The organism is Rhodococcus sp. Leaf247 (genome assembly GCF_001426185.1).
Taxonomy (GTDB): domain Bacteria; phylum Actinomycetota; class Actinomycetes; order Mycobacteriales; family Mycobacteriaceae; genus Rhodococcoides.
Genome location: NZ_LMRP01000004.1, coordinates 458,413 through 573,251, shown reverse-complemented (window position 1 = coordinate 573,251; position 114,839 = coordinate 458,413). Strand labels below are relative to the sequence as shown.

The 114,839-nt window shown below is 66.9% G+C and carries 105 protein-coding genes, 2 tRNA genes and 6 pseudogenes (2 of these 113 only partly in view); 31 read left to right on the top strand and 82 right to left on the bottom strand.

The features are described from left to right. Window positions 1–189, bottom strand: the 5' portion of a protein-coding gene (locus tag ASG64_RS20665) for a YncE family protein (protein WP_056076091.1). It extends 1,047 nt beyond the left edge of the window; 189 of the gene's 1,236 nt are visible here — the first part of the coding sequence; its start codon is at window positions 187–189; the stop codon falls past the left edge of the window. Window positions 190–437: 248 nt separating this feature from the next. On the opposite strand from ASG64_RS20665, the gene ASG64_RS20660 reads away from it, so the two are divergent. Then, entirely contained in the window at window positions 438–3,053 is a 2,616-nt protein-coding gene (locus ASG64_RS20660) for an excinuclease ABC subunit A (RefSeq protein ID WP_082518624.1), read from the top strand. Window positions 3,054–3,201: 148 nt separating this feature from the next. On the opposite strand, the gene ASG64_RS20655 is transcribed toward ASG64_RS20660, so the two are convergent. Further along, the gene (locus ASG64_RS20655; protein ID WP_200933509.1) at window positions 3,202–3,387 is read right to left on the bottom strand and encodes a hypothetical protein; all 186 of its coding nucleotides are present in this window, start codon (window positions 3,385–3,387) and stop codon (window positions 3,202–3,204) included. Between the two features lie 76 nt (window positions 3,388–3,463). Further along, the gene (locus tag ASG64_RS20650) at window positions 3,464–3,883 is read right to left on the bottom strand and encodes a MarR family winged helix-turn-helix transcriptional regulator (protein WP_056076088.1); all 420 of its coding nucleotides are present in this window, start codon (window positions 3,881–3,883) and stop codon (window positions 3,464–3,466) included. Between the two features lie 206 nt (window positions 3,884–4,089). On the opposite strand from ASG64_RS20650, the gene ASG64_RS20645 reads away from it, so the two are divergent. Next, complete coding sequence (locus ASG64_RS20645; RefSeq protein ID WP_056076085.1) at window positions 4,090–4,611, top strand: hypothetical protein; 522 nt, start codon at window positions 4,090–4,092, stop codon at window positions 4,609–4,611. Between the two features lie 125 nt (window positions 4,612–4,736). Beyond that, window positions 4,737–6,170, top strand: coding sequence for a PepSY-associated TM helix domain-containing protein (locus ASG64_RS20640; RefSeq protein ID WP_056076082.1), 1,434 nt, complete (start codon window positions 4,737–4,739; stop codon window positions 6,168–6,170). Between the two features lie 154 nt (window positions 6,171–6,324). Here ASG64_RS20640 and ASG64_RS20635 read toward each other — a convergent pair whose 3' ends face one another. The 5 genes and pseudogenes from ASG64_RS20635 to ASG64_RS21390 form a co-directional block, all read right to left on the bottom strand. Continuing rightward, a complete protein-coding gene (locus ASG64_RS20635) occupies window positions 6,325–7,743 on the bottom strand; it encodes a sensor histidine kinase (protein ID WP_056076079.1) in 1,419 nt (472 codons plus the stop codon). Beyond that, window positions 7,743–8,402, bottom strand: a complete 660-nt coding sequence (locus tag ASG64_RS20630) for a response regulator transcription factor (protein WP_056076077.1) — start codon at window positions 8,400–8,402, stop codon at window positions 7,743–7,745. The genes ASG64_RS20635 and ASG64_RS20630 overlap by 1 nt, the downstream gene beginning before the upstream one ends. A 43-nt stretch (window positions 8,403–8,445) precedes the next feature. After that, window positions 8,446–8,979, bottom strand: a complete 534-nt coding sequence (locus tag ASG64_RS20625; RefSeq protein WP_082518623.1) for a DUF4440 domain-containing protein — start codon at window positions 8,977–8,979, stop codon at window positions 8,446–8,448. 288 nt (window positions 8,980–9,267) lie between these two features. Further along, entirely contained in the window at window positions 9,268–9,456 is a 189-nt protein-coding gene (bsaP, locus tag ASG64_RS22165) for a biotin synthase auxiliary protein BsaP (RefSeq protein ID WP_082518622.1), read from the bottom strand. Further along, a pseudogene (locus ASG64_RS21390) lies at window positions 9,443–9,720 on the bottom strand (biotin synthase BioB); the annotation flags it as partial. The pseudogene ASG64_RS21390 and the gene bsaP, both read right to left, overlap by 14 nt. Window positions 9,721–10,805: 1,085 nt before the next feature. Here ASG64_RS21390 and ASG64_RS20620 point away from each other — a divergent pair. Both ASG64_RS20620 and ASG64_RS22160 read left to right on the top strand, forming a co-directional pair. Continuing rightward, window positions 10,806–12,299: a hypothetical protein gene (locus ASG64_RS20620; RefSeq protein WP_056076074.1), complete on the top strand. Its 1,494-nt coding sequence runs from the start codon at window positions 10,806–10,808 to the stop codon at window positions 12,297–12,299. 196 nt (window positions 12,300–12,495) lie between these two features. Continuing rightward, window positions 12,496–12,642 (top strand): ANTAR domain-containing protein, encoded by a 147-nt coding sequence (locus tag ASG64_RS22160; RefSeq protein WP_235579665.1) that lies wholly within the window; start codon window positions 12,496–12,498, stop codon window positions 12,640–12,642. An 87-nt stretch (window positions 12,643–12,729) separates the two neighbouring features. Here the strand turns inward: ASG64_RS22160 and ASG64_RS20615 are convergent, their stop codons facing one another. The 9 genes from ASG64_RS20615 to ASG64_RS20575 form a co-directional block, all read right to left on the bottom strand. After that, window positions 12,730–13,107, bottom strand: a complete 378-nt coding sequence (locus ASG64_RS20615) for a hypothetical protein (protein ID WP_156388473.1) — start codon at window positions 13,105–13,107, stop codon at window positions 12,730–12,732. Between the two features lie 595 nt (window positions 13,108–13,702). Next, complete coding sequence (locus ASG64_RS20610) at window positions 13,703–14,020, bottom strand: DUF1330 domain-containing protein (protein ID WP_056076068.1); 318 nt, start codon at window positions 14,018–14,020, stop codon at window positions 13,703–13,705. A gap of 73 nt (window positions 14,021–14,093) precedes the next feature. Further along, entirely contained in the window at window positions 14,094–14,816 is a 723-nt protein-coding gene (locus tag ASG64_RS20605) for a 5-oxoprolinase subunit PxpA (RefSeq protein WP_056076065.1), read from the bottom strand. A gap of 48 nt (window positions 14,817–14,864) precedes the next feature. Further along, window positions 14,865–15,065 (bottom strand): tautomerase family protein, encoded by a 201-nt coding sequence (locus ASG64_RS20600; protein WP_056076062.1) that lies wholly within the window; start codon window positions 15,063–15,065, stop codon window positions 14,865–14,867. Window positions 15,066–15,108: 43 nt separating this feature from the next. Then, window positions 15,109–16,449: a purine-cytosine permease family protein gene (locus tag ASG64_RS20595; protein WP_056076059.1), complete on the bottom strand. Its 1,341-nt coding sequence runs from the start codon at window positions 16,447–16,449 to the stop codon at window positions 15,109–15,111. A 131-nt stretch (window positions 16,450–16,580) separates the two neighbouring features. Beyond that, on the bottom strand, window positions 16,581–17,555 hold the full coding sequence (locus ASG64_RS20590; RefSeq protein WP_056076056.1) for a biotin-dependent carboxyltransferase family protein: 975 nt from the start codon (window positions 17,553–17,555) through the stop codon (window positions 16,581–16,583). Then, on the bottom strand, window positions 17,539–18,444 hold the full coding sequence (locus tag ASG64_RS20585; protein ID WP_082518621.1) for a 5-oxoprolinase subunit B family protein: 906 nt from the start codon (window positions 18,442–18,444) through the stop codon (window positions 17,539–17,541). Before ASG64_RS20585 ends, ASG64_RS20590 begins: the two co-directional genes overlap by 17 nt. Next, entirely contained in the window at window positions 18,441–19,802 is a 1,362-nt protein-coding gene (locus ASG64_RS20580; RefSeq protein WP_056076053.1) for an acetyl-CoA carboxylase biotin carboxylase subunit, read from the bottom strand. The genes ASG64_RS20585 and ASG64_RS20580 overlap by 4 nt, the downstream gene beginning before the upstream one ends. After that, on the bottom strand, window positions 19,802–20,047 hold the full coding sequence (locus ASG64_RS20575) for an acetyl-CoA carboxylase (protein ID WP_056076049.1): 246 nt from the start codon (window positions 20,045–20,047) through the stop codon (window positions 19,802–19,804). The genes ASG64_RS20580 and ASG64_RS20575 overlap by 1 nt, the downstream gene beginning before the upstream one ends. Window positions 20,048–20,411: 364 nt before the next feature. On the opposite strand from ASG64_RS20575, the gene ASG64_RS20570 reads away from it, so the two are divergent. Next, window positions 20,412–21,962: a helix-turn-helix domain-containing protein gene (locus tag ASG64_RS20570; RefSeq protein ID WP_056076044.1), complete on the top strand. Its 1,551-nt coding sequence runs from the start codon at window positions 20,412–20,414 to the stop codon at window positions 21,960–21,962. Window positions 21,963–22,064: 102 nt separating this feature from the next. Here ASG64_RS20570 and ASG64_RS20565 read toward each other — a convergent pair whose 3' ends face one another. The 6 genes from ASG64_RS20565 to ASG64_RS20535 all read right to left on the bottom strand — a co-directional run bounded on the left by ASG64_RS20565 (window position 22,065) and on the right by ASG64_RS20535 (window position 28,311). Further along, entirely contained in the window at window positions 22,065–23,177 is a 1,113-nt protein-coding gene (locus ASG64_RS20565) for an oxidoreductase (RefSeq protein ID WP_056076041.1), read from the bottom strand. A 331-nt stretch (window positions 23,178–23,508) separates the two neighbouring features. Next, the gene (locus tag ASG64_RS20555) at window positions 23,509–24,246 is read right to left on the bottom strand and encodes an SDR family oxidoreductase (protein WP_056076038.1); all 738 of its coding nucleotides are present in this window, start codon (window positions 24,244–24,246) and stop codon (window positions 23,509–23,511) included. 13 nt (window positions 24,247–24,259) lie between these two features. Beyond that, window positions 24,260–25,024 carry an SDR family NAD(P)-dependent oxidoreductase gene (locus ASG64_RS20550; RefSeq protein WP_056076035.1) on the bottom strand — a complete coding sequence of 255 codons (765 nt, stop codon included), beginning with the start codon at window positions 25,022–25,024 and terminating at the stop codon, window positions 24,260–24,262. Next, window positions 25,021–26,385, bottom strand: coding sequence for an MFS transporter (locus ASG64_RS20545; RefSeq protein ID WP_056076032.1), 1,365 nt, complete (start codon window positions 26,383–26,385; stop codon window positions 25,021–25,023). The genes ASG64_RS20550 and ASG64_RS20545 overlap by 4 nt, the downstream gene beginning before the upstream one ends. A gap of 41 nt (window positions 26,386–26,426) precedes the next feature. Beyond that, window positions 26,427–27,305, bottom strand: a complete 879-nt coding sequence (locus tag ASG64_RS20540; protein ID WP_056076028.1) for a polysaccharide deacetylase family protein — start codon at window positions 27,303–27,305, stop codon at window positions 26,427–26,429. Window positions 27,306–27,309: 4 nt separating this feature from the next. Then, window positions 27,310–28,311: an asparaginase gene (locus ASG64_RS20535; protein ID WP_056076025.1), complete on the bottom strand. Its 1,002-nt coding sequence runs from the start codon at window positions 28,309–28,311 to the stop codon at window positions 27,310–27,312. A gap of 166 nt (window positions 28,312–28,477) precedes the next feature. On the opposite strand from ASG64_RS20535, the gene ASG64_RS20530 reads away from it, so the two are divergent. Beyond that, window positions 28,478–29,485, top strand: coding sequence for a LacI family DNA-binding transcriptional regulator (locus ASG64_RS20530; RefSeq protein ID WP_056076407.1), 1,008 nt, complete (start codon window positions 28,478–28,480; stop codon window positions 29,483–29,485). A 175-nt stretch (window positions 29,486–29,660) separates the two neighbouring features. On the opposite strand, the gene ASG64_RS21725 is transcribed toward ASG64_RS20530, so the two are convergent. Next, entirely contained in the window at window positions 29,661–29,801 is a 141-nt protein-coding gene (locus tag ASG64_RS21725) for a hypothetical protein (protein WP_156388472.1), read from the bottom strand. A 752-nt stretch (window positions 29,802–30,553) separates the two neighbouring features. Between ASG64_RS21725 and ASG64_RS20525 the strand changes: the two genes are divergently transcribed. Next, window positions 30,554–33,349 carry a DUF4365 domain-containing protein gene (locus ASG64_RS20525; RefSeq protein ID WP_162245407.1) on the top strand — a complete coding sequence of 932 codons (2,796 nt, stop codon included), beginning with the start codon at window positions 30,554–30,556 and terminating at the stop codon, window positions 33,347–33,349. Window positions 33,350–33,484: 135 nt separating this feature from the next. On the opposite strand, the pseudogene ASG64_RS22155 reads toward ASG64_RS20525, so the two are convergent. The 7 genes and pseudogenes from ASG64_RS22155 to recG all read right to left on the bottom strand — a co-directional run. Next, window positions 33,485–33,934, bottom strand: a pseudogene (locus ASG64_RS22155) (biotin/lipoyl-containing protein); the annotation flags it as partial. Between the two features lies 1 nt (window position 33,935). Beyond that, window positions 33,936–34,384 (bottom strand): annotated as a pseudogene (locus ASG64_RS22150) (pyruvate carboxylase); the annotation flags it as partial. 1 nt (window position 34,385) lies between these two features. Then, window positions 34,386–34,849, bottom strand: a pseudogene (locus tag ASG64_RS22145) (pyruvate carboxylase); the annotation flags it as partial. Window position 34,850: 1 nt separating this feature from the next. Further along, the coding region (locus ASG64_RS22140) for an ATP-binding protein (protein WP_442971171.1) at window positions 34,851–36,422 on the bottom strand (1,572 nt) is incomplete at its 3' end. A gap of 1 nt (window position 36,423) precedes the next feature. Next, a pseudogene (locus ASG64_RS22135) lies at window positions 36,424–37,255 on the bottom strand (ATP-binding protein); the annotation flags it as partial. 72 nt (window positions 37,256–37,327) lie between these two features. Further along, window positions 37,328–37,399 (bottom strand): annotated as a pseudogene (locus ASG64_RS22340) (biotin carboxylase N-terminal domain-containing protein); the annotation flags it as partial. 178 nt (window positions 37,400–37,577) lie between these two features. Then, the gene (gene recG / locus ASG64_RS20515) at window positions 37,578–39,806 is read right to left on the bottom strand and encodes an ATP-dependent DNA helicase RecG (protein ID WP_056076013.1); all 2,229 of its coding nucleotides are present in this window, start codon (window positions 39,804–39,806) and stop codon (window positions 37,578–37,580) included. A 252-nt stretch (window positions 39,807–40,058) separates the two neighbouring features. On the opposite strand from recG, the gene rpmB reads away from it, so the two are divergent. Next, on the top strand, window positions 40,059–40,250 hold the full coding sequence (gene rpmB, locus ASG64_RS21375; protein ID WP_042576517.1) for a 50S ribosomal protein L28: 192 nt from the start codon (window positions 40,059–40,061) through the stop codon (window positions 40,248–40,250). A gap of 120 nt (window positions 40,251–40,370) precedes the next feature. Next, complete coding sequence (locus ASG64_RS20510) at window positions 40,371–41,156, top strand: enoyl-CoA hydratase/isomerase family protein (protein WP_056076010.1); 786 nt, start codon at window positions 40,371–40,373, stop codon at window positions 41,154–41,156. A gap of 3 nt (window positions 41,157–41,159) precedes the next feature. On the opposite strand, the gene ASG64_RS20505 is transcribed toward ASG64_RS20510, so the two are convergent. From ASG64_RS20505 to ASG64_RS20490, 4 genes are read right to left on the bottom strand one after another with little or no spacing between them, the layout of a single operon-like run. After that, a complete protein-coding gene (locus ASG64_RS20505; RefSeq protein ID WP_056076005.1) occupies window positions 41,160–41,828 on the bottom strand; it encodes a uracil-DNA glycosylase in 669 nt (222 codons plus the stop codon). Then, window positions 41,825–42,346, bottom strand: a complete 522-nt coding sequence (locus tag ASG64_RS20500; RefSeq protein WP_042576546.1) for a gamma carbonic anhydrase family protein — start codon at window positions 42,344–42,346, stop codon at window positions 41,825–41,827. Before ASG64_RS20500 ends, ASG64_RS20505 begins: the two co-directional genes overlap by 4 nt. A gap of 37 nt (window positions 42,347–42,383) precedes the next feature. Continuing rightward, window positions 42,384–42,884 carry a GNAT family N-acetyltransferase gene (locus tag ASG64_RS20495; RefSeq protein ID WP_235579629.1) on the bottom strand — a complete coding sequence of 167 codons (501 nt, stop codon included), beginning with the start codon at window positions 42,882–42,884 and terminating at the stop codon, window positions 42,384–42,386. After that, complete coding sequence (locus tag ASG64_RS20490) at window positions 42,869–43,816, bottom strand: thiamine-phosphate kinase (RefSeq protein ID WP_056076002.1); 948 nt, start codon at window positions 43,814–43,816, stop codon at window positions 42,869–42,871. Before ASG64_RS20490 ends, ASG64_RS20495 begins: the two co-directional genes overlap by 16 nt. A 138-nt stretch (window positions 43,817–43,954) precedes the next feature. Between ASG64_RS20490 and ASG64_RS20485 the strand changes: the two genes are divergently transcribed. Continuing rightward, on the top strand, window positions 43,955–44,527 hold the full coding sequence (locus tag ASG64_RS20485) for a DUF3515 domain-containing protein (RefSeq protein ID WP_082518535.1): 573 nt from the start codon (window positions 43,955–43,957) through the stop codon (window positions 44,525–44,527). Between the two features lie 8 nt (window positions 44,528–44,535). Here ASG64_RS20485 and ASG64_RS20480 read toward each other — a convergent pair whose 3' ends face one another. Next, window positions 44,536–45,627 carry a D-alanine--D-alanine ligase family protein gene (locus ASG64_RS20480; protein WP_235579628.1) on the bottom strand — a complete coding sequence of 364 codons (1,092 nt, stop codon included), beginning with the start codon at window positions 45,625–45,627 and terminating at the stop codon, window positions 44,536–44,538. A 53-nt stretch (window positions 45,628–45,680) separates the two neighbouring features. Continuing rightward, the gene (locus tag ASG64_RS20475) at window positions 45,681–46,679 is read right to left on the bottom strand and encodes an NAD(P)H-dependent glycerol-3-phosphate dehydrogenase (RefSeq protein ID WP_056075997.1); all 999 of its coding nucleotides are present in this window, start codon (window positions 46,677–46,679) and stop codon (window positions 45,681–45,683) included. A gap of 140 nt (window positions 46,680–46,819) precedes the next feature. On the opposite strand from ASG64_RS20475, the gene cofC reads away from it, so the two are divergent. The 3 genes from cofC to ASG64_RS20460 are packed head-to-tail and all read left to right on the top strand — an operon-like array spanning window position 46,820 to window position 50,738. After that, window positions 46,820–47,515, top strand: coding sequence for a 2-phospho-L-lactate guanylyltransferase (cofC, locus tag ASG64_RS20470; protein WP_042576512.1), 696 nt, complete (start codon window positions 46,820–46,822; stop codon window positions 47,513–47,515). A 42-nt stretch (window positions 47,516–47,557) separates the two neighbouring features. Further along, window positions 47,558–49,792: an RNA degradosome polyphosphate kinase gene (locus ASG64_RS20465; RefSeq protein WP_442971170.1), complete on the top strand. Its 2,235-nt coding sequence runs from the start codon at window positions 47,558–47,560 to the stop codon at window positions 49,790–49,792. A gap of 10 nt (window positions 49,793–49,802) precedes the next feature. Beyond that, the gene (locus ASG64_RS20460) at window positions 49,803–50,738 is read left to right on the top strand and encodes an NUDIX hydrolase (protein ID WP_056075994.1); all 936 of its coding nucleotides are present in this window, start codon (window positions 49,803–49,805) and stop codon (window positions 50,736–50,738) included. Window positions 50,739–50,807: 69 nt separating this feature from the next. On the opposite strand, the gene ASG64_RS20455 is transcribed toward ASG64_RS20460, so the two are convergent. The 3 genes from ASG64_RS20455 to leuC all read right to left on the bottom strand — a co-directional run bounded on the left by ASG64_RS20455 (window position 50,808) and on the right by leuC (window position 53,751). Continuing rightward, window positions 50,808–51,521 (bottom strand): HU family DNA-binding protein, encoded by a 714-nt coding sequence (locus tag ASG64_RS20455; protein ID WP_056075990.1) that lies wholly within the window; start codon window positions 51,519–51,521, stop codon window positions 50,808–50,810. A gap of 167 nt (window positions 51,522–51,688) precedes the next feature. After that, the gene (leuD, locus tag ASG64_RS20450) at window positions 51,689–52,291 is read right to left on the bottom strand and encodes a 3-isopropylmalate dehydratase small subunit (protein ID WP_042576509.1); all 603 of its coding nucleotides are present in this window, start codon (window positions 52,289–52,291) and stop codon (window positions 51,689–51,691) included. A gap of 41 nt (window positions 52,292–52,332) precedes the next feature. Continuing rightward, complete coding sequence (gene leuC, locus ASG64_RS20445) at window positions 52,333–53,751, bottom strand: 3-isopropylmalate dehydratase large subunit (RefSeq protein ID WP_056075988.1); 1,419 nt, start codon at window positions 53,749–53,751, stop codon at window positions 52,333–52,335. A gap of 94 nt (window positions 53,752–53,845) precedes the next feature. Here leuC and ASG64_RS20440 point away from each other — a divergent pair, with 94 nt between their 5' ends. After that, entirely contained in the window at window positions 53,846–54,547 is a 702-nt protein-coding gene (locus ASG64_RS20440; protein WP_056075984.1) for an IclR family transcriptional regulator, read from the top strand. 152 nt (window positions 54,548–54,699) lie between these two features. Here the strand turns inward: ASG64_RS20440 and ASG64_RS20435 are convergent. From ASG64_RS20435 to ASG64_RS20415, 5 genes are all read right to left on the bottom strand, one after another. After that, window positions 54,700–54,772, bottom strand: a tRNA-Glu gene (locus ASG64_RS20435). A gap of 87 nt (window positions 54,773–54,859) precedes the next feature. Beyond that, window positions 54,860–54,931, bottom strand: a tRNA-Gln gene (locus tag ASG64_RS20430). An 87-nt stretch (window positions 54,932–55,018) separates the two neighbouring features. After that, window positions 55,019–56,005 (bottom strand): YihY/virulence factor BrkB family protein, encoded by a 987-nt coding sequence (locus ASG64_RS20425; RefSeq protein ID WP_056075979.1) that lies wholly within the window; start codon window positions 56,003–56,005, stop codon window positions 55,019–55,021. A gap of 50 nt (window positions 56,006–56,055) precedes the next feature. Continuing rightward, complete coding sequence (gltX, locus tag ASG64_RS20420) at window positions 56,056–57,528, bottom strand: glutamate--tRNA ligase (RefSeq protein WP_082043291.1); 1,473 nt, start codon at window positions 57,526–57,528, stop codon at window positions 56,056–56,058. Beyond that, on the bottom strand, window positions 57,525–58,295 hold the full coding sequence (locus ASG64_RS20415) for a fumarylacetoacetate hydrolase family protein (protein ID WP_056075977.1): 771 nt from the start codon (window positions 58,293–58,295) through the stop codon (window positions 57,525–57,527). Before ASG64_RS20415 ends, gltX begins: the two co-directional genes overlap by 4 nt. 95 nt (window positions 58,296–58,390) lie before the next feature. Here ASG64_RS20415 and ASG64_RS20410 point away from each other — a divergent pair, with 95 nt between their 5' ends. Beyond that, entirely contained in the window at window positions 58,391–59,608 is a 1,218-nt protein-coding gene (locus ASG64_RS20410; RefSeq protein WP_056075974.1) for an MFS transporter, read from the top strand. Here ASG64_RS20410 and ASG64_RS20405 read toward each other — a convergent pair. The 5 genes from ASG64_RS20405 to ASG64_RS20385 form a co-directional block, all read right to left on the bottom strand. After that, window positions 59,597–60,610 carry a 3-isopropylmalate dehydrogenase gene (locus tag ASG64_RS20405; protein WP_042576541.1) on the bottom strand — a complete coding sequence of 338 codons (1,014 nt, stop codon included), beginning with the start codon at window positions 60,608–60,610 and terminating at the stop codon, window positions 59,597–59,599. The genes ASG64_RS20410 and ASG64_RS20405 overlap by 12 nt on opposite strands. A gap of 26 nt (window positions 60,611–60,636) precedes the next feature. Beyond that, window positions 60,637–62,232 (bottom strand): phosphoglycerate dehydrogenase, encoded by a 1,596-nt coding sequence (gene serA, locus ASG64_RS20400; RefSeq protein WP_056075971.1) that lies wholly within the window; start codon window positions 62,230–62,232, stop codon window positions 60,637–60,639. Window positions 62,233–62,379: 147 nt separating this feature from the next. Further along, window positions 62,380–63,381 (bottom strand): ketol-acid reductoisomerase, encoded by a 1,002-nt coding sequence (gene ilvC / locus ASG64_RS20395; protein ID WP_197074845.1) that lies wholly within the window; start codon window positions 63,379–63,381, stop codon window positions 62,380–62,382. Between the two features lie 79 nt (window positions 63,382–63,460). Next, window positions 63,461–63,964, bottom strand: a complete 504-nt coding sequence (gene ilvN, locus ASG64_RS20390; protein ID WP_042576501.1) for an acetolactate synthase small subunit — start codon at window positions 63,962–63,964, stop codon at window positions 63,461–63,463. Next, a complete protein-coding gene (locus ASG64_RS20385) occupies window positions 63,961–65,889 on the bottom strand; it encodes an acetolactate synthase large subunit (RefSeq protein WP_042576500.1) in 1,929 nt (642 codons plus the stop codon). Before ASG64_RS20385 ends, ilvN begins: the two co-directional genes overlap by 4 nt. A gap of 244 nt (window positions 65,890–66,133) precedes the next feature. Between ASG64_RS20385 and ASG64_RS20380 the strand changes: the two genes are divergently transcribed. Beyond that, complete coding sequence (locus tag ASG64_RS20380; RefSeq protein WP_162245403.1) at window positions 66,134–66,622, top strand: PH domain-containing protein; 489 nt, start codon at window positions 66,134–66,136, stop codon at window positions 66,620–66,622. A gap of 69 nt (window positions 66,623–66,691) precedes the next feature. Here ASG64_RS20380 and ASG64_RS20375 read toward each other — a convergent pair whose 3' ends face one another. Then, window positions 66,692–67,531, bottom strand: a complete 840-nt coding sequence (locus ASG64_RS20375; protein ID WP_042576499.1) for a DoxX family protein — start codon at window positions 67,529–67,531, stop codon at window positions 66,692–66,694. A 64-nt stretch (window positions 67,532–67,595) separates the two neighbouring features. On the opposite strand from ASG64_RS20375, the gene ASG64_RS20370 reads away from it, so the two are divergent. Continuing rightward, window positions 67,596–68,747, top strand: coding sequence for a PQQ-dependent sugar dehydrogenase (locus ASG64_RS20370; protein ID WP_082518533.1), 1,152 nt, complete (start codon window positions 67,596–67,598; stop codon window positions 68,745–68,747). A 12-nt stretch (window positions 68,748–68,759) separates the two neighbouring features. Here the strand turns inward: ASG64_RS20370 and gatB are convergent, their stop codons facing one another. The 4 genes from gatB to ASG64_RS20350 form a co-directional block, all read right to left on the bottom strand. Next, on the bottom strand, window positions 68,760–70,274 hold the full coding sequence (gene gatB / locus ASG64_RS20365; protein ID WP_042576498.1) for an Asp-tRNA(Asn)/Glu-tRNA(Gln) amidotransferase subunit GatB: 1,515 nt from the start codon (window positions 70,272–70,274) through the stop codon (window positions 68,760–68,762). Window positions 70,275–70,295: 21 nt separating this feature from the next. Next, complete coding sequence (locus ASG64_RS20360) at window positions 70,296–71,327, bottom strand: ATP-dependent 6-phosphofructokinase (protein ID WP_042576497.1); 1,032 nt, start codon at window positions 71,325–71,327, stop codon at window positions 70,296–70,298. A 116-nt stretch (window positions 71,328–71,443) separates the two neighbouring features. Beyond that, a complete protein-coding gene (locus ASG64_RS20355) occupies window positions 71,444–72,106 on the bottom strand; it encodes a response regulator (protein WP_056075965.1) in 663 nt (220 codons plus the stop codon). Next, window positions 72,103–73,344: a sensor histidine kinase gene (locus ASG64_RS20350; protein ID WP_082518532.1), complete on the bottom strand. Its 1,242-nt coding sequence runs from the start codon at window positions 73,342–73,344 to the stop codon at window positions 72,103–72,105. Before ASG64_RS20350 ends, ASG64_RS20355 begins: the two co-directional genes overlap by 4 nt. A gap of 165 nt (window positions 73,345–73,509) precedes the next feature. Between ASG64_RS20350 and ASG64_RS20345 the strand changes: the two genes are divergently transcribed. From ASG64_RS20345 to ASG64_RS20335, 3 genes are all read left to right on the top strand, one after another. Beyond that, a complete protein-coding gene (locus ASG64_RS20345) occupies window positions 73,510–74,109 on the top strand; it encodes a hypothetical protein (RefSeq protein WP_056075963.1) in 600 nt (199 codons plus the stop codon). After that, entirely contained in the window at window positions 74,106–74,402 is a 297-nt protein-coding gene (locus ASG64_RS20340; RefSeq protein ID WP_156388432.1) for a hypothetical protein, read from the top strand. The genes ASG64_RS20345 and ASG64_RS20340 overlap by 4 nt, the downstream gene beginning before the upstream one ends. 102 nt (window positions 74,403–74,504) lie before the next feature. Then, on the top strand, window positions 74,505–75,422 hold the full coding sequence (locus ASG64_RS20335; RefSeq protein WP_162245521.1) for an alpha/beta-hydrolase family protein: 918 nt from the start codon (window positions 74,505–74,507) through the stop codon (window positions 75,420–75,422). Here ASG64_RS20335 and gatA read toward each other — a convergent pair. Together gatA and gatC are read right to left on the bottom strand one after the other, a co-directional pair. Then, window positions 75,377–76,858, bottom strand: a complete 1,482-nt coding sequence (gatA, locus tag ASG64_RS20330; RefSeq protein WP_056075954.1) for an Asp-tRNA(Asn)/Glu-tRNA(Gln) amidotransferase subunit GatA — start codon at window positions 76,856–76,858, stop codon at window positions 75,377–75,379. The two genes, ASG64_RS20335 and gatA, sit on opposite strands and share 46 nt — an antisense overlap. Beyond that, window positions 76,855–77,154: an Asp-tRNA(Asn)/Glu-tRNA(Gln) amidotransferase subunit GatC gene (gatC, locus tag ASG64_RS20325; protein WP_042576494.1), complete on the bottom strand. Its 300-nt coding sequence runs from the start codon at window positions 77,152–77,154 to the stop codon at window positions 76,855–76,857. Before gatC ends, gatA begins: the two co-directional genes overlap by 4 nt. Window positions 77,155–77,286: 132 nt before the next feature. Between gatC and ASG64_RS20320 the strand changes: the two genes are divergently transcribed. Next, window positions 77,287–77,937 carry an ACT domain-containing protein gene (locus ASG64_RS20320; RefSeq protein ID WP_042576493.1) on the top strand — a complete coding sequence of 217 codons (651 nt, stop codon included), beginning with the start codon at window positions 77,287–77,289 and terminating at the stop codon, window positions 77,935–77,937. Here ASG64_RS20320 and ligA read toward each other — a convergent pair. The 8 genes from ligA to ASG64_RS20280 form a co-directional block, all read right to left on the bottom strand. After that, window positions 77,905–80,046: an NAD-dependent DNA ligase LigA gene (gene ligA / locus ASG64_RS20315; protein WP_056075951.1), complete on the bottom strand. Its 2,142-nt coding sequence runs from the start codon at window positions 80,044–80,046 to the stop codon at window positions 77,905–77,907. The genes ASG64_RS20320 and ligA overlap by 33 nt on opposite strands. 63 nt (window positions 80,047–80,109) lie before the next feature. Continuing rightward, window positions 80,110–81,159 carry a methionine synthase gene (locus ASG64_RS20310; RefSeq protein WP_056075948.1) on the bottom strand — a complete coding sequence of 350 codons (1,050 nt, stop codon included), beginning with the start codon at window positions 81,157–81,159 and terminating at the stop codon, window positions 80,110–80,112. Further along, window positions 81,156–82,253, bottom strand: coding sequence for a tRNA 2-thiouridine(34) synthase MnmA (mnmA, locus tag ASG64_RS20305; RefSeq protein WP_056075945.1), 1,098 nt, complete (start codon window positions 82,251–82,253; stop codon window positions 81,156–81,158). The genes ASG64_RS20310 and mnmA overlap by 4 nt, the downstream gene beginning before the upstream one ends. Window positions 82,254–82,266: 13 nt before the next feature. Continuing rightward, the gene (locus ASG64_RS20300; protein ID WP_056075942.1) at window positions 82,267–83,475 is read right to left on the bottom strand and encodes a cysteine desulfurase family protein; all 1,209 of its coding nucleotides are present in this window, start codon (window positions 83,473–83,475) and stop codon (window positions 82,267–82,269) included. A gap of 76 nt (window positions 83,476–83,551) precedes the next feature. After that, complete coding sequence (locus tag ASG64_RS20295) at window positions 83,552–84,442, bottom strand: lysophospholipid acyltransferase family protein (RefSeq protein ID WP_156388431.1); 891 nt, start codon at window positions 84,440–84,442, stop codon at window positions 83,552–83,554. After that, on the bottom strand, window positions 84,439–85,248 hold the full coding sequence (locus tag ASG64_RS20290) for a GNAT family N-acetyltransferase (protein WP_042576488.1): 810 nt from the start codon (window positions 85,246–85,248) through the stop codon (window positions 84,439–84,441). The genes ASG64_RS20295 and ASG64_RS20290 overlap by 4 nt, the downstream gene beginning before the upstream one ends. 143 nt (window positions 85,249–85,391) lie before the next feature. After that, complete coding sequence (locus tag ASG64_RS20285; RefSeq protein WP_042576487.1) at window positions 85,392–86,348, bottom strand: electron transfer flavoprotein subunit alpha/FixB family protein; 957 nt, start codon at window positions 86,346–86,348, stop codon at window positions 85,392–85,394. A gap of 55 nt (window positions 86,349–86,403) precedes the next feature. After that, window positions 86,404–87,204, bottom strand: a complete 801-nt coding sequence (locus tag ASG64_RS20280) for an electron transfer flavoprotein subunit beta/FixA family protein (RefSeq protein WP_042576486.1) — start codon at window positions 87,202–87,204, stop codon at window positions 86,404–86,406. A gap of 285 nt (window positions 87,205–87,489) precedes the next feature. On the opposite strand from ASG64_RS20280, the gene ASG64_RS20275 reads away from it, so the two are divergent. Genes ASG64_RS20275 through ASG64_RS20265 form a run of 3 tightly spaced genes read left to right on the top strand, consistent with a single transcriptional unit; the run spans window position 87,490 to window position 91,048 of the window. Continuing rightward, on the top strand, window positions 87,490–88,260 hold the full coding sequence (locus ASG64_RS20275) for a class I SAM-dependent methyltransferase (RefSeq protein ID WP_056075939.1): 771 nt from the start codon (window positions 87,490–87,492) through the stop codon (window positions 88,258–88,260). Between the two features lie 26 nt (window positions 88,261–88,286). Continuing rightward, window positions 88,287–89,804: a 1,4-alpha-glucan branching protein domain-containing protein gene (locus ASG64_RS20270; protein WP_056076382.1), complete on the top strand. Its 1,518-nt coding sequence runs from the start codon at window positions 88,287–88,289 to the stop codon at window positions 89,802–89,804. After that, window positions 89,801–91,048: a glycosyltransferase family 4 protein gene (locus ASG64_RS20265; protein WP_056075935.1), complete on the top strand. Its 1,248-nt coding sequence runs from the start codon at window positions 89,801–89,803 to the stop codon at window positions 91,046–91,048. Before ASG64_RS20270 ends, ASG64_RS20265 begins: the two co-directional genes overlap by 4 nt. 4 nt (window positions 91,049–91,052) lie before the next feature. Here the strand turns inward: ASG64_RS20265 and ASG64_RS20260 are convergent, their stop codons facing one another. Further along, complete coding sequence (locus tag ASG64_RS20260) at window positions 91,053–91,805, bottom strand: acyltransferase (RefSeq protein WP_056075932.1); 753 nt, start codon at window positions 91,803–91,805, stop codon at window positions 91,053–91,055. Window positions 91,806–91,914: 109 nt separating this feature from the next. On the opposite strand from ASG64_RS20260, the gene ASG64_RS20255 reads away from it, so the two are divergent. Further along, window positions 91,915–93,264, top strand: a complete 1,350-nt coding sequence (locus ASG64_RS20255) for an outer membrane protein assembly factor BamB family protein (protein ID WP_056075930.1) — start codon at window positions 91,915–91,917, stop codon at window positions 93,262–93,264. On the opposite strand, the gene ASG64_RS20250 is transcribed toward ASG64_RS20255, so the two are convergent. The 5 genes from ASG64_RS20250 to ASG64_RS20230 are packed head-to-tail and all read right to left on the bottom strand — an operon-like array spanning window position 93,249 to window position 97,928. After that, the gene (locus tag ASG64_RS20250; protein ID WP_056075927.1) at window positions 93,249–94,448 is read right to left on the bottom strand and encodes a THUMP-like domain-containing protein; all 1,200 of its coding nucleotides are present in this window, start codon (window positions 94,446–94,448) and stop codon (window positions 93,249–93,251) included. The two genes, ASG64_RS20255 and ASG64_RS20250, sit on opposite strands and share 16 nt — an antisense overlap. A 12-nt stretch (window positions 94,449–94,460) precedes the next feature. Beyond that, a complete protein-coding gene (locus ASG64_RS20245; protein WP_056075923.1) occupies window positions 94,461–95,474 on the bottom strand; it encodes a class I SAM-dependent methyltransferase in 1,014 nt (337 codons plus the stop codon). A gap of 36 nt (window positions 95,475–95,510) precedes the next feature. Then, window positions 95,511–96,290, bottom strand: a complete 780-nt coding sequence (locus ASG64_RS20240) for an enoyl-CoA hydratase/isomerase family protein (RefSeq protein WP_056075921.1) — start codon at window positions 96,288–96,290, stop codon at window positions 95,511–95,513. A 25-nt stretch (window positions 96,291–96,315) separates the two neighbouring features. Then, window positions 96,316–97,104 (bottom strand): NUDIX hydrolase, encoded by a 789-nt coding sequence (locus tag ASG64_RS20235; protein ID WP_156388430.1) that lies wholly within the window; start codon window positions 97,102–97,104, stop codon window positions 96,316–96,318. Then, window positions 97,101–97,928: an ABC transporter ATP-binding protein gene (locus ASG64_RS20230; RefSeq protein ID WP_042576477.1), complete on the bottom strand. Its 828-nt coding sequence runs from the start codon at window positions 97,926–97,928 to the stop codon at window positions 97,101–97,103. Before ASG64_RS20230 ends, ASG64_RS20235 begins: the two co-directional genes overlap by 4 nt. A gap of 51 nt (window positions 97,929–97,979) precedes the next feature. Here ASG64_RS20230 and glgX point away from each other — a divergent pair, with 51 nt between their 5' ends. Continuing rightward, on the top strand, window positions 97,980–100,127 hold the full coding sequence (glgX, locus tag ASG64_RS20225) for a glycogen debranching protein GlgX (protein ID WP_056075917.1): 2,148 nt from the start codon (window positions 97,980–97,982) through the stop codon (window positions 100,125–100,127). Here glgX and ASG64_RS20220 read toward each other — a convergent pair. The 3 genes from ASG64_RS20220 to ctaD form a co-directional block, all read right to left on the bottom strand. After that, window positions 100,124–100,909: an aminoacyl-tRNA hydrolase gene (locus ASG64_RS20220; protein ID WP_056075914.1), complete on the bottom strand. Its 786-nt coding sequence runs from the start codon at window positions 100,907–100,909 to the stop codon at window positions 100,124–100,126. The genes glgX and ASG64_RS20220 overlap by 4 nt on opposite strands. Then, window positions 100,906–102,153, bottom strand: coding sequence for a phosphoserine phosphatase SerB (gene serB / locus ASG64_RS20215; protein ID WP_082043287.1), 1,248 nt, complete (start codon window positions 102,151–102,153; stop codon window positions 100,906–100,908). The genes ASG64_RS20220 and serB overlap by 4 nt, the downstream gene beginning before the upstream one ends. A gap of 110 nt (window positions 102,154–102,263) precedes the next feature. Further along, window positions 102,264–104,051, bottom strand: coding sequence for an aa3-type cytochrome oxidase subunit I (gene ctaD / locus ASG64_RS20210; RefSeq protein WP_042576474.1), 1,788 nt, complete (start codon window positions 104,049–104,051; stop codon window positions 102,264–102,266). 171 nt (window positions 104,052–104,222) lie between these two features. On the opposite strand from ctaD, the gene ASG64_RS20205 reads away from it, so the two are divergent. Then, window positions 104,223–105,293, top strand: coding sequence for an ABC transporter substrate-binding protein (locus ASG64_RS20205; protein ID WP_056076376.1), 1,071 nt, complete (start codon window positions 104,223–104,225; stop codon window positions 105,291–105,293). Between the two features lie 21 nt (window positions 105,294–105,314). Beyond that, the gene (locus ASG64_RS20200) at window positions 105,315–105,788 is read left to right on the top strand and encodes an NUDIX hydrolase (RefSeq protein ID WP_056075911.1); all 474 of its coding nucleotides are present in this window, start codon (window positions 105,315–105,317) and stop codon (window positions 105,786–105,788) included. A gap of 243 nt (window positions 105,789–106,031) precedes the next feature. On the opposite strand, the gene nrdF is transcribed toward ASG64_RS20200, so the two are convergent. The 5 genes from nrdF to ASG64_RS20175 all read right to left on the bottom strand — a co-directional run bounded on the left by nrdF (window position 106,032) and on the right by ASG64_RS20175 (window position 111,282). Beyond that, entirely contained in the window at window positions 106,032–107,039 is a 1,008-nt protein-coding gene (nrdF, locus tag ASG64_RS20195; RefSeq protein ID WP_056075908.1) for a class 1b ribonucleoside-diphosphate reductase subunit beta, read from the bottom strand. A gap of 305 nt (window positions 107,040–107,344) precedes the next feature. After that, on the bottom strand, window positions 107,345–109,507 hold the full coding sequence (nrdE, locus tag ASG64_RS20190; protein ID WP_056075905.1) for a class 1b ribonucleoside-diphosphate reductase subunit alpha: 2,163 nt from the start codon (window positions 109,505–109,507) through the stop codon (window positions 107,345–107,347). Window positions 109,508–109,539: 32 nt separating this feature from the next. Then, complete coding sequence (gene nrdI, locus ASG64_RS20185; protein WP_042576469.1) at window positions 109,540–109,977, bottom strand: class Ib ribonucleoside-diphosphate reductase assembly flavoprotein NrdI; 438 nt, start codon at window positions 109,975–109,977, stop codon at window positions 109,540–109,542. 117 nt (window positions 109,978–110,094) lie between these two features. Beyond that, on the bottom strand, window positions 110,095–110,337 hold the full coding sequence (locus ASG64_RS20180) for a redoxin NrdH (protein WP_042576468.1): 243 nt from the start codon (window positions 110,335–110,337) through the stop codon (window positions 110,095–110,097). A gap of 384 nt (window positions 110,338–110,721) precedes the next feature. Next, window positions 110,722–111,282, bottom strand: coding sequence for an NAD(P)H-dependent oxidoreductase (locus ASG64_RS20175; RefSeq protein ID WP_056075902.1), 561 nt, complete (start codon window positions 111,280–111,282; stop codon window positions 110,722–110,724). A gap of 85 nt (window positions 111,283–111,367) precedes the next feature. Here ASG64_RS20175 and ASG64_RS20170 point away from each other — a divergent pair, with 85 nt between their 5' ends. Continuing rightward, entirely contained in the window at window positions 111,368–111,961 is a 594-nt protein-coding gene (locus tag ASG64_RS20170; RefSeq protein ID WP_056075900.1) for a TetR/AcrR family transcriptional regulator, read from the top strand. A 2-nt stretch (window positions 111,962–111,963) separates the two neighbouring features. Here the strand turns inward: ASG64_RS20170 and ASG64_RS20165 are convergent, their stop codons facing one another. Genes ASG64_RS20165 through moaA form a run of 3 tightly spaced genes read right to left on the bottom strand, consistent with a single transcriptional unit; the run spans window position 111,964 to window position 114,052 of the window. Then, the gene (locus ASG64_RS20165) at window positions 111,964–112,734 is read right to left on the bottom strand and encodes a fructosamine kinase family protein (RefSeq protein WP_056075897.1); all 771 of its coding nucleotides are present in this window, start codon (window positions 112,732–112,734) and stop codon (window positions 111,964–111,966) included. 3 nt (window positions 112,735–112,737) lie between these two features. Continuing rightward, window positions 112,738–112,995 (bottom strand): MoaD/ThiS family protein, encoded by a 258-nt coding sequence (locus tag ASG64_RS20160; RefSeq protein WP_056075895.1) that lies wholly within the window; start codon window positions 112,993–112,995, stop codon window positions 112,738–112,740. Continuing rightward, a complete protein-coding gene (moaA, locus tag ASG64_RS20155; RefSeq protein WP_156388429.1) occupies window positions 112,988–114,052 on the bottom strand; it encodes a GTP 3',8-cyclase MoaA in 1,065 nt (354 codons plus the stop codon). The genes ASG64_RS20160 and moaA overlap by 8 nt, the downstream gene beginning before the upstream one ends. 66 nt (window positions 114,053–114,118) lie before the next feature. Here moaA and ASG64_RS20150 point away from each other — a divergent pair, with 66 nt between their 5' ends. Next, a protein-coding gene (locus ASG64_RS20150; protein WP_056076373.1) for a molybdopterin molybdotransferase MoeA crosses the window boundary here: on the top strand, window positions 114,119–114,839 show its 5' portion. It continues 485 nt past the right edge of the window; 721 of the gene's 1,206 nt are visible here — the first part of the coding sequence; its start codon is at window positions 114,119–114,121; the stop codon falls past the right edge of the window.

Sequence of the window (114,839 nt, the reverse complement as noted above, 5' to 3'; positions counted from 1 at the left end):
GTTCAACCGACCCAGTCTGGTCAGGTTGCCGTCGGGGGTGAGGTAGTCCGCGGTCCCGTCCCAGTTGTTGGCCACGAACAGCACGTCGGTCAGGTCGGGTGCAGCAGCGGCCGGCGTCGCGACCGCGACGGTGCCCATCGCCGTGAGCGCCGCGGTGGCGATGGTGAGAAGTGTAGTGCGAACGGTCATGTGCGGCCCCCGAGAATGTCGTCGAGGCGCCCCGTGCCCCCCCGGCTCCATCACGGTATCCGCCGACGTTCTCGCGGGCATGCGAACCTCGCGGAATACGTGCCAGCAGACAAGCTCAGCGTAATTCTTCAGGTGAAGTACCGACTTTTCGGCGAAGCCGCGGGACACTGTTCGAAACCTCGACATACAGACATTTCGTTGTCGGCCTCACGAGCATCTGCACGGCACCACTCGACGAAGGAGGAGCGATGACACGCGACGAGAAGGCCGCGCCCACGGTGCGCACGAGCTGCAGTGCGGATGCTCGGCGCAAGCCTGTGTCCGTGCATTCTCAGCCGTCGTTCATCGAGGTGCGCGGCGCGAAGGTTCACAACCTCGCCGACATCGACGTGTCGATACCCCTGCACACGCTTGTCGCGGTCGCGGGGGTGTCGGGGTCGGGAAAGTCGTCGTTGGCGATGGGGGTTCTGTACGCGGAGGGCTCGCGCCGCTACATCGAGGCACTCTCGACCTACACTCGCCGCCGAATGTCGCAGTCCGCCCGCGCCGACGTCGACAGTGTCGAGCACGTGCCGGCCGCACTGGCCCTGCGCCAGAGACCCGGCGTGCCCGGCGTGCGCAGCACCTTCGGCACGTCGACCGAGCTACTCAACGTTCTGCGACTGATGTTCTCGCGGTTGGGTTCTCATTGTTGTCCGAACGGTCACCGACTCGCCCCCACGGTGGAGGTCGCCCTCGACCACGACCTGACGTGCCCGGTCTGCGGAGCCACCTTCTACCCTCCCGGCGCCGAGTCGCTCGCCTTCAACTCCGACGGCGCCTGCCCTCGATGTTCGGGCAACGGCGTCGTGCGCGAGGTGGACGAGCGCATGCTGGTGCCCGATCCGAGCCTGAGTATCGACGCCGGTGCGGTGGCTCCCTGGTCGATGTTCGGTCTCACGGTGATGCCTCGCGTCGTCGCCGAGATGGGCGTACGCACCGATGTGCCCTACGAGGAACTGCGCGCCGAGGAGCGCGACATCGTCATGCACGGCGCGGAGGAGAAGCGGCACATCACCGTTCCCACCAAGAACGGCAAGCTGTTCGAGATGGACTTCACCTACCGCAATGCCGTACGCGCGGTGGAGGAAGCGGTGAACAAGGCGACGAGCGAGAAGGGACTGAGCCGTGTCGACCGTTACATCAGCACACACACCTGCCCCAGTTGCCACGGCGTCCGTCTCAGCGACTCGCCCCTCCGATCGCACATCGGCGGCATCGATCTCGGCCAGGCCACCGCCAAGACTCTGGACGACCTCACCGGCTGGGTCACCACCATCGAAACGTCCTTGCCCGCGGACATGACGCAGATGGCGCGCAACCTCGTCGACACACTCCTCGAGATGGCCCGGCGCCTCGTCGGGCTCGGCCTGGGCTATCTGACACTCGACCGCGGCAGTGCCACCCTCTCCACAGGCGAACGGCAACGCGTTCAACTCGCGCGTGCGGTGCGTAACCGAACCACCGGTGTGCTCTACGTGTTGGACGAACCGTCCATCGGACTTCACCCGTCCAACGTCGACGCCCTTCTCGACATCATGCGAGACCTCTTGCGGGACGGGAACTCCGTGGTGTGTGTCGACCACGACGTGCAGGTCCTACGCGATGCCGACTGGATCGTCGAGATGGGTCCCGGCGCGGGCAGAGACGGCGGACACGTGGTGGCGACCGGCACTCCCGCCGACCTGGGAGACGATCCGGCCTCCTCGCTCGGCGGCTTCCTCGTCGGTCGCGAAGGTATCGTCGTGCGCGATCGCGCACCGTCCGATCAGATGTTCGCCCGCGGACGGATTCACCTGACCACCCGTCCCCTGCATACCGTTCACGCTCTCGCAGTGGACATCCCGTCGGGGCGTATCACCGCGGTGACCGGCGTCTCCGGGTCCGGCAAGACCACGATGGTTCTCGACAGCCTGGTGCCCGCACTGATCGCTCGCGGCGCCGGCGGACGCCCACCCGCACACGTCACAGCATTCGACGCACCGGGCATCACGCGCGTCAACGTGGTCGACGCCACCCCCATCGGGATCAACGTGCGCTCCACCGTCGCCACGTACAGCGGGATCCTCGACGACCTGCGCCGCGCCTTCGCATCGACACCGGCGGCCGCAGAGCGCGGTCTCACGGCCGCCGACTTCTCGTACAACACAGGGTCCCTGCGCTGCCCCAGGTGCGAGGGAACCGGCCAGATCTCACTCGATGTGCAGTTCCTGCCGGATGTCGACATCGACTGCCCCGACTGCTCCGGCACGCGCTACTCCCCGGCCGCCCACGAGATCCGCCGACCTGTCCAGAAGGCCTCCGGCCCACCGGACATCTCGCTCCCGGACCTGCTCTCGTGCACGGTGACCGAGGCGCTGAATCTCACCACCGACCTCCGGCGCGTCCACACCCGCCTGCAGACCCTCGTCGACCTCGGATTGGGCTACCTCACCCTCGGCGAAGCCACACCCGCCCTCTCCGGCGGCGAGGCACAGCGCCTCAAATTGGCAACCGAACTACGTCGCGACCAAGCCGACACCCTCTTCGTCTTCGACGAACCCAGCGTCGGACTGCACCCACTCGACGTCCGCACACTGCTCACCGTCATCGACCGCCTCAACGACAACGGCGCCACCGTCGTCGTCATCGAACACGACCTCGACATGATCGCCAACGCCGACCACATCATCGACATGGGCCCCGGCGGCGGTGACGCCGGCGGACGCATCGTCGCCACCGGCACACCCGACGACGTCGCCGCCGACCCCTCGAGCATCACCGGTCGCTACCTTCACGAGCACCTACGAGCTGGAGCGGACGCGGGACACAACTCTCGCGGGTGAACCGCGGCACTACCGCCACACTCACATGTCGCGCGGCGCAGCGTTGTGGCGTCGACGTTCACGTGCAACAGTGCGGTACCGAAGAGTACTACGACGGTGACTGTTTCGATCACCGAGAGGATCGACAACGCGCGCAGAAGCCCGGGAGTTACGCGGTCTCACCGGGCCGTACGACCATCAACACCACGACGACGACCCACACCAGGTCGAAGGCACCGGTCGACATCCCGATTCGTCGCAGACGCGCACCCGTGTCCGGTGAGGTCAGCGCCTCTCGCTGCAGCGGAGCGATCCGGAAGGCCAGCAAGCCACCGGCTACTGCAGTGAGAGCCATCGCCGCAATCACTACGTATCGGTCGTTCTTGGGCGGACAGCAAGAGGTCCTCCACACCTTCAATTTAACTGAAGGCTTACCGATCGCGGGCGGCCCATTGCTCCGCATGCACGCGCAGCGCCTCGGCCAGATCGGGCGCCGCCGTCGAGAACTTGTCGTCCACCGTTTTCATCACGTCGGCGGCACGAGCCAGCAGCTCCTCGCCGTCACTCGAAATACTGAGGTGCGCTGCGGATCCCGAGTGCGCCGTGTGATCATCGACCAGTCCGGACGAGATGAAACCGGCGACTGTGACGTGCACACTTTGCACCGTGATGGACGAGCGACGGGCGAGTTCACTGAACGAGATGCCGGGCGCGGATCCGATGTGAGCGAGCATCCCGTACTTGCGAGCAGTCAATCCCATGGCCTTGAGCGCCTCGTTCAGCGTGGATTCCCACGCCTTGGCCACTGCCAGCAGTGCCGTCGTGGGGCTCAGGGGAACTCGGTCGACCATGTGGTCACACTATCGGCCGTGACTCGTCGCCTGTACCGAGACGACGGTGCGGATCAGCGGTGCGACAGGGGTTGCACCGCGAGCAGTGCGAGCGCGTGGAAATTGGCGTCCGGCCGGCAGCACCGCGGTCCGCAGACGCAGAACAGGAGTGCCGATCCGACCGCGAGAACTACTACGTTGCGTAGCAGCCGGGTAGGGTGTCGGCGATGAGCACCCCGGCGACCAGTGCGCCTCTGCGCGGCGTCGTCGTCGGCGCTCTGTCCGTGCTCGTCGTCGCCGCCGCTCATGATCTCGGTGGAGCGGCACTGCCCTCTCAGTCCGCCGCGGTCGCGCTGCTCGCGGTCTGCGCCGGCGTCGGGTGGATGGTCTCGACAGTGCCGGCCGGCAGGAGCCGCCTCGTCGTCGCCCTCGTCGCAGCGCAGGTGCTCGGACACCTCACCCTGACCGTCGTGGACGGCCATCACCACGGTCCGCTCCTCGACCCCCGCATGGCCGCAGCCCACCTCGGCGCCGTCGGTATCGGCGCCGTCGCCGTCCACGGCGCCGAACGCGGCATCATCGCCGCCGCCGGGGCGATGCGCCGCATCCTCCCGATCGTTCTCGCCGTGGCGGCCGTCGACACCGACACGGTCCGCCCAGCCCGACCCGTCACCCGGGTCGACGCACCCGCGCGTCTGCTCGACCTCTCCGGGCGCGGCACCCGCGGCCCACCCGCCCGACTCCGGTAACCCTTCCTCGACAGCCGCCCGACGCAGCACGCCGTCGGGTGATGCATCCTGCCTCGCCGACCGCCGATCTCGTGTGTCGAGACTCGGCGCTCTCGCGCGCGCCACCACCGGAATCGAGCACAACCATGTCCACACCCGAGAAGACCGAGCCCACCGCGGCTTCCCCAGCGCCGCCCACGTCAGCGTGGCGACCACTGATCCTGCGCCTGCACTTCTACGCCGGCATCTTCATCGCACCGTTCATCCTCGTCGCCGCGGTGACCGGCGGCCTCTACGCGATCGCACCCACACTCGAGAGCGTCGTGTACCGCGACCTGCTCCACACCGACAGCACCGGACCTGCACTACCGGTGTCCGACCAGATCGTCGCCGCACAGCAAGAGCGACCCGATCTCACCGCCGCTGCCGTCCGACCGGCCATCGAGCCGGGCGACACCACCCGCGTCATGTTCACCGATTCGAGCCTCGGCGAGTCGAAACGCGCCGCCGTGTTCCTCGACCCCGTCACCGCCGCCCCCGTCGGGCAGTCGACGGTCTACGGTTCGTCGGTCTCGCTTCCGCTGCGCACCTGGCTCAGCGAGCTGCACCGCACCCTGCACCTCGGCGACACCGGCCGCCTCTACAGCGAACTCGCCGCGTCCTGGCTCGGCGTCGTCGCGCTGGGCGGGGTATTCCTCTGGGTGGAGCGCTACCGACGCCAGCGCAGGCGGAACTCCGACAATGCACGCCTGTTCACCGTCGACCGCACCGCCCGCGGTCGACGGCGCACGCTCGGCCTGCACGGGGCGAGCGGAGCGTGGATCGTCGTCGGGCTGGTATTCCTGTCCGCGACCGGACTGACGTGGTCGAACCACGCCGGATCCAACATCGACGACCTACGATCCGCGTTGAGCTGGACAACCCCCGCCGTCGACACTGATCTCACCGGTCACGCCGGTCACTCGGACGACCAGCACGCAGGCCACGCCGGACACGGCACGTCGGATGCCGCGACGACAGCCGAGCCGGTGGATGTCCGGCAGATCGACGGTGTCCTCGCCGTCGCTCGCGCGAACGACGTCACCGGCGCCGTCGAAGCATCGATCCCCACTTCGAGAGACACCGCCTTCACGGTGGCGCAACTCCGTAATCCGTGGGTGTTCTCCACAGACTCGATCGCCGTCGACGGGGCGTCCGAGAGGGTCGTCGACGTGCAGCGCTTCTCCGACTGGCCCCTTGCCGCCCAACTCACCACCTGGGGCATCAGCCTGCACATGGGGGTGCTGTTCGGGCTCGTCAGCCAACTCGCCCTGCTGGCGTTGGCGGCCGTCCTGGTGACCATGATCGTCGCCGGGTATCGAATGTGGTTCCAGCGCAGACCTGTTCGTAGTGGCGCATCCCCGGTGGGCCGGCCGCCGCAGCGGGGAGCCCTCTGGCGCATCCCGCCCGTCGCTGCGGTCGGACTCGTCGTCGCCACCGTGGCCGTGGGGTGGTTCGTGCCGCTCCTGGGTCTGTCCCTGCTCGCCTTCCTCGCCGTCGACCTCGTCGCCGGCTTCCGCTCGCGTAGTGCACGCGTGTGAGAAGCGCGATGGAGTTTCGACGCAACCTCGATCTCCGTCACCTTCGAGGAGGCAGGTGATGTGACCGTCGACGCACCATTCGACATCAGCGAACCCGGCCGACTCGGCGATACCGAGCGCCCGCTACCTCCCACGGTGGCAGCGTCGGCCCGGGTCACGACGTGCTGCCGCTCGAACCGGACGGTCGCGGACGAGTGCGGAGCGGGGTCGATGTCGGTAGCGTGATCACCACGATCAGTCCCCCGTCCGGGTTCGGTTCGAGCGAAAGACTCCCCCTGTTCTCGCGGGCGAGCTGATCGACGATGGACAATCCGAGGCCGGATCCACCCGGGCGTCGGGTCCAGAAACGGTCGAGCGCATGGCGCCGGTCCTCCGCCGAGAGTCCCGGCCCTCTATCGGTGATCGTCAGGCGCAAGGACTCACCCCCGACCGCGGCGTCGACGACGATGTCGGTGCCCGGTGGGGCGACGTCGACCGCGTTGGCCAGAACATTGTCCAGGAATTGTTCGAGGTGACCGTCGCCGAGGACCGCCCGAGTACCGGCGGGAACGCACGAGACCAGTTCCACGCCATGCGCACTCGCCGCAGCGGACCAGGTGGCGAGGCGCTCGTCGACGACGGCCTGAACGTCGACCGTTGTCGGACGGTCGATCGGCTTCTGGGCGCGCGCAAGGGTCAACAGGTCATGCACCAGTCGAGTCATCCTCACGGTGTCCGCGATCGACCGGTCCACGGCCGCCCGTGCGTCGGGGTCGCTCACCTCGTCCTGGAGGTTGTCGAGACTCAATCGCAGAGCGGTCAACGGTGTGCGGAGTTGGTGCGACGCGTCGGCCACGAACTGCCTCTTCGCGTCGATCAGGTCGCTGATGCGCCGAGCGGCATCGTTCATGGATTCGGCGACCCGACGTGTCTCTTCCGGCCCTGCGTCCAACGGATCCGTGCGGGCGGCGAAGTCCCCGCGTGACAGGGACCGAGCCATACCGTCGAGAAGCCGCAACGGACGCGTCATCGACCGGGCGAGCCACCACGCCGCGGCCGCCGCGATACCCAGCGTCGCCAACGCCACGATCAGCTGGAACCCGAACAGCTCCTTGATCTGCGCGGTGACGGGAGCGGACGGATACGTCAGACGCACCGCTCCGACCGTCGTACCGTTCGGATCGTTCGACGGCACGGTGACCTGCAGACCGGGCTCACCGAGCACGGAATCGTCCGTACGCGTCACGGTTTCCCGCCCCTGCAGCGCCGCGCCGATGTCGACTCCGAGAGGGTTCGACACCGGACGTCCCAGTGCGGGACGCCCGTCCGCGGAGAGCAACTCCACCCGGCCACCCGTCTGCTCCTCGAGGTTGCTGCGCAGTGTGAGCAGCGCCAGGTCCGCTCCCGCCGCCGAGTCGGGATCGGCGGCATCAGCGGTCGCGAGCAGGACCGCGACTGTGCGCGCTTCACGCAGTCCCACCTCCGCCTGGTTGCCGAGCAGGGCGTTCACCAGTCCGATGCCCTCGGGAACGGTGAACAGCGCCAACGCGAGTGCCACCAGTGCGAGATACGACGCGACGAGACGGCGGACCATCAGACCTCCAGGCGGAAACCGACGCCGCGCACGGTCGTCAGAGCGAGCGCGTCGCCGAACTTCTGCCGGAGCGCAGCGACGTGGACGTCCAGCGTTCTCGTGGGGCCGAACCAGTGCTCGTCCCACACCGCCTCCATCAGCTGTTCGCGGGTGAACACCGCGCCCGGCGACTCGGCGAGGTGAGCGAGGAGGTCGAACTCCTTCGGCGCCAGCAGAATCTCGACGCCGTCCACACTTACTCGGCGGGCAGCACGGTCGAGCAGGATCGGCCCGAGCGACTGGGGCGCCGCCACCGACGTAACGGAGTCGGACCCGGTGCGCCGCATCACCGCTCGAATACGGGCGATGATCTCGCGCACCCCGAACGGCTTGCTGACGTAGTCGTCCGCACCCACCTCGAGACCGGCCACGGTGTCGATCTCGTCGTCTCGTGCAGTGATGACGACGATGGGTACCGCTGAGCTCCTGCGGATCTCACGGCACACGTCGAGCCCGTCCATGTCGGGTAGCCCGAGGTCGAGCAGAACCACGTCGGGCAGCGGAGCCGCGAGTGCGTCCGCTCCCGTCGTCACCTGCTGCACCTCGTAGCCGTATCGCCGCAGACCCGCGGTCAGAGGGTCGGAGATCGACGGGTCGTCTTCGACCAGGAGTACGCGCACGGGTCATGGTCCCATCCCGGCGGTGTCCGCCGTGTCAGGTAGATCAGGCAGGCAACTTCGAGGAGTGGTGGTCGACGATCACGACGTCCCCGTCGTCCTCGAGCTCGAAGACGAAAGTGAAGCGCGCCGGCACCTCGTCCCCGGACTCGCCCATGGTGAACGTGTAGAGGCCCGACAGCGATCCCGACGTGGGGCTGAGCAGCTGCGGCACGGACTCGTCGACCTCGCCGGTCGGCTTCTTGGTGACGAAGTCGGTGAAATAGGCCAGTCGCTCTTCGGAGCTGTTGTACACCCCTGCCCACAACGTCGGAAGAAGCACCGCGTCCTCTCGGTAGAGAGCGTTGATCGCCTGCGGGTCGCCCTGCGCGACGGTATCGAGCCAGGTATCGAACTGGTCCTCGATGCGGTCGAGGGTGAGTTCGCCGACCGCGTCGACGGAGGCGTTGGTGCCTGCGGCGGTGACGGTGTCGGCTGCGACGGGCGTGGATGCCTGTCCGGTGCCGCATGCCGACAGAACGACGGCGGCTGCGACGACGGCAGCGACGGAGGTGGCGCGGACGACGGTGTTGGTGCGCATGGTCTTACCTCTCGATCTGGTGTCACCGAACCACTTTCGGTGACAGATCAAGCATCGCGATGCGATTGCCAGCGCAGCGTCAGGGAAGTGTCAGCGGACGGACAACTTTCCACCCGGAGCGGTGTGACGCGTGTTCCCGAGACGGCGCTGTATGACCGTCGACACCCGCACGCATCATGTCCGCTGGTCGCGGCACCTCCTGTCCACTGCGGCCGAACCGGACCGTGTGACAACGCTTCTCACGTTTCGTCGGTGCCCAGCGAGTGCTCCACCCGCTGGACAACCCGCTCAGCCGTCCACAACGGGATGTCGCGAGCATTGTGCGGACCATCCGGACGGGAACACCTGCACCACCATGCGGCGACCGCACCACGCGCAGTACCGCGGTGGCCCCAGGTCACGAGGCCGTGGTCGCGCCCCGTCGGCCAAGGGTGCGCCCGTCCACCCGTCGTACGCGGGGGACTCAGAGCGCGGCATCGAGTGCCTTGACCGGCATCATCAGCTCTGCCAACAGGTCGAGATCGGATTCGGCCGGACGACCGAGTGTCGTCAGATAGTTGCCGACGATGATGGCGTTGATGCGCCAAGAATGCCCTGTCGCGCGCCGAGATCGCCGATTGTGATCTTTCGGCCGTCGGTGAAACGCAACGTCGTGCGCGGGAGCGCGAGCCGGAATGCCGCGATGGCGCGGAGGGCAGCGGTCTCGGGCAGGACCTCGAGGTGGGTGAACGGGGTCCCGGGGCCGCGGATCGAAGAAGGACGTCCGTTGCTACATGACTCATGATCACACCGTCTGTTGGACCCAGTACAGACCAGATGGCGACGCCCTGACCAGCAGTAATGCACCGTCAGTCTCTGCCCGGAGAGCCCGAACGCGTGAGTTTCGAGCTGAAAGTCATGAATAAGTAGTGAGTGGCACCGAAACCAGAAGGGCCCCTGATCAGCATAACCGCTGATCAGGGGCCCTTTTTGGTGCGCCCACAGGGACTCGAACCCCGGACCCAGTGACTATGCCCGCTGAATGCCAGGAATCCCATTGGGACCACGAAAGTCCGCCTGACCAGCGCGGATTAAGAGTCACATGACCACACGGGGCCACCACGGTGCGGGTGGGACCAGATTGAAAGTCATGAATAAGTGATGAGTGGCCACCGGAGTGTCGAGTGGGCGCCTATGCAAGGGTCGAACCCCTAAGGACCGTGCGGATCGATGACCAGACGAGTTGCAAGTGGGGAACGCCGCACCCGTTGGACCGAACAGCCTCACATTTCCGGCGAGAGTTCGAAGCTCCATGTTCATTCGCAATCCGTCCTCGCTTCTGTTAGCTGTACGTGTCGTTGCTTGCAGCTAGCCTCCTCACTACTCAGTCTCGACTCGAGCAGACGGGTGGTACTCGCACCATCGTCGTTAACGCGGGAGGTCTCGTGGCCAGAAAGTACGGACGCAAGAACCAGAATCGGCCACCCAGGAAACGTGCACCCCGACCGGAACGCACGGACGGCCCGCTCCGCGGCAATCTGGCAACCCCCGAGGAACGTCGACGCCTAGAGGCGGAACTCGCGAGACAACTCACCCCCGTGGTCTCAGCGCATGCCGGCCTCGCAGCTCTGACGGAATTGGAAAGGCGAGCACTGTTGTCGAGCCACGATGGTCAGGAAACTGTGCGTTCGCTGACAGTGATTCAGTCGCGACTCGACATCGCCGCCTCGACGACGTGGATCGAGGCTGAAGTGGAAAGAAATATTCTGTCGGCCGTTGACGAACCGTGGGTTGAACTACTCATCCGACAGTTGAGGTCGAACGGACGACTAGTACCGCCACGGTCCATGACCCAACTGTTGCGAGAGGCAATCGAGTCCTCGACCACCCACCTGTCAGCCGGTGCAATTCCACCGGTTGAGTTCGTACGACTGATTCTGTCGGTCAACACCGAGCACCTGCGCACAGAGTACAGCCAAGACGGCACCATGGACCCGGACGCCATGGACCGCATCGAAGCAATGGCGTTCAGCCTCGACCTCGAACAATCGCGTACCGCACTCCGCGAACTCATGCTCGACGAGATCGCGATACTCCACAGCAACATGCCCCAAAAGCGGGAGATTCTTCAGGCTGATACGCAACGTGTCTGGTTCAACCGGTGGCCGAGCCGCGTGACCGACCCGCGCCTCGGAGCGAAACCCGCCGACACTTTTCTCACTGCTAACGGGGTCGAACTACTCGACGTGCTCGCACTCGGACACCTCGTCATCGAACGCGCCACTGAGGGCGAGTACGAATTCAGCCGAGCAGACCTGCTGCAAGCCGGCGCCCTCCCACAAGCAGTTGATTTCATGTTCGCCAACATGGCCCAGACGCTGCCTGCCTACAAACGCCGACTGACCGACGACCGCCGTCGGGGGTCCGTCGCGAACCAGCGTTACGCGATGACAGAGCACCCCTTCGTTCTCCAGGACGACGGAACAGCGCTACTCCTCCGCTACCAGTGGGCCCTAGATAGATTTTTCGGATCGCACCTCTACTGGCAAACCTTCTTCAACCTGGGCCGTCCTCTTCCAGGTTCCGCCGCGGAATCATTCAGTCTCGCTATGAACGATGTCTTCGAGGAGGAAGTTGCGGATGTCCTTGCTCGGATCGTCGACCTCAGCCCGAAGATGACCCGACTGATACGCGAAGACGAACTCCAGCCCTCGTGGACCGAGGAGGTCGGAAGGCCGCCCTCGGTATGCGACTACGTGATCCCCACGACGTCTGGGTACTTCCTTACTCTCGATGCGACAAATCATTCTTTGAACTTCGCGCTCGCTCAGGGCCTGGGCACCATCGACGACTATGCCGCGGATGCGGAACGCTCACTGGTCAAGAAGTGCGATCAGATCGCAGAGACAATGCGCCAGATACGTCGGCGCAATGCATTCGGTGCTACAGATAGATCTGTATTCGTCCCGATCGTAGTGGTGCCGGTTGGTGGCGTACCCAACCTGGGTACCGTCGAGAGCGACCTCTGGTGGCGCACCGAGGAGATATTCCGCGACCTCGCTCGAGCTCGTTGCCTTTACACACCGACCGTCCTTTCCCTCTCCGACCTCGTGTTGCTGGAGGGGATCGCCGAGCACTACGGCGTGAGGGGACTCGACATCGCCGACGAGCTAGTCGGATGGCGTAGAGCGGCAATGACCGGCACAGTAATTACCGGAACACCACCGATCTCACTCCGGGATTATCTGTCAGAAGCGGGGATTGAGCGGCCCATCCCGACCAGAACCTTCCGTCTTCATCGCGAACTTATCGACGCGATCCGGGTTCGGCTGGATCGGTAGGCGAGGCAATGGGCAGCCCTCCCATCACACGTGGACGGTGACCAGCCCACACCCCCGATCCAGACTCCGGATTAGTCTTGCGTGATGCGCTCTCGAAAGTCTGAATTACATACTAACTATTATCGGCAATGATTATCGTTGCGAGTTTTTGTCGACTCGGACGCGAGGCAGCCAGCTCGACAAGGTCTCGCCGAGTGTGTTGATCAGGCGCGAGCATCGTGGGCCGATCGAACAGGTCAAGGGCATCCTGATGGCGGTGCACGGCGTCACCGCCGACGAAGCCTTCCAGGTGTTGGTCGAGCGGTCGCAAGCGGTAAACCGCAACGTCCGCGACCTCCGTTGACCTGATCGAGTCCGTCGTGCGTCCATAGAATTCCCCCGGCTGATCGCGCCCGGCGCCGCCCGGATCTCCGAGCCCGTACACCTATCGTCAGGAACGGACGTCCGCCTCACTGAGCACGGACGCCGCGCGTGGATAGTGCCCGTCGGGCGCGTTGCTGACGATCAAGGCGCGTCCACGCAGAGCTGCCGGGAGCAGCGTCCGCCAACGCACGGCCTCGTCGAGGTCGGTGCTTGTCCACAACGCAGAAACCAACTCGTCGCACCCGGCGGACCGCGAGGTCCGCAGCTCCACGGTGTACACGTACGGCAACGGCGCCGGCGTCTCCAGCAGCGGTTCCCATTCGTCGGGGGCTACCACTCCCCCGTCCGGGTGCTCGACGTACCGGACGTGCCCGCCCCACGCGTCACGGTAGGCGCGCGCCACCTCTACGGCAGCTGCCAACGATGCCGCCGGTCTAACGATCACGGTGTCCCGGTCGTCGATCAACCACACCAGAAACGGCCTTCGCCCGACATCAGAATCGGACCTTGAGCCGGTGTCGTCATGCGGGCGCACTAGATCGAGAAAGTCGCAGGAACGTGGACTCTGATGTGAGCGGTGAACCATACCGATGATTCGAATACAACTCCTCGAATGGATGGCGTGCTCGTGACCACGATCGATAGTCAGTTCCTGGCCTGCGGCGAAACGACGAGCTGTCACACCGTCGGGAGCGGAGATTGCTCGCACCCGGAAGTCACGTCGGCCCGCCACTAAGGGTGCAGCAAGGCACAGGCCTTTAGCTGACAAGATCCAAAATATTGGCAAGTGATTTACCGCTGCATTTGCGGTGCATGTGTCTGAAATGATGACGGCCTTGACGGCTGGCCTATCCATTTTCGACAGTAAGACCGACGGTGGCGAACACCAGAAACAAGATGCCGGACACGATCGACATCACGGACTGTCCGCGGCGTCCGATGCGGCGGCCGGTCGCCGAGACCGCAGATGCCACCGAGGCTTCGGCGTCGACCGCGTCGACCGCCGCAAGAGTTTGGGCGACGACCTTATGTCGTCGGTTCTACTGGGCCTGGTGAGAGAAGCCTCCAGGCGAGATGCCGTCAACGAACAGCATGCTCACTCGAGCCTTGCCTTCCCGGATGTCCCTTGCTCGGCGGTACTCGGAAGAGTCGTACCAAGTCTTAATCGTAACCATGTCAGGAAACTCGATGACCGCGAACCCTGCGGAGTCCCATGATCCTTCGGCGGGCTCGGGAACTGGTCCCGCGATCAGGTGATGTCCCCCATAGGCGAGGATGGATTGTTGCGCAGCGACTGCATAGGCAGCGCCGGCTACCTCATCGAGCACGTCGAAATTGACGATGACATAAGCAGGCATGGTTTGGCTCCATCTATTTCTTAATGGTTATGAAGGACAGCGGCATCGCCGCTCCCTCCCGGGATTTGTTATTTTATCTCTGGGATGTCGATAGGACCTCTCGTACCGCCTCGGCGATCTGCACGGCGTTCGGTGTGTCGGAGTGAACACAGATCGAGTCGACCCGCATCGGGAAGTCTTCGCCGGTGATGGCAGTGGCGACACCGTCTTCGAGCGCCCGTCGAGCGCGTTCACGCGCTTCGTCGATGGGTGTTGCGTGAGGCCGCCTGGTGATCACGAGGCTCCCGTCGGCGCGATAGTTCAGGTCTACGTAGAACTCGGCGACAAACGGGACGTCGTACTTCGCCGCTGCGCGTTCGTGTTCGGTGCCGGCCATTCCGAACAGAGGTACCTCGTAGTCCGCTGCGACCGACGCGATGGCTGCGGCGATGTCCGCATCGCGGGCGGCGAGTCCGTACAGCGACCCGTGTGGCTTGATGTGGTGCAGTGGTGCGCCCTCGGACCGCAGGAATGCAACCAACGCGCCTACTTGGTAACGGACGATGTCGGCAGCTTCGGACGGGTCGAGTTTCATCTCTCGTCGGCCGAACCCGACCAGATCCGGGAGTCCGGGGTGCGCGCCGACCGTCACACCGCCCGCCAGGGCGAGGCGGACGGTCTCTCGCATCGTCGAGGGGTCGCCCGCGTGGAAACCGCACGCGACGTTCGCGGTGTCGATGATCGGGATCAGCTCGTTGTCGTTACCGAATGAATGGATACCGAAGGATTCGCCCATATCGGAGTTCAGGTCGACCATGGTGTGTGCACGCTTTCTTGTTGTTGGTTCGGGGTCTGGCGATGTACGTCAGTTGTCGTACTCGTAGAAATCGGTGAAGAGTTTGCCGTTCCGCCCCCAGTTCTCGCGCTCGACATCGGTGAAGATGAACTGGATCGTTTCGGGCTTGCATTCGGCGATTCGGGCGATTTGTGGAGTCAGGACGTCCACGAGTTCTCGCTTCTGTTCGAGAGTTCGTCCCGGAAACCAGTCGATGCGTACGAACGGCATGGCGTGTCCTGTCTGTCGTCGTGGAGTAGTGGTCTGGTGAGGGTCATCGAGGCGTCGCGGAGGTGCTCCGCTGTCGACGGGTCGCCGGTAGGTAGAGGATGATTGCGAGGACGACGGTGATGATCGGGGCGAGCAGTGCCATTGCGGGCGACGCGGTCTGCTCGGTCATGGCGATGCCGATTCCGGAGGACACGACCCACGCCAGTACCGGCCATCCCAGGGCTGTGAGGCCGCGCGATGTGGTGGGTGAGGTGGAGCCGGCGGCTGCGACTCGTCGGGCGAAGTAGAGCGAGGCGAGTGCGATTGCCACCCAGGACGTGACGAAGACGCCTTGCCATGCGAGGGCGCGTAACAGGTAGGTCAGGACGTCGGTGAGCATGAAGAGGTATGCGACGATTCCCGACACGACGACCCAGAGGAATCGTGGGGTTGCTTTCCCGGACATCATCGCCCAGAGGTCCTGGAGGTTGGCCGAGGCCGAGTAGTAGTTCGCGGTGTTGATTCGCGTCTGCGAGATGACGATGACGATGACGCCGAGAAGGCCGAGTGAATTGATGACGGCCGTGACGACCCCGGTTTCGGTGCTGTCGAGGTCCCAGGCGCTGACGAGGTAGATGCCGATCAACCCGTTCAAGCCGAAGGTCAGCGCGTAGAACACCCATCCGAACGTGACGGTTCCGTGGAACTTGGCGTCCTCGGGTTTCCCCAGTCGGGCGAAGTCGAAGGTGTACATCATCATGACCCAGACGCCCATGTAGATCAGGTACGAGGTCATCCACCCGGGGAGGGGGCCCGCGGCGACGGTGTGACCGAGCCAGCCGGTGGGGTATCCCTGCTTGACGGTGGCGCCGATGACGATCGCCACCAGACCCACCACGTAGAGGGGAAGCAGGACGCCGTTGAGTTTGTCCAGCCAGTTCCGCACACCCCCCGCCACGAGGGGGATCGCGTAGATCACCACGACGAGGTACCACAACTTCAGGTTCCCGCCGAAGTACTCCTGTAGTGCCACTGCGATGATCGAGCCCTCGAAGACTGCGTAGTAGATGGCTGTGACGGCGAACAGCAGTGCCGCCAGTCCGGAGCCGACGGGGCCGAATATGCCGCGGGAGAACAAGCTGATGGTTTGTCCGGTCTTGATCGCGTGACGCGCCAGTACGGAATTGATGATCCCGTATGTCGCGATGGTCAGTGCCATTCCGACGAGCGTGTTCACCGTCCCGACCGCGGCGTTGGATGCCACCGCGATGTACAGCCAGAACATGGCCGAGAACATGGCCCAGAACGCCATCGTCACGGACCATCGACCGACCCGGTCGGAGGCCGGTGGTCTCGCTGTTTCGTGGGGTTCGATCGTCATCCCTTTGCCGTCGTCGAGCGTCATGGGCACGTCCTTTGTGATTGGGCTTCGGCATGTCGAAGCGCGGAAGAGCTACCCATGGCGTGTGCGGTGGGCATGAGTCGGTGCGTGTTCTGTGGAGCGACTTGGTGCAGGTCGTGAGGGGGTGGGTCGAATCAGGCGGAGAGTGCGCGGCGAATCATGCCGCGGCGTGCTGCAGCGTCGGTCCGCGCCGCGAGTGCCTGGTCGATGCTGACGGCTTCGAAGACGGCCGTGGACCCCGGTGCGAGCTGGGCGAGGACATTCATGTCGGCGCTGATCACGGTCGCCACCATGGCGTATCCGCCGGCGGAGACGGCATCGCGGTGGAGCACGATGGGTTGGTTGCCGCCGGGGAGCTGAATGGAACCCACGGGATATCCCGCGTCGACGATGTTCGACGGATCGGACCCTGCGCCGAAGGGTTGTTCGCGCTCTTCGAAGGTAAAAGGCTCCGCGCCCTGGAATCGGAACCCGGTGCGATCGGCGAGGGGGGTGAGCTTGAACTCCGCGGAGGTCAGCATGTCCAGCGAATCGGTGGTCAACAGATGTGCGTACAGGCCGACGACCACCCGCACGGTCGCCTCACGCGCGAAGCGTGGCCGCAGATTGTCTGCGAGGGCCAAGTGTGTGACGCCGGCCCGCTCGGTCCCGAGGGGGACGGTGTCTCCGGAGGAGAGGGCGCGTCCGTGTAGACCGCCGATCTTGCCCAGCGCGTAGGTGCTTCGGCTGCCCAGCACGACCGGGACGTCGATTCCGCCCGCGAAGGCCAGATAGGTGCGTGTGCCGGCCGTGGCGAAGCCGAAAGAGACGACATCCCCTTCGTGCAGGGGGACGGCAGTCCACTGCGGCACCGACGAACCGTTGACCTTGACCTTCATCGCGGCGCCGGTCACGGCCATCACAGTCGCAGCTGTCACCGTGAATGTCGGTGCGGTGTAGGTCGTTTCGATCGTCGCGTAGGTGCCAGGGTTTCCCACGAGCAGGTTCGCGATCTCATGCGAGAGCGTGTCCAACGCGCCACCGGGGGGAATTCCAACGTCGTAGTGGCCAGGTCGACCGAGGTCCTGAACGGTCGATTGAAGTCCGGGTTCGTCAACGAGCAGCGCCATCGAGGGCCTCCAGGATGCTGGTGTTGTAGGTTTCCGGGTCGGCTGTCCACCGCGCCAGGTCGAAATCGACCTCGGTGATCCGGTACCGAAATGTGCCGTCCTCGCATTCGCGGCGGATGGCGTCGTACCGGTCCTGCTCGATCGGGGTGAACTTGACGATGTCGCCGGCGCGGAACAGAACCGGAGATTGCTGGAAATCCGCCAGGGCGGAGTCGGGGGCAAATACCGGCGCTGCCGCGATCCCGAACATCTGATAACCACCCGCCCCGCGGACGGAGTAGATGACGGTGAAACAGCCGCCGTGTCCCACCGTCAGCGGCGGGGTGTCAGTACGTGGGCTGAGGTACTTGGGAACTTCCAATTGCTCTGCGCGTGAGGTCATCTGGTACATGAAAGGCAGTGCTGCGACGAAGCCGACCGCGGTGACCATCCAGGGTGTGCGGTGGTGGCGTTCGATGAAGTCCTGTGCGTCGGCGCATCCGTTGGCCTCGGCGGCGAAGTCGAGGTCGCTCATGTCGGGTGTCTGATGGTTGGCTCGGAAGCGCGATCCGACCTCGGAGGTGTACGGGTCGTCATACCAGACGGGGACCTCGATGACTCGCGTCGATGACACCTGCGCGGAGCCTGCTCGTACCGCCGATTCGATCTCTTCGATCTGCGTGCGCAGCGACCGTGGTGCGATGACGTCCGGGTCGTAGCGCAGCAGCAGGGAGTTGTTCGTGGGGCAGATGTCGCTGATACCTGCGATCGCGGCGGCGCGGATCGCGTCCGCCAACGCTCCGACGATGACGTATCCATCCAGGCTCATCGACTCGTCGATCTCGATGAACAGGAATTCGTCGCCGCCCCAGGAGTATCGGGCGCGCTCGGGTGGGCCTTCTCGTCTCACGTCGTCGTCCCCTGGAGGAGTTGATCGGCGGACTGCTCGAGGAACTTCGTATGGTGAGTGGCGTTGACGACGGATCGGTGAGCGAGAACGGATGTCAGGTACGACGTCGTGGTATTTACGCCATCGACTCGAAGTTCGGACAGTGCTCGCAGGGCGCGACCGAGGGCGGAGGGGCGGTCGGAATGCCACACCACGATCTTGGCGACGAGGGAGTCGTAGTACGGCGACACGACGGATCCGGCGACGACACCGCTGTCGACCCGAACACCTGGTCCACCGGGGTAGCGGATGTCGGTGATCGTCCCGGGGCTCGGCATGAACCCCATCGCGGGATTCTCGGCATTGATGCGCATCTCGATGGCGTGGCCGTTCCGAGTGATCTGTTGCTGGTCGTAGCCGAGTTTCTCCCCGCTGGCGATGCGTAGCTGCTCGCGCACCAAGTCCATTCCCGTGATCATCTCGGTGACCGGGTGTTCGACCTGAAGCCTGGTGTTCATCTCGATGAAGCAGATTTCACCGCGAGCCTGGTCGTAGAGGAACTCCACGGTTCCCGCTCCGCGGTACGCGCACCGCTTGCCGAGGTCGACCGCGGCGGTCAGCATCTGCTCACGCAGGTGTGCGGGCAAGTTGGGGGCGGGAGTCTCCTCGACGATCTTCTGCTGGCGCCGCTGCAGCGAGCAGTCCCTGTCGAAGAGGTGGACGACATCGGTTCCGTCGCCGAGGATCTGAACCTCGACATGGCGTGCCCTGTCGATGAAGCGTTCGAGATAGATGGCGGAATCTCCGAACGCCGCTCCGGCCTCGGCGACGGCCAGCTGGATCTCGCCCTCGAGGGCATCGACCGTCTCCACGATACGAATACCTCGGCCACCGCCACCGGCCGACGCTTTGATCAGGAGCGGAAACCCGATGGACTCCGCGATCGCTCGCACATCCTGGTCGGCGAGGATCGCCCCGTCACTGCCCGCGAGAACCGGAACGCCGGCGTCCCTCGCCGCCTCACGTGCGGCTGCCTTGTTGCCCATCAGCGCGATGGAGTCTGGGCTCGGGCCCACCCAGGTGACACCCGCGGCCTCGACGCTCCGCGCGAAGTTCGCATCCTCGGAGAGGAATCCGTACCCGGGGTGTACCGCATCGGCACCCGAACTGTGGACCGCGTCGATGACTGCAGCCGAGTCGAGGTAGCTGTGCCCTGCCTGTGCTGGGCCGATGACCACGACGTGGTCGGACAACGCGGCCGCGAGGGATTCCGTGTCCGCCTCGCTCGCTGCCAGGACTGTTTCGAGCCCCATTTCGTGTGCCGTGCGGATGATGCGTACCGCGATTTCACCGCGATTGGCTACCAGAAGTCGTTTCATCAGTCCTCCGTCAGCTCGGCGATGACGGTTCCGGGGCTCACTTCGCTGGCGTCGGCGACGACGAACTTGTCGATCACGCCGGCTACGGCGGTCTTGACCTCACTGAACTGCTTCATGATCTCCACCAGCCCGATGGCCTGGCCGGCGTCGACGTGGTCGCCCTCGGAGACGTACGGCGGTTTTCCCGGGCCGGGGTTCCGGTAGAAGATCCCCGGAACTGGTGTCGAGACCTCATGCGTTGCCAATTGTTCTGCCTTTCCAGTTCTGACCGGGCGGGGTTTTCTCGGTCCGTGCGAGCGCTGCGACCGACGGTCAGGCATCGGCGGCGGCGGTGTCACAAGGGTCGACGCGGACGCCGGCGGTGTCAGCCCTCGAACCGGGTTCTCCCGGATGCTCGTGGTCCGAGATCGACCGTTGTGGTGCGAGGGCATGACGAGAACGGTATGGATCGACACGAGGCTGCGACAGCGTACATTTGCACGAAAAGCACAGGCCGCTAGTTGGTCGGATGCCCAGTCACGCCGCTTCCCGTGTCGGTGGAAACTTCGAGGTAACGATGACGAAACACACCGCTAGGTCGCTGTTTTTCCTGTTCGTAGGGGCATAGTCATGCAATTGACGGATCTGGTGGCGAACCAGTACTTGAATGTCCGGCTGAAGACTGCGACCGATGCCACACGCCTCTCGCGCACCATCTCCTCGGTGGCCCCCACCGAGTTGATCGAGCCGACCGGGTACCTCAGTGGCAACGAATTGTTGACGTTGTCGGGTATCGGGATGAACTTCGGGGATGCCCGGACATGGAACGCTTACGTGGAGCGGTTGGCGCGGGTGCCGGTTACGGGAATTTTGTTCCACTCCGGCGTCGTGCACCCGGCGGTCCCTCAGGGACTCATCGACGCGGGCAACGTTTTCGATGTGCCTGTTCTGGAGGTGGCGCCGCCGGTCAATCTGCTGCAGGTGCATCGCCTGGTCAACGACACCATCCAAGCCGAGCACTATGCGGTTCTGCGTAGCTCGCTGGCCCTGGCGGATCGATGCGCGGAACTCGAGGCTCGAGGCACGACCTTGTTGGGACTGCTCGAGGAGATCCGCATCGTCGTCGGTGGTGACGTGGGGCTGGTGGACTCTCAGGGCAGGATGGTCGCTTCTCGACCTGCCGGCATGCGATGGAACGTGCCGGGGCTACGCGCGCCCGCGAAAACGGATGCACTCGTCGAGCATCTGCGACTCCTGAACCCCGTTCGCGGGAGCGAACGATTCGCCATCGCCGTTCGGTCCCCGCAGAACGATTCCGTAGTGGATTCCTTGCTGGGGCCCGTGGGATCGATAGTGAGCCTTCACCTGAACTCCACCGCCGAGCACTACAACGTCGAGAACGACCGCATGCGTTCCTTGGTCGAGCATCTGCGGCTCCCGGATTCGGAATCCCCTCGTTTCACGAAGAAGCTGATGCGGGCCGCCGGATTCGACCCACAGAAACCGATCGTCCTGATCACAGTACGGACGGGAGCCGATCCTCACGACTCCTGGCGGATGCGATTGGACCTGACCGACATCTTCCCCACCCTCGGTCTGCTGGAAACCGAGCGCTACTCGCTGTTGATCGGACAGGACTTCGATCGTGACTCGGCCCAGCCCGCCACACTCCGACGGCTGCACGACATCGCCCCGCGCAGACCCGCGATCGTCACCGCGCCCTTGCCCGGCATCGGCGCCCTGCGCACGGCGGTGATGGCGTCACCGCGGCAGCTCGACCGCGTCCAGGAACCCACCGCCGCACGGCCCTTCGATCTACCGTCCGTTCTTGCCACCGCACTGTCCACCGGCGGTGTCGAACAGGCTCTGGAGTTCATCCGACCGCTGAATGACTACGACGTCGAGAGCGGATCCGAACTGGTCCGCACGCTGCGAGCATTCCTGGACGCGGACGGCAGTCCGACCCGCACGGCTACGGCGCTGTTCATTCACCGAAACTCACTGACCTACAGGATCAACCGCATCGGCGAGCTTCTGGGAGTGTCCCTGAGCACCATGGACGGCAAAGCCACCTGCTCGGTGGCCTTGGCCGTCTGGGGGATGCACGACTCCGGCGAAAACGATGACCAGGCCATGCCCGATATTCCGCGCTCCACCGTGACGACATGGAAGCTGCCGTGAGCACCAGAAGTGTCGGACTCGTGCATCGGTGTGCCACCCGCAATCATCGCGTCCGGCGCAGGTGAGGCGTGGTGACGGGCGGCGAGGAATTCCGTCCGGGGATCAGCGGCTCACTTCCCAATCCTTGACTGTGGCCATGGGGTTGAAGACTGAGTCGTCGACCTCTGTCTCGATCGTTTGTGCTTGTTGTGCGCGGCGCACCCAGTCTCGGTTGGCGAGCGCCGGCTTGCCGAGCGCGACAACGTCTGCGGTCCCTCGCTCCACCATCGACGCGGCGGTGGCGGGATCGCCGAGTTGCCCGTTGGCGATCACCGGCAGCTTCGAGTGCTCGACGGCGAGGGAGGCGAGCGTCCGATCGGAGTCGGGGAACGCAGCGGCGGTGGCGTCGAACTCCGTGGTGTGGATGTAGTCGACACCGGCCTCGGCGAGGGCCGTGAAGATCACCGCGGCGTCGGACTCGCCTCCGGACCACCGATGGAGGTAGTCACTGACTTTGGACTGCGAGATGCGTACGCCGATCGTGATCTCGGAACCGACTTCCTCGCGGGTCTCGGCAATGACCTCGCGGAAGATCCGGACGCGATTTTCGACCGATCCACCGTAGACGTCGTCGCGCTGGTTCATGTAGTCGGTGAGGAACTGGTCGAGAAGGTAGCCGTTCGCGCCGTGGATTTCCACGCCGTCGAACCCTGCTCTGACGGCGTTCCTGGCGGCGCGTGTAAATCCTGATCGCACGTCCGCGATGTCGGATGCGGTGAGTGCTCGCGGTGTGGGATACGAGCCGGTGCCGCCGTAGAAGCCCAGCTGTTCCCCGCGTGGGGGGACGGTGGACGGTGCCACGGACGTGTCGGTGTAGCGGTTGCCCTGAGATTGCGCCCCCGCGTGCATGAGCTGGGCGAACATCTTTGCGCCTGCCTTATGAACGCGGTCCACCACAGGTGTCCAGGACCGTGCGTGAGTTTCGGTGGCCAGGCCCGGCTGGTTCAGATACCCCTGACTGTGTGCGGTGTCGGGGTAAAGGCCCTCGGTGATCACCAGTCCGAAGCCGCCGTGGGCGAACACCTCGTAGTAGGCGGCGTTCCTGTCGTTCGCCGAGCCGTCGGGATCACCGCTGACGCGGGTCATCGGCGCCACCGCCACTCTGTTGGGCAGTGTGGTCGGGCCCAACCGGGCCGTCTGGAACAACGCGTCGATCGATGTCGCTGCGTGCGTCATGAAATCCTCCGAATGGGGAAGCCGAAACCGGCTTGAGTGGGTGAAAGTGTGAGTTAGTGGGTGGTTTCGGCCGCGAGACCCAGTCCGATGTCTCGGATCTCGGGACCCGGTCGACCGGACCGCGCGCTGACGATGCGGACCAAATCGTCGTAGGTACGGCAAACGACCGACACTCCGGTGGGTCCGTCGACTATCCACCCAGAGGTGATGGGCCGAACGGTGTCCCGGCGCAGCGCAGTCGAGACTCGCCGCGCGACCGCGAATCGCTGGCGGACGCCACTGACGTGGGCTGCGGCCCAGTCGGGTGGAGCGCCGGCGCATCCCCCGCACATCAGGGCATCACGTCGCCGGAGTTGGGTCCGAGGACCTGGCCGACGAACAGGTTGCCGCCGGGTTCGGACGCCAGGAGGACCGCTGTCGGTGCGATCTCGTCCGGGGTACCGAATCTCCCGAGCGGAAGTTCTCCTCGCTTGTGCCGTTTCCAGTCATCGTCGATGGCGTCGACCATGGGTGTGTCGACCGGACCGGGCGCGATCACGTTGGCCAAGATGCCGTGAGATGCGTTCTCCAGCGCGATCGACTTCGTCAGTGCGATGACACCGGCTTTGGCCGCGGCATAGTGGGCGAGCGAGACACCGCCTTTGATGCCCAGCTGGGAGGCGATGTTGATGATCCTGCCGTGGCGCTGCGCCAGCATGGGGCGCAGGGCTGCTCGGTTGAGCAGGAACACGCTCGTCAGGTCGATGTCGATGGTCTCTCGCCACAGTTCGGTGGTCATGTCCGCGGCGGGCGATTGAGTGAGGATGCCGTGCGAGCACACCAGGATGTCGAGCCCACCGTCCTCGGACACAACCTGATCGACGATGCGATCTGTGTCGGATTCGAAGGCGGCGTCGAACACCAGACCCCTGGCAACCCCGAGCTCGTCGGCCAGCTCAGGTGTGGTCGGGTCGCGATCGGCGATCGTGACGGCCGCGCCCTCGGCGAGGAGTGCGAGTGCGATCGCGCGACCTATTCCGGACGCCGCGCCCGTCACGAGGGCGCGGCGTCCTGTGAGCAGTGCTGACATGTCGCCGGTCCTTTCAGTCCCGCATGGCTGTGGTCAGCGCGCCGTCGACGACGATGCTCTGGCCGCTCACGTAGGAGGCCTGTGGACTCGACAGGAACGCGACGACCTCGGCTACCTCGTGGGGATGTCCGACGCGACCCCACGGGATGTAGCTGCCGGCGCGATCGAGACCCTCGGGGCCCAGAGAGTTGACGGCGTCGTTCGACTGGGGCGTGCTGATGAGACCGGGGATGATGGCGTTGGCTCGGATGCCGCGGGGCCCGTATTCCACTGCGAGGCTGCGTACCAGCCCGATGACGCCTGCTTTGGCGGTTGCGTAGTGGGCGTGGTTCTGCCAGCCGTAGACGCCGCCGGCGATCGACGAGATCGCGGTGACCGACCCGCCGGGTCCCATGTGCCGGAGTCCGGCGCGTGCTGTTCGCATCACTCCGTGCAGATCGACGTCCATCATCGCGTGCCACTGCTCGTCCGACATCGCGTCGAACGATGCTTCGCGGAGAATGCCGGCGTTGGCGACGGCAATGTCGAGGCGTTGCCACGTCGAGACAAGAGTTTGAGCGAACGCGTCGACGGAGTCGGTGGAACGGACGTCGACCTCGACTATCAGGCCCTCGCCGCCGCCATCGCGGACCTCACGCAAGGTCGCTTCCGGGTCGTGGGGGTCGCCTGCGAAGGTGCCGATGCCCACCCGGATACCGCGTCCGGCGAGGCAGGTGGCGGTGGCGGCGCCGATGCCGGAGGCGGCGCCGGTGATCATCGCGACGGGTTGTTCGCTCATGAGCGCACACCCACTGCAGGGGTCGAGATGATCGACGGGGTGTCGTCGACGACCGGTTTGGCGAACAGGACGACTCCGGCGGACACTATCGCGCCGACCGCGCCGACTGCCAGGGCGGCGGTGGAGTACCCGATCGACGATGCGGTGAGGCCGGTGAGGATGAAGCCGGCGATGATAGCGCCGGGTTGGGACATGGCGCCGATGAACGCCGAACCCGTTGCACGGCAGTCAGTATCGAAGCACTCGGCTTGGAAGAACAGGATCGCGGCGTAGGGGCCGAGGAGGAAGAACAGTCCCATCATGTACGTGACGAGAACGAAGATCTGGCTGGACGGTCCGAGGAGCATCGCGGCGAAGAACAACCCCGACAGGGTCCACCCCACAGCGATGGTCGGGCGGCGCCCGAAGCGATCTCCGGCCCACCCGTGCGCGAGGTACCCGGCGACGGCGACGAGGTTGGACAGGACGACGAGGATCAGCGTGCTCGAGGCGTCGATGCCCTTGCCTGTCTCCAGCACAGTCGTTCCCAGGACCGAGAAGGTCTGGATGGCGAACCAGTTGAACAGCCAGGCGAAGGAGAACACGACCGTGTTGCGCAGGTGTCGCCCGGTGAAGATGCGCTTGAACGGTGCTGCGGTCTGCTCGACCGTCGCCGTGCTAGACGCGAGAGCGTCGGCCTCGTCGTTTCTTCCCGCTTTGCGCAGCTGCTTGACCGTGTGCTGGGCCTCGAACTGCGGGCTCTCCTTCAGGGTGCGGCACACCAGGGCCACGATCACCGCGGGGATCGTGGCTAGCAGGAACACGATGCGCCACGACTCGGCCCCGAAGATTGCGGTGACGATGGCTACAAACCCGGCTGCGAGGAGAGCTCCGGCGGGCCAGCCCGTCTGGACCATCGAGTAGACGAAACCGCGGCGCTTCTTGATCTTCTCGTCTTCGGTCACGTCGTAGAGTTCGTTGAGGTAGGTGGCGTTGACCGACTGCTCGGCGAGTCCGAGCCCGCTGATAGCGCGGACGCCGATCAGCGATGCTGCACCGACGGTGGCCGCGGTGGCCGCGGACGATGCCGCGGTGCCTGCGACCGAGATGATCATGCCCTTGCGGCGGCCCAGTTTGTCGACGAGTGGTCCCACGAGGAGGACGACGACCGCGGTGCCGACGCTCACGAGTGTCGAGACGAGGAGTGCGTGGCTGGTGGTCCAGCCGAAGGATTCTTCGATGCGTGGCAGGAGTGTGCCGAAGAGGATGAAGTCGTAGACGGCGACGGTCCACGCGAAGAACGCGATTCCCGATGCGCGGCGGGTTTCCTTGCCGGTGACGCGCCGGAGGCCGGCGGCCGGTCCAGGGGTGGTTTCGGACATTGTCCAGTCTTTCTGTCGAGGTGCGGTTCGGGGTGATCGAGTCAGGTGCGCGGCGAGCGGTGCTTGAAGTCTTCGGCGATAGAATTGAAGTTCGTCCAGGTCACGCCGTCGTGCTTGTTGATGTGTTCGATGAGCCGCTCGAGCATGAGCAGCACTTGCGGTCTGCCGGCGACATCGGGGTGGATGGTGAAGGTGAAGACGGCGTACTCGCTCTCCCGGTAGACCCAGTCGAACTGGTCTCGCCACATCTCTTCGAGGTGACGGGGATTGACGAATCCGTGGCTGTTGGGACTGCCTTTGATGAACATCATCGGAGGCAGGTCGTCGAGGTACCAATTGGCCGGAATTTCGACCAGGTCGGTCTCGGTGCCGCGGATGTAGGGCTTCATCCACGCGGCCGCGGGCTTGTCGTAGTCGATCGCCGTCCACGAATCCTCGACCCGCACGTAGTACGGCTCGAAGTCGCGGTGCATAAGGGAGTGGTCGTAGGTGATGTTGCGCTCGACGAGCAGTTCGTTGGTGACCTTGCTGAACTCCCACCACGGCGCGACGTACCCCGTGGGGCGGTTACCCGATCGGGTGGTGATGAGATCCAGGCAGTGGTCGAGAATGTCGGATTCTTGTTGGCGGGACATCGCAATGGGGTTCTCGTGGCTGTATCCGTGCACCCCGATCTCGTGACCGCTCGCGACGACGGCGTCGAACTGTTCCGGGAAGGTCTCCACAGAGTGGCCGGGCCAGAACCACGTCGCCGGCAGGTCGTACTTCTTCAGAAGGTTGTTCAGTCGGGGGACGCCCACCTCGCCGGCGAACACTCCCCGCGAGATGTCGCCTGGTGAGTTCTCACCGCCGTACGAACCGAGCCAACCACCGACGGCGTCGACATCGATACCGAACGCGACGAAAATTTCCTTGGCCATGAGGTCAGAGCTCCTTGTTGTCTGAGTAGATGTCGATCGCGGACTGGGGTGCCTCGGACCGATCGTGGCGTTGAGAGAGCCAGAGCGCCAGAAGGATTCGAAGTTGGGTTGCAGGTAATCCCGACGCTGCGGGGACTCCGGCCGCGATCAGGTCGGCACCCCCGCCGTTGCCGTAGACGCCGGCGACGGGGCCTTCCGGCACCCGGGTGGACAGGACCACGACGATGCCGGTCGCCAGCGCCTCTGTCACCGTTCTGGTGACGGACTCGTTCGCGTTGCCGACTCCTGTTCCTGCAAGGACGATCCCCGCAGCGCCCGCGGCGACGGCCGCATTCACGAAGACGCCGTCGGCGCCGAGGTACATCTCCACCAGGTCGACGCGTGTGGTGTCGAACTGCGCGGTCGGCCGCGCCAATGGCTTGGGGCGGCGCGGAACCGACGTGACACACACTTGGCCGCCGCCGACGGTTCCAATGCCCCCATGCGCAGTGGAACCGAAGGCGGCGAGCGCCGTGGTGTGCAATTTGCGTGTGCCACGTGCTGCCAGTACGTCGCCCGCGAAGACCACGAGGACGCCGAGATCGCGCGCGTCGGGTGACGCCGCGACATCGATCGCATCTCTCAGATTGCGTGGACCGTCGCCGTCGAGTGCGTCGTGGGCGCGTTGGGCGCCGGTCATGACCACTGCGCGCGGGTCGTCGTGGACCAGATCGAGGAGGATCGCCGTTTCCTCGAGTGTGTCGGTGCCGTGCGTGATCACGATGCCGTCGACGGGGTCGACCTCACGGGCGAGCAGTTCGGCGACGCAGTCGCTGATTGATCTCAGATGTTCGAAGGTCAGGTTGTAGGAACCCACCGTCATCAGGTCGACAGTCTCGATGACAACCCCCGAGACATCGAGTTCGTCGACGAGTGCGGAGGCGGTGCGGCTGGCCACGACGCCCCCGGTTGTGGTCGTCGATGCGATGGTGCCGCCGGTGGCGATGACGGCGATTCGTGACTGCATGTGAGGTAGTGAAGCACGACACAATCGTTTGACGCAATCGTTTGTGTAACTTTGGTCAAACGTTTGTGTGAACCAGTTCGTAACATGGGTTGTTCGGTACGCTCGCCGTGTGAGCACGGAGGAGAATTGCCCAGAGCCTGCGCGGCGGGGGCCGGTGACGCTACGCATGATCGCCACCGAGCTCGGCGTCAGCCCGTCCACTGTGTCCCGGGTCCTCAACTCGCGGGGCGACGCGGCGTCGCGATGGGGTTCGCCGGACACTGTCGCCCGCATCAGAAGCTATGCAGAAGAAACGGGTTACTCGCCTAACCCTCAGGCGTCGAGCCTTCGGACTCGCAGGTCAGGCCTGATCGGCGTGCTCGTGCCGCGCCTGCAGGACTACGTGCTCGCCACCATCTATGAGGGAATCGAGGAGGCCGCGACAGAAGTAGGTCTGTCGACCTTCGTCACGAACTCCCGAGACCTCGTCGAGTTGCAACGCGAACGCACCCAGATGATGATCGATCGCCGCGTGGACGGGCTGATTTACGGCGACGCGCACCTCGACCACGTCTTCCTAGACGAAGTCCACGCCCGCGGACTCAAGTTCACGCTGACCTCTCGACGATCCGGGAGCTACCCCTCGGTGACGACCGACGACTTCAAGGGTGGTCGCCTCGTCGGGCAACATCTTGTCGATACCGGTCGGCGAGACGTTGCGGTACTGGCCGGACTGCCCTTCGCATCGACTGCCCGGGACCGCACGCGGGGGCTGGTGGAAGCTCTCGCCGACAACGGCCTTCATGTACCGCTTGAGCGAATCGTTTACTCGGGCTTCGATCCAGCTGGTGGGCGAGCCGCGATCGATCAGCTTCTGGCCTCGGGACCACTTCCCGAAGCAATCTTCGCCACGAACGACTTCGCCGCCCTCGGCGCCTTCGGCGCGTTGCGCGATAGGGGAATTCGCGTGCCGGACGACGTGGCGATGGTGGGTTACAACGACACACCCCTGGCTGAGGGTGGAGCAGTTCCTCTGACCACTGTCCGGTCCCCCATGCACGAGATGGGCCGCCGTTCGCTTGGCCTGTTGCTTGATGTCCTCGCGGGAAGGGAGCCGGAACCGGTCCTGCTAGAACCAGAATTGATCATCAGAAGTAGCACGGAAGCTCCAGTGCCAACGAAATTTTTGACCTGACTCCAGCAGTCGCTACAACTGGCAGGTGCAGGAGAACGAGTTGATACGCAGTAGTTGGTGGGGACGCCCGCTTCGCACCCGTATCAACAAGATTCCTTAAGCTGACAAAACGCATCGGCAATGATTGTCGTTTTGGTTTTGGGGTCTCCGTAGGCGCGTGGCGCCGCGTGCAACCTCAAAAACCAACAATCCAGCGGTACGCGAACCGCATCACCGCCATCACCGCCATCACCGCCATCACCGCCATCACCGCCATCACCGCGAGAGCCTCGTCGCGACACGCATCGCCATGGCATTTCAGTCGTCCATCGAGCACACGAGAACCAAGCCACCCTTAATGGGGAGCCGCCGCCTTGGCTGCCCGGTGGGTGCTGTTCGGCACGACTCGTAACGTTCCGATGTGCGCGCGCGAGTTAGCTGGCGGTCGAGACGGTGCTGGACGCCCATGGCTACTCGACTCTTATTCCAACGGTCTATTGGACCCAGAACAGAAAATTATGCAGCCGCCTGACCAGGCGCAATGCATCGCCCGATCTCGCCGAGAAGGCCCGAAAGAGTGAGTTTCGAGTTGAAAGTCATGAATAAGTAGTGAGTGCCACCCAAACCAGAAGGGCCCCTGATCAGCATCACCGCAGATCAGGGGCCCTTTTTGGTGCGCCCACAGGGACTCGAACCCCGGACCCAGTGACTATGCCCGGCCAAGCCAAGGAATCCAAGTGAGACCACGAAAGACCATGTGACCAGCGTGGATTAAGAGTCGCATGACCATACGGGATCACCATGGCCCGGGTAAGTCCGGAATGAAAGTCATGAATAAGTGATGAGTGGCCCGCGGAGTGTCGAGTGCCCGCCAATCGTTCCCACCGTCGCCTTCTGTGGCGGCGGTCTGATCCGATTACGGCGCTCGATCCGCTTCCCTCGAACGATGAAATTGGGCTTGGGTTCCCCGACGCGGCTTCGAAACCGACTTGTGTGCGTGGGGGCTTTGTCGGATCCGGCTGGCATGCTCGTCGCAACGGAGACCACGACGATGGCGGGCGGACCACGATGCGTGCTAGCGAAAACGGATTGACAGGCTCCGCCGGCGAGCTGGCGGTTGCACAGCAATTCGTCGCGTTGGGTTGGGGAGTAGCGCCCAACCCCACCGAACACGACCTCGGAACCGACCTGTGGGTCGCCGCGCGAGATTCTCGACGTTGGGATCTCGGGTCGCTGCTCGGCGTTCAGGTCAAGTCGGGCATCACACAGTTCTATTCGACTGCCCGTAATGATGATGGGGCCGTCGACGGATGGTGGTTCCGCGAGTCGGACGGTGACCACTTCGACTACTGGCTCAACCATCAGGTGCCGCACATCATCGTTCTGCACGACCCCGACACCGGGCAGTCCACCTGGGTGCACGTCACCGAAGCGAACGTCACCTCGACGGGTAACGGCTACAAGATCCTGATCCCTCGGACGAACCCACTCGCACCGAGCACCGTGGACGAGCTCGTCCGAATTGCCACCGCCGGGCGGCTAGCACCACATTGGGAGGGCAGCGCGTGGACCGGTGCTCACCAACTCCTGCATCATGACCGGCTGCGGTACGCACTTCTCACGCCTCGCCTGGTCGCACCGCACCCGAACCTGCACACCACCGAACTCACCGCTCCCGAAGCCATCGCATGTCTGATCAAGATGAGGCGAGACGACCTGACGGAACGACCCGGGCGATCCTCATTGGTTCCTACCGTCGATCACTGCAGGACATCACCGAACTGGCAATGGCAGCTCTACGCCGCACTCCACGATGCAGTCATCACTGGAGCCGACAACGCGGTCCATGGCGTGTCCAGCCTCATTGCCACCGCGGCCACGGGTGCCGAGCGCGCCGCTGCAACAGCACTGACCGCAGCTCTACTCATCGAACAGCGCAACCCCGCAGAAGCTCTCGACGTGCTCCGGCGCACACTCGCCTACGACGACGCCTCACCAGTCGATCACGCATGGCTGACGATGCATCTCGCCAGATGTCTGGCCGACACCGGTCAACTCGACGAAGCCCGAGAATCAGCGGTGACAGCACAAGCGTTGCGTCACACGCACCCTCAGGACCCGACGGCACTGGCCCTGGCGGGCGCCGGCACCAACCTCATGTTCGAGCTCACGGACTGGTCGAACCAGAACGTCGGCGAAGCGATCACCAACCGAGACACCCATGCATCGTGGTGGCGCACACAGGACATGGCATCCGGACTGCAGTACACAGCCGACGAAACCTTCACGCGTTGGGGAGTCAGACGCGGCGCTGACGCAAGAGTGAGCGGCCAGCCGTGGAACCACCTTCGCGCGGCGTCCCTGATTGCCGGCGCTGCCGCCGATCATGCCGCGTGGCGTCTCTCCTTCGCGCAGCTCGCCAAACGCACTGCGACGGTGAGCACCGACGCCGAACATCTCCGTGCTGCGCTCGAAGCACTGCACACCGCCGGGGACGTCGACGCGATCAAGCTAGCGGTGCCCCACCTACTGGACGTGGGACCGACATCGGCGGTAAAAGACACCGCCGAGGCACTCGACCTGTCCGTCGTCACTCGGACGACCCTCGACGCCGGCGTGGAGCTCCTCATTCACGGTGCCGACGTCATCAGCGAGTCGACTGCCGACCGATGCATCGAGTGGGCCCTCGACATCCTGCCCGACCCAGTGCGCGCATCCGGAAGGATCATCAGCAACTACCATTCGGTCCGTCGCATCCGCGAACTGATAGCAGCAGTCGTACCAGCCGCGTCACACACCACGGTCGACAAGGTGGTGTCGATGATCGTGGCTGCAACCGAGGTCGACGACCAATCCGTCGCCCACGAGTACGCCAAGATCATCCAGTCGATCCCCGATGACGCGTGGACGCCCCCGCGGATCGCTGCTCTATCGAGCAGGTCGCTTCGCTCATCTGACAACTTCGAATTCACAGAAGCTGTCATCGAAGTACTCGCATCGCGCGATGCCGACCGACGCACGAACTTATTGAGCCAGATAGCCGAAGGGGACCTCGGCGCCCTCCAGGCCTACGGCGACGTCCGAGACCTACCAGCGCACACCGTGGACAGCCTCGCAAGTGTTCTCGATGAGCGGATCGGCCGACAGATCACCGAATTGAACCAGGGCCGCGGCACATTCGGAGACGGAAGCGCGGCCGGCACGCTCATACTCCTCAACACCTGGCACCCGACCCACGCGCACTGGACCGAGATCGAGCAACTGCTGAAGCACTACCAGGTCTTCACACACCAACTGAAAGCACCTCTGCAAGCTCTACGGCGTCATGCAGGCCGCGTCCCTGCCGATGTGATCGGCAGAATCACACCCCTCTTGAAGACGCTGATGACCGAAGCGAAACCGGAGCATCGATTCTTCGGCGGCACCGACATACGAAGTGACGCCGCATCCGCACTCGGCGTACTCGACCCGAACGCTCTCGAGGATCGCGAACTGTGGGCTCTCATGGCAGGAGACCCGAATCAACGAGCCGCTGCCGCCCTTGTGGTGGCGCAAAAGGAACCGGGTGCAGCGATGCACACGCTCGCCGTCATGGCGCACGACGCCGATCCATGGGTACGCGCGGTCGTGGCAAACTGCCTCGCACGCTGGATAGTCGCCGGCCAGGACAACCACACAGCCAACCTACTGCTCACGCGACTGCTGGACCCCGACGGCGGCACTCTGGTGTCACGCATGGTCGCAGTGGCATTGCGCGGCACCCCAATCAACGATGCAACCGCAACACTCGCCCACATACTGACATCGAGCCCCTCCGCCGCCGTCCGCCTCGACGCAACCGCAGCCCTGCAGCATGGTCCAGATCGAATGCCCGGTCGGCGCTGACGCGCGTCCTACGAAGTCCGCGTGTACGAGCAAGTCGAAGGTGCACATACCGAGAAGCGCACCTCGAGGTGGGACTGAACTGTCCGGCTATCAACTGCTGTCTGTGTGAGCGGAACGACTGCAATACGCCGCGGGTCAGGAGCGGTCGGTGGTGTCCCCGACGGCGATGACGCAGATCAAATCTCCGCCCTCGACCTGGGCGACACCAGACAACGCGATCCGGGTGACGGTGCCCGCCCGCGGTGCGGTGACCGCTGCTTCCATCTTCATCGCCTCGATCGTCGCGACGGTCTCCCCCGCCGACACCGACTGCCCCTCCGTCACCGTGAGGGTGACCACCCCGGCGAACGGCGCCGCCAGATGCGACGGATCGGACCGRTCCGCCTTCTCCGTCGTCGGCGCATCCGCCGAGATCGACCGGTCCCGCACCGACACCGGCCGCAACTGACCGTTCAGGATGCACATCACCGTCCGCATACCCGCATCATCGGGCTCCGAGATCGCCTCGAGCCCGATCAGCAGATCCACACCCTTCTCCAGGCGCACCCGATGCTCGTCGCCCTGACGCAACCCGTAGAAGAACTGNCCCGCATCATCGGGCTCCGAGATCGCCTCGAGCCCGATCAGCAGATCCACACCCTTCTCCAGGCGCACCCGATGCTCGTCGCCCTGACGCAACCCGTAGAAGAACTGRTTCGCCGACAACCCGGAGGTGTCCCCGTACTTCTCCCGGTGCTCCGCCAACTCCTTCGCCGGCCCCGGGAACAACAGATGATTGAGCCGATCACGCCGCTCCGCCGACGTGCCCGAGAGCAGCACCTCGTCCTGCGTCGTCAACGTCGCCTCCCCACGCCCGGCGCCGCGCCCYKCCAACGCGGTGGTGCGGAACGGTTCCGGCCACCCRCCGGCCGGGGTGCCCAGATCACCGCGCAGGAACCCGATCACCGAATCGGGAATGTCGAACTTCCCCGGATCCGCCGCGAAGTCCTCCATCGACACCCCCGCCCCCACCAGGTGCAACGCCAGATCGCCCACNCCGATCACCGAATCGGGAATGTCGAACTTCCCCGGATCCGCCGCGAAGTCCTCCATCGACACCCCCGCCCCCACCAGGTGCAACGCCAGATCGCCCACSACCTTCGACGACGGCGTCACCTTGATCAACCGGCCCAACAACCGGTCCGCATCCGCGTACGCCTTCTCCACATCCTCGAACCGGTCCCCCAGACCCAACGCGATGGCCTGCTGACGCAGATTCGACAGCTGCCCACCCGGAATCTCGTGCGTGTAGACACGGCCCGTCGGGGCGGGGAGCCCGGACTCGAACGGGGCGTACACCTTCCGGATCGCCTCCCAGTACGGCTCCAGATCGCACACCGCCGCCAGATCCAACCCGGTGTCGCGCTCGGTGTGCGCCGCCGCCGCGACGATCGCCGACAACGCCGGCTGACTGGTCGTGCCCGCCATCGACGCCGACGCCCCGTCCACAGCGTCCGCCCCNCCGCTCGGTGTGCGCCGCCGCCGCGACGATCGCCGACAACGCCGGCTGACTGGTCGTGCCCGCCATCGACGCCGACGCCCCGTCCACAGCGTCCGCCCCGGCCTCCCACGCCGCCAGATACGTCGCCAACTGACCACCCGGAGTGTCGTGAGTGTGCACGTGCACCGGCAGATCGAAATTCTTCCGCAGCGCCGACACCAACGTCGCCGCCGCCGGCGCCCGAAGAAGCCCCGCCATGTCCTTGATCGCCAACACGTGCGCCCCCGCGTCGACGATCTGCTCCGCCAACCGCAGGTAGTAGTCCAGGGTGTACAGCTTCTCGCCGGGGTTCGACAGGTCACCGGTGTACGACATCGCCACCTCGGCGATCGTCGTGCCCGTCTCGCGGACCGCGTCGATCGCCGGGCGCATCTGATCGACGTTGTTCAGCGCGTCGAAGATGCGGAAGATGTCCACACCCGTCGCCGCCGCCTCCTCGACGAACGCTGTCGTCACCCGCTCCGGGTACGGGGTGTACCCGACGGTGTTACGCCCGCGCAGCAACATCTGCAGGGCGATGTTCGGCACTGCCTCCCGCAGTGCCGCCAACCGCTCCCACGGATCCTCGTGCAGGAACCGCAACGCCACGTCGTACGTCGCACCGCCCCAGCACTCGATCGACAGCAGTTCGGGGGTGGTGCGTGCGACGTAGGGGGCGACCATCAACAACCCGGACGTCCGCACGCGTGTCGCCAGCAGTGACTGGTGGGCGTCACGGAACGTGGTGTCGGTGACTCCCAACGCCTTTCGCTGACGCAGATCGCGGGCGAAGCCTTCCGGGCCGAGTTCGAGCAACCTTTGGCGTGATCCGTCGCGCGGTGCGACGGAAAGGTCGATGTCGGGGAGCTTGTCCTGCGGGTACACGGTGCTGGGGCGTTCACCGTGCGGCTTGTTCACCGTCACGTCCGCGAGGTAGGTGAGGATCTTGGTACCGCGGTCGCCGGACGACCGCGCCGTCAACAGCTCGGGTCGCTCCTCGATGAACGACGTCGTGACGTTGCCCGCACGGAAGTCCTCGTCCTGCAGGAGTCCCTGCAGGAAGCCGATATTCGTCGACACACCGCGGATGCGGAACTCCGCCAACGCCCGCCGCGACCGCGCCACCGCATCCTCGAACGTGCGTCCACGACAGGTCAGCTTCACCAACATCGAGTCGAAGTACGCCGACACCTCCGCACCCAGCGTCGTCCCGCCGTCGAGACGGATACCCGCACCACCCGGGGTGCGGTACGCGGTGATGCGTCCGGTGTCCGGGCGGAACCCGTTCGCCGGATCCTCCGTCGTGATGCGGCACTGCATCGCCGCACCGCGGATCCGGATATCCTCCTGCCGCAACCCGAGATCCTCGAGGGACTCCCCCGAGGCGATTCGCAACTGCGACTGCACCAGATCGACATCGGTGATCTCCTCGGTCACCGTGTGCTCGACCTGGATCCGCGGATTCATCTCGATGAACACATGATTGCCGTCCCGGTCCACCAGGAACTCCACCGTGCCCGCACACGAGTACCCGATCTTCCGCGCGAACGCCACNCCGCGGATTCATCTCGATGAACACATGATTGCCGTCCCGGTCCACCAGGAACTCCACCGTGCCCGCACACGAGTACCCGATCTTCCGCGCGAACGCCACAGCGTCACTGCACAACCGGGCACGCAGCTCGTCCGAGATGTTCGGCGCCGGCGCCAGCTCGACCACCTTCTGGTGACGACGCTGCACCGAGCAGTCCCGCTCGAACAGATGCATCACATTGCCATGGGTGTCCGCGAGGATCTGCACCTCGATGTGGCGCGGCTCGACCACCGCCTGCTCCAGGAACACCGTCGCATCACCGAACGCCGACTCCGCTTCGCGCGCCGCCGCCTCGATCGCCTCCCGCAACCCCGACGGTTCCGCCACGCGCCGCATCCCGCGGCCACCGCCGCCGGCGACCGCTTTGACGAACACCGGGAACGTCATCGACTCCGACGCCGCCACCAACGCATCGACATCCGTCGACGGCTCCGACGACGCCAACACCGGCAACCCGGCATCCTTCGCCGCCGCGATCGCCCGCGCCTTGTTACCCGTCAGCTCCAGCACCTGCGCCGACGGACCCACGAACGTGATCCCCGCCTCCGCGCACGCCGCCGCCAACTCCGGATTCTCCGACAAGAACCCGTACCCCGGGTAGATCGCGTCGGCACCCGACCGCTTCGCCGCATCGACGATCAGATCCACCGACAGGTAGTTGCGGACCGGATGGCCCGGCTCGCCGATCTCGTACGCCTCGTCGGCCTTGGTCCGGTGCACCGAATTGCGGTCCTCGAACGGGAACACCGCCACCGTCTGCGCCTCGAGTTCGTACGCCGCACGAAACGCTCGGNGCCTCGTCGGCCTTGGTCCGGTGCACCGAATTGCGGTCCTCGAACGGGAACACCGCCACCGTCTGCGCCTCGAGTTCGTACGCCGCACGAAACGCTCGGATCGCGATCTCGCCGCGGTTGGCCACCAACACCTTGGAGAACATTCCGGTAAACCTACCTTCAGGACGGTGCGAGAGAGGGTCATGACTTGTCCAGATATGAGACGCCGGGATCGTAGCGCCGATCACGGTCGCGGCGCCCGTACCGGTCATGCAGATGTATCGGGGACCTGATTCTCCGCGGACCGGCACAGGGGTCGGGTTCGCGAGTCGGCGACGATCATCACGCCTTGTCGAGGAACGAGACACGGGTGGCGTCCACCGCGGATCGCATCATCGCGGCGAGTCCGGGGTGCTCGACGAGTCCGGGATCGCGCTCGACGATGTCGCGAGCGAAGTCCTGCGCCGCCGTGATGATGTCCAGGTGGTCGAGCAGTGAGAGCAGCCTCAGCGTCGTCGTGGTTCCGGACTGCGCGGCGCCGAGCACATCGCCCTCTCGCCGTTGCCGCAGATCGAGCACGGCGAGCTCGAAACCGTCCGTCGTCGCAGCGACGGCGTCGAGTCGAGCGTAGGTCGGCGATGCCGGGCTCAGTTCGGTGAGCAGGATGCACAGGCCCTGGTGCCCGCCTCGTCCGATGCGGCCGCGGAGCTGATGCAGCTGGCTGACGCCGAACCTGTCCGCGTCCACGATCACCATGACCGTGGCGTTGGGTACGTCCACACCGACTTCGACCACCGTCGTGCAGACGAGTACGTCGATGTCGCCGTCGTTGAATGCCGACATGACGGCGTCCTTCTCGTCCGTCGGCAAGCGGCCGTGGAGCAATCCGACCCGCACGTGGGACAACGCCCCGGCGCTCAACGCCTCGTAGACGTCCACCGCCGACGCGGTGTCCGGTGTGTCCTTGCCCGCGTCGTCGGGCTTCTCGTCGCCGATCCTCGAGCACACCACGTACGCCTGACGCCCCGCGGCGACCTCCTCGGAGATGCGACTCCACGCCCGGTCCACCCACGCCGGCTTGTCCTTGGCCGGCACGACGCTGGTGCGGATGGGAGCACGCCCCCGCGGGAGCTCACGAAGCGTGGACGTCTCGAGATCACCCAGCGTCGTCATCGCGATGGTCCGCGGGATCGGAGTGGCCGTCATCACGAGCAGATGGGGACTCACGCCGTCTCTCGCCTTGGCGCGCAACGCGTCTCGCTGCTCGACCCCGAAACGGTGCTGTTCGTCCACGACCACCATGCCCAGATCGAAGAAGGACACGGTGTTCTGGATGAGGGCGTGCGTGCCGATGACGATGCCGGCGTCCCCGGTGACGATCGCCAACAGTGCGGCACGTTTGGCAGCCGTGGACATCGACCCGGTGAGGAGGACGACACGGGTGGCCTTGTCCGGCGCACCCAGCTCACCTTCCGTCGCGAGCGGCCCCAGCTGGGTGCTGATGGACCGGTGATGCTGTGCGGCAAGCACTTCGGTCGGAGCGAGGAGCGCGCACTGCAATCCGGCGTCGATCACCTGCAGCATCGCTCGCAGCGCCACGATCGTCTTGCCCGAGCCCACCTCGCCCTGCAGCAGCCGACTCATCGGACGCGACCGGGTGAGATCCTCTCCGATCTCCTGCGCGACATCCTTCTGGCCCTCGGTGAGCTCGAACGGCAGCATCGAGTCGAACGCGGCCGCCACTCCGTCGGCGACCGGTGGGCACGCCGGCGCGGTGCGGACGGACACCGAGTGACGTCGTTCCGCCATGACCAGCTGCAGCGCCGTCGCCTCGTCGAAACGCAGCCGGTAGCGAGCGCGCTCGATGTCGTCCTCGGACTCGGGGAAGTGGACGATCCGCAGTGCCTCGTCCAGACCGGTCAAGCCGTGCTCGGTGCGCACCGACTCCGGAAGCGGATCCTCGACAGGGTCGAGTTGATCGAGCACCTGCCGTGCACAGCGGAGGAAGGTCCAGCTCTCGACTTCCCGCGTCGCCGCGTACATGGGGAGGAACGGCAACGCGAGCATGGACATGTTGACGGCGCCGGAACTGTCCGTCGCGCCGCGGGCCATCCCCGCCAGTTGCCCACCGCCGTGAGTCGTGCCGACGAGGTCGTCCTCGTCGTCGGTCAGCATGAGGTAGCCGGGGTGGTTCAGCGACCAGGACGTCCTGAACCATTTGACGGTGCCGGAGAACATCGCGCGCGAGCCCGTGGTGATGTTGTGGCGCACCTTGTGACCGTTGAAGAAGGTGGCCGACACACTCTGGCCGTCGCAGTCGAGAACGACCTTGAGCATGTGGCCCTTGCGTTGACGCATCGGAACGAGATCGGCCTTGGCCACCGTCCCGACGACGGTGATGCGTTCACCGTCCTCCGGGTCCTTGCGCGCCAGTCCCTGCCCCTGGGTGACGTACCGGAACGGGTAGTGGCGCAGGAGATCCTCGACGGTCTGCAGCGAGAACGAGTCGGCGAGCGGTCCGGCGACCTTGTTTCCGAGTACGTGGTCCAGCCGGTCACCGAGTTGGACCACTGCATCGCTCCGTCCTGCCCTGCGCCCCACGCCGTGCGGGTACCTACGATCTTTCCATCAGCCGGCAACAGGCATCATGTGCCGGACCGGTTTGGACTCACGGCACTCGGACCGCTAGTCTTGCAGGGTTGCGTCTGACGCGTCCGGCATGTCCGGGGGTGGCGGGCGCAGTTGTACGAAGATCTTGCCCTGCTCCAGACGCGGTCACCATCGCGCTCTGGTTTCACCTCGAATACCAAGGAGTTCGCGACTATGGCTGCCGTCTGCGACGTATGCGCCAAGGGACCCGGCTTCGGTAAGTCGGTTTCGCACTCGCACCGCCGTACCAACCGTCGCTGGAACCCCAACATCCAGACCGTCCGCGCGCAGGTCGCGCCGGGTAACTCTCGTCGGCTTAATGTGTGCACCTCGTGCCTCAAGGCCGGCAAGGTGGTCCGGGGCTGACGTTCCCGCACGATTCATCACTGCCTCGATGCCCCGGTACTTCGGTACCGGGGCATCGTCGTGTTCCGATACTTCGGGTCGAGGTCATGTGAACCGAGCGGCCTGTTCTATGGTCGGACGATGACCGATCCTTCCGCCACGGCCCCACTCGTCTCCCTCGACGACGGAGTGTTGTCGATCCGCATAGCGACCCCGACCGGAGGCAATGTCCTCGACGGGAACGCCATGAGCGAGGGCGCCGCAGCACTGGCAGACCTCGACGACTCGGTCGGTGCGGTTCTGCTCGTGGGAGCCGAGGCCAATTTCTGCGCCGGCGGGGACGTGCGCGCCTTCCATTCCGCACCCGACCGCAGTGCGTTCGTCCGGTCGCTGGCCGAGAGCTTCCACGACTTCGTCCGCGCGCTGACCGCAGTTCCCGTGCCCGTGATCGCAGGTGTCCCTGGATGGGCCGCCGGCGCCGGCATGTCACTGGTCTGCCACGTCGACATCGCCATCGGAGGGCGCTCCACCCGACTTCGGCCCGCGTACCCCGCCCTCGGTTTCACACCCGACGGCGGCCTCACCTGGGCTCTGCCGCGCATCGTCGGTATCCGACGCGCACGGGACATCCTGCTGAACGACTCCGTCCTGGGGTCGGACGAGGCCTTCCGGCTCGGGCTGCTCACGCGACTGGTCGGCGACGACGTGATCGCGTCCGAAGCCGAACGGCTCGCCCGGTCACTGGCCGCCGGCCCCACGAGCGTCACCCGAGCCACCAAGCGACTCCTCCTGGCATCGGATTCCGCGACGCTGTCCGATCAGCTCGACGCCGAGACCGACTCCATCTCCGCGATGGCGTCGACGCCGAACGGTATCGAAGGCGTCGACGCGTTCGTCGAGAAGCGGCGCCCGTCCTTCGGACGTTGACCGTCAGTCCAGTCTCCAGTCGACGGGCTCCTCGCCCAGCGCGACGAGGTGATCGTTCACCGCGCTGAACGGGCGGGATCCGAAGAAGCCCCGCGACGCCGACAGCGGAGACGGATGAACCGACTCCACCGTAGGGATCGATCCCAGCAACGGTTTCGCCGTGGCCGCGTCGCGGCCCCAGAGAACGGCGACCAACGGTTTTCCGGGGCGGTTCGCCAGTGCTGTGATCGCGTGCGCGGTCACCGCTTCCCACCCTTTGCGACGGTGCGATCCCGCCTGGCCCGGCTCCACGGTCAGCACCCTGTTCAGGAGCAGCACTCCCCGATCGGCCCACGGTGACAGGTCACCGGTGGACGGCGTCGGGAAGCCGAGGTCGGCGGTGTACTCGGTGAAGATGTTCACCAGGCTGCGCGGCACCGGCCGCACGTCGGGAGCGACCGAGAAGCTCAGTCCCACCGCGTGTCCCGGCGTCGGGTAGGGGTCCTGGCCGAGAACGAGGACGCGAACGTCCTCGAACGGCCGGGTGAAGGCTCGCAGGACGTCGGCGCCGTGCGGGAGATACCCACGCCCGGCGGCGTTCTCGGCGCGCAGGAAGTCGCCCATCCGGGCGATGTCCTCGGCGACGGGAGCGAGCGCGGTGGCCCAACCCGGATCTGCGACGGGCGCCGTCATCGAATCTCGCGGAGCGCGTCGCGGTAGTAGTCCGCGTTGGCGCGGTACATCGCGACGTTCCTCTCGACATGGCCCTCCGCCACCACATGTCCCTCCCGTACGCGGGCCGGAACACCCAGCGCCATTGCGCGTTCGGGCACCACGGCGTCGAACGGCACCACGGCGCCCGCCCCGACGACGGCACCTCGACCGACGGTCGCCCCGTTCAACACGACCGAGCCGGACGCGATGAGGCACGAGTCCTCGATGATCGCGCCCTCGACGTGTGCGTTGTGCCCGACGACGCAGCCCGCGCCGATGACGGTCGGGTGAATCGGCGTGCAGTGCACCACCGTGCCGTCCTGGATGTTCGTGTTCTCCCCCACGGAGATGGTTCCGTAGTCCCCGCGCAGCACGGCACCGGGCCATACCGACACGCCGGCCGCAAGAGTCACGGCTCCGATCACGACGGCGTCGGGATGGACGTAGGCGGTCTCGTGGATGTCGGGTTCGCGATCACCGAGTGCGTAGACGGTCATGACTGCCAGCATGACATCACCCGCGGCGACGGTGTCGTCAGCGGTGGAGTTCCTTGGCCATGCACACCGACTGGTCCTCGTCGCGGTACAACCCGAACTTCGGTACCAACGGCGTGTATCCGCTCGAGGTGTACAGGCCGATGGCTTCCGGTTGGCGCAGTCCGGTTTCCAGGACGAGCCGTCGTCGTCCCGCGGTGGCCGCCGTCTGCTCGATGGCAGCGAGGACCGCCCTCGCGACGCCGAGCCCTCGCGCGTCGGCGCGGACGTACATGCGCTTGATCTCGGCATCGCCGGGGCGCAGGCCTACCGCCTCGGGACCCCCGCCCTCGTGCACTCGCCATCCACCCATTCCGACGACGGCCCCGTCCCGGACGGCTTTCAGGATCACTCCGGCGGGCGGGAGGAATTCCGCCACGTCGAGAGGCGTCTCGTCGGGACCGCCGTACCGACGCACGTACTCCTGCTGCACCTCGTCGATCATGGCGACGACGTCCTCGTCGTCCAGGCGTGTCGGAACGACGCTCAGAAACTGGTCCACGCGGACGACCCTTTCCACGTCTCGCCGTCGACCGTCACGCCCGATCCTGCGTGGACCGACCCGATGACGTGCCAACTCGCCGGAACATCGCCGGGAGCGAACGTCGCCAGGAGGACGTGGTCCTCGCCTCCGGACAGTGCCCACTCGACGGCGTCCTTGCCGAGCACCGTTGCTGCGCGGCGCATCTCGTCGGTGACCGGCATAGCGTCGGACCGGATGTCGAGGAGGATGCCCGACGCGGAGGCAAGGTGCGCGGCATCACCGACGACTCCGTCGGACACGTCGCACATCGCGGACGCCCCTGCCCGTGCGGCGAGCGGGCCGTCCGCGGGATCGGCGGACGGAACCCGATGTGCTGCACGAAGATCCGGGAAGTCGTCGTTGCCCGCGCGATACGACGCCAGGCCCGCGGCCGACTGCCCGACGACTCCCGACAGTGCGAGCACGTCCCCGACGCGTGCGCCGGACCGAACGACCGCCGAGCGGCCTTCGAGATCGCCGAGTGCGGTGATCGACAGCACCAGACGTTCTCCCCCGGTCACGTCGCCGCCCACGATGGACGCGCCGACACGGCCGGCCTCCTGCCACAGCCCGTCGGTGAGTCGATCCAGATCTGCCACGGCCGTGTCCGACGGGCAGGACATCGACACCAGGAACCCGGTGCACCGAGCCCCCATGGCGGCGATGTCGGCTGCGTTCTGCGCGATCGCCTTCCGTCCCACGTCGTGGTGATCGGACCAGTCGAAACGGAAGTGTCGACCCTCCACGAGCATGTCGGTGGTGACCACGACTCTGCCGTCCGGAGCGTCGACGACGGCAGCGTCGTCACCCGGACCGATCGACACGGATGCAGGCCACGTGCGTCCCGCGGTGGCGCGGGCTATCAGGGCGAACTCTCCGATGGCCGCGACGGACGGTTCGTGGTCGGACAACTCGCACCTCTCGCTGGGAAACGGACACCGGCGCCGACGGAGCGCAGCGTGCTGCCGGAAAGCCTACGGCTACCGCGCGGGTAACGTTTTCCCGAGACCACCGTTCGCGGACAGATGCCACGAGATGAGGAACGACGCATGACGCAGGACCAACCGTCGGTGACCGACGAGTCGGCGACGGGCCTGCATCCGGCGCTCGTCGCGACCGCGATCGCACTCCCGGTCGCACTGGTCGTCGGCGTCCTGGTGGCAGCGGTGATGGCGAACAGCACTCCCGTCCGTGAGCCGGTTGCGGTCGGCGCCGTTCCCGCTCCACTGTCCGAGAGCACGCAGTGCGCGGATCTGCTGGGCGCGTTGCCGGACTCGTTCGACACGTTCTCGCGGGCCGAGATGGTCCAGCCAGCACCGCCGGGGGCAGCCGCGTGGCAGTCGGACGAGACGACGGAGCCGATCGTGCTCCGGTGCGGACTCGACAGGCCGCTCGAATTCGACCAGGCCGCACGACTCGACGTCGTGGACGGCGTCCAGTGGTTCCAGATCTCGGGCGCCGACCAGGGACTCACGGCGAGCACCTGGTACGTCGTCGACCGGGCTGTCTACGCGGCAGCCACGATCCCGGACGGAACGGGACCGACACCGATCCAGGCGTTGTCGGCCGCGGTCACCGCTGCGCTCCCCCAGACGCCGCTCGATCCCGCGCCGGTCAAATAGCCTTATTACTAGCGCAGTCCGGTTCCGCGAGCGAGAGCGGTGTCGACGAGCGTCCCCACCAGATCGGAGTACTCGACACCGGTGGCTCCCCACATGCGCGGGTACATCGAGATGGCGGTGAACCCGGGCATCGTGTTGATCTCGTTGATCACCGGGCCGTCCTCGGTCACGAAGAAGTCGACGCGAGCCAGACCCTGCAGGTCCAGAGCGGCGAAGGCGCGGACGGCGATGTCGCGGATGCGATCGGCCACACCGGACTCCAGCCTCGCGGGAATGTCGAACTCGCAGACGTCGTCGAGGTACTTGCTGTCGAAGTCGTAGAACGCCGCCTCGGTACCGGCGTCCTCGGGCATCCGGATCTCGGCGATCGCGCTGGCGCGCACGGTGCCGTCCGGCATCTCGAGAACACCGCATTCCACCTCGCGCCCGACGATGCCGGACTCGATGACCACCTTCGGATCATGCTCCCGCGCAACGGCTACGGCGTGATCCAGTTGCTCCCAGTCGGTGATGCGGGTGATACCGATCGACGACCCGCCGCGTGCGGGTTTGACGAAGGCCGGGAGTCCGATGAGGGACCGCTCGTCGTCGGTCAGGGTCGACCGATCCCGGCGCAGAACGACCTGGGTGCCCACCGGCAGGCCCTCGGCCGCGAGAAGTTTCTTGGTGAATTCCTTGTCCATCGCGGCCGCGCTCGCCAGCACGCCGGGTCCCACGTAGGGCACTCCCGCCACCTCGAACAGACCCTGGACGGTTCCGTCCTCGCCGTACGCACCGTGCAGGACGGGGAAGACGACGTCGACGTCCGCCACGACCTCACCGGACTCCACCCGCGTGATCCGACCGGGACTGCGAGGGTCGACACCGAGAGCGAGCGGTGCGGCGTCGGCGACACAGGGGAGTGTCCGGTCCCGGATTCGCAGGGACTCGAGGTCCGACGTGCCCTCCACCCACGTGCCGCCCCGGGTGATACCGACGGGAATCACGTCGAAGCGGTCGGAGTCCAGTCGGTGCATGACGCTTCCGGCGGACACACAGGACACGGAGTGTTCGTTGCTGCGTCCGCCGTACACCACGGCCACCTTGATGCGATCGTTCACGGGAGAACCGTACCGGCGACCCGATCGGTCGGCACGACGCGGATCGCCGACACTCACTCGGGCTTGTGTCGACGCCCCAGCAGCGAGTGCACCGCGTCGGGCACGGACAACCCCTCGTGGCAGACGCGGTGGACCGCATCGGTCAGCGGCATCTCCACGTCGTACGCCTCGGCGAGCGCCCGGATCGATGTGCAGGACTTCACACCTTCGGCCACCTGACCGTGCGCCGCTTCCTGCGCGCTCTCCAGCGAACCACCGGATCCGAGACGTTCGCCGAAGGTGCGATTACGCGAGAGCGGTGACGAGCACGTGGCCACCAGGTCCCCCACTCCCGCGAGCCCGGCGAGCGTGGAGGGATTCGCGCCGAGAGCGACGCCGAGGCGAGTGACCTCGGCGAGCCCGCGGGTGATGATGCTCGCTACCGAGTTCTCCCCGAACCCGACGCCCGCCGCCATGCCGCAGGCGAGGGCGATCACGTTCTTGCACGCACCGCCGATCTCGCAGCCGATGACATCGGAGTTGGTGTACGGCCGGAAGTAACTCGTGGCACAGGCCGACTGGAGCGCGATCGCCCTATTCGAATCGGGGCACGCGATGACGGTGGCGGTCGGCTGCTCGGCGGCGATCTCCTTGGCCAGGTTGGGGCCCGACAACGTGCCGACGCGGCTGGGATCCGCGCCGGTCACCTGACAGATCACCTGCGACATGCGCATCAACGTCCCGGTCTCGATGCCCTTGGCGAGCGAGAGCAACGTGACGTCCGATCCGATCAGCGGCGCCCACTCGGCGAGGTTGGCGCGCAGGGCCTGGGACGGCACGGCGAGGATCACCGTGCACGCGCCGTCCAGCGCTTCCGCGGCGTCGTGCGTCGCACGGATGGCCGGCGGCAGGTCCACGCCGGGCAGGTAGTCCTCGTTGCGGTGCTTGCTGTCGATGGACCTCGCGAGTTCCTCGCGCCTGGCCCACATGGTCACCTCGGTGCCCGCATCGGCCAGAACCTTGGCGAATGCGGTTCCCCAGGAACCGGAACCGAGCACCGCTGCCTTCACCATGGCCGAGCCTTCCGTCGTTCGTCGTCACTGTCGGGCCGCCCGGAACGTGTCCCGCCGCGGGCCCTGGCGGCTCACAGTAACCATGTCCGAGGCCCGCCGAACGAAGTCTGCAGTAATGCCGACTGGCAGGATCGACGCTCATGAGCACGCCCAGTCCGATCCCGACCGACATCGAGCCCCGGCCCGGTGTCCATCTGGTGCTCGCGGTCAAGAATCTGGTGGATGCCAAGAGCCGCCTGGCCACCACGTTTCCCGGACAGGAGCGCGCCGAGCTGGTTCTGGCGATGCTGCGGGACACCCTCGAGGCAGCATCGGCCGCGGAGGCGGTCACGGGCTGGTCGGTGGTGACTCCCGACGCCCGCGTCGCCCGCATCGCGGAATCGCTCGGCGGCCGCACCGTGTCCGAACCGGAGTCGGCGGGACGCACGACGGTCGAACGGCTCAACAGAGCGCTGTCGGCCGCGGACGACGACGTGCGTCACGCCCACGGCGGTGACGTCATCGCTCTGCAGGCGGATCTTCCCGCCCTCACCACGGCCGAACTGGTCCAGGCGTACGCCGCCGCACCTCCCGATACCCGGTCGGTGGTCGTCGACCACACGGGAACAGGAACGTCCGCGCTGATCGTGCGTGGCCACCCGCGACGCCTCGAACCCCGGTTCGGGCCCGATTCCGCTACCCGCCACGTCGATTCGGGTGCCCTGCCGCTGGCCGGCGAGTGGCCCGGACTGCGACTCGACGTCGACACCGCCGACGATGTCCGCGCGGCGCTCGCACTCGGCGTGGGGCCACACACCACGCGAGTTCTCGCCGAGCTGGGGTGGCGGGGAGTGTGACGGCGGAACTCGCGCCCCGTCGACTACTCACCGGAGCCGCGAGTGGGGGATGATCGACGCGTGAACAACGAGGCGATCGAGAAACTCCCCCCGGCCACCGCGCCGGAGAAGACCACCGAGCCTGCCGCCGACGAGTCGAGCGCGCCGCACGACGGCCGTCGCCCGTCCGCACCCACCGCCCCACCGGCGGCGACGTCGGACACTCCGGTCCCCGTCGATCTCCTGCCGGAGGACCGTTACCTCAATCGCGAATTGAGTTGGCTGGACTTCAATTCTCGAGTTCTGGCCCTGGCCGAGGATTCCTCGCTTCCTCTCCTCGAGCGCGCGAAGTTCCTCGCGATCTTCGCCAGCAACCTCGACGAGTTCTACATGGTGCGTGTCGCCGGGCTCAAGCGTCGCGACGAGACCGGACTGTCCGTGCGCTCGGCGGACGGACTGTCTCCGCGCGAGCAACTCTCCCTGATCGCCCGGCGCACCCAGGAGATCGCGGATCGCCACGCCCGCACCTTCATCGACCGCATCCTGCCGGAGCTGGCGAACGAGGGCATCTCGGTCATCCGGTGGTCGGAAGTGACCACCGACGAACGTGCGCGGCTCACCCAGCACTTCACCGAACAAGTGTTCCCGGTGTTGACACCGCTCGCCGTCGACCCCGCCCACCCGTTCCCGTACATCAGCGGCCTGAGCCTGAACCTTGCTGTGACGGTCAAGGATTCGACCACTGGTGGCGAGCACTTCGCTCGTGTCAAGGTGCCGGACAACGTCGACCGTTTCGTCCAGTTGCGACGCGGTGACGCACCCGCCATTCCGGCGTTCCTCCCCATGGAGGAGCTCATCGCGGCTCACCTCGACGTGCTGTTCCCGGGACTGCAGATCGTGGAGCATCACGCGTTCCGCATCACCAGGAACGCCGATTTCGAGGTGGAGGAGGACCGCGACGAGGACCTGCTGCAGGCACTCGAGCGCGAGCTCGCCCGACGCCGCTTCGGCTCGCCCGTGCGCCTCGAGGTCGCCGACGACATGACCGAGCACATGCTCGATCTCCTGCTCCGCGAACTCGACGTCGATCCGGGTGACGTGATCCAGGTGCCGGGACTGTTGGACCTGTCGTGCCTGTGGCAGATCTACGGCGTCGACAAGCCCGTGCTGAAGGACGCACCGTTCGTCCCGGCCACGCACCCCGCCTTCGGCGAACGCGAGACTCCGCGCAGCATCTTCTCCACGGTGCGCGACGGCGACGTACTGCTGCACCATCCCTACGACTCGTTCTCCACCAGCGTCCAGCGATTCATCGAGCAGGCCGCCGCCGATCCCCATGTGCTGGCGATCAAGCAGACCCTCTACCGGACGTCCGGTGACTCCCCCATCGTGAACGCCCTGATCGCCGCCGCCGAGGCGGGCAAGCAGGTGGTGACGCTCGTGGAGATCAAGGCGCGCTTCGACGAGCAGGCCAACATCGCCTGGGCACGCAAGCTCGAGCAGGCCGGGGTGCACGTCGTCTACGGCCTGGTCGGCCTCAAGACACACTGCAAGACATGCCTCGTCGTGCGCCGTGAAGGGTCGACCATCCGCCGCTACTGCCATATCGGCACCGGCAACTACAACCCCAAGACTGCGCGCCTGTACGAGGACGTGGGTCTGATCACCGCGTCCGACGAGATCGGCGCCGATCTGACGGACCTGTTCAACTCCCTCACCGGGTACTCGCGCAAGGAGCACTACCGCAACCTGCTGGTGGCTCCCTTCGGCGTTCGGGCCGGCATCGTGGAACGCATCGAGGCCGAGGTTCGAGCCCACCAGGAAGGCAAGGATGCGCGTATCCGCCTGAAGGCGAACGCTCTCGTCGACGAACAGGTCATCGACGCGCTGTACTGGGCCTCCACCCAGGGCGTCCGCGTCGAGGTCATGGTGCGCGGCATCTGCGCTCTCAAGCCCGGTGTGCCGGGTCTGAGCGAGAACATCGAGGTCCGCTCCATCCTCGGTCGATTCCTCGAGCATTCGCGAGTGCTGCATTTCAAGGCTCTCGACGAATTCTGGATCGGCAGCGCGGACATGATGCACCGCAACCTCGATCGCCGCGTGGAAGTGATGGCCCAGGTGAAGGATCCGCGCCTGTCCGATCAACTGAACTCGGTGCTCGATTCCGCCATGGACGTGACGACGCGGTGCTGGGTGTTGCAGTCCGACGGGGCGTGGACAGCGTCACCGGCCGGCGGTGAGAAAGTTCGCGACCACCAGGTGTCCCTGATGCGGCAGCGCCGCTACACCGGTTCGTGAGGGTGGGGCGATGAGCACGTCGCGCGGACGCCGCGACATCGAACCGATCGCGGCGGCCGGTGCAGTGCTGTGGAGGGCGTCGGCCTCCGGCGACGAACCTGTCGTCGCGCTCGTGCACCGGCCGCGCTACGACGACTGGTCGTTGCCGAAGGGCAAGGTCGAGGCCGACGAGGTTCCGGCAGTCGCCGCGGTGCGAGAAGTACACGAGGAGACGGGCTTCCGCTGCGTTCTCGGGCACAGCCTCGGAAGTACCACCTACGCGATCCCGCGATCGAAGAAGACGAAGCACGTGGACTACTGGGCCGCCCGCGTCACCGACGGCCAGTTCGCCGTCAACGACGAGGTCGACGAACTGCAGTGGCTCACCCCGGCCGAGGCGCGGGAGTTGGCCACCTACGACGCCGATCGCGACGTCGTGGGCCGGTTCGCCCAGAACCCCGTACCCACCAGTACCGCTGTGCTGGTGCGTCATGCACGGGCCGGCAGCAAGGCGCGCTACAAGGGTGACGACGCCGAGCGGCCGCTCGACAGCGTCGGGGTGCGGCAGGCCGCTGCGCTGGTGCCGCTGATCCAAGCGTTCGGTGGCACGGACGGATTCACCGCCGAGCGGACACGGTGTATCCAGACCATCGCCCCGTGGGCGGAGTCCGTCGGCGTGGACCTGACCCTCGAACCGACGCTGACCGAGGAAGGCTATGCGCGCGACCCGGACAGGGGTCGCCGCCGCGCGAGGGAGATCGCGGGCGACGTGGCCGGTGTTCCGGTGATCTGCAGTCAGGGCAAGGTCATTCCCGACCTCATGCAGTGGTGGGCCGACAGCGACGGAATCGAACTCAGTCGGACCCGCTCGCGCAAGGCGAGCGTCTGGGTCCTGAGTTTCGTCGGAGGCGTTCTGGTGGCCGCCGACTACACCGACTCGCCGCTCCCCCGCCGCACCGACTCCTAGCTGTCACACCGCGACGAGCCCCGGTCCATGAGGACCGGGGCTCGTCGGCGTATCGGGGTCGAGCGAAGGTTACTTGCGCGCAGTACGTTTCGCCGGAGCCTTCTTGGCCGGAGCCTTCTTCGCCGGTGCAGCCTTCTTCGCGGGAGTGGTCTTCTTGGCCGCGGTCTTCGCCGGAGCCTTCGTTGCCGTGGTCTTCTTCGCGGCCGCGGTGGTGGTCTTCTTCGCAGCGGTCTTGGCGGGCGCCTTGGCTGCCGTCGTCTTCTTGGCGGCGGTCTTGGCGGGCGCCTTGGCTGCCGTCGTCTTCTTCGCTGCAGTCTTGGCAGGGGCCTTGGCGGGAGTCTTGGCCGCGGTGGTCTTCTTCGCTGCGGCAGTGGACTTCGCCGGCGCCTTCGCGGGTGCCTTGGCCGGAGTCTTCTTGGCGGCCGTCTTCTTGGCGGCTGCGGTCTTCTTCGCGGGAGCGGCGGATGCGCCACGCTTCACGGCGGGTCCGGTGGCGGACAGCTTCTGTCCACCGGCGATGACGGCCTTGAACTGAGCACCGGGACGGAAGGCGGGAACCGAGGTCGGCTTGACCTTGACGGTCTCACCCGTGCGCGGGTTGCGAGCGACGCGAGCAGCGCGACGACGCTGTTCGAAGACGCCGAATCCCGTGATGGTCACCGACTCCCCGCGGTGCACGGCACGCACGATGATGTCCACGATGTTCTCGACTGCGTCCGTGGCGGCGCGACGATCCGCACCGGTTTTCTCGGTCAACGCATCGATGAGTTCGGCCTTGTTCATCGGTATTTCCTCCGGTAACTGATTGGCCCGTCGTCGGACCGACTGAGTACCACGGTAAACCGGAAATGCCGAGTAGTCCACGAGCCACGCCAAATCGGTGTGTTAGCCGTAAACGTCGCGGACACAATGAGTGTCGCGCAACGGCCGCGGAGAGACCCGGAGAATTGCTAACGACCGGGGGCCGGAAGCGTCACCGGCTTCCATTCCGGGCGGGACTTCTCGAACTCGGAAATGGCCTCTACCTGGCGCAACGTCAGTGCGATGTCGTCCAGACCCTCGAGCAGACGCCACCGGGTGTAGTCGTCAATATCGAAGCGCACCACCAGGGTTCCGGCGCTGATCGTCTTCGTTTCCAGGTCGACCGTCAGTTCGAGACCGGGCTGCTCGTCGAGCAATTTCCACAGCAGTTCCACATCGGATTGCTCGACAACGGCGGCGAGAAGGCCCGCCTTTCCGGCGTTTCCGCGGAAGATATCGGCGAATCTGGAGGCGATGACGACCCGGAAACCGAAGTCCGAGAGCGCCCACACAGCGTGCTCGCGCGAGGACCCGGTACCGAAATCCGGACCCGCTACGAGAACCGAACCCCGGTCGAACGGAGCGACGTTGAGGATGAAGCCGGGGTCGGTGCGCCACCCGGCGAACAGACCGTCCTCGAAACCCGTTCGGGTGACTCGCTTGAGATAGACGGCCGGGATGATCTGATCGGTATCGACGTTGCTGCGACGCAACGGGACGCCGATTCCGGTGTGAGTGGTGAACGATTCCATGATGCGATCCTTTTCGGCAGCAGTACGCGAGAATGGTCGGGTCAGGTCAGATCCGCGGGAGCGGACAGACGTCCGCGTACCGCGGTCGCCGCGGCGACCGCGGGAGAAACGAGGTGGGTCCGACCACCTTTGCCCTGTCGCCCTTCGAAATTGCGGTTCGACGTCGACGCCGACCGCTCACCGGGGGCCAGTTGATCCGGGTTCATCCCGAGGCACATCGAGCACCCCGCCTGGCGCCATTCCGCGCCTGCCGCGACGAAGATGTCGCCGAGCCCCTCGTCCTCGGCCTGTGCACGCACTCGCATGGATCCCGGAACGACGAGCATGCGCACCCCGTCGGCCACCGTGCGACCCTCCAGGATCTTCGCTGCGACGCGGAGATCCTCGATCCGGCCGTTGGTGCAGGAACCGAGGAAGACGGTGTCCACAGAGATCTCCCGCAACGGCGTTCCGGCGGTGAGACCCATGTAGGTGAGCGCCTTCTCGGCCGACTGGCTCTCACCCTCGTCGACGATGTCCGCCGGATCCGGCACCGAGGCGCTGAGCGGAGCGCCCTGCCCCGGATTGGTGCCCCAGGTGACGAACGGTGTCAGCGCCGACCCGTCGATACGAACTTCCTTGTCGAACACCGCGCCCTCGTCGGTCACCAACGTCGACCATTCCGCGACGGCGCGGTCCCACAGGTCACCCGTCGGCGCATGCGGTCGTCCCTGGATGTAGTCGAAGGTGGTCTGGTCGGGGGCGATCATCCCGGCACGGGCGCCGGCTTCGATCGACATGTTGCAGATGGTCATCCGCGCTTCCATCGACAGCTTCTCGACGGCCTCCCCGCGGTATTCGATGACGTAGCCCTGGCCTCCGCCGGTACCGATCTGCGCGATGACGGCCAGGATGAGGTCCTTGCTGCCGACGTCGTCGCCCAGTTCACCGTCGACGGTGACGGACATGGTCTTGAACGGGCGCAGCGACAGGGTCTGCGTGGCCAGGACGTGTTCGACCTCGCTGGTGCCGATTCCCATTGCCAGAGCGCCGAATGCGCCGTGGGTCGAGGTGTGGCTGTCTCCGCAGACGACGGTCGTGCCCGGCTGGGTCAGTCCGAGCTGCGGGCCGATGATGTGCACGATGCCCTGATCGATGTCACCCATCGAATGCAGGCGGATACCGAATTCCTCGCAGTTGCGTCGCAACGTGTCCACCTGGGTGCGAGACACGAGATCGGCGATCGGCTGGTCGATGTCGACGGTCGGGACGTTGTGGTCCTCCGTGGCGATGGTCAGATCGGGCCGGCGGACCGGTCGGCCGGCCAGACGGAGTCCGTCGAACGCCTGGGGGCTGGTGACCTCGTGCACGAGGTGGAGGTCGATGTAGACGAGATCCGGCTTGGTCGCATCGCCTTCGCCGCCTCCGCGGACGACGACGTGCTGATCCCAGACCTTCTCTGCGAGCGTCTTCGGTGCCATGACTGCTACCTCTCCCGATACATCGAGCATCCGTGATACGTCGAGCAGCGATCCACACTCACCATCTCACGATGCGAGACGCTAGTATCGCTACATGGGACAGCATAGCGGCATCGGCGTTCTGGACAAAGCAGTGAGCGTGCTGCACGCGGTCTCGACGCAGCCGTGCAGCCTCGCCGACCTCTGCGCCCACACGGGCCTGCCCCGCGCGACCGCTCACCGATTGGCGGTAGGACTCGAAATCCACCGGATGCTCGCCCGTGACAGCGACGGCCTGTGGCGACCCGGACCTGCCCTTGCGGAACTCGCCGACACCGCGGGCGATCCCGTCGTCGAGGCAGCGTCGACGGTGCTGCCCAGATTGCGCGAGATCACGGGCGAGAGCGTGCAGGTGTACCGGATCGACGGCACCGTCCGGGTGTGTGTCGCGGCCATGGAACCGCCGACGGGTCTACGCGACACGGTGCTGGTGGGTGCCCGACTTCCCCTCACCGCGGGTTCCGGCGCCAAAGTCCTTCTCGCATGGGCCGACCCCGCCCTGCAGCGTGCCGTCCTTCCCGACGCCGCGTTCGGAGAGCGAGTCCTCGCGGACGTCCGCCGACGGGGATGGGCTCAGAGTGCCGCGGAGCGGGAAGCGGGCGTCGCGAGTGTCGCCGCTCCCATCCGAGGACGCGACGACCGGGTGGTGGCAGCCATCTCGGTATCGGGGCCGATCGACCGGATGGGTCGACGCCCCGGAGCACGCTGGGCCGCCGACCTCCTCGCAGCCGCGGATGCCGTGCAGAAGCGTCTTTAAGGGCGGAGCGAGCACCTCTGCCACGAACCGCACACCCCCTGCGGCGTGCGGCGGACGGTGTGCGCTCATCAGACGGGGTGTGCACTCAGCACGTGGAACCCCGGAAACGATTCGAGGACCACTGCGAATCGCAGTGGTCCTCGAATACTTTGTAGCCCCGACGGGATTCGAACCCGCGCTACCGCCTTGAGAGGGCGGCGTCCTAGGCCGCTAGACGACGGGGCCAGGAACTTGCCGTGTTATTCATTTCTGTGGAGCAACCGGGAAAGCGTAACCGGCCGAGAGCATCCGACAAAATCGGATGTTTCTCTGCTGGGGTACCAGGACTCGAACCTAGAATGGCGGTACCAGAAACCGCTGTGTTGCCAATTACACCATACCCCAATGGCCTGTTCCGACATGCTTCGCCGGACCGTTTCGGGCCGTGGAGAACACTACCAAACACCATGCCCGAATCACCAAATCGGCTGGTCAGCGGGCTGGATCCACCGCGGGCTCGCCTCCGGGCTCACCGAAGGTCACGTCGATCTCCTCGAAACCCTTGCTCTTCTGCGCCTCGGCGGCCGCGGTGTACGCGTCGCGGTCACCGTCGGTCAGCTCGACGTTGTCGGTGAACGGCGTCAGCAGCGACCGTGGGTGCAACCGATCCGCCCGCACGACGTTCACCTCGATGCAGAGCACCAGGACGATGGACGCGACGTACAGGAATGCCAGCAGGCCCAACACGATGGCGAAGACGCCGTTGGTCGTGTCCGCTCCCCCGACCACACTCTGGACGTAGTATCCGCCGAACGTCTGGAGTGCCTGCCACAACAGCGCAGCGATCAGGGCGCCGGGGAGGACCTGCTTCACCGTCACCGCCCGCGGTGTTCCCAGCCGGAAGGCGACGACGAACGTGGCGGTGTTGAGCACGATCGCCGCAATGGTCACGAACACCTGGGCAATGGTTCCGAAGAAGCCCGCGGCGTTGAATCCGTTGAGCACTGTCACACCGATGACGGCGGTTCCCACGGTGACCAGGAGTCCGAGGCCCCGCACCCGGGCCCTGATCGGGTCGGGGCGCTCGTTCTTGGGCACCGACCACGCCACGTTCATGGCGTTCTGGGCTGCGACGGCAACACCGAGGCCGCCGTACAGCGACCCCAGGATGCCGATGACGATGGCGCTGGAGCCACCGCTGAGTTTGTCCGGCTGACCGAGTTGCTCACCGATCAACGGGATCTGACTCATCGCCGAGTCGATGATCCGCTGCTGCAACTCGGGATTGCCGACGAGCACGATGCCGAGCACCGTGGAGAAGAGCAGGAGCAAGGGGAACAGCGAGATGAACCCGAAGTAGGCGATCAGGGCCGCGAGGTAGCCGCCCTGATCGTCGAAGAACTTGTAGAAGACGGCCAACGGGAAGCCGACAGCGGGATGACGCTGCTGGAACCGGTCGATCCTGTCGGTGATGCTCATTGCCGATCCCTTTCGAGCCGGTCGAACCAGCCGAGCCCCGCCGGGCGCGGTCAGACGATCGACGTACGTGCCGACCGCAGCCGGGCCAGCGATGTCTCGCGCCCCAGCAACACCATCGACTCGTACAGAGGCGGGCTGATGTGTGACCCGGTTACCGCGACGCGAACCGGCGCAAACGCTTTGCGTGGCTTGAGTTCCATGCCGTCGATCAGCGCAGTCTTGAGTGCACTCTCGAGCGCCTCGGCGGTCCACTCCGGAAGCGACTCCGCAGCCGCCACGGTAGCGTCGAGGACCGGCCCTGCATCGGCACCGAGATTCTTCGACGCGGACGCCGGGTCGATCGAGAACTGGTCCGCCGGGGCAAGCAGGAACTTGAGCAACCCCCACGCATCCGACAGGACGACGATGCGGGTCTGCACCAGTTCTGCCGCCTCGGCGAACACCTCGTCGGTCACCTCGATCGGATGACCGTGGGTCTCGAGGTAGCCGCGCAACCGTGCAGCGAAGTCGGACGGCTCGAGCATCCGGATGTGCTCGGCGTTGATCGCGTCGGCCTTCTTCTGGTCGAAGCGCGCCGGATTGGAGTTGACGGAGGAGATGTCGAACGCCTGCACCATCTCCTCCAGCGAGAAGACGTCGCGGTCGTCGGAGAAACCCCATCCGAGCAGTGCGAGGTAGTTGAGCAGGCCCTCGGGAACGAATCCGCGCTCACGGTGCAGGAAGAGGTCCGCTTCGGGATCGCGCTTCGACAGCTTCTTGTTGCCCTGCCCCATCACGAACGGCAGATGTCCGAACTCGGGAATCCGATCGGCCACCCCGATGCGCACGAGTGCCTCGTACAGAGCGATCTGGCGGGGAGTCGAGGACAGCAGGTCCTCGCCGCGAAGCACGTGGGTGATCTTCATCAACGCGTCGTCGACGGGATTGACCAAGGTGTACAACGGGACACCGTTTCCGCGTGTCAGCGCGAAATCGGGAACCGTGCCCGCCCGGAATGTGGTCTCACCGCGGACGAGGTCGTTCCACGAAAGGTCGTGATCCGGCATCCGCAGGCGGACGACGGGCTTGCGCCCCTCCTCGCGGAAGGCGGCCCGCTGCTCGTCGGTCAACGTGCGATCGTGGTTGTCGAAGCCCAGCTTCGGATCTCGCCCCGCCGCGAGGTGTCGAGCCTCGACCTCCTCGGGGGTGGAGAAACTCTCGTACGCCTCGCCGGCATCGAGAAGCGACTGCACGACGGCGAGATGCTGATCGCGTCGCAAGGACTGACGGTAGGGCTCGTAGGGCCCGCCCACCTCGGGGCCCTCGTCCCACTCCAGACCCAACCACCGCAGCGCGTCGAGAAGTGCACGGTAGGAGTCCTCGGAGTCACGGGCCGCGTCGGTGTCCTCGATGCGGAAGACGAATGCACCGCCGTGGTGACGGGCGAACGCCCAGTTGAAGAGTGCGGTACGCACGAGACCTACGTGCGGAGTTCCGGTGGGAGACGGGCAGAACCGGACGCGGACATCCGACGTGATCGTCACTTGTCCACCACCGGGTTGCTCAGCGTGCCGATGCCCTCGATCTCGACGGAGACGGTCTGGCCCGCGACGATCGGACCCACACCTTCCGGCGTACCCGTCAGGATGACGTCGCCCGGGAGCAGCGTCATGACTGCGGAGATCCACTCGATGATCTCGGGGACCGTGTGGAGGAGGTCGGATGTGCGACCGCTCTGCTTGATCTCCCCGTCGACCGTGGTGCTGATCGCGAGATCCGATGCATCGAGCGAGGTCTCGATCCAGGGACCGAGAGGGCAGAAGGTGTCGTGACCCTTCGCGCGTGTCCACTGACCGTCGTGACGCTGGTGATCGCGAGCGGTGACGTCGTTGGCGACGGTGTACCCCAGGATGACGTCCGCGGCGCGCGCAGCGGGGACGTCCTTGCAGGGCCGACCGATGACGACGGCGAGCTCGCCCTCGTAATGCACCTCGTTCGACGAGGCCGGACGCACGATGTTGGCGCCGGGCCCGACGATCGAGGTGTTGGGCTTGATGAAGATGACCGGATCCTGCGGTGCTTCCGATCCCATCTCGGCGGCGTGTGCCGCGTAGTTCTTGCCGATGCAGATCACCTTGCTCGCCAGGATGGGAGCCAGCAGGCGAACATCGGCGAGCGACCAGCTCCGTCCGGTGAAGGTGGGTGTGCCGAAGGGATGTTCGGCGATCTCCCTCGCGGTCCGGTCGTCGCCGTTGCCTTCTATGGCGACGAAGGCGACACCGTCGGGACTTGCTACTCGACCTAGACGCATGTGCGAAGTCTATCGACCCCGCACTCGCCTGTAGCATCGGCACGAGATGTTCACCATGCAGGACGGCAATCTCACATTCTGAGATCGGAGAAGCTATGACCGGGAGCCGGTCGATCGTGCAGCGCTACAGCGCGTCCGCGACAGGACGCTGGACCATGCTGATCATCGGCATGCTCACGACCGCCTCGACCGCGCTGCTCCTGAACGGTGCGGCCTTCCTCATTCCCGCGCTCCGCGATCAACGGGGCATGAGCCTCACCGAGGCCGGCATCGTCGTCGCCATGCCGACGACCGGCATCGTGCTGACCCTGTTCGCGTGGGGCGCGGTCGTCGACCGGATCGGCGAGCGTCGATCGTTGATCACCGGGTCCGCCCTGACAGCAGTAGCCGCGTTCTGCGCGGCCGCCACCGAGTCCACCGTCGCGCTCGCCGTCTTCCTCCTGCTCGGCGGCATGGCGGCGGCCAGCGTCAACTCCGCCACCGGCCGGGTCGTCGTGGGGTGGTTCCCGCCGCACCGCCGTGGCCTCGCCATGGGTATCCGGCAGATGTCACTGCCCCTCGGAGTTGCTCTGTCCGCGTTGCTGATTCCCGGAATAGCGCGTGACCACGGAGTCAGCAGCGCCATGCTGCTACCCGCCGTCGCCTCCACCGTGGGGGCGATCGCCTGTGTGATCGGAGTCTTCGACCCCCCGAGACCGTCGCGTACCGCGTCCTCCAGTGCGGAGTTGCTGGCAAACCCCTATCGGGGACGTCGCGACCTGTGGCGCATCCACGCGGCGTCGGTGGCACTGGTGGTGCCCCAGTACGTGGTGTGGACGTTCTCGTTGGTGTGGCTGGTGGATCAGCGCGAATGGTCCCCCGCTGCCGCCGGCATCCTGATCACCGTCGCCCAGGTACTCGGGGCGTTCGGCCGGATCGGGGTGGGCGCCGTCTCGGATCGGGTCGGAAGTCGACTCGGACCCATGCGCTGGGTAGCCGCGGCGGTGGTGACCGTCATGGTTGTGCTGGCAGTCGCCGACGCCGCGGGCTGGTCGGTCTCGGTCGTCGTGCTGGTCGTGGCATCGGTCGCCACCGTCTCCCCCAACGGCCTCGCGTTCACCGCCGTCGCCGAACGCGCCGGACCGTTCTGGAGCGGTCGAGCGCTGGGCGCGCAGAACACCAGCCAGTTCATAGCCGCATCGGCGGTGCCACCAATGTTCGGGGCGTTGATCACCCATACGTCGTACCCGGTGGCCTTCGCGGTGTCGGCGATCGTGGCGGCCGCCGCGGTGCCCACGATTCCTCGTGAGCACCGCCGCCGGCTACACCAGTGAGGCGATGCGGTCTCCGATGACCGACGTGCGTCCGGGATCGCCCGCGGTGCGAGTCGAGAGATCCTGTGCCACAGCGGCTTCGACGCGTGCCGCGGCATCGTCCTGACCCAGATGGGCCAGCAACAACGACACGGACAGGATTGCGGCCGTCGGATCGGCGATGCCCTTGCCCGCGATGTCCGGGGCACTGCCGTGGACCGGTTCGAACATGCTCGGGTTGGTGCGGGTGGCGTCGATGTTGGCGCTCGCCGCCAGCCCGATACCACCGGCGACCGCAGCGGCGAGGTCGGTGATGATGTCGCCGAACAGGTTGTCGGTCACGATGACGTCGAAGCGGCCCGGGTCTGTCACCAGGTGGATCGTCGCCGCGTCGATGTGCTGGTAGGCGACCTCGACCTCGGGAAATTCGCCGGCCACCTCGTCGACGGTCCGCTGCCAGAGCGAGCCCGCGAAGCCGAGCACGTTGGTCTTGTGCAGCAGGGTCAGATGCTTACGGCGACCCATCGCGCGCGCGAACCCGTCGCGGACCACACGCTCCACACCGAAGCGCGTGTTCAGGCTGACCTCGGTGGCCACCTCGTGCGGCGTGCCGACGCGGATGGCGCCCCCGTTGCCGGTGTACGGACCCTCGGTGCCTTCACGCACCACCACGATGTCGACCGGCTTGTTGCCCGCGAGCGGACCGACGACACCCGGGTACAGCTTGGACGGCCGCAGGTTGATGTGGTGATCCAGTGCGAAGCGCGCCGTCAGCAGCAGTCCCCGCTCGAGAACGCCACTGGGTACCGACGGGTCGCCGATGGCGCCCAGCAGGATCGCGTCGTGTCCGCGCAACTCCTCGAGCACCGACGGGGGAAGGATCTCCCCCGTCGCGTGATACCGGCGAGCGCCCAAGTCGTATTCGGTGATCTCGGCACCCGGTACGACGATGTCGAGAACCTTGAGAGCCTCGGCCACCACCTCGGGTCCGATGCCGTCTCCGGCGACCACTCCCAGCTTCATCGAAGTCCCCTCGTTCGGCGTCGACATCAGGACAGGTCGACGAGCTCGATGGTCGTCGCGCCGACGGACGCGGCGATCGACTCCCGGACGTCCTGCGACACGTCGCGATCGACGCGCAGCAGGATGGTCGCGCTGCCGCCCTCGGCATCCTGGCTCAGCGCAGCGGCGGCGATGTCGATGCCCGCGTCACCGAGTGCGGTGCCGATACGTCCGAGCGAGCCCGGACGATCGCCGTACGTGACGATGAGGTTCTTGCCCTCGGCGCGCAGATCGAAGTTGCGGCCGTTGATGTTGACGATCTTCTCCACGTGCTGCGGGCCCGTGAGGGTGCCCGCGACGTTGATGACGCTCCCGTCGCCGTAGACGGCACGCACGTCGACGACGCTGCGGTGGTTCGGGCTCTCGCTGGCCGTGCTGACCTCGGCCGTGACGCCTCGTTCCTGCGCCAGCGACGGAGCGTTGACGAAGGTGACGGCATCTTCGATGACGGCGGAGAACAATCCGCGCAGCGCCGACAGCTTCAGGATGTCGACGTCCTCGGACGCCAGTTCGCCCCGCACGTCCACCGACAGCGACGTCGGCAACTCGTCGGACAGCGCGCCGACGAGGACGCCCTGCTTGCGCACGATGTCGAGCCAGGGAGCGACTTCCTCGCCGACGGATCCACCGGACACGTTGACGGCGTCCGGGACGAATTCGCCTGCGAGAGCGAGCAGTACGGACTTCGCGACATCGGTTCCGGCGCGGTCCTGGGCTTCGGTGGTGGATGCACCGAGGTGGGGCGTCACGACGACCTGGGGAAGCTCGAACAGCGGGCTGTCCGTGCACGGCTCGGTGGCGTACACGTCGAGGCCGGCGGCGAACACGTGACCACTGACGATGGCGTCGGCGAGCGCCTGCTCGTCGACCAGGCCGCCGCGAGCGGCGTTGACGACGATGACGCCCTTCTTGGTCTTGGCCAGTGCTTCCTTACCGATCAGACCCTTCGTCTCGGGGGTCTTCGGCAGGTGCACCGAGAACATGTCGGCGCGCTCGAGCAGCTCGTCCAGGGTGACCAGCTCGATGCCGAGCTGGGCCGCGCGAGCCGGGGAGACGTAGGGGTCGTACGCGATGATGTGGGTCTCGAACGCGGCGAGACGCTGTGCGAAGAGCTGACCGATACGGCCGAGTCCGACCACACCGACGGTCTTGCCGAAGATCTCGACACCGTTGAACTTGCTGCGCTTCCACTCGTGCTGACGCAGCGTGGCGTCGGCGGCGGGAATCTGGCGAGCAGCCGAGAGCAGCAGCGTCACCGCGTGCTCTGCGGCGGTGTGGATGTTGGACGTGGGAGCGTTGACGACGAGCACGCCGCGCTCGGTCGCTGCGGGGACGTCGACGTTGTCCAGGCCGACGCCGGCGCGGGCGACGATCTTGAGCTTGGTTCCGGCAGCGAGCACCTCGGCGTCGACCGTGGTCGCGGAGCGGACCAGGATGGCGTCGGCATCGGGGACCGCGGCGAGGAGAGCCGGACGATCCGGACCGTCCACCCACCGGACCTCGACTCCGTCGCCGAGTGCCTCGACGGTGGACTGCGCAAGTTTGTCGGCGATGAGGACGATGGGGCGGCCTGGCTGGCTCACGTGAAGAACTCCCTGATCAGGTGACGGAGAAGAGGTGTGGTTCCGGATTCGTGCGGGCGTCAGCCTAGTGGCCGAGCCGCGACCCGACGCAGGGCACCCGAGGTCGACGAACTCGACCGCGGGTGCCCCGTGTCAGAAATGCGAGAGTCAGGCCGTCTCGGTGATGGGACGGTCGACCCAGCTCATCAGGTCGCGCAGCTTCTTGCCGGTGACCTCGATGGGGTGCTCGGCGTTCTCCTTGCGGAGGCCTTCGAGCTCGGTGTTGCCGTTCTCGACGTTGGCGACGAGGCGGCGGGTGAACTCACCGGACTGGATGTCGGCGAGGATCGCCTTCATCCGCTCCTTGGTGCCGGCGTCGATGACGCGCGGTCCGGAGAGGTAGCCACCGAACTCCGCGGTGTCGGACACCGAGTAGTTCATGCGAGCGATGCCGCCCTCGTACATCAGGTCGACGATCAGCTTGAGCTCGTGCAGAACCTCGAAGTACGCCATCTCGGGCGCGTAGCCGGCCTCGACCATGACCTCGAAACCGGTCTTGACCAGTTCCTCGGTGCCGCCGCACAGCACGGCCTGCTCGCCGAAGAGGTCGGTCTCGGTCTCTTCCTTGAAGGTGGTCTTGATGACGCCGGCACGGGTGCCGCCGATGCCGCGGGCGTAGGACAGCGCGAGCGCCTGGCCTTCACCCTTGGGGTCCTGATCGATGGCGATGAGCGCGGGAACGCCCTTGCCGTCGACGAACTGACGGCGCACGAGGTGGCCGGGCCCCTTGGGGGCGACCATGCCGACGGTGATGTTGGCCGGGGCCTCGATCAGCTTGAAGTGGATGTTCAGGCCGTGACCGAAGAACAGCGCGTCGCCGTCCTTGAGGTTCGGCTCGATGTCGTCCTTGAAGATCTGCGCCTGGGCGGTGTCCGGAGCGAGCAGCATGATGACGTCGGCCCACTCGGAGACCTCCGCCGGCGTGCCCACACCGAGACCCTGCTCGGCAGCCTTGTCACGCGACTTGGAGCCTTCCTTGAGGCCGATGCGGACATCGACGCCCGAGTCGCGCAGGCTCAGCGAGTGCGCGTGGCCCTGGCTTCCGTACCCGATCACAGCGACCTTGCGGCCCTGGATGATCGAGAGATCGGCATCGTCGTCGTAGAACATCTCGACTGCCACTGTGGTTTCCTCCTACATCTGTCCCGGTCGAATGTGACCGGGTACTCGAAACTACTGGGTTGGGTGTCTAGCGGGACGCGGTGATGGACTTCGGTCCGCGTCCGACGGCGACGACTCCGGACTGCACGATCTCTCGCACTCCGTACGGGTCGAGCATCCGCAGCAATGCCTCGAGCTTGGACCGGGTGCCCGTCGCCTCGACCGTGACAGCCTCGGGTGAGACGTCGATGACCTTGGCGCGGAACAGGTTCACCGTCTCGATGACCTCGCTGCGCACGCTGGCGTCGGCACGCACCTTGATCAGCACCAGCTCGCGAGCGACCGACGAGTCGGCCTCCTGCTCGACGATCTTGATGACGTTGACCAGCTTGTTGAGCTGCTTGGTCACCTGCTCGAGGGGGAACTCGTCGACGGTGACCACGATGGTCATGCGGGAGATCTCGGGAATCTCGGTGCCGCCCACCGCCAACGAGGCGATGTTGAATCCGCGGCGCGAGAACAACGACGCGACGCGCGCGAGAACGCCCGGCTTGTCCTCCACGAGGACACTCAGGGTGTGACTGGTGCTCACAGGTCGATACCTTTCGCGTTCGCGCCCTGAGCCGCTTCGGTGACGTCGCCGACCGAACCGGGCTCCTGCGCGGCTTCCTCGTCGTTGTCGAACAGCGGGCGGATTCCGCGCGCGGCCATGATCTCGGAGTTGCCGGTGCCCGCGGCGACCATGGGCCACACCTGGGCATCCTTGCCGACGATGAAGTCGATGACCACCGGGCGGTCGTTGATGGCACGAGCCTGCGCGATGACGGCGTCCACGTCTTCCTCACGCTCGCAGCGCAGTCCGACACAGCCGAGCGCCTCCGCGAGCTTGAGGAAGTCCGGGATGCGCACCGTTCCGTGCGTGCCCAGCTCGGTGTTGGAGTACCGCTCCTCGTAGAACAGCGTCTGCCACTGGCGGACCATGCCCAGGTTGCCGTTGTTGATGACGGCGACCTTGATCGGGATGCCTTCGACCGCGCAGGTCGCGAGTTCCTGGTTGGTCATCTGGAAGCAGCCGTCGCCGTCGATGGCCCACACCTCGGTGTCGGGCAGACCCATCTTGGCGCCCATGGCGGCGGGCACGGCGTAGCCCATCGTGCCCAGTCCACCCGAGTTGAGCCACGTGCGCGGCTTCTCGTAGCTGATGAACTGCGCAGCCCACATCTGGTGCTGGCCGACGCCGGCACAGTAGATCGCATCCGGTCCGGCGAACTTGCCGATGGACTGGATCACGAACTCCGGCGACATCGCACCGTCGGAGGGCCGGTCGTAACTCAAAGGGTACGTGCGACGCACGTTGTCGAGGTAGGTCCACCAGTCGGCGAGGTCCAGCGTCGTGCCGGTGGCCTGGTCGGCACGGATGGCCTCGATGAGCTCGACGATGACCTCGCGGCAGTCGCCCACGATCGGCACGTCGGCGAACCGGTTCTTGCCGATCTCGGCGGGATCGATGTCGGCGTGGACGACCTTCGCCTCGGGGGCGAAGGAATCGAGCTGTCCGGTCACGCGGTCGTCGAAGCGAGCACCGAGCGTGATCAGCAGATCACTCTTCTGCAGTGCGGCCACCGCGGCCACGGTGCCGTGCATGCCGGGCATACCGAGGTTCAGGTCGTGGCTGTCCGGGAAGACGCCGCGTGCCATCAGCGTCGTCACGACGGGGATGCCCGTGAGCTCCGCGAGCTCGAGCAGCTCCGGCGACGAGTTCGACTTGATGATGCCGCCGCCGCAGTACAGCACCGGCTTCTTCGCAGCCGCGATGAGTCGAGCTGCCTCGCGCACCTGCTTGCCGTGCGGCTTGGTCACCGGGCGGTAGCCGGGCAGCTTCATCTCCGGCGGCCACGAGAACGTGGTCTGCGCCTGCAGCACGTCCTTGGGGATATCGACGAGGACAGCACCCGGTCGACCGGACGACGCGAGGTAGAACGCCTCGGCGATCATGCGCGGGATGTCGATCGGATCGGTGATCAGGAAGTTGTGCTTCGTGACCGGCATCGTGATGCCGGAGATGTCGGCTTCCTGGAACGCGTCGGTGCCGATCAGCGCGCGGCCGACCTGACCGGTGATGGCGACGATCGGGACCGAGTCCATCTGCGCGTCGGCAAGCGGGGTGACCAGGTTGGTGGCACCCGGACCGGACGTGGCGATGCAGACGCCGACCCGACCTGTGGCCTGGGCGTATCCGGTCGCAGCGTGTCCTGCACCCTGCTCGTGGCGCACCAGGACGTGCCGCACCTTCGTGGAATCGAGGAGCGGGTCGTAGACAGGAAGAACGGCACCACCCGGAATGCCGAAGACGACATCTACATCGAGTTCTTCGAGCGCACGGACGACGGACTTGGCGCCCGTCACGCGCTCGGGGGGCAGGGGACGACGCGTCGGCGTCGCGGACGGCGTGGGGCGATCGGCGGCAGGCGTGACCTTGCGTGCTGCCGGGCCGGGCCGGGCGGTGGGTGCGCTCACTGGTGCTTCCTTAGATCTTCATCCGGGCAAGAAAAAACCCTCGCCAGCAGATGCTGTACGAGGGTGGCGCGTCATGGCTGAGCGTGAAGTGTTTCGGCTCAGGCGACGACGCGCCTGCCGATTACGAGGAACTCTTCATGCTTCACACACGTGACGTTAGGCGCGTGATGCTGTGCCAGTCAAACTTACCGAACCCGTGATCCCATTATGTGGGATGGCGTATGTGCAGTGCGAAGATGTAGGGGTGACGTCTTCGCAGCAGTCCGAACCACCGGTGACAGTCTCCCATACCGACGACCCCGCTCCCGACGCGTCCCCCGTCGCTCCCACGGTGTTCCGCGTACCCGCGCTGGCGCTGTCCGGAGTCGCCCTGTTCCTCTTCGGGGTGACGTTCCCCGTGGTCGGAGCGCCCGCGCTTTTCGGGTGGATGCTCGCGCTCCCCCTGCTCCTCGCGTACTGGATCCTGCGGGTGCGCACCACGGTCACGCCCGAGCGCTTCGTCTCGCGGCGCGCCTTCGGGTCGACGACCGTCGAATGGTCGTCGGTCACGGGACTGCTGTTCCCCCGCTTCGGATGGGGCAAGGCGACGCTGGCGGACGGCTCGTCCGTGCGGATGCCCGGTGTGACGGTGGACAAGCTTCCGCAGCTGTCCGTCGCCAGCGGCGGCGCGGTCCCCGATCCCTCACCCGTCGAGACTCCTGCCGAGGACACCGACTCCGAGACCGGTGCCTGAGCGTCCACAACTCGACCGAACAGACGGGTTCCCGTCGATCCGGCCGAGTTGTGGACGACTGGGCACGGATCAGGCGAAGGGGTCGGCGCCGTTCAGGAAGATCCACAGCGCAGCGGCGCCGCCGACTCCGATGGCCAGAGCCAGGAACGATCCGATGAACGGGCGACGGGCCCAACCACGACCACCGTCGACGGCGATGCGTCCCGGTCCCGTGAGGATGATGGCCGCCGCGGCGAGCACCAGCAGAGTCTCGTACTCGACGCCGGAGGGTGCGAAGAACTGCAGGCCGGGTTCCGCGACCTGACGGACCAGCCACGCGTTGATCATGACCGCGACCACGGCAGCGCCGGCCAGAGGTGTCGCGAGGCCGAGGATGAGCAGCGCTCCGCCGGCGACCTCACCGACCGCGCCCAGGATCGACAGCAACCGTGCCTGGTCGTATCCGGCACCGGCGACGATCTCCTGGAAGCCCGAGAGACCCGGTCCGTCGAACCACCCGGTCAGCTTCTGCAAGCCGTGCACCAGGACGATCGCACCGACGCTCACGCGCAGGATCAACAGGCCCAGGTCGAGGGTGCCGCGCTTCTCGGGGACGATGCGGGCCTCGGGCTCGACATCCACCGGGGCGGCCGATGCTCCCGCGACCGGGATCGCGCGGGTGGCGCTGTCGTCGTACGCGGGCTCACGGGTGGAGCCCGGTGCGGTGTAGGCGGGCGCCGTCTCGTAGGACGGCAGCTTTTCGGTGGGGTGCGCGGTGCGCGACGACCCGGCGTCGAGATCGTCGTCGGTGCGCGGGACGGACTGCCCGCCGGCGCCCTGTCCCAATCGCTCCGTCGGCTGGTCGTAGGGACTCGCGGCCGGCTCGTATCCGGACGTCGATCGGCCTGTGTCTTCGGGCTTGTCACTCACGGGCGTCAGCCTAGTTGCGGCAGCCCGCTTCTCGGCGCAGGCGCGACCCGTACCGTGGGATCTCATGACGGTGCGTGACATGTTCGGAGCATCAGGGCGCACGACGGCGATCGGGGCCGCGGTCCTCGCGGTGATCACCGTGTCCGCGGGCTGCGCACGATTCGACGACTCGGCGTCCACCCCGTTCTCACCGGAGCCGACGTTCGGGGCTGCCGACATCGAACCGGTCGAGCCGGGCGCTCCGGGATCCAGCACTCCTCCCCCGCCGTCGCCGGCCACCGGGCCGTGCATCGACCCGGATCCGAACGTCGTCGCGACGTGCCTCGACACGTTGTCCGGCCTGGTCGTGCTCCCCGGAGGCGCCGCTGCCCTCGTCGGTGAACGCCGCACCGGCACGATCTTCCAGGTGGCACCGGGACAAACTCCGCGACCCGTCGCGTCCGTCCCCGTCGACGGATCCGGCGGTGGCGGCCTTCTCGACGTCGCGCTGTCCCCGACGTACGACGAGGACCGACTTCTCTACGCCTACATCACCACCGCGTCGGACAATCGCGTCGTGCGAATCGCCGCGGGCGACGTGCCGAAGCCTGTCCTGACGGGCATTCCTCGCGGCAGCACCGAGAACTCGGGGGCGCTCGACTTCACCTCGCCGACGGAACTGCGCGTCATCACCGGAGATGCGGGCAGCCCGGCGTCGTCGTCCGACCCCTCGTCACTGGCCGGCAAGGTTCTGGCCATCGACAACCCTCGCGTCGACCCGCCGTCGCCGGTCGTACCGCGCATCGTCATGAGCGGCATCGGGCGCGCGGGAGACGTGTGCGTGGACGGCACCGGCAGCACCTGGGTCACGGACGCCACCGCCTCGGAGGACCGTCTGTCGCGCATCACCCCGGAGGGCGCCGTGGTGAGCCCGGTGTGGACGTGGCCCGACAAGCCCGGCGTCGGCGGATGCGCCGCCGGGCCCGGATCGGTCTCGGTGTCCATGTCCGGTGCACGCGCCGTGAGCCTCGTTCCGGTGGATCCCGAGACGGGCGCCGTCACCACCCCGCCGACCCTGATCGCCCAGGACCGGTACGGCCGCCTGCGCGGCGCGTCGCTCGGCGCCGAAGGGCAGGTGTGGGTCAGCACCGTGAACAAGGACGGCGGTCAGCCCGTTCCGACCGACGACCGAGTGGTCATTGTTCCGGTGCCCTCCGGCGGCGGCGGTAGCGACTGACCGGCCGGCGGGCTAGCTGCAGGCGGCGATGACCAGTTCCTTGACTCGGGCCGGGTCTGCCTGACCCTTGGTGGCTTTCATGACCGCACCGACGATGGCTCCGGCGGCCTGGACCTTGCCGCCGCGGATCTTCTCCGCCACCGACGGGTTGGCGGCGAGCGCCTCGGTCACGGCTGCTTCCAGAGCCGAATCGTCCTGCACGACAGCGAGTCCGCGTGCTTCGACGACCGCGTCGGGGTCACCTTCACCGGCGAGTACACCGTCGACGACCTTGCGCGCGTTGGCGTTGGTCAGCGTGCGATCGGCGACGAGCGCCGCCACTCGCGCGACCTGGACCGGGGTGATGGGCAGGTCCGCGAGGGTGACCTCGCGTGCGTTGGCCTGCTGGGAGAGGTAGGCGACCCACCAGCTGCGGGCGGCGTCCGGGGTCGCGCCGGCGTCGACGGTGGCCGTGATGAGACCGAGCGCATCGGCGTTGACGACGTCGCGCATCACCAGATCCGACCAGCCCCAGTCCTTCTGGATCCGGGCGCGCGTGATCCAGGGTGCCTCGGGGATGGTGGCGCGCAGTTCCTCGACCCACGCGGCATCGGGTGCGACGGGCTCGAGGTCCGGCTCCGGGAAGTACCGGTAGTCCTCGGCAGTCTCCTTCTTGCGGCCCGGAGACGTGCTGCCGTCCGCCTCCTGGAAGTGGCGCGTCTCCTGGGTGATCTCCCCGCCGTCGGCGAGAACCGCTGCCTGACGGCGCATCTCGTAGCGCACCGCGACCTCGACGCTCTTGAGGGAGTTGACGTTCTTGGTCTCGGTGCGCGTCCCGAATTCCGGCGCACCCTTCTCCATCAACGACACGTTCGCGTCGCACCGCAGCGATCCCTGGTCCATCCGGACGTCGGACACACCGAGTTCGCGGATCAGCTCGCGCAGGGCGGTGACGTAGGCGCGAGCGACCTCGGGGGCACGCTCTCCCGCGCCCTCGATCGTCTTGGTGACGATCTCTACGAGGGGGACTCCGGCTCGGTTGTAGTCGAGCAGCGAGTGGCTGGCCCCGTCGATCCGACCGGTGGCGCCGCCGACGTGCAGCGACTTACCGGTGTCTTCCTCCATGTGCGCGCGTTCGATGTCGACGCGCCAAGTGGATCCGTCGTCGAGCACGACGTCGAGGTATCCCTCGGTGGCGATGGGCTCGTCGTACTGCGAGATCTGATAGTTCTTGGGCTGATCCGGGTAGAAGTAGTTCTTACGCGCGAACCTCCCCCACGGGGTGATCGAGCAGTTCAACGCCAGTCCGATGCGGATCGCCGACTCGACGGCCGCGGCGTTGACCACGGGCAGCGCACCCGGGAGTCCGAGGCACACCGGGCACACCTGCGTGTTGGGCTCGGCACCGAACTCGGTGGGGCACCCGCAGAACATCTTCGTCGCGGTGCCCAGCTCGACATGGACCTCCATGCCCAGAACGGGGTCGAACCGGGCGATCACCTCGTCGTAGTCCATCAGGCTCGTCGCGGAAGAGGTGGCTGCAGTCATGCGCTCAGTTTACGGCCGAAGTCAGCCGAAGAATGCGGCGGCGTCGCGGTACCGGCTCTCGGGTACACGCTTGAGCCGAGCCACGGCGTCCTCGAGCTCGACCAGACCGATCTCCGCGCCCTGGAGCGAGACCATCTTGCCCTTCTCCCCCGCGTGCACGGCATCGGCGGCGTTGACGCCGAAGCGCGTCGCCAGGACCCTGTCGTACGGCGTCGGCTTGCCGCCGCGCTGCACATGGCCGAGGACCGTGGTGCGCACTTCCTTGTTGATGCGCCGTTCGATCTCGACCCCCAGTTGCTGTGCGACGCCGGTGAATCGGATGTGACCGAACTCGTCGATGCCGCCGTCACGGATCTCCATCGACCCTTCCTTCGGCGTGGCACCCTCGGCGACGACGCAGATGAAGTGCGAGTCGCCGCGCTGGAAACGCTTCTTCACCAGATCGCAGACTTCCTGCACGTCGAAGGGCTGCTCCGGAATCAGCGTCATGTGCGCGCCCGACGCCAGACCCGAATGCAGCGCGATCCACCCCGCGTGGCGTCCCATGACCTCGACGAGCATGACGCGCTGGTGCGACTCGGCCGTGCTGTGGAGTCGGTCGATGGCGTCCGTCGCGATGGTCAGGGCGGTGTCGAAACCGAACGTGACGTCGGTGCGGTCGATGTCGTTGTCGATGGTCTTCGGAACGCCGATGACCGGGACGCCTTCCTGGGACAACCAGTGCGCCGCGGTCAGAGTGCCCTCGCCGCCGATGGGGATCAGCGCGTCGATTCCGTTGTCGTCCAACGTCTGCTTGATCTGGTCCAGTCCGGCGCGCAACTTGTCGGGATTGGTGCGGGCGGTTCCCAGGATCGTGCCGCCCTTGGTGAGGAGGCGATCGTTGCGGTCGTCGTTGCGGAGCTGGATACGACGGTCCTCGAGCAGACCTCGCCACCCGTCGAGGAAGCCGACCACGGAGGATCCGTATCGGGCGTCGGCCGTGCGTACGACGGCCCTGATGACCGCGTTGAGTCCCGGGCAGTCGCCGCCGCCGGTCAGTACTCCGATACGCATGGTCCGAAACCTCTCACTGTGCCGGTTCATCGCGAGCGGTGCCCGCTATGTGCTGGGCACCATCTTGCTACGCCCGGGCCGGATCGGTGCGGTCGGACTCACAAATTCGAGAGCGATCACCCGGGCGTGACGACGCCGCTCTCGTACGCCACGACGACGGCCTGCGCTCGATCCCGCAGACCGAGTTTGCCCAGAACCTTGCTGACGTGGGTCTTGACGGTCTGTTCGGCGAGGACGAGTCGCGCGGCGATCTCGGCATTCGACAGACCGCCCGCGACAAGCTCGAGAACCTCGACTTCACGCGGCGTCAACGACGCGACGAGGTCGACGCGCGCGTCCCGTCGCGGGCGTCGCCGCGTGACGTCCTGGATGAGTCGTCTGGTCACCGACGGAGCCAGTAGTGCGTCGCCGGCCGCGACGACTCGGACCGCACGCACCAGCTCGTCGGCGGGAGCGTCCTTCAACAGGAATCCACTGGCACCCGCGCGGAGGGCTTCGTAGACGTAGTCGTCCAGATCGAAGGTGGTGAGCATGAGGACACGGATCGGCGGATCTCCGCCCGCCCGGAGAATGGCGGCCGCAGCGTCCAACCCGTTCATCACCGGCATGCGTACGTCCATCAACACGACGTCGGGACGCAGACGGGCCGCCTCCTCGACCGCCTCGCGACCGTTCGCGGCAGCACCGACCACACTGATGTCCGATTGCGCGTGCAGCAGTGCGCCGAACCCGTCGCGCACCATCGCCTGATCGTCGGCCACCAGCACCGTGATGGTCATGCCGGCATGCCCGACACGGCGGTCGGAACGGCGTCGACGGAGCCTCCACGTCCCGCGGGATCCGTCGCGATGCTCGCCCGGACGACGTAGCGCCCGTCCGGCTGATGTGCCGCGGAGAACGTTCCTCCGACCGCATGGACGCGGTCCCGCATACCGTCGAGTCCGTGCCCACCGGACGTCGATACCGTTTCGGCGGCAACATCGTTGACGACGACGATGTCGATCCGGTCGGATCCGATCGCGATGTCGGCTCGCACCGACGAGCCCGGCGCGTGCCGAGCCGCGTTCGCGAGAGATTCCTGCACCACCCGGTACATGACCAACCCGACCGTGTCGCTCACCGCACTCGGGTCACCGTCGACGTTCCAGTCCAGATCGACGCCCGCACGACGCGTGCCCTCGAACATCGCCTGCAGATCGCCGGCCCCCGGGGCGGGTGCCGTGACAGCCACGCCGTCCGGACCCGCCGCAGCATCGTTGCGCAACACTCCGAGCACCCCGCGGATCTCGTTGAGTGCCGCCCGCGCCGTCGCTCCGATGGCATCGAACTCCGCCGCGGCGGCTGGCGAGACGTCCGGAATGCGATACGGCGCAGTCTGTGCCGCGACGACGACCATCGACATGGTGTGGGCGACGACGTCGTGGAGGTCGCGGGCGATGCGCGCCTTCTCCTCGAGGATCGCGCGGCGAGCGCGTTCGGTCTCACCGATCTCCTCGGCCTCTGCCAAGGCGCGTCGCGACGTCCGGAGTCGGCGCACCAACAGCGCGGCAGTGGTGACGGCGAGAACGCCGAACGTCCACCCGATACCGTCCTGTCCGGGCATCTGGGCGAGACACAGCAGCGCGGACGCCACGGACGCGACCACGACGGACGACATCGACGCGCGGACTCCGACCGCGAACAGCAGAAGTCCGAGCACCATCAGGTGCACCACCTGCCAGGGGTAGGTCCACCCGTCGAGGCGAGTGATCACCACTCCGATCGTCGACGCGCCCACGGCCGACAGCGTCCACCCGACGACGGGCAGACGGCGCTGCAGCAGCAGAGGTGCGGTCGCCGCGGCCGCGACGACCGGTTGCCACGGCGGCGACACCTGATGCGTCAGATGGAGAGTCGGCCATGCGACGGCGAACAGGATCGCCGTGACGGCGATCGTGGCGACGTCGTCGAGCCTGCCCGCACCGAACCGGACGACCAGACGTGTCACCGGGTTGCGGACCGGTCGTACTGCTGTCATGGACGAAGAATAGAAGTTCGGGCCCGTGTACGGAATCGGTCCCGGGTAGCCCCCGGCCCCCTACTCCGGTAGGGGGTGGCCGCGCCGAACGGAACTCGGGTCCTGCGGCGGAACGGCTCGCTCGGGTGACGCCCGGGTCGACACGGCGTTCCTAGCGTCCTGTCCATGCCGATGTCACTCCGCAGAACCGCCACCGCGCTTGCTGCCTCCCTGTCGACCGCGTCCGCGATCGTCGTGCTCGCCGCCGCACCCGTCGCGTCCGCCACCGCGGCCGCGGCCGTTCCGGACACCCCGATGGCGAGGACCCTCGACGATGCACTGCACGACAGGGAGTCCCCCGATCTGGCCGCCGCCGTCGGGTACGAGCCGGTCGTCCTCGACGGAATGCTCACGTCACCACGCGGTTCCTGTTCGTCGCCGATCCCCCTGCCCGCCGAATTCGAGACGCCCTGCGCGGCTCACGATCTCGGCTACGACATTCTGCGAGCAGCGGCCACGACAGGCCGGCCACTGCCGTCGTCCGCCCGCCAGGACATCGACCGGACACTGTTCGACAGGATGTCCTCCGCGTGCCGCGCACGACCGTCCATCGTCGACCGAGCGCAGTGCGACGTCATGGCGTTCGCAGCACACGCTGCCGTGCAGGGTAATTCGTGGCGCCAGTCGTACGGACCGCCCGTGGTCGAGAATCCGACCCGGCTGCTCGCGGCACTGGCTGCAGCGGTCCTCGCGGCGCTTCTCGTCGCGGCCGGAGGAGGACGATGAGCGTGCGCGTGCCCACGACGCTGCAGTCGATCGGTCTCGCGGTTGCGGCGTCCATGTCACTGTGGCCGGGATCCCTTCCGCGCGGGCCGCTCGCCCAGGCAGTGCTGACCACGGTGTGTGTCGTCCTGGCTCTCGTCGCCGTGCGCCTGGTCGGCACACGCCGAGACCCGCGGCGTTCTCCCGTCGTCGCCGGTGCCGCTACCTGCGTCATCGCCGCGTGCGTGATTCGTGAACATCTGTGGCAGAACATTGTTCGCGGCGCCATGGATGTACCGCGCATTCCCCTGCACTAATGGCCGACGGTCCTCGTGCTCGTCGTCGCCGCGAGCGCCGTCGTCCTTCAGGTGCCGAGGGTTCTTCGTCGCGCATCGACCACGCCGATCCGGGTGATGTCGGTGGCAGTCGTCGCCGTGGGAGTCCTCCTGTCGTTCACTGGGCCGTCGACGGCCACCGACTCGGTCGGCGGTGTCACCGCGGCTCGGTCCGGATCGGCAGTCTCGCTGATTCCGTGGTCGACCCTCGACAAGCACGGGCAGCGGGTGGTGACAGGAGGCGCGACACCCGACACCATTCGCGTGTATGCGGGTCTGCACTCCGGCCCCGACCCCCGCAGCCGCGCCGACCTGGCCGTCGACGAATTGGACCGAGTCGGAGCCTTCGACCGCGACGTCCTGGTGGTGGCGGTGCCGACCGGATCGGGATGGGTCGACGAGGCGGCCCTGTCGGAGGTGGATGCGCGACTGGGCAGACGCGCTGCCACCGTGAGTGTGCAGTACTCGGACTCACCGAGCTGGCTGGCCTACCTGACCGAGCGAGACCGCGCACTCGACGCGACGTCCACTCTGCTCACGGCGATCACCGACCGACTCTCGCATCGCCCGATCGATCAGCGCCCCGACGTCGTCGTCTACGGGCAGAGTCTCGGTGCGTGGGCAGCACGCGCGGCTCTCGACGCGGCGCCGCCGCACGTCCGATCCGCGGTGTGCGGCACGGTCTCCGTCGGCCCACCCCCGTCGAGGAGTCCCGGGCCGAGCCCGGTGCCGGACACTGTCGTGTCCAACGCCTCGGATCCGGTTCCTACCTGGTCACCGTCGACGATCGTCGATCCGCCGAGACGGGACAGCCGCGTACGCACCGATTCCCCTGTGCCACCGTGGTTTCCGGTGTTGTCCTTCGCATCCGCGACTGCAGACCTGATCCTGGCGACCGGCGCCCCTGCCGGGCACGGACACCGGTACGGGCCCGAGCAGGGAGCGGCGATCGTCGATCAGACGGCGGACGGGTGCGGGAACTCGCCGCGGGCCGCCTCGTAGGCGGCACCGACGCGGTAGAGCCTGTCGTCCGCCATGGCCGGAGCCATGATCTGCAGTCCGACGGGCAGACCGTCCGCGAGACCCGACGGCACCGACATCGCGGGATGCCCCGCGAGGTTGGTGGGGAGGGTGCACAGGTCGTACAGGTACATCGCGATGGGATCGTCGACCTTCTCGCCCAGCGCGAACGCCGTCGACGGGGTGGTCGGCGAGACCAGCACATCCACCTTCTCGTAGGCCCGGTCGAAATCCCGAGCGATGAGCGTGCGGATCTTGAGCGCCTGGCCGTAATACGCGTCGTAGTAACCGGCCGACAGCGCATAGGTGCCGATCATGATGCGGCGCTTGACTTCCGCACCGAATCCGGCGGCACGGGACATCGCCATCACCTGGTCCGCGCTGCGCGTCCCGTCGTCGCCGACACGCAATCCGTACCGCATCGCGTCGAAACGCGCGAGGTTGGACGACACCTCCGACGGGAGGATCAGGTAGTAGGCCGCGAGCGCGTGCTCGAAGCTGGGGCACGAGACCTCGACGACCTCGGCCCCCAACGACGTCAGCACCTCGACAGCCGCGTCGAACGACGAGATGACCCCGGGCTGATAGGCATCGGAGTGCAATTCCTTGACGACGCCGACGCGGACACCCGTCAGATCGCCGCCCGCTCCGCGCAGAGCGGCCTCGACGACATCCGGCACTGCAGCGTCGACCGACGTCGAGTCACGGGGGTCGTGGCCGGCGATGACCTGATGCAGGAGCGCCGTGTCGAGGACGGTACGGCCGCACGGGCCGCCCTGGTCCAGCGACGAGGCGCACGCGATCAGACCGAAGCGGGAGACACCGCCGTACGTGGGCTTGCACCCGACGGTGCCGGTCACGGCGGCAGGCTGACGGATCGAGCCGCCGGTGTCCGTGCCGATGGCCAACGGTGCCTGGAACGACGCGAGGGCCGCAGCGGAACCGCCGCCCGATCCGCCGGGAACGCGGGTGGTGTCCCACGGGTTCAGCGTGGGGCCGTACGCACTGTTCTCGGTGGACGAACCCATGGCGAACTCGTCCAAGTTCGTCTTGCCCAGCAACGGAATTCCCGCTGCGCGCAGACGTGCGGTCACCGTGGCGTCGTACGGCGAGACCCAGCCTTCGAGCATCTTCGAGCCCGCGGTGGTCGGCATGTCGGTCGTGGTGAAGACATCCTTGAGCGCCAACGGCACACCGGCGAGAGGAGACGCGGGAGCGTCTCCGGCGTCGAGGCTGACATCCACGGCCTCGGCCGCGGCGAGCGCCTCGTCGCCGGCGACGTGCAGGAACGCGTGCAGCGTGCCGTCGACCTCGGCGATGCGATCGAGGTGCGCACGAGTGACCTCGACGGCGGACACCTCACGGGTGCGGATCTTGGCAGCGAGGTCTGCGGCCGTGCTGCGGACGAGGTCGGTCATCCTTCTTCTCCCAGGATGCGCGGTACGGCGAAACGGCTCTGTTCGGAGGCGGGTGCCTCGGCGAGCGCGCTCTCCGGCTGCAGGCCAGGGACGATGACGTCAGGCCTGGTGACGTTGGTCACAGCCAACGGGCTGGCCGTCGCATCGACGTCCGTGACGTCGACCTCGGAGACCGCCTTCACGTGGTCGAGAATGGCGTCGAGCTGGCCGGCGAAGGCATCGAGCTCGTCGTCACCGAGTGCGAGGCGGGACAGTCGGGCGAGGTGAGCGACCTCGTCGCGGGATATGGCAGACACGTCCGTCAGGCCCCCTTAGTTTCGTAACGCATGGCACGAAGCCTAGTTCGTGGCGCGATACCGGCAGCGACGGCCTCGTCGGCGCTGCCCGTGTGAGTCGATAGTGGTGGCGACCAGTGCAAGGATGACCGCGTGTCCTATCTGTTGAGAGTCCAACTGCCCGATCGACCGGGCAGTCTCGGCGCGTTGGCCGTCGCGCTGGGATCGGTCGGGGCCGACATTCTCTCGCTCGACGTCATCGAACGTGGCGCCGGATTCGCCGTCGACGACCTGGTCGTCGATGTCGCGCAGGGCGCTCTTCCGGACACTCTCATCACCGCGGCCGAAAAGCTCGCCGACGTGCGTGTCGACTCCATCCGGCCGTACTCCGGCATCCTCGACACTCACCGAGAACTCGAACTGATCGATCGAGTCGCCACGGCGCACGACGACAGGTTCCAGGTCCTGGTCGACGGTGCACCGCGTGTTCTCCGTGTCGGCTGGAGCACGGTGGTGGGCATGACGGATCAGGGTCCGGCGATCATCGTCGGCAGTTCCGGGGCGCCGGAGTCGCGCCCCGCCGACATGCCGTGGATGCCGCTGACCAAGCCGGCAGTACTCGACGCCGAGGGCGATTGGGTGCCGAAGTCCTGGAAGGACATGGACACCACCCTCGCCGCCGCACCACTGGGCAGTTCGGGCGCCGTTCTGGTGCTCGGACGCCCCGGCGGTCCCGACTTCCGTCCTTCGGAGATCGCTCGACTGGGCTACCTAGCCGGAATCGTCGCTACCGTCCTCGCCTGACGCACCGTCGGCGGACTCGACCGTGGCTCGCGCCGCATCCGGGCCGTCGGCCAGCAGCACCCTGAATCCGTCCTCGTCGAGAACGGGGACCCCCAGCTCGAGTGCCTTGTCGTGCTTCGAACCGGGTGCCTCGCCGACGACGACGAACGCCGTCTTCTTCGACACCGACGACGCAGCTTTTCCCCCGCGGGCGAGGATAGCCTCCTTCGCGTCGTCGCGCGTGAAGGTGGCCAGCGACCCGGTCACGACGATGGACATACCGTCCAACGTCCGCTCGATGCTCTCGTCGCGCTCGTCCTCCATGCGTACGCCCGCGGCCGACCACTTTTCGACGATCGCGCGGTGCCAGTCGACGTCGAACCACTCGACGACGGCGCGAGCGATGGTGGGACCCACTCCGTCCGCCGCAGCCAGTTCCTCTTCCGAGGCGGCCCTGATCGCGTCGAGGCTGCCGAACCGCGCCGCCAGCGCGCGGGCGGCCGTCGGACCGACATGGCGGATCGACAGGCCCACCAGGACGCGCCACAGCGGCTGGTCCTTGGCGCGTCCGAGGTTGTCCAACAGCCGACGGCCGTTCGCGGACAGCGCGCCCGCCTTGGTGCGGAAGAGTTCGGTGCGGGTGAGCTGCTCCTGTGTGAGATCGAACAGGTCGCCCTCGTCCTCGATCACCGACGCCGACAGCAGCGCCGTGGCTGCCTCGTACCCCAGCACCTCGATGTCGAACGCGCCGCGACCGGCGACGTGGAACACACGCTCCCGCAACTGCGCGGGGCACGACCGCGAGTTGGGGCAGCGGATGTCCGCATCACCCTCCTTGGCGGGAGCCAACTCGGTGCCGCACTCGGGGCAGTGTGTCGGCATGACGAACGCGCGCTCGTCACCGGTCCGCGCGTCCACCACGGGACCGAGCACTTCCGGAATCACTTCTCCGGCTTTACGAATGACGACGGTGTCCCCGATCAGAACACCCTTCCGGACGACCTCGGACGCGTTGTGCAGAGTTGCCAGCGACACGGTCGACCCGGCGACGAGGACGGGCTCCATGAAGGCGAACGGAGTCACGCGGCCGGTTCGGCCGACGTTGACCCGGATGTCGAGAAGTGTCGTCGTCGCTTCCTCGGGCGGGTACTTGAACGCGATGGCCCACCGGGGAGCACGGGACGTCGCGCCGAGCCGGCGATGGAGCGACATCTCGTCGACCTTGACCACGAGACCGTCGATCTCGTGTTCCACCGCGTGCCGGTGCTCACCCCAATACTCCATCCGCTCGACGACGGCGTCCACGCCCTGCACCAGCACGGTGTGGGTGGACACCGGCAGACCCCATGCGGCGAGCGCGTCGTACGCCACCGACTGTGCCGGTGGATCGAAGCCTTCCATCCGGCCGAAGCCGTGGCAGATCATGCCCAGACGCCGACGCGAGGTCACGGCGGGATTCTTCTGCCGCAGCGACCCGGCAGCGGAGTTGCGCGGATTGGCGAACGGCGGTTTGCCCTGTTCCACCAAGGACGCGTTGAGCGCCTGGAAGTCCTCGAGGCGGAAGAACACCTCGCCCCTCACCTCCAGCAGTGTGGGAACCGGGAACTCCTCGGTCGCGGTGAGGCGCTCAGGTATGTCGTCGATGGTGCGGGCGTTCAGCGTGACGTCCTCACCGGTACGACCGTCGCCGCGGGTCGCGGCACGGACGAGGCGTCCGTTCTCGTAGATCAGATTCAGAGCGACGCCGTCGATCTTGACCTCGCAGAGGTAGTGCAGGTTCTCGCCCGCCTCCACCTCGACGCGGCGGACCCAGGCACGTAGCTCGTCCGCGTCGAACACGTTGTCCAGAGACAACATTCGTTCGAGATGGTCGACCGCGGTGAAGTCGGTCTCGAAGCCACCGCCGACCAGTTGCGTCGGCGAATCCGGCGTCCGCAGGTCGGGGTGTTCCTCCTCCATGGCCTGCAGACGCTTCAACAGGTCGTCGAACTGACCGTCGGAGATGACCGGCGCATCGCGGACGTAGTACCGGAACTGGTGCCCGCGGACCTCCTCGGCGAGCTCGTCCCATTGCTGCTTCTGCTCCGCCGTCGCGGGGGTGAGCTCCTGAGGTGTCTCGACGTCGTCCACGTCCGCAGACTATCCGAGGGTGCCGACACCGAAACGTGCCCGCAGGACGCGCAACGCCGACGTCTACAGCGAGTCCGGGTCCTCCGAGAAGGCGGCTCGGACGTCCCGGAGAACGGTCAGAGCATGGCGGGCCCACGGCATCGACGCGCCTGCCAGACCGCACGCGGGAGCGAGAGACACCCGCTCCGCGAGGTAGCGGCGCGGGAAGCCGAGCCGGTCGATCAAGTCCACTGCCGGCGCGGCACTCTCGCGCCACCCGGGGAACGTCACCGGGTCCGTCCCCGGCACGACACCGAGAACAGGGACGCCACCGCTCTCGATGAAATCCCCGACGGCGTCGTACCGTGACGACTCGAGGAGCGACAGGTCGAAGGCGACGCCGTGCACACCGCTACGGGTGAACACCTCGAAGGGGACGTCGGCGGAGCAGGTGTGCACGATCACGGGGCGACCCACCCTGGTCACCACCGCACCGAGAAGGGTGGCGACGTCGGGAGCCGATACCGGGGCGATCTGCTCGATGCTGGTGACCCCCTGCAACCGACCGCCGAGTACGGCGGCGATGCGGGGCTCGTCGAGCTGCACGACGACGGAGACGCCCAGCCGACGCTCGACCTCGGCAGCATGTGCCGCCACACCCTCGGCCAGGGACTCCGTGATGTCCCGGAGCGCTCCCCGGTCCGTCAGCACCCTGTGCCCGTGCGAGAGCTCCACGTCGGCGGCCATCGTGAACGGTCCGGCAGCCTGCACTTTGACGGTGCGTCCGCTGCCGCGGAGACCGGCGAGTTCCCACTGTTCCTCGAGGACGTCGAGATCCTCGGCGAGGAAGTCGCGTGCACGCCGACCGGTACCGCTGGGACGGGCGCTCACCCGGTAGCCGCTGGTGGCGGCGTCGAGTTCGATGTCGACCAACAGGACACCGGTCCGGCCGATCATGTCCGCGCCCAGTCCGCGCGCAGGCAGTTCCACGACGTGGGGAAGATCGGGCAGCTCACCGATGACGGTGGTCACCGAATTCGCGATGTCCGTTCCCGGCCACGAGCCGAGGCCCGTCGCCAGTCCGGCGACCCGTGCGGCGACATCGGCTCCCGGGCCGTCCTCGGAACGGCTCACGCGGTCTGCGGAGACCGTGCGGAGGTACCGGCGATGGTGCCACTGCCGATGACCTCGTCGCCGGCAGCATCCGGGCGGTACAGCACCGCGGCCTGTCCACGTGCGACACCAGTCAGTGGGGTGCGGAGGTCGATGTGGAGGACGTCACCCTCGACCCGTGCCACGGCGTCGGCCATCCCGCCGTGCGCCCGTACCTGCACGACGCAGTCGAACGATCCGTCCGGCACCGTTCCGGACGTCCAGACCGGACGAGTCGCGTCGATCGCATGGACGTCGAGGCGGTCGGCCGAACCCACACGCACCGTCCCGGTCTCGGGTTCGATGGACGTGACGTACCGCGGCTTGCCGTCGGCGGCCGGTCCCTCGACACCGAGGCCCTTGCGCTGACCGACGGTGAAACCGTGAACACCGTCGTGCTCGGCCAGGACGGCGCCGGAGTCGGCATCGACGACCGCGCCCGGACGGATACCGATGCGGGCCCCCAGGAAGGCCCGCGTGTCACCGGACGGGATGAAGCAGATGTCGTGACTGTCGGGCTTGTCGGCGACGGCCAGACCGCGCCGAGCGGCCTCGTCGCGCACCTCGGCCTTCGGGGTGTCTCCGATGGGGAACATGGCCCGCGACAGCTGGCGCGAGGTCAGGACCCCGAGGACGTAACTCTGGTCCTTGTCGGCGTCGACCGCGCGACGCAGCACGCCGTCCTCGAGTCGGGCGTAGTGGCCGGTCGCCACCGCGTCGAAACCGAGCGCTTCCGCACGGTCGGCAAGGGCTGCGAACTTGATCTTCTCGTTGCACCGCAGGCACGGATTGGGGGTCTCGCCCGCCGCGTAGGACGCGACGAAGTCGTCGATCACGTCCTCCTTGAAGCGGTCCGCGAAATCCCAGACGTAGAACGGGATCCCGAGAACGTCGGCGGCACGCCGCGCATCGCCGGCATCCTCCTTGGAGCAGCAACCACGTGATCCGGTGCGCAGTGCGCCGGGGGCGGTGGACAGCGCGAGATGCACGCCCACCACGTCGTGCCCCGCGTCCACGGCTCGCGCCGCCGCGACGGCAGAATCGACTCCGCCACTCATGGCAGCAAGAACTCGCATGTCTTCTTTCCTTCTATCTCGAGGTGGACGCCATGCCGGCGGCGTGTGCGCGTTCGACGACGCGCGGCAGTGCCTCCAGCAGTGCATCGACGTCGGCGTCGGTGCTGGTGTGGCCGAGGGAGAATCGCAGGGATCCCCGTGCGTCGTCCGGATCGACTCCCATGGCGAGCAGGACGTGACTCGCACGCGCGACGCCTGCCGTGCAGGCAGACCCCGTCGAGCACTCGATGCCCGACGCGTCGAGAAGCATCAGCAACGAGTCACCCTCGCACCCGGGGAAGGTGACGTGCACGTTGCCCGGAAGACGGTCGGCGCCGCGGGCACCGTTGACCGTCGCGCTGGGGACGGCCTCGACGATGCCGTCGATCATCCGGTCCCGCAGCGCGGCCAGCCGGATCTCGGTGTCGGCGCGGGACGAGACGGCGACGTCGAGCGCGGCGGCCATGCCGACCGCTCCGGCCGTGTCCGGCGTTCCGGAGCGCACGTCGCGCTCCTGTCCCCCACCGTGCAACAAGGACTCGCACGGCACGGACCGGCCGAGCAGCAGCACACCCACACCGTGGGGTCCACCGAACTTGTGGGCGGCGATGGACAACGCCGACAGCCCGCTGGCCGCGAAGTCGACGTCCCGCACCCCGACCACCTGCACGGCGTCACTGTGCATCGGAATGCTGAACTCCGCCGACACGGCAGCGAGTTCGGCGATCGGCATGACAGTGCCGACCTCGTTGTTGGCCCACATGATCGACACCACCGCGACCTCGTCGGCGTGGAGTTCGAGTTCGCGCCGCAACGTGGACGGAGCCACGCGACCCTCGGAGTCGACGGGCAGCCACGTGACGACGGCACCCTCGTGCCGTTCGAGCCACTCCACCGCGTCGAGGACCGCATGGTGCTCGACCGCGCTGGTGATGACGCGCACACGCCGGGGATCGTTCGCACGACGAGCCCAGAAGATGCCCTTGACGGCGAGGTTGTCGCTCTCCGTACCCCCGGAGGTGAAGATGACTTCGGACGGTCGCGCACCCAGACCCGCGGCGATGGACTCGCGCGATTCCTCGATGCGGCGACGAGCCTGGCGACCCGACCCGTGCAAGGACGACGCGTTCCCGACGGTGCGGAACACGTCGGTCATCGCCTCGACGGCCGCGTCCACCATGGGAGTGGTCGCAGCATGATCGAGGTACACCGGCTCCGCCGGCACGCGTATGGGCTGGGGCATGACGGTGTCCAGGATAACCGGTCCGGCCGGTGGTCCACCGCGCCCCGCGGGAACGCGTCCTCGGCAGAGAGTCAGCTCACCCGACCGGACTCGCGACAGCGGCTTCGAGCCGACCCGTGGTCCGAGAATTCGAGTCGACGGTGCGCAGCGGTGGGACGGTCAGGACGTCCGCCTGTCGACGGACCGCCAGCTCGGCACAGCGGGCCAGCAGTCGTCGATCGTTCATCGGGGCGATGTCCTCGCAGATGCGAACCTCGGCGCGGAGGCCTTTCAGCCTCAGAATCCGCGCCATCGAGTCACCGATGCCCTCGTCTCCGACGAAGGCCGTCGCCGTCGTCGGCGAACCGTCGCCGTCGCGATAGGAGATGCCGACGGGACGCACCACGGCGCCCGCGTCGACAGCCGCCTGGAAGAGAGCGGGACGGAACGAGCCGTAGGCCGTGCCGCACCAGGTCGTGCCTTCGGGGAAGACGACGACGGTGGCTCCACCGCGCAGCGCGTCGGTCACGTCACCGACCGTTGCGGGAAGTGTGCGCAGTCGTTCCCGCGCGATGGGCACGACGCGGACGATGCGCGCCAGGATCCCCAGTACCGGCCAGTCGACCAGGTCGGCGCGCGCCACGAATCGGCACGGGAAGCACGCGGCGAGCACCAGCACGTCGGTCCAGGACATGTGGTTCGCGACCACGAGCGTGCCTGTCGACGTCGAGGATCCGGGCTCGGGCGCGCCGTGCACCGACACACCTATCCCGAGGGCACCCAGCAGGCCGCGTGCCCCGGATCGGGCCACCGCTCGGCGCCCGGCGGTGGGCAGCAGTCGTCCGGCAGCCAGCACGGGAACCAGGAGGAGGATCACCGCGACGAGAACGCAGCGCAGCACGACCCGGACGGTGCCGACGGTGGCCGACCGAGCCGGATGACACCCCGTGCCGCACGGGCTGTGCGGCATCCAGGCGTGCGTCGTCACGAACGCGACTCCGCCGTCTCCGCGGCCGACCGCAGGCGGTCGAGGTAGCGGACGTTGGCGTCCTTCATGTGCAGGAGTGCGACGAAGTCGGCGACACCGAAGTCTGCGTCGTGAGCGGGGTCTCCGCAGATGGACGCGCCCATGCGCAGGTATCCGCGCAGCAGCGCCGGAACCGATGTCCTGGACGGGGCGGCGATGTCGGCGAGATCCACCCCGTCGACTCGGACGGGTGTGCGCGGATAGGCGCGGACGTCGGAACGGTGACGCTTCTCGACCAGATCGTGCACACCCTTGACGTGCGCCCCGACAGGTTCGCCGTCTCCGATGCTCATGGGTACGGACACGCAGCCCATGACGCGGTCGTACCCGCCCAGATCGATGTACTTCAGGATGCCCGACCACATGAGGGCGAGTACCGATCCGGACCGATGGCCGTCCAGCACGCAGGCCCGGCCCATCTCGACAGTGCGCAGTTCGTGGGCTCGCAGCTCACTGATGTCGAACTCGGTGGCGGTGTAGTACCCGCCCGCTTGCTCGGCGCCGTCGGGAGTGAGCATGCGGTAGCAACCGACGATGTCGCCGCTGCGGTTGTCGACGACCAGGAGGTGATCGCAGTGGGCGTCGAAGCGGTCCGCGTCGAGATCGTTCTCGAAGGAGGCGGATCGGAAGCCGTCCTCACCGCGGAAGACGGTCGCGCGCAGTCGTTGTGCCGCGAGTACGTGCTGCGGTGTGGATCCGAGGATCAGGGAGTGATGCTTGTCGGCGACGAGCACCTGTTCGTGCTCGAGAGTGGAGTACGAGGTCATGACCGAAGGTGTCATGCGACATGTGTAGCGAGCCGATACGACGTCGCCCACAACGTCACATGACCGGAAGGTGCACGAACGGAAAAGGCCCCGCTACTCCGACGACTGTCGGGGTAACGGGACCTTTCGGTGATGTCCGGGTGTCAGCCCTTGCGCTTCTTCACTGCCTCGGCGAGCTGAGGCGTGACCGCGAAGAGATCACCGACGACGCCGAAGTCGGCGATCTCGAAGATCGGCGCTTCCTCGTCCTTGTTGACGGCGACGATGGTCTTCGACGTCTGCATGCCGGCGCGGTGCTGGATGGCGCCGGAGATGCCGAGTGCGACGTACAGCTGCGGGGAAACGGTCTTGCCCGTCTGACCCACCTGGAACTGTCCGGGGTAGTACCCGGAGTCGACGGCTGCGCGCGAGGCGCCGACAGCGGCACCCAGCGAGTCGGCCAGATCCTCGACGACGGAGAACTTGTCGGCGCTGCCGACGCCACGTCCACCGGACACGACGACCGATGCCTCGGTGAGCTCGGGACGGTCGCCACCGGCGACCGGCTCACGCGACGTCACCTTGACGACGGCGTCTTCCTGGGCGGGAACCTCGACGTCGACACGTTCTCCGGCGCCTGCCTGCGGTTCGGCCTCGATGGCGCCGGGGCGCAGCGAGATGACCGGAACGTCGCCGTTGGTCTTCGCCTCGACGGTGAACGCTCCACCGAAGATCGAGTAGGTGGCGGACTTGTCGGCGTTGATCGCGACGACGTCCTGGTGCAGTCCGGCGCCGAGACGCGCGGCCAGACGACCGGCGACCTCTTTGCCCTCGATGCCGCCGGACGTGAGGATCGCGGCGGGCGAGACGGACTCCGCCAGCGACGACAGCACGTCGACCTTCGGCGTGACCAGGAAGCCGTCGACGTCCGCGGACTCGGCGACGTAGATCTTCGCGGCGCCGGCCTCGGTCAGTGCGGCGGCGATCGCGTCGGTGGTGCCGGGCGCACCGGTGACGACTGCGGACGGCTCACCGAGGACGCGAGCCGCGGTGATCAGTTCGCTGGTGACCTTCTTCAATGCCCCGTCGGCGTGCTCGACGAGTACGAGTACCTCTGCCATGGTGCTTCTCCCTGAGATGCTTCGTGCGGAAAGGATGTATGCCGGTGACGGGGATCTAGATGATCTTCTGTGCGACCAGGTACTCGGCGACCTTGGTGCCGCCGTCTCCCTCGTCGTTGACGCGCTCACCGGCGGTCTTCGGGGGCTTGGGGGTGACCGTCGTGACCGTGGTGCCGGCGTTGGCGACGCCGACCGTCTCCGGGTCCACGCCGATGTCGGCCAGGGTCAGGACCTGCACCGTCTTCTTCTTGGCGGCCATGATGCCCTTGAAGGACGGGAAGCGCGGCTCGTTGATCTTCTCGGTGACGCTCACGATGGCCGGCAGTTCCGCCTCGAGGCCGAACACACCCTCGTCGGTCTCGCGCTCTCCACTGACCTTGCCGTCCGCGACGACGAGCTTGCGCAGCTGCGTGAGCTGCGGGATGCCCAGGTACTCGGCGATGATCGCGGGAACGGCGCCGATACGGCCGTCCGTCGCCTCGTTGCCGGCGATGACCAGGTCGGCCGCCTCGCCGTTCTCGAACTCCACCTGGCCGAGTGCGGCTGCGAGAGCCCACGCGGTCTGGATGGCGTCGGAACCGTGCATGGCGGGGTCGTTGACGTGCACTGCGCTGTCCGCGCCCATGGAGAGGGCCTTGCGGATGGCTTCGGTGGCGCGGTCGGGACCGGCGGAGAGGACCTTGACCTCGCCTCCGTCACGCTCCTTGATGAGGAGTGCTTCCTCGACGGCCCGCTCGTTGATCTCGTCGAGCACGGCGTCGGCCGCGTCGCGGTCGAGCGTGTAGTCGCCGTCGGAGAGCTTGCGCTCGGACCACGTGTCGGGAACCTGCTTGATCAGAACGACGATGTTCGTCATGGTCTTCGTCTTCCTCCTGTGTACCGGTGTCGGTGAATCAGGTCATGCGCTGTCGTGCTTGTCGTGCAGTTCGTGCTTGTCGTGAATTCGTAGCGCGGACCCGAAGCGGACCTCGGGTCCGTCGTGTCGTGGACGTTACCCCATTCGTGGTTACTGATGGGTAACTTACTCCTTCCGCGCGGGAAAAGCACCCCCCGTCAGCACGTCCTTCGCCGATCGGGTGTCGCGCACGCCGGCCGCGGACCGATTTCCCGGCCGCCCCCGGCGGGAACTACTCTCGCCCGGATGAGCGACGCTACCCGGGCAGCACTCCCCCTCACCGGTGAACGCACGGTCCCCGGCATCGACGAGGAGAACTACTGGTTCCGTCGCCACGAGGTCGTCTACCGGCACTTCGCCCCGTCCTGCTCCGGCGAGGTCGTGCTCGAGGCCGGTTCCGGCGAGGGCTACGGCGCCGCGATGATCGCGGAGTCGGCGACGCAGGTGATCGGACTCGACTACGACCGCAGCGCGGCCGAGCACGTGGACCGGCGCTACCCGTCCGTCGCCATGACGCGGGGCAACCTCGCGTCCCTTCCACTGCGGACCGGCAGCGTCGACGCCGTGGTGAACTTCCAGGTGATCGAGCACCTGTGGGACCAGGCGCAGTTCCTCCGCGAGTGCTTCCGAGTGCTCGTACCGGGTGGCCGACTCCTGATCTCCACCCCGAACCGCATCACCTTCTCCCCCGGCCGCGACACGCCGCTCAACCCGTTCCACACTCGCGAGTTGAACGACCGGGAACTCCGAGAGTTGTTGCACTACGCCGGGTTCGACATCGACGCGGTCACCGGTGTGCATCACGGCGCGCGGCTTCGCGAGCTCGACCGGGCACACGGCGGGTCCTTCATCGACGCGCAGATCGAGCGCGCCCTCGCTGGGGAACCCTGGCCGGACGCGCTCGTGCGGGACGTCGCCGGGATCACCTCGGACGACTTCGACCTGCGGGCCGAGGACATCGACGACAGCCTCGATCTCGTCGCCGTCGCACGGAAGCCGTCAGGCACGACTGCGTGACCGGATCAGGCACGACCGAACCGGGCATGTTCGCCCTCGTGCTGCATTCCCACCTGCCGTGGCTCGCGCACCAGGGACGCTGGCCGGTCGGCGAGGAATGGCTGTACCAGTCCTGGGCCGACTCCTATCTGCCCGTCGTCCGCGAACTCCGGACCCTGGCCGACGAGGGACGGACCGAGTTGCTGACGCTCGGGGTAACCCCCGTACTCGCCGCACAGCTCGACGACTCGCACAGCCTCGACGGAATGCACCACTGGCTGGGCAACTGGCAGCTCAGAGCCGACGAGGCCGCGGCGTCCCGTGACCCCGACCGCCGCGCGCTGGGGCACCGAGAGCACCGGCGCGCCGCGGACGCACTCCGCGACTTCGAGACCCACTGGCGTCACGGTGGATCACCACTGCTGCGCGGACTCGCCGACGACGGCGCGGTCGAACTGCTCGGCGGCCCGTCGATGCATCCGTTCCAGCCACTCCTCGACCCACGTCTGCGCACCTTCGCCCTGCGCGAGGGACGGGCGGACGCGGTACGTCGGTGGGGCCGGGCAACCGACGGCATCTGGGCGCCCGAATGCGCCTTCACCTCCGGTATGGAGAACGACTACGCACGCGCAGGAGTCGGGCACTTCATGGTCGACGGCCCGGCGCTGCACGGTGATACGTCCGCGGGACGGCCGGTCGGCACCTCGGACGTCGTCGCCTTCGGCCGGGACCTGTCGGTCAGCTACCGGGTGTGGTCGCCGAAGTCCGGCTACCCGGGTCACGCCGCCTACCGGGACTTCCACACCTACGACCACGCGACCGGACTCAAGCCGGCGCGCGTCACGGGACGCCACGTCGACGGTCCGGACAAGGCTCCCTACGACCCCGCCCTGGCCGCCGCGGCCGTGCGCGGACACGTCGACGATTTCGTCGACGTCGTCCGTGATCGACTGCGCTCCGAGCGCGATCGCACCGGTGCACCGGCGCTCGTCGTCGCCGCATTCGACACGGAACTGTTCGGGCACTGGTGGCACGAGGGTCCCGCGTGGCTGGCCGGGGTGCTGCGCGCACTTCCCGAGGCGGGAATCCGCATCGGGACATTGAATCGGGCACGCCGGGACGGCTTCGTCGGAACACCGGTGGAACTCCCCGATACCTCCTGGGGGTCGGGGAAGGACTGGCGCGTCTGGGCCGGCGAACCCGTGCACGACCTCGTCGACCTCAACGCCGAGGTCACCGCGACGGCACTCGCCGCAGTGGATGCCGGCGGCGGCACGGGTCTGCGCGACCGCGTCGCCGATCAGATCCTGCGCGAGACGATGCTGACGCTCTCGAGCGACTGGGCATTCATGGTGAGCAAGGATTCGGCCGCGCACTACGCGCGGGAACGGGCGCACAAGCACGCTCATGCGGTCCGGGAGATCGCCGAGGCCAGGATCCGCGGGCACCACGACCGCGCGGCTGCTCTTGCGTCGGGGTGGAACCAGGCGGACGATCTGTTTCCTGACCTCGATGCGCGTCGACTGCGAGCCTCGAATACCGGCAGCGGGAAGGCATCGGCATGAAGGTCCTGATGGTGTCGTGGGAGTACCCACCCGTCGTCGTGGGCGGACTGGGCAGGCACGTCCATCACCTGGCCACCGAACTCGCCGCCGTCGGCCACGAGGTCGTGGTCCTCTCCCGCCGACCCACCGGAACGGATGCCGCCACGCACCCCACCGTCGGGCATGTCGCCGAGGGTGTCCTGGTCGTCGCGGTCGCGGAGGATCCCGCGCACTTCACGTTCGGCGTCGACATGATCGAGTGGACGTTGGCCATGGGTCACGCCATGGTCCGTGCCGGACTCGCCCTGTCCAAGCCGGGAATCGGCGACGGTTGGGTTCCCGACGTCGTGCACGCGCACGACTGGCTGGTGGCCCACCCTGCGATCGCGCTGGCCGAGTTCTACGACGTGCCCCTGGTGTCGACGATCCACGCGACCGAGGCGGGGCGACACAGCGGCTGGGTATCCGGTCGCGTGAACCGTCAGGTCCATTCGATCGAATGGTGGCTCGCGCGCGACTCCGACGCCGTCATCACCTGTTCCGCTTCGATGGCGGACGAGGTCACTCGACTCTTCGGTCCACTCCCCTCGCCGCCGCACGTCATCCGCAACGGGATCGACACGCGCACATGGTCGTTCGAGCCGCGGACTCGGCGGGTCGGTGCGCCGTCACTCCTCTACGTCGGACGGTTGGAATACGAGAAGGGCGTGCAGGACCTCATCGCCGCGCTTCCCCGTATCCGCCGGACGCACCCGGGTACGACGCTGACCGTCGTCGGCGACGGGACCCAGGTGGACTGGCTGATCGATCTCGCACGCATCCACCGCGTCCGCCGCTCGGTCACCTTCGTCGGCTCACTGGAACACGAGGGCGTACTGGGCCACCTGCACCGGGCCGACGCGCTGGTGCTTCCCAGCCGCTACGAGCCGTTCGGCATCATCGCCCTCGAGGGTGCCGCGGCGGGGACCCCTCTCGTCGCGTCGACCTCGGGAGGGCTCGGCGAGGCGGTGGTGGACGGCGTCACCGGAATGTCGTTCCCGCCAGGCGATCCCGCCGCCCTGGCCGCCGCGGTGCGACGCACCCTGGACGATCCGGTCGGTACCCGCCGACGCAGTGAGGCCGCCAGGGCTCGGCTGACGTCGGACTTCGACTGGAAGAGCGTCGCCGCCGAGACCGAGGCGGTCTACACCGACGCGAAACGTCGTGTGCGGTTCCCGTCCGGCCGGCCGGACATCGTGGAACGTCCGCTACCCGAACGCGACTGAGGTCTCAGACCGTCGGGTCGGGCCCCGCGGCCTTCTTGCGCGCGATGTCCTCCAGTGCAGCAACGTATCTCGCCCTATCTTCGGCGCCCGCCTCCCAGTCCGCCTTCCGATTGCGCACGACGCGAGCGGGCGCACCGACCGCGATGCCGTAGTCGGGTACGTGGCCTTTGACCACCGCGTGCGCACCCAGGACGCATCCGCGACCGACGACCGTCTCGCGCAGCACCGTCACCTTCGCCGCGATCCACGTGTCGGGTCCGATGCGCACCGGCGACTTGACGATGCCCTGATCCTTGATGGGCACCGTGACGTCGTCGGTGCGGTGATCGAAGTCGCAGATGTAGCACCAGTCGGCCACCAGCGTGGACGCACCGATCTCGATGTCGAGATAGGTGTTGACGACGTTGTCCTTGCCGAAGACCACTTTGTCACCGATGCGCAACGACCCCTCGTGGCACCGGATCGCGTTGCCGTCACCGATGTGCACCCAGCGCCCGATCTCGAGCCGCGCCAGTTCCGGCGTCGCGTGGATCTCGACGTTCTTGCCCAGGAACACCATGCCGCGCAACACCACATGGGGGTTGGCGGCCTTGAACTTCGCCAGGCGGTAGTACCGCACCAGATACCAGGGCGTGTACGCCTTGTGCTCGATCACCCACTTCAGCGACGCGGGCGTCAGGAACCGCGCCTGGTCGGCGTCCCGTCGACGCGAACCTTTCCACCGTGTCCGCAGCGGCGCGTTCCACATGCTCGTCATGACCGGCACCTTACTGTCGTGAGGACCATCCGCAGGCCGGGGGCCGGGCGGATCTTTTCAGCCGATAGTCTCGTGCGTGCCGATCAGGGACAGACCGTCAGGAGGGTGCATGCACGACGAGAACACGCGGGCCTCGGTTCGCGCTCGTCGGCCGGCGCCCGCCGCCCGTGTACGGGCCGCCGCCGTGTCCGTCGCCGCGGTGAGTGCGCTCCTTCTGGGAGCCTGCGCGTCGGACACCGATCCCATCGACATCTTCGGGCACGCCGGGTGGCAGGGAGGTCTGGCGGACGCTCACAACAGCGCCTCGGTGACCACGAACGGGTCGCGTGAGCTCTCCTTGGACTGGATGCGCCCCCTCGGTGCGCCCACGGCCACTCGGCCGTCCATCGGACCCGACGGCCAGGTGACGGTCACGTCGACCGGGGATGTGGGGTGCGCCCTCGGCTCGTTCCAGGGAGCGACGGGCCGTAAGCGGTTCTGCAATTCCCTCGGACCGTCCGGTATCTCCTCGACCGCCGTCGCGGACACGGCGTCCAACCTCTACGCCGGCGACGACGGCAGCATGAGCTCGATCAACCCCAACGGCCAACTTCGCTGGCGTACACCGGTGTACGGCGTGCCCCGGACACCCCAGTTCCTTCCCGACGGCAACGTGCTGGTGATGACCCAGTTCGGTCAGACCAACGTCCTGAGCAACCAGACCGGTGTCGCCGTGGCGCCGATCCTCGATCTCGTCCCACCGCCGCTCCCCCTCGATTTACCGAATGCCGAACTGCGCCCGGCGAACGACGGTCTGCTGACCTGCCTCGTGGGCGGACCCGACTGCGCCGTCGCCGCATCGCCCGCGGTCGATCCGAGCTCCTCGACCGTGTACGTCGTGCTGTGGCGCGCCGGCGCGATCGCCCCGCAACTGGTCGCCCTGACCTACACCGGCGGTGACACCCCGTCGCTCGAGGAAGCGTGGTCCTCACCGCTGCTGCCGAGTTCGGTCACGTCGAGTCCCGTTCTCTCGCCCGATGGTTCGCGCGTCTACCTCACCGACGTCGAAGGCACGGTACGCGCGTACTCCACCGAGGACGGCACCCCCATCTGGTCGTACTTCGTCGGTGATCGCGCGGCCGGCAGCGTCGCCGTCTCCCCCGACGGCATCATCGTCCCGGCGGGCGGGGCCGGCAGTCGCCTGCAGGCCATCCGCGACGCCGGTGATCGGCCCGAAAGCCTGTGGAAGCGCGACGATCTGGTGCAGCAAGGATCTCCCGCACTGGCCGGAGGTTCCACCGGGTACACCGTCACCGGCAACGACGAACTGTCGCTCGTGACGTTCGACCTGACCACCGGCGAGACCGTGGACACCGATGCGATGCCGGGCTCGACCGGATACAGCCCCGGTGTCGTCGTCGGCCCGGAGGGCGAGGTCGTCGTTCCGACTGCACTGGGTGCTCTCTACTCGTTCCGCTGATCCGTCTGCGCGCCGGACGTTCGTGGCCCACAGACGAAGGCTGCGGCGGTTCGTCCGATCCGCGTGATCACCAGGCTCATGGGCCGACTGCCGCGCAAGTCGAGCCGAGGCCGGAGAACGGCCGGGTCGACGTCGATCCCGCGCACCAGGATTTCCAGTGATCCACAGTCCCACTCCGCCAACCGCTTCCGCAGGATCTTCTCCGTGAACGGCAGGCGCTCCACGATCTCGAATCCGGTGGTGTCGGCGGGAAGAGCATCGCCCGTGAGATGCGCGATGCGCGGATCGAGCTGCCACAAGCCGTGTCGGGCGGCGTAGTGCCGCACCAGACCAGCCCGCACGACCGCGCCGTCGGGGTCGACGATGTAGCGGCCGGGTTCCCTGTCCTCGGCGATGTCGTCGGGCTCGGTGTCGGTGACAGTCCAGTGCGTCCCGTCCGATCGCAGCACGGTCGCCCGACGACGAACTGATGCGTCGGCGACTCCCCCGAACCAGAGGCATGCCTCTCGGACACCGCCGTCCAGCGACACCACTTCCACCTCGGCCCGCACCCCGCGAGCGTCGAGATCCAGGGAGTCGACATCGAGGCCCGGCGCGCACTTCACGACGAGGTCGCGACCGGCATAGACGTCCAGCAAGGCCGGCAGCGGCGGTTCCAACGCTGCCGGGTCGTGACGGCGTCGACCCCCGGCCCGTCGACCCGGATCCGCGACGACGACCGTATCGCGCGTGGTCGGGGTGAGAGCGTCGGCCCGCAGCACGGGGACGCCCGGAACGTTGTGCTGCGCCATCGCGAGACGCACCGCGTCCAGGTCACTGCCCACGACCATCTCGGCCGTGTCACGGAGGATGTGCAGCTCGGTCCCGATCGAACACGTGACGTCGTGCACCCGTCGACCACGTAGCCGCTCGGCCCGGTGCCGCGACACCAGCTCCGTGGTGGACTGCTGCAGGGCATCGTCGGTGAACAGCCAGGACGATGCGAAGGGCAACTTGACGCGAGCCCGTCGACGCAGGGTGACGGTCTCGACCAGCGCTGCCGTACGGTCGCCGAACGTCGACCTGATCCGCCCGATGTCGGACACCAACGACGCCGGGGTCAGCGAATAGCCGTCGACCTCGGTCAGCTCATCGGGGCGGGCCGACAGGTGCGCGACATCGTGGACGTCGAACGCGTATCCCACGTGTGGAGAGTGTCAGCTCGACGCGGAGTCCGGCTTGGTGCCGGTGATCATCACGTTGTAGAAGTAGCCGCGCGGAACGACGTGGTGCAGCACGTTCTCGTCCAACCAGCTCAGCGACTTCCATCCGTTGAACGCGAACCTGGCCCAGCCCCAGCCCAACTTCTCGGCCGGGACGGCTGCCTCGAAGGTGCGCACCGGCCATCCGAGGAGCGCCGCGGCGAACTCCTCGGTCTTGGCGTGAACCTCGTCGGCTCCGGCCGCGATAGCGATGTTCTCGAGCTCCGTCGGATCGAACGTGTGCAGGTCCACCACGGCTTCGAGAGCCGCGGCACGCGAGGACTCGTCCAGCTCCTGCTGCGGGCGCCGCCAGTCGGCGAGGAACGGCAGGCGGGTCGTACGGGTAGTGGCTTCCCACGTCAGCCGTCCCAGCCAGCGGGCGTAGAAGTTGCCCACCGTCGTCGGCTCGCCAGCGAAGACGAAGCGCCCGCCCGGCTTGAGAACGCGGAGAACCTCGCGCAGCGACTGCTCGACATCCGGAATGTGGTGCAGCACGGCGTGACCGACGACGAGGTCGAACGTGTCGTCCTCGTACGGGATGGTCTCCGCGTCGGCGACGCGGCCGTCGACGTCGAGCCCCAGGTGCTCGGCATTGCGCAGTGCGACCTTGACCATGCCCGGAGACAGGTCGGTGACCGATCCCGTGGCAGCGACGCCGCTCTGCATCAGATTCAGCAGGAAGAAGCCGGTGCCGCAGCCCAGTTCCAGAGCGCGCCCGTACGGAAGTGCCTGATCTCCGGCCACGGCGTCGAACCGTCCGCGGGCGTAGTCGATGCAGCGCTCGTCGTAGGAGATCGACCACTTGTCGTCGTAGGTCTCCGCTTCCCAGTCGTGGTAGAGGACCTGGGCGAGCTTGGTGTCGGACCGGGCAGCCTGCACTTCCTCGGCGCTCGCGTGCGGACGCGGCGCCGGGTCGGACCCGGCGTCGGTCGTCGCGGCGGTGTCGGGGTGCGGTTCACGAGCGGTCATGGACGATGAGCCTACTTGGTGTGAGGAGCGAGTCCGTCAGTTGCCGGTGAAGGTGGCCTTGCCGGGACCGTTCTCGAGGAACGACGCCATGCCGATCGCCCGATCCTCGGTGGCGAAGAGCGACGCGAACACGTGCGCCTCGATCTTGAGGCCGGTCGCCAGGTCCGTGTCCAGCCCCTCGTCGACGGCCGCCTTGGCTGCGGCCAGTGCGCGGGACGCGCCACCCACGAACTGCCGAGCCCATGCCAGTGCCGCCTCGTAGACGGCGTCGGGAGCGACCACCTCGTCGACGAGACCGATGCTCAGTGCTTCCTCGGCTCCGACGAACCGACCCGTGAACACCATGTCCTTGGCCTTGCTCGGACCGATGAGCCGAGCCAGCCGCTGCGTGCCGCCGCCTCCGGGGATCACCCCCAGCAGAACCTCGGGAACACCCAGCTTCGCGTTGTCGCCCACGATGCGTCGATCCGCGGCCAGTGCCACCTCCAGGCCACCGCCGAGCGCGTACCCCGTGATCGCGGCGACGGTCGGCTTCGGAATGGCCGCCACGGCGCCCAGCCCGGCCTGCAGGCTGCCGATGGCGTCGGTCATCTGCCCGAAGGACATCGCCGCCATCTCCTTGATGTCCGCGCCCGCCGCGAACACCTTCTCACCGCCGTACACGACGACAGCGTGGACGTCGGAATTATCCGACGCGGCGCGCGACACCTCCAGCAGTTCACCCTGGACCTGTCGGTTCAGCGCGTTCATCGGTGGTCGGGACAAGCGGATGGTCCCGATGCCGTCGCGGACGTCCAGGGTCACGAATTCAGCCATGCCCGTGGACGCTACCGGGTGGGTGTCACGGGAGATCGGCGTAGTACGCCCCGGCGTCGGCGAAGTCGACTCGCACGGCACCGTTAGCGGTCGTGACACGCGGACACACCGGTGCGAGGTCCACCGTGTCGGACATCGCGCTCTCGACCGTGTCGTGCGCACCGAGCTGCCTCAGGCAGGCCCAGGTGGGCGGCAGCATGACCCGGTCGCCGCGCCGCAACTCCTCCAGCGCGACGGACGGGCGGACCCATGACGCGTCCGACGCCTCGGAGGTCTCACCGTCCGGTCGCTGACCCGACGGCACCGCCGCCGCGAAGAACCTGGTGTCGTAACGGCGCGTGGTCTCCCCCTCCGGGGTGATCCACCGCGCGTACGGCGTCAGCAGATCGGCGCGCACCACCAGGGACGCGTCGGCAAGGAAAGCGCCGAACGCCACATCGTGCCGCTCCACCGCGCGTCGACCCTCCGCGTACTCGGCCGTGTCCGCGACCACCGACTCCGCATCGGATCCGGCGAACAGGACGCCGCATTCCTCGAACGTCTCCCGCACGGCGGCGAGGACCAGCGCGCGGGCAGTCCCGTCGTCGGTCTCGAACTTCTCGGCCCACCACGACGGCGGCGGACCCACCCATCGGTCCTTGCCGTCGGCGGGCGTGCAATCCGACGGGTCGACCCCGCCTCCCGGGAAGACCGTCATCCCGGCAGCGAACGCCATCCGTCCGACCCGGCGTTGCAGGAACACCTCGAGACCGGCGGACCCGTCGCGCAGGAGAAGGACGGTGGACGCGTCACGCAGAGCTGCGGGAGTGCTCATCTCGCGCGCCGGTGCGAGGACCGACTCCGCTTGCGGCGGGCGAAGAATCGTCCGTCGACCCGGTCCAGCGCGATGCCCTGACTGAACGCCGTCGACAGATGTTCCTCGGTGATGACGTCGTCGATCAGGCCCTGGGCCACGACGCCGCCCTCCTTCAACAACATCGCGTGTGTGAAGCCGGGCGGGATCTCCTCGACGTGGTGCGTGATCAGGACGGTCGCCGGCGCATCCGGGTCCATCGCCAGATCCGTGAGGATGGCCACGAGGTCCTCGCGGCCACCCAGGTCGAGACCTGCGGCGGGTTCGTCGAGGAGCAGCAGTTCGGGATCGGTCATCAACGCACGGGCGATGAGCACCCGCTTGCGCTCCCCCTCGGACAGAGTGCCGAACGTGCGGCGTGCGAGGTGTTCGATTCCCGCCGTCTCCAGCATGTTGACCGCACGCTCGTCGTCGACGGCGTCGTACTTCTCCCGCCACCGGCCGAGTACGGCGTAGCCGGCGGACACGACCAGGTCCGCGACCACCTCGTCGGCGGGAATGCGTCCCGCCAGCGACGACGAGGACAAGCCGATACGTGGCTTCAACTCGGAGATGTCGACGTGGCCCAGAGATTCGCCCAGAACGTTGGCGACACCCGTGGTCGGGTACAACTCCGCGGCCGCGACTCGCAGCAACGTGGTCTTGCCGGCGCCGTTCGGGCCCAGCACGACCCATCGCTCGTCCAGTTCGACGTTCCACGACACCGGACCGACGAGCGTCGTACCTCCACGGACGACGGAAACATCGGTGAGTTCGACGAGCAGGTCTGGGTCAGGTTCGGACACGAGTCCATCTTCTCCCACACGCCGGGCCCAGACACGGCAGGATCATCACGCGTGTCGCACGAACAGAACCATCGAGCCGGGGCCGGCCGACCCTTCCCTCTGGGATCGCACCTGTGCGACGAGGGTGTCGCCTTCGCCGTCCACGCACCCGACGCCGAGACCGTCGACCTGTGCATCGTGACGCCGGGAGACCAGTCCCCCGTCGAGACGCGGTACCGCCTGACGGAGCGTACGTACGGCATCTGGCACGGAGTCGTCTCCGACGCCGGAGTGGGAACCGTGTACGGCTACCGGGTGTCCGGGCCGTGGAATCCCGAGGCGGGACATCGGTTCGACCCGAACAAGATTCTTCTCGACCCGTACGCGCGTCGCATCACCGGTGCCCTCGGCGACGCGCAACGGCTCCTGCCGTACCGGGACGATCCCTTCGGCCCACCGTCGACGCTGGACTCACTCGGACACGTTCCGCTCGCGGTAGTCACCGCACCGCAGGATGTCACCGATCGCTCGCGGCTCGAAACGGACTGGGACCGTACTGTGATCTACGAACTTCACGTGGGGTCCTACACCGGGGCGCACCCGTCGGTCCCCGAACCCCTGCGCGGGACATATCTCGGCCTCGCCGGGCCGGCCGTCGTCGATCACCTCCTCTCGCTCGGAATCACCGCGGTCGAACTCCTCCCGGTGCACGCCTGCCTCACCGAGCCCGGTGTCCGCGCCCGTGGGATGCGGAACCACTGGGGATATTCGACCGGGTCGTACTTCGCGGTCGAACCGTCCTACGCCAGCGTTCCCGGTGCGGAGGTCGACGAGTTCCGCACCATGGTCGACACCTTCCACGACGCAGGCATCGAGGTGATCCTCGACGTGGTCTACAACCACACCTGCGAGGGTGGCGTCGACGGACCGTCGTTGTCCTGGAGGGGTTTCGACGCGCGTGGGTACTACCTCCTCGACGAGCGCGGACACGACATCGATCTGACGGGATGCGGCAACACTCTCGACGCGGCGTCTCCCACAGTCGTCAGGATGGTGTGCGACTCCCTCCGCTACTGGGTCACCGAACTGGGTGTCGACGGCTTCCGCTTCGACCTGGCCAGCACGCTCGGCCGACCCGGAGGATGGCGCTTCGACACCCGCGCGCCGTTGCTCACCGCCATCGCCGCGGACCCGGTGCTGTGCCGGACGAAGCTGATCGCCGAGCCGTGGGACGCCACGGGACCCGGCTACCAGGTCGGCGGCTTCGGGGGCGTCTGGAGCGAATGGAACGACCGCTACCGCGACACCGTCCGGCGCTTCTTCACCGGCCACGGCGGCGTGCGAGAACTCGCCTCGCGTATCGCCGGGTCCGAGGATCTCTACGCTCCGACCGGGCGCCGGCCGTGGGCCTCCGTCAACTTCGTCACCGCTCACGACGGCTTCACCGCGCGAGACCTGGTGTCGTACAAGCACAAGCACAACGAGGCGAACGGCGAGGACAACCGCGACGGAACGGACAACAACCTGTCGGTCGATCACGGCGTCGAAGGCCCCACCGACGATCCCGACGTACTGGCCGCACGGGATCGCCACGTCCGGGCGATCCTGTCCACCCTGGCGTTGTCCACGGGCACGCCGATGTTCCTCGCCGGCGACGAACTGGGACACACCCAGCACGGCAACAACAACGCGTACTGCGTGCCGCAGGACACCCCTGCGGCGCAGGCCCACGCCATCGGCTGGTCCACACGCGACGACGACCTGACATCGACTCTCGCACGCGCACTGAAGTTTCGGCGGAATGCGCCCGTGCTCCGGCAGCAGGAGTTCTTCGCGGGACGCGACACCCCGAGCGGGGAACCCGATCTCATGTGGTTCGACGTCGGTGGCACCGAGATCGTCGGCGACAGGTGGAACGACGACTCGGCCCGAACCCTCCAGGCGTGGGTCGACGGCTCGGACGTCCGCATCCCCACTCTGCGGACCGAGGGATTACCGGCGCCGACCTTCGAATCGGCTCTGCTGGTTCTGCATTCGGGCGGCGACGCCGACATCGTCGTCCCCGATCACCGACGCCACGGTCCCGGCGAGGCCGCGCGGTACGTCCCCGTCTTCGACTCCGCGACGCCCGACGGCCGACCGGCGTCCACGGAGCCGGTGGCGTCGGGAAGCAGTGTGCGCGTTCGGGGTCCGATCGTCCTGGTGTACGTCTCGCTCTAGCGCACCGTCAGGTCCGCGATCACCGTCATGGACCCCGGCGCCACCTCGGTGTAGCCGGCGTCCCGCACCCCGACGGCAGTTCCCCGCTCGGCCTCGGCGACCAGTCGCGCCCACGTCTCCGGATCGGCGTCGCGGACGGACGTGGCCCACCCGGTCTCGCCCCACCGCGCGACGTCGTCCGCGCTCATGGCCCCGGCCGCGAGCATGACCGCATGGCCGACCTGCGCCGCCGTCTTTCCGACGGTCATCTCCAGTGCCTCGTTCACCCAGAGCCGGACCGCACCGTCGCGGTGAGGACCCGGATCGTCGCGCTCGAGATCGGTCCCGCCCACCTGCAGCTTGCGCAGGCGTGGATCGAGCGCGCCGACGCGGCACGGCACGTAGGCACGCGCCTGCGCCCCGTTCACCTCGACGGTCACACCGTCCACGTCCTGAGCGGCCGCCCACTGTGCCCCACGAGCGCGCCGCGAGACCTTCCGGATACGGGCGCCGAGCCACGCGATGTACTCCTCGTGCCACGGACCACCGGGCGCGATGCGCTCGTCGAGACACACCCGCATTGTCGCCGTGGCTGCCGCTTCGAGCAGATCGGAGCGAGCCGGCGGGTCGACCTTGGGGATGTGCAGCACGATCGGCATCGCTCGAACGTCGGCGGGATCGTCGGGGTCGACGCGTGATCCGTACGACTCTGCCTCGCTCGTGCCCGCCACCAGCAGCGCGTGCCGCTCCTGGAGTGTCGACGGGGCTATCGGCTCGACGGCCTCCGCCACCGGCTCCGTCACTGGATCGGGATGCGTCGGACGACGCCGTCCAGGGAATCGGCGGCCTCGATCTCGCCGCGGGTGACACCCAGAACGAAGAGCAGTGCGTCGAGGAACGGGTACGAGAGCGCAGCGTCCGCGACCTCCCGCAACGCCGGCTTCGCGTTGAAGGCGATGCCGAGTCCGGCAGCGGTGAGCATGTCGATGTCGTTGGCTCCGTCGCCCACCGCGACGGTCTGCTCCATCGGCACCCCGACCTGGGATGCGAACTGTCGCAGTGCGACCGCCTTGGCAGCCCGATCGACCACGTCACCGATCACGCGGCCGGTGAGTTTGCCGTCGACGATCTCCAGGGTGTTCGCCTTGACGAAGTCCAGTTCGAGCTCGTGCGCCAACCCTTCGATCACCTGCCGGAAGCCGCCGGACACCACACCGCAGTGGTAGCCCAGACGTCGGAGAGTGCGGATGGTGGTGCGGGCGCCCGGCGTCAGTTCCAGATCCTCGGCGACGTCGTCGATCACCGACGCGTCCAGTCCGGCCAGCGTCGCCACGCGGCGATGCAACGATTCTGCGAAATCGATCTCTCCGCGCATCGCAGCTTCGGTGACGGCGCGTACCTCGTCCTCCACGCCGGCGCGCGCCGCGAGCATCTCGATGACCTCGCCCTGGACCAGAGTCGAGTCGACGTCGAACACGATGAGCCGCTTCGCGCGGCGGGCAAGGCCCGAGCGCTCCACCGCGACATCGATACCCACTCCCGCCGCCACCGTGGCGAGTGACTGCCGCAGGTCCGCATCCGCCTCGTCGGCGGACGGGCCGCCGACGACCTCGGGCCGGGCGGACACCAACAGTTCGAGTCCCGTGACCGGGTAGTCCGCGATGCCACGGATGGAGTCGATGTTCGCACCGAGGCGAGCCAGTTCGCGCGACAGGACGCTGATGGCCCGCGCAGTCACCGGGCGACCCAGCACCACCACGACGTGCGTCGACAACGGCGACCGGCCGTGCTCCCCGCCGACCTCGACGTCGACGTGCACGCCCACAGTCCGCATGGCCTCCTCGAGATGTTCCTGGAGGTTCTCGACGTCGCCGGGGCAGCTGCCCAGGACGCCGAGAGTGAGACGTCCCCGGATGACCACCTGTTCGACGTCGACGACGCTGACATCGTGTCGCGCCAGTGACGCGAACAGGACGGACGTGACACCGGGCTTGTCGGCGCCGGTCACCGTCACCAGGACGGATGCGGGCGATTGCGGTGCGTTCACAGTGAGTCGAATCTCCTCTTCATGCGAAAAGCCCCTCACCGTGAAGGGAGGGGCTGATCGCCGTGACTGTTCCGGCCTCTGTCGACTGCGACCGGACGGGATCGAGCGGACTACTTGTCGCGGTCGCCCGAGCCCTCGTGATCGCTGGTCGCGATCGGAGAGCGTCGTGCCTGCTCGAGAACCTCGGTCGTCTTGCCGCCGCCGTGGCCGGGTCCGACGTGAGCCTCGTCGCGCATGCGCTCGACCATGTGCGGGTAGTGCAGCTCGAACGCGGGGCGCTCGGAGCGGATGCGCGGCAACTCGACGAAGTTGTGGCGCGGGGGCGGGCAGCTGGTGGCCCACTCGAGGGAGTTGCCGTAGCCCCACGGATCGTCGACCGTGACAACCTCGCCGTAGCGGTAGCTCTTGAAGACGTTCCAGAGGAACGGCAGCGTCGAGGCACCGAGGACGAACGCACCGACCGTGGAGATCGAGTTCAGGACCGTGAAGCCGTCGGACGGGAGGTAGTCCGCGTAGCGACGCGGGAATCCCTCGGCGCCGAGCCAGTGCTGCACGAGGAACGTGGCGTGGAAGCCGACGAACGTCGCCCAGAAGTGCCACTTGCCCAGAGCCTCGTCCATCATCCGGCCCGTCATCTTCGGGAACCAGAAGTAGATGCCGGCGTAGGTGGCGAACACGATGGTGCCGAAGAGCACGTAGTGGAAGTGCGCCACCACGAAGTACGAGTCGGTGACGTGGAAGTCGATGGGCGGGCTGGCGAGCAGCACGCCGGACAGACCACCGAAGAGGAACGTCACCAGGAAGCCGACCGAGAACAGCATCGGGGTCTCGAAGGTGAGCTGGCCCTTCCACATCGTGCCGATCCAGTTGAAGAACTTCACACCGGTCGGAACCGCGATGAGGAACGTCATGAAGGAGAAGAACGGCAGCAGCACCGCACCGGTCGCGTACATGTGGTGAGCCCACACGGCGATCGACAGGGCCGCGATGGCGATGGTGGCGTAGATCAGGCCGGTGTAGCCGAAGAGCGGCTTACGCGAGAACACCGGGAAGATCTCCGACACGATGCCGAAGAACGGCAGGGCGATGATGTAGACCTCGGGGTGACCGAAGAACCAGAACAGGTGCTGCCACAGCAACACACCGCCCGTTGCAGGGTCGAAGAGGTGAGCGCCCAGGTGTCGGTCGGCCGCCAGTCCCAGCAGTGCCGCGGTGAGCAGCGGGAAGGCGAGCAGCACCAGGATCATCGTCACGAAGATGTTCCAGGTGAAGATCGGCATCCGGAACATGGTCATGCCCGGAGCACGCAGGCAGATGACCGTCGTGATCATGTTCACGCCACCGAGGATGGTGCCGAGGCCCGAGAGCGCGAGGCCCATGATCCAGAAGTCGGCGCCCACGCCCGGGGAGTGCACGGCGTCGGTCAGCGGCGTGTAGGCCGTCCAGCCGAAGTCCGCCGCGCCGCCGGGGGTGATGAAGCCGGCCGAGGCGATGAGTGCGCCGAACAGGTACAGCCAGTAGCTGAACGCGTTCAGACGCGGGAACGCCACGTCGGGCGCACCGATCTGCAGCGGCAGGATGTAGTTGGCGAACGCGAACACGATGGGCGTCGCGTACAGCAGCAGCATGATCGTGCCGTGCATGGTGAAGAGCTGGTTGTACTGCTCGTTCGAGAGGAACTGCATGCCCGGGAGGGCGAGTTCCGCGCGCATGAGCAGAGCCAGGACGCCACCGAACAAGAAGAAGCCGAACGACGTGACCATGTACATGATCCCGAGGACCTTGGGGTCCGTCGTCGTGACCATCTTGTGGATGAACGATCCCTTGGGCCCCAAACGGGGCGGGTACGGCCGGGTAGCCGTCAGCTCGGGGACTGGCTGGGGCGCTAGGGCAGTCACTGATCCTCCTGAAAGCGTCCCCCCGTGCCCGAGGTGAACGCAGTAAATTAGTGCGCTGTAAGGATCGTAACCCCCTGCAGGACCAACCGTGGCACTGGTCCTACTCTGTGTCGTACTTCCGCCCGAGTGTCCGTTCCGGCAGTGCTCGAGAGGGTGCGTAGGGTCGTCGCCATGTCGGATCGTTCTCGTCGTCTCAGCCGGACAGCAGTCGCCCTCGCGACCGTTCCCACAGTCCTCTTCCTGGCCGCCTGCGGAGACACGTCCAGCGACGATGCGTCCACCATCGTGCGCACCACCACCAACGTCGCGGGAGCCGGCGTCGTGGGTATCGAGCGCGACACGGTTGGTCTGTGCGCCCCCGAACAGCCCGTGGACACTCTCGGTCAGCAGGGCGATTCTCGCTTGGTCGTCGCCGGTGGCAGATCCACCACGGTCCCGGCCGACCCGCAGCGCATCGTGGTGCTGTCCATGACCGCTCTCGACTCCTCGTGCGCCGTCGGAATGTGGGAGCGCGTCGTCGGCGCACCGACCGCTCCCCTCGCGCCCACCGCTCCCCCGTCCGCCCTGCTGCGGCCCGACTACCTCGGCACCGGCATCGCCGAGATCCCCGGCGTCGGCCCCGAGGGCAGCCCGGACCTCGACGCGATCCGCGCGCTCTCTCCGGACGTCATCATCGGCGCCGACTCCCTCGACCCGTCCGTGACCGCTCAGCTCGACGGCATCGCCCCCACCGTGCTGACGCGTGCATCCTCGTCGTGGCTGGAGCGTTCGACCCTGGCCGCCGCGGCGATGGGCCGTCGCGATGCCGCCACCCGAGCGACCGAGCAGTACCGAGCACGCGCCGAGGACGTCGGCCGTCGGCAGAACTCGTCCATCACCGAAGCATCGGTCGTGCGGTTCGGCGCCGGTGACGCACAGCTCCTCGGAGACGACAGTTTCGCGGGCCAGGTGCTGGCGCAGGCCGGCGTCCGTCGACCCGGGCCTCAGCAGGGTGCGACGCGGCCACTCTCCGCGGACGATCCGTCCGACGCCGAGGGCGACCTCATCTACGTGTTGTTCGACGGACAGGACGGCCTGGAACACGGCACGTCCGTCATGGAGTCCGACGCCTGGAAGGACCTCGGCGCCGTCACCGACAGCCGAGTGTTCAGCGTCGACGACACCGTGTGGTCCGGCGACGGTCTCGTGGCTGCCGGAGCCGTTCTCACCGACATCTCGAACTCGCTCAACGGCTACGTCTGACACCTCGGTAGCGTCCTCCGGGTGCCGATTCCCGAATTCATCACGACCCTGCGCACCGCGATCGGCCACGACCCGCTCTGGCTCGCCGGTGTCAGCGCAGTCGTCCTCGACGCCGACGACAGGCTGCTGCTGACCCGTCGCACGGACAACGGCCTCTGGGCTGTGGTGTCCGGTGTGCTCGAACCCGGCGAGGAACCCGGGCCTGCCGCGCTCCGCGAGATCGCCGAGGAGACAGGTGTCACCGCCGAGCTCGTGCGGTTGACGAGTGTCGACGTCACCGAGCCGATCGTCTATCCCAACGGTGACCGCGCCCAGTACGTCGACATCTGCTTCCTCGCCCGGTACGTCAGTGGTGACGCGCGAGTGTCCGACGACGAGAACCTCGACGTGCAGTGGTTCGCCCGTGATGCGCTGCCCGCGGACATCACCGACACCTCTGCGCTCCGCATCGCCAAAGCTCTCGACCACGGTCCGGAGGCCTGGTTCCGGCGGTAGGTGGCGCCGACTGCACACAACCTGTGCCGCCAGGACACATCCGGCCCTGCCGACGCGTTCTGTGTGCAGGTCTGCGCGGCCACCGGGATTCCCGCAACGGTTGTAGCAACCTGCAACGGCTACAACCGTTGCAGGTTGCTACAACCGTTGCGGGAAGGCGCGGCTCCACACCTGCCCGTGCATGCACGAACACAACTCAGGGCACCACCCGCGGTGCGGATGGTGCCCTGAGGGTGACGTGGGTCAGAAGTCCCAGTCGTCGTCTTCGGTGGTGACTGCCTTGCCGATGACGTACGAGCTGCCCGAGCCGGAGAAGAAGTCGTGGTTCTCGTCGGCGTTGGGTGAGAGTGCCGACAGGATGGCCGGGTTGACGTCGCACTCGTCCTTGGGGAACAAGCCTTCGTAACCGAGGTTCATCAGAGCCTTGTTGGCGTTGTAGCGCAGGAACTTCTTGACGTCCTCGGTCAGACCGACCTCGTCGTACAGGTCCTGCGTGTACTCGGTCTCGTTCTCGTACAGCTCGAAGAGCAGGTCGAACGTGTAGTTCTTCAGCTCTTCGCGCTCGGCCGGCGAACGGGTCTCGAGTCCGCGCTGGTACTTGTAGCCGATGTAGTACCCGTGCACGGCTTCGTCGCGGATGATCAGACGAACGAGGTCGGCCGTGTTGGTGAGCTTGGCCCGCGAGGACCAGTACATCGGCAGGTAGAAGCCGGAGTAGAAGAGGAACGACTCGAGCAGGGTGGAGGCCACCTTGCGCTTGAGCGGGTCGTCGCCCTTGTAGTAGTCCATGACGATGGACGCCTTGCGCTGCAGGTTCGCGTTCTCCTCGGACCAGCGGAACGCGTCGTCGATGTCGCGAGTGGAGCACAGTGTCGAGAAGATCGACGAGTAGGACTTGGCGTGCACCGACTCCATGAACGAGATGTTGGTGTACACCGCCTCCTCGTGCGGAGTGATGGCGTCCGGGATCAGTGACACGGCGCCGACGGTGCCCTGAATCGTGTCGAGCAGCGTCAACCCCGTGAAGACACGCATGGTCAGCTGCTTCTCGACCTCGGTCAGCGTCTCCCAGGACGGGATGTCGTTGGAGATCGGCACCTTCTCGGGCAGCCAGAAGTTGCTGGTGAGCCGATCCCAGACCTCGGAATCCTTCTCGTCTACGACGCGGTTCCAGTTGATCGCGGAGACGCGATCGATGAGTTTCGGGCGCGCAACGCCCGCAGGGCTGCTAGCAGCATTCGCAATGGTCATGCGGTCCCGTCTCTCGAGTTTCCGTGTAGGCCTGCCACTGCCGTCCGGACGAATACTCCGGATGTGCGGACGATGGCCCGGGTAGCGTAAATCGCACCCTCACACCAGTACGAGTTTAGACCAAGTCCCCATCGATGAGAACCGGCTCGCCGGAATGAAGCGACTTATTTCCGTCGGCCGAAGAACCGAAAACTGTTCTGACACAACAAAAGCGGCGACGGAGCCGTCGCTCCGTCGCCGCCCGACACCGCGCTACACGCGGTGCCTGATGGATCCCTTCAGGTGTTCCTCGGTGTTGCCCGGGGTCACAACATGCAGCTGACGCAACCCTCCACCTCGGTCCCCTCGAGGGCCATCTGACGCAGACGGATGTAGTACAGCGTCTTGATGCCCTTACGCCATGCGTAGATCTGCGCCTTGTTGATGTCGCGGGTGCTGGCGGTGTCCTTGAAGAACAGGGTGAGGGACAGGCCCTGGTCGACGTGCTGCGTCGCCGCGGCGTAGGTGTCGATGATCTTCTCGTACCCGATCTCGTACGCGTCCTGGTAGTACTCCAGGTTGTCGTTGGTCAGGTACGGCGCCGGGTAGTAGACGCGGCCGATCTTGCCTTCCTTACGGATCTCGATCTTCGACGCCACCGGGTGGATGGAGCTGGTGGAGTAATTGATGTAGGAGATCGACCCGGTCGGCGGGACGGCCTGGAGGTTCTGGTTGTAGATGCCGTGCTTCTGCACGGACGCCTTCAACTCGATCCAGTCTTCCTGCGTCGGGATGTGAATGCCGCTCGTGGAGAACAGTTCCCGGACACGGTCACTCTTCGGCTCCCACACCTGGTCGGTGTACTTGTCGAAGAATTCACCGGACGCGTACTTGGACTCGGGGAACCCACCGAAGTAGGTGCCGCGCTCGATAGCGAGCCGGTTCGACGCACGCAGAGCGTGGAACAGCACCGTGTAGAAGTAGATGTCGGTGAAGTCGATGCCCTCGTCGCTGCCGTAGTAGATGCGCTCACGGGCAAGGTAGCCGTGCAGATTCATCTGGCCGAGGCCGATGGCGTGGGAGGTGTTGTTGCCCTGCTCGATCGACGGCACGGAGTAGATGTGCGTCTGATCGGACACCGCGGTCAATCCGCGGATGGCGACCTCGATGGTCTGGGCGAAGTCGGGCGAGTCCATCGTCTTGGCGATGTTCAGCGAGCCCAGGTTGCACGAGATGTCCTTGCCCACATGGCTGTACGACAGATCTTCGTTGAACGTCGACGGCGTGGACACCTGCAGGATCTCCGAGCACAGGTTGGAGTGCGTGATCTTGCCGGCCACCGGGTTGGCGCGATTCACGGTGTCCTCGAACATGATGTACGGGTAGCCGGACTCGAACTGCAGTTCCGCGAGGGTCTGGAAGAACTCGCGCGCCTTGATCTTGGTCTTGCGGATGCGCTTGTCGTCGACCATCTCGTGGTACTTCTCGGAGACGTTGATGTCGGCGAAGGGCACGCCGTAGATGCGCTCGACGTCGTACGGCGAGAAGAGGTACATGTCCTCGTTCTTCTTCGCCAGCTCGAACGTGATGTCGGGGATCACGATGCCGAGGGACAGCGTCTTGATGCGGATTTTCTCGTCGGCGTTCTCGCGCTTGGTGTCGAGGAACTTGTAGACGTCGGGGTGGTGGGCGTGCAGGTACACGGCCCCCGCACCCTGGCGAGCGCCGAGCTGATTGGCGTAGGAGAAGGAGTCCTCGAGCAGCTTCATGATGGGGATGACGCCGGAGGACTGGTTCTCGATGCGCTTGATCGGAGCACCGGACTCACGGATGTTGCTGAGCAGCAGGGCAACTCCGCCGCCGCGCTTGGAGAGCTGCAGGGCCGAGTTGATGGAGCGACCGATGGACTCCATGTTGTCCTCGATGCGCAGCAGGAAGCAGGACACGGGCTCGCCGCGCTGCTTCTTACCGGAGTTCAGGAATGTCGGGGTGGCGGGCTGGAAGCGACCGGCGATGATCTCGTCGACCAGATCGGTCGCGAGAACCTCGTTGCCGGCTGCCAACGTCAGCGCGACCATGCACACACGATCCTCGAAGCGCTCCAGGTATCGCTTACCGTCGAACGTCTTCAGGGTGTAGGAGGTGTAGTACTTGAACGCTCCCAGGAACGTCGGGAAGCGGAACTTCTTCGAGTACGCGTGCTCGATCAGGCCCTTGACGAACGACCGGGAGTACTGGTCGAGAACCTCTGCCTCGTAGTAGTTCTCCTCGACGAGGTAGTCCAGCTTCTCGTCCAGGTTGTGGAAGAAGACGGTGTTCTGGTTGACGTGCTGCAGGAAGTACGCGCGCGCCGCCTCACGGTCCTTCTCGAACTGGATCTCACCGTTGGGCCCGTACAGATTGAGCATTGCGTTGAGAGCGTGGTAGTCGAGCTCGGCATCCTCGTGTCGCGACACGGCCGGCGACGAGTCGGTGATGGTCGGTGCCATGTGCGTACTCCTGAGATCGGGAATGTTCGGGTTCAGATGGTGCAGGGCGCGTCGAGACGCGCCCAGAATTCTGCGAGGCCCTCTCGGACCCGCTCCACGTCGTACGCCGTCCCCATCACTTCGAAGCGATAGAGGAACGGGACGTGACATTTGCTCGACACGACGTCGCCGGCGAAGCAGTAGGTGTCACCGAAGTTGGTGTTCCCTCCCGCGATGACGGCGCGGATGAGCGATCGGTTGTGAACGTCGTTCAGGAATTTGACGACCGGCTTGGGTACGTAGCCGGTGTCCCGACCGGTAGCGGTCGCGCCGCCGCCGTACGTGGGGAGCACCAGGACGTAGGGACGGTCGATCGTGATGCCGTCACGCGGGTATCGAAGGGGAATGCGCGTCGCCGGAAGATCGAGCTTCTCGACGAATCGGTGGGTGTTCTCCGAGACACTCGAGAAGTAGACCAGCGACTCGGACATTGCTCCACCTTCGGTGACGACTGACTGTGGACGACTCGTGCGGCGCGACGCCGCGCGTCAGAGGTGAGTCGGGGACTCACCGTGACCGTCCCCGTCGAGCGGGGCGGCCGGAGCGCTTCAGGCAGCAGCGGTGACGAGGGTCTTGATGCGGTCGGGGCGGAAGCCGGACCAGTGATCGTCGCCGGCGACGACGACGGGCGCCTGCAGGTAACCGAGGGCCATGACGTAGTCACGCGCCTCGGGGTCCATCGAGATGTCGATGACGTCGTACTCGATGCCCTCTTTGTCGAGTGCGCGGTACGTCGCCTTGCACTGCACGCAGGCCGGCTTGGTGTAAACGGTGACGGTGGTGGCGCTCATGGTCCCTCTTCTCCTACATCGCGTGCGTCGTGTGTCCCGACCGTGAGAAGTACTCACGACCCGGGCGCGCTCGCTGTCGTCCTGACGTCGCCCTCTCCGCGGTGACATCGCACTGCAGGAACGTGGACTGGATCCCCGCTGAACCTGACGTGCACACCACCCGGAAGCTGACCGGTAAACCAGGCTCGACCCGCGCCTCCACGATGGAAAATCGGGGTGGCGCGGGCCTCGAGCCGTTGTGGCCTCTCGGTGTTCAAGACACTACACCTAGTGTCCGACAGCGCAAGGCAACACCACACTTTGTAATGACACTCGTGGAATTACCTGGTCGCAACCGAGAATCGACGGCGTGTCGCGCCCTCCCGGGCGCGTCGCGAGGTGTAGTCAGGCGTCGACCAGAGCCGTGCCCGTGAGTGCTGTCACCACATCGGCGATGTCCGAGGCGATCTGTGAGTTCTCACGTGGGTGTGCGCCGTCGATCGCGGCCACGATCCCACCGATGGCCAGGTCGACGTCGTCGAGCACGGATGCGCCCGCGATACCGGCGGCCTTGGCGGTGTCCTCCTTGGCCCAACGGCCGGCGTTGGCACTCGGCGACGAGCTGATGACAGCAGTCGGCTTACCCGAGATGGCGCCGGCGCCGTACGGCCGCGAGAGCCAGTCGATCGCGTTCTTCAGGACGGCGGGGATAGTGCCGTTGTACTCGGGCGTCAGCAGCAGCAGTGCGTCCGCTCCGGCGACGGCCTCACGCAGTGCGGTGACGGCACCGAGATCGGCGAGCTTCTCGGGGGTGTCGAGGTCCTCGTTGTAGAAGGGGAGATCGGCGAGACCCTCGTGGATGACGACCTCGACGCCCTCGGGTGCGACGGTCGATGCGGTCTCGGCGAGTCGGCGGGTGATGGAGGCGGCGCGGAGGCTGCCGACGAGTGCGATGACGCGGCTCATGAGTGGATCCCTTTCGATGACGGACGTTCGTGACGTACAACCGGACCGTAGTCCAGTTTCTTCCGAGAGAAGGTATCGTGGAGGTGTGACCCGCGCCCCTCTGCCGTTGGCAGCCGACGACACCGAGCGCTGCGACGCCGCTCGCAACCGCCGGCTGCTTCTCGACGCCGCGGTGGGGCTGGTCGACGAGCGGGGGGCGGATGCCCTGACCATGGACGCCGTCGCGACCCGCGCCGGCGTCGGCAAGGGCACCGTGTTCCGACGCTTCGGAAGTCGCGCAGGTCTGATGCTGGCCCTGCTCGACCACACCGAGCGCGAGCTCCAACAGTCCTTCATGTTCGGACCTCCGCCTCTGGGCCCCGGCGCTCCCCCGATCGACCGCCTGATCGCCTACGGACGAGCCCGTCTCGACCTGGTCGAGGTACAGGGCGAGGTTCTGCGCGCCGCGGAGAACTCGGCAGTGTCCCGGTTCGCTGCCCCCGCCCACGCCGTCGGCCTCACCCACGTGACGACGCTGCTCCGCCAGGCCGGGGTCGAGGGCGACATTCCACTTCTGGCCTATGCACTTCTCGCTCAGCTCGAGGCGACGCTCGTGCTGCACCAGATCCGCGACGTCGGCATGAGCGCCGCGCGACTGGCCGACGGCTGGGAAGACCTTGCTCGACGCATCGTGACCTGAGGTCACGCCAGACGAAGGGTGCGCTCCGCCGCCTCGACGAGGCCCACGCCGTATCCGCGACCGTGTCCGGCCGCATGAACCGCCAACGGGTGGAGTTGATGGGCCGGAACGCGCTGGCGCCATCCGTCGACGAGCGGGTGTGTCTCGCCGTACCCGGCGATCACGTCGTCGAGGTACGGGCAGCCGAACAACTCCAGCATCGCGAGATCCGTGTCACGGTGTCCTCCGTGCGCGGCGGGATCGATCAGCACGACTCCGTCCGCGGTCCACACGACGTTGCCGTTCCACAGATCGCCGTGCAGACGTGACGGAGGGTCGCCGTCGTCCAGAGCTCCCGACGCGATCACCTCGCAGGCCCGTTCGACGACGACGCACTCGTCGGCCGTGACCGTGCCCGCGTCGACCGCCACCCTCAGGAACGGCAGCACTCGCTCCGCCGCGTAGAACTGCCCCCACGCGTCGTACTCGGTGGAGGACATCTCGCGGGCTCCGATGAAGATCGTGCCCTCGAATCCCTCGGGCGCACACCCGAAGCTCCGCGCGCCACTGTCGTGCAGTCGCGCGAGCCGGCCACCGAACTCTCGTGCCGCCGCAGCAGACGGACGAGAGGTCTGCAGGCGTTCCAGAGTGATGTGCGCGGCGCCCACGTCGAGGACACGGACGGTGTGCGCTCCCCCGGCGGCGAGCCACCGCAGCCCCGCGGCCTCGGCGGCGAAGAAATCGGCATGGGCGTCGTGACGCGTCTTGACGAAGGTCTGCCCGTCCGTGCTCACGCGTTATCCGCCGGCGAAAGGTGGCAACACGTCCACACGGTGACCGACCGGGTACGCGTCGTCACGCACCATCTCGTCGCCGATCAGGAAGACCGCGACGGAGAGCACGCGGTCCAACGCGGTCCCGTGCCGTTCGCGCAGGGCGCCCTTGACGTCAGCGACTGTCGCCCCTGATCGGAGCTGGTAGGACTCGAGGTCCGTTCCGGCGGCATCGGCCGCACCCGCGAAATAGCGCACCTCGACGGTTCCGACGTCAGCCACCGATGGCTCCCATCGACCGCTCGGGTGGCACGAAGTCCTCGCGCTCCATGCCGTGACCGGCCCACTTGTTCCACATGGCACCGCGCCAGAGCTGCGCGATCTCCTCGTCGTTCGCGCCGCCGCGCAGAGCGACGCGCAGATCCGTCTCGGCGTCGCTGAACAGGCACGAACGCACCGTGCCCTCCGCCGTGAGTCGGGTGCGGTCGCAGTCGGCGCAGAACGACCTGGTGACCGAAGCGATGATGCCGACCGTGGCGGGACCACCGTCGACCGTCCACTCCTCGGCAGGCGACGACGCGTCGTCACGCCCGACACCGACGAGCGTGAACCGCTCACCGAGGACGTCGAGCAGCTCGGCTGCGGACACCATCGTCGAGCGTGCCCACTCACGGTCCGCGTCGAGCGGCATCTGCTCGATGAACCGGAGATCCACTCCGCGGTCGAGACACCACTGCACCAGATCCAGTGCGCCGTGCAACGTTTCACGCATCAACACCGCGTTGATCTTGACCGGGGCGAAGCCGGCTGTGAGCGCGGCGTCGACTCCCGCCAGCACGGCGGGCAGCCGGTCGCGGCGTGTCAACGAGGCGAAATGGGCACGGTCGACGGTGTCGAGGGAGATGTTCACGCGGCTCAGACCCGCGGACTTCAACCGTTCGGCGCGTCGATCGAGGCCGATGCCGTTGGTGGTCATCGACAACTCCACGGTCGGGGCGCTCGCGGCGGTCCGTTCGATGATGTCGACGATGTCCTTGCGCACCAGGGGTTCTCCCCCGGTGAAACGGACTTCCCGCACGCCGAGCAGTCGATCGGCGACACCGACGAGTCGAGCGATCTCCTCGGCGGTGAGGAGTTGCTCGAACTCGAGGTTCGGCAAACCTTCCGCCGGCATGCAGTAGGTGCACCGCAGCGAACACTTCTCGGTGACGGAGATCCGGAGATCGCGGGCGATGCGGCCGAAGCTGTCGAGCAGGTGCGGCACGTCCGGACGCCCGGCCATGGACGGCGGGCGGCTCACGCCCGGCAGGCTGGGGATTCCCATACTTACCGCCGTCACTCGCACCACCTCCGCAGATCCCTGTACGTCCAGTATGCCTGTCCGCAGATCCCTAGGATGGTCGCCATGGCGCACAGGCACGGAACGGGCAACCGTTCGGTCGAGGAACACACCGAGCACGTCGACCGGATGATCACGCGTTCCTTCCAGGCGCGGTCACCCGAACGCATCTCCCTCGAGTCCGCGTCGGGCCGTGTCACCCACGTCGACGTGCCTGCACGGATCGACGTACCCAACTTCCGGAACTCGCAGATGGACGGGTACGCCGTCGACGCGGCGTCCGTCGCGAGCGTTCCCGTGATCCTCCCCGTCACCGGCACCACCGCGGCCGGCGACGACGGCGGACAGTCTCATCGACACGGCACCGCCCGCAAGATCATGACCGGCGCGCCCGTCCCGGACGGGGCCGATGCGGTCGTTCCCGTCGAGGACACCGAGATCCACGACGACGGCGTGCGCATTCTCGCCGGCCGCAGCGCGGGTGAGTTCGTCCGGGAACAAGGAAGCGACATCCGGGAAGGATCCGTCGTCGTCGCGGCGGGGACGACCCTGCGGCCCCGACATCTCGGGGCGCTGACCGCGGTCGGATGGGCCGACGTCGAGGTGGCTCCACGGCTGCGTGTGTCCGTCATCGCGACGGGCGCCGAACTCGTCGAGGCCGGCCGCGAACTGGCGCCGGGCCAGTTGTACGACTCGAACGGCCTCACCCTCGCGGCCTACGCGGCGGCCGACGGCGCCGAGGTCACCTTCCGCGGGCGCTCGACCGACAACGCGCAGGAGTTCCGCG

What these genes read in the sequence shown, in the direction of transcription:
- ASG64_RS20660 (WP_082518624.1), top strand. Translation starts at nt 438, where the DNA reads ATGACACGCGACGAGAAGGCCGCGCCCACGGTGCGCACGAGCTGCAGT.
- ASG64_RS20655 (WP_200933509.1), bottom strand. Translation starts at nt 3,387, where the DNA reads ATGGCTCTCACTGCAGTAGCCGGTGGCTTGCTGGCCTTCCGGATCGCT.
- ASG64_RS20650 (WP_056076088.1), bottom strand. Translation starts at nt 3,883, where the DNA reads ATGGTCGACCGAGTTCCCCTGAGCCCCACGACGGCACTGCTGGCAGTG.
- ASG64_RS20645 (WP_056076085.1), top strand. Translation starts at nt 4,090, where the DNA reads ATGAGCACCCCGGCGACCAGTGCGCCTCTGCGCGGCGTCGTCGTCGGC.
- ASG64_RS20640 (WP_056076082.1), top strand. Translation starts at nt 4,737, where the DNA reads ATGTCCACACCCGAGAAGACCGAGCCCACCGCGGCTTCCCCAGCGCCG.
- ASG64_RS20635 (WP_056076079.1), bottom strand. Translation starts at nt 7,743, where the DNA reads ATGGTCCGCCGTCTCGTCGCGTCGTATCTCGCACTGGTGGCACTCGCG.
- ASG64_RS20625 (WP_082518623.1), bottom strand. Translation starts at nt 8,979, where the DNA reads ATGCGCACCAACACCGTCGTCCGCGCCACCTCCGTCGCTGCCGTCGTC.
- bsaP (WP_082518622.1), bottom strand. Translation starts at nt 9,456, where the DNA reads ATGCCGCGCTCTGAGTCCCCCGCGTACGACGGGTGGACGGGCGCACCC.
- ASG64_RS20620 (WP_056076074.1), top strand. Translation starts at nt 10,806, where the DNA reads ATGACCCAACTGTTGCGAGAGGCAATCGAGTCCTCGACCACCCACCTG.
- ASG64_RS20610 (WP_056076068.1), bottom strand. Translation starts at nt 14,020, where the DNA reads ATGCCTGCTTATGTCATCGTCAATTTCGACGTGCTCGATGAGGTAGCC.
- ASG64_RS20605 (WP_056076065.1), bottom strand. Translation starts at nt 14,816, where the DNA reads ATGGTCGACCTGAACTCCGATATGGGCGAATCCTTCGGTATCCATTCA.
- ASG64_RS20600 (WP_056076062.1), bottom strand. Translation starts at nt 15,065, where the DNA reads ATGCCGTTCGTACGCATCGACTGGTTTCCGGGACGAACTCTCGAACAG.
- ASG64_RS20595 (WP_056076059.1), bottom strand. Translation starts at nt 16,449, where the DNA reads ATGACGCTCGACGACGGCAAAGGGATGACGATCGAACCCCACGAAACA.
- ASG64_RS20590 (WP_056076056.1), bottom strand. Translation starts at nt 17,555, where the DNA reads ATGGCGCTGCTCGTTGACGAACCCGGACTTCAATCGACCGTTCAGGAC.
- ASG64_RS20580 (WP_056076053.1), bottom strand. Translation starts at nt 19,802, where the DNA reads ATGAAACGACTTCTGGTAGCCAATCGCGGTGAAATCGCGGTACGCATC.
- ASG64_RS20570 (WP_056076044.1), top strand. Translation starts at nt 20,412, where the DNA reads ATGCAATTGACGGATCTGGTGGCGAACCAGTACTTGAATGTCCGGCTG.
- ASG64_RS20565 (WP_056076041.1), bottom strand. Translation starts at nt 23,177, where the DNA reads ATGACGCACGCAGCGACATCGATCGACGCGTTGTTCCAGACGGCCCGG.
- ASG64_RS20555 (WP_056076038.1), bottom strand. Translation starts at nt 24,246, where the DNA reads ATGTCAGCACTGCTCACAGGACGCCGCGCCCTCGTGACGGGCGCGGCG.
- ASG64_RS20550 (WP_056076035.1), bottom strand. Translation starts at nt 25,024, where the DNA reads ATGAGCGAACAACCCGTCGCGATGATCACCGGCGCCGCCTCCGGCATC.
- ASG64_RS20545 (WP_056076032.1), bottom strand. Translation starts at nt 26,385, where the DNA reads ATGTCCGAAACCACCCCTGGACCGGCCGCCGGCCTCCGGCGCGTCACC.
- ASG64_RS20540 (WP_056076028.1), bottom strand. Translation starts at nt 27,305, where the DNA reads ATGGCCAAGGAAATTTTCGTCGCGTTCGGTATCGATGTCGACGCCGTC.
- ASG64_RS20535 (WP_056076025.1), bottom strand. Translation starts at nt 28,311, where the DNA reads ATGCAGTCACGAATCGCCGTCATCGCCACCGGCGGCACCATCGCATCG.
- ASG64_RS20530 (WP_056076407.1), top strand. Translation starts at nt 28,478, where the DNA reads ATGATCGCCACCGAGCTCGGCGTCAGCCCGTCCACTGTGTCCCGGGTC.
- rpmB (WP_042576517.1), top strand. Translation starts at nt 40,059, where the DNA reads ATGGCTGCCGTCTGCGACGTATGCGCCAAGGGACCCGGCTTCGGTAAG.
- ASG64_RS20510 (WP_056076010.1), top strand. Translation starts at nt 40,371, where the DNA reads ATGACCGATCCTTCCGCCACGGCCCCACTCGTCTCCCTCGACGACGGA.
- ASG64_RS20505 (WP_056076005.1), bottom strand. Translation starts at nt 41,828, where the DNA reads ATGACGGCGCCCGTCGCAGATCCGGGTTGGGCCACCGCGCTCGCTCCC.
- ASG64_RS20500 (WP_042576546.1), bottom strand. Translation starts at nt 42,346, where the DNA reads ATGACCGTCTACGCACTCGGTGATCGCGAACCCGACATCCACGAGACC.
- ASG64_RS20485 (WP_082518535.1), top strand. Translation starts at nt 43,955, where the DNA reads ATGACGCAGGACCAACCGTCGGTGACCGACGAGTCGGCGACGGGCCTG.
- ASG64_RS20475 (WP_056075997.1), bottom strand. Translation starts at nt 46,679, where the DNA reads ATGGTGAAGGCAGCGGTGCTCGGTTCCGGTTCCTGGGGAACCGCATTC.
- cofC (WP_042576512.1), top strand. Translation starts at nt 46,820, where the DNA reads ATGAGCACGCCCAGTCCGATCCCGACCGACATCGAGCCCCGGCCCGGT.
- ASG64_RS20460 (WP_056075994.1), top strand. Translation starts at nt 49,803, where the DNA reads ATGAGCACGTCGCGCGGACGCCGCGACATCGAACCGATCGCGGCGGCC.
- ASG64_RS20455 (WP_056075990.1), bottom strand. Translation starts at nt 51,521, where the DNA reads ATGAACAAGGCCGAACTCATCGATGCGTTGACCGAGAAAACCGGTGCG.
- leuD (WP_042576509.1), bottom strand. Translation starts at nt 52,291, where the DNA reads ATGGAATCGTTCACCACTCACACCGGAATCGGCGTCCCGTTGCGTCGC.
- leuC (WP_056075988.1), bottom strand. Translation starts at nt 53,751, where the DNA reads ATGGCACCGAAGACGCTCGCAGAGAAGGTCTGGGATCAGCACGTCGTC.
- ASG64_RS20440 (WP_056075984.1), top strand. Translation starts at nt 53,846, where the DNA reads ATGGGACAGCATAGCGGCATCGGCGTTCTGGACAAAGCAGTGAGCGTG.
- ASG64_RS20425 (WP_056075979.1), bottom strand. Translation starts at nt 56,005, where the DNA reads ATGAGCATCACCGACAGGATCGACCGGTTCCAGCAGCGTCATCCCGCT.
- ASG64_RS20415 (WP_056075977.1), bottom strand. Translation starts at nt 58,295, where the DNA reads ATGCGTCTAGGTCGAGTAGCAAGTCCCGACGGTGTCGCCTTCGTCGCC.
- ASG64_RS20410 (WP_056075974.1), top strand. Translation starts at nt 58,391, where the DNA reads ATGACCGGGAGCCGGTCGATCGTGCAGCGCTACAGCGCGTCCGCGACA.
- ASG64_RS20405 (WP_042576541.1), bottom strand. Translation starts at nt 60,610, where the DNA reads ATGAAGCTGGGAGTGGTCGCCGGAGACGGCATCGGACCCGAGGTGGTG.
- ilvC (WP_197074845.1), bottom strand. Translation starts at nt 63,381, where the DNA reads ATGTTCTACGACGACGATGCCGATCTCTCGATCATCCAGGGCCGCAAG.
- ASG64_RS20370 (WP_082518533.1), top strand. Translation starts at nt 67,596, where the DNA reads ATGACGGTGCGTGACATGTTCGGAGCATCAGGGCGCACGACGGCGATC.
- gatB (WP_042576498.1), bottom strand. Translation starts at nt 70,274, where the DNA reads ATGACTGCAGCCACCTCTTCCGCGACGAGCCTGATGGACTACGACGAG.
- ASG64_RS20360 (WP_042576497.1), bottom strand. Translation starts at nt 71,327, where the DNA reads ATGCGTATCGGAGTACTGACCGGCGGCGGCGACTGCCCGGGACTCAAC.
- ASG64_RS20355 (WP_056075965.1), bottom strand. Translation starts at nt 72,106, where the DNA reads ATGACCATCACGGTGCTGGTGGCCGACGATCAGGCGATGGTGCGCGAC.
- ASG64_RS20350 (WP_082518532.1), bottom strand. Translation starts at nt 73,344, where the DNA reads ATGACAGCAGTACGACCGGTCCGCAACCCGGTGACACGTCTGGTCGTC.
- ASG64_RS20345 (WP_056075963.1), top strand. Translation starts at nt 73,510, where the DNA reads ATGCCGATGTCACTCCGCAGAACCGCCACCGCGCTTGCTGCCTCCCTG.
- ASG64_RS20340 (WP_156388432.1), top strand. Translation starts at nt 74,106, where the DNA reads ATGAGCGTGCGCGTGCCCACGACGCTGCAGTCGATCGGTCTCGCGGTT.
- gatA (WP_056075954.1), bottom strand. Translation starts at nt 76,858, where the DNA reads ATGACCGACCTCGTCCGCAGCACGGCCGCAGACCTCGCTGCCAAGATC.
- mnmA (WP_056075945.1), bottom strand. Translation starts at nt 82,253, where the DNA reads ATGCGAGTTCTTGCTGCCATGAGTGGCGGAGTCGATTCTGCCGTCGCG.
- ASG64_RS20300 (WP_056075942.1), bottom strand. Translation starts at nt 83,475, where the DNA reads ATGCCCCAGCCCATACGCGTGCCGGCGGAGCCGGTGTACCTCGATCAT.
- ASG64_RS20290 (WP_042576488.1), bottom strand. Translation starts at nt 85,248, where the DNA reads ATGACCTCGTACTCCACTCTCGAGCACGAACAGGTGCTCGTCGCCGAC.
- ASG64_RS20285 (WP_042576487.1), bottom strand. Translation starts at nt 86,348, where the DNA reads ATGGCAGAGGTACTCGTACTCGTCGAGCACGCCGACGGGGCATTGAAG.
- ASG64_RS20280 (WP_042576486.1), bottom strand. Translation starts at nt 87,204, where the DNA reads ATGACGAACATCGTCGTTCTGATCAAGCAGGTTCCCGACACGTGGTCC.
- ASG64_RS20275 (WP_056075939.1), top strand. Translation starts at nt 87,490, where the DNA reads ATGAGCGACGCTACCCGGGCAGCACTCCCCCTCACCGGTGAACGCACG.
- ASG64_RS20270 (WP_056076382.1), top strand. Translation starts at nt 88,287, where the DNA reads ATGTTCGCCCTCGTGCTGCATTCCCACCTGCCGTGGCTCGCGCACCAG.
- ASG64_RS20265 (WP_056075935.1), top strand. Translation starts at nt 89,801, where the DNA reads ATGAAGGTCCTGATGGTGTCGTGGGAGTACCCACCCGTCGTCGTGGGC.
- ASG64_RS20260 (WP_056075932.1), bottom strand. Translation starts at nt 91,805, where the DNA reads ATGACGAGCATGTGGAACGCGCCGCTGCGGACACGGTGGAAAGGTTCG.
- ASG64_RS20255 (WP_056075930.1), top strand. Translation starts at nt 91,915, where the DNA reads ATGCACGACGAGAACACGCGGGCCTCGGTTCGCGCTCGTCGGCCGGCG.
- ASG64_RS20245 (WP_056075923.1), bottom strand. Translation starts at nt 95,474, where the DNA reads ATGACCGCTCGTGAACCGCACCCCGACACCGCCGCGACGACCGACGCC.
- ASG64_RS20240 (WP_056075921.1), bottom strand. Translation starts at nt 96,290, where the DNA reads ATGGCTGAATTCGTGACCCTGGACGTCCGCGACGGCATCGGGACCATC.
- ASG64_RS20235 (WP_156388430.1), bottom strand. Translation starts at nt 97,104, where the DNA reads ATGAGCACTCCCGCAGCTCTGCGTGACGCGTCCACCGTCCTTCTCCTG.
- ASG64_RS20205 (WP_056076376.1), top strand. Translation starts at nt 104,223, where the DNA reads ATGTCGGATCGTTCTCGTCGTCTCAGCCGGACAGCAGTCGCCCTCGCG.
- nrdF (WP_056075908.1), bottom strand. Translation starts at nt 107,039, where the DNA reads ATGACCATTGCGAATGCTGCTAGCAGCCCTGCGGGCGTTGCGCGCCCG.
- nrdE (WP_056075905.1), bottom strand. Translation starts at nt 109,507, where the DNA reads ATGGCACCGACCATCACCGACTCGTCGCCGGCCGTGTCGCGACACGAG.
- nrdI (WP_042576469.1), bottom strand. Translation starts at nt 109,977, where the DNA reads ATGTCCGAGTCGCTGGTCTACTTCTCGAGTGTCTCGGAGAACACCCAC.
- ASG64_RS20180 (WP_042576468.1), bottom strand. Translation starts at nt 110,337, where the DNA reads ATGAGCGCCACCACCGTCACCGTTTACACCAAGCCGGCCTGCGTGCAG.
- ASG64_RS20175 (WP_056075902.1), bottom strand. Translation starts at nt 111,282, where the DNA reads ATGAGCCGCGTCATCGCACTCGTCGGCAGCCTCCGCGCCGCCTCCATC.